The 115,343-nt window shown below is 72.7% G+C and carries 85 protein-coding genes; 60 read left to right on the top strand and 25 right to left on the bottom strand.

Going from position 1 to position 115,343, the window contains the following annotated elements; all coding sequences use genetic code 11:
- Positions 1-178: 178 nt before the first annotated feature.
- The 17 genes from atpB (at position 179) to V5O49_RS03655 (ending at position 17,305) form a co-directional block, all read left to right on the top strand.
- Entirely contained in the window at positions 179-934 is a 756-nt protein-coding gene (gene atpB / locus V5O49_RS03735; protein ID WP_332901052.1) for a F0F1 ATP synthase subunit A, read from the top strand.
- A 104-nt stretch (positions 935-1,038) separates the two neighbouring features.
- Positions 1,039-1,275 carry an ATP synthase F0 subunit C gene (locus tag V5O49_RS03730; RefSeq protein WP_098464265.1) on the top strand — a complete coding sequence of 79 codons (237 nt, stop codon included), beginning with the start codon at positions 1,039-1,041 and terminating at the stop codon, positions 1,273-1,275.
- Complete coding sequence (locus V5O49_RS03725; protein ID WP_278235064.1) at positions 1,275-1,862, top strand: F0F1 ATP synthase subunit B; 588 nt, start codon at positions 1,275-1,277, stop codon at positions 1,860-1,862. Before V5O49_RS03730 ends, V5O49_RS03725 begins: the two co-directional genes overlap by 1 nt.
- Complete coding sequence (locus tag V5O49_RS03720; protein ID WP_332901051.1) at positions 1,862-2,677, top strand: F0F1 ATP synthase subunit delta; 816 nt, start codon at positions 1,862-1,864, stop codon at positions 2,675-2,677. Before V5O49_RS03725 ends, V5O49_RS03720 begins: the two co-directional genes overlap by 1 nt.
- Before the next feature lie 79 nt (positions 2,678-2,756).
- Positions 2,757-4,388, top strand: coding sequence for a F0F1 ATP synthase subunit alpha (gene atpA / locus V5O49_RS03715; RefSeq protein ID WP_278235062.1), 1,632 nt, complete (start codon positions 2,757-2,759; stop codon positions 4,386-4,388).
- Between the two features lie 4 nt (positions 4,389-4,392).
- Positions 4,393-5,292: a F0F1 ATP synthase subunit gamma gene (locus V5O49_RS03710; RefSeq protein ID WP_278235061.1), complete on the top strand. Its 900-nt coding sequence runs from the start codon at positions 4,393-4,395 to the stop codon at positions 5,290-5,292.
- A 64-nt stretch (positions 5,293-5,356) separates the two neighbouring features.
- Entirely contained in the window at positions 5,357-6,841 is a 1,485-nt protein-coding gene (gene atpD / locus V5O49_RS03705; protein ID WP_278235060.1) for a F0F1 ATP synthase subunit beta, read from the top strand.
- A 100-nt stretch (positions 6,842-6,941) separates the two neighbouring features.
- Complete coding sequence (locus tag V5O49_RS03700; protein ID WP_278235059.1) at positions 6,942-7,229, top strand: F0F1 ATP synthase subunit epsilon; 288 nt, start codon at positions 6,942-6,944, stop codon at positions 7,227-7,229.
- 22 nt (positions 7,230-7,251) lie between these two features.
- Positions 7,252-7,662, top strand: coding sequence for a DUF2550 domain-containing protein (locus V5O49_RS03695; RefSeq protein WP_278235058.1), 411 nt, complete (start codon positions 7,252-7,254; stop codon positions 7,660-7,662).
- Between the two features lie 21 nt (positions 7,663-7,683).
- Positions 7,684-8,379, top strand: coding sequence for an endonuclease NucS (gene nucS, locus V5O49_RS03690; protein ID WP_278235057.1), 696 nt, complete (start codon positions 7,684-7,686; stop codon positions 8,377-8,379).
- A 50-nt stretch (positions 8,380-8,429) separates the two neighbouring features.
- Positions 8,430-9,695, top strand: coding sequence for an N-acetylglucosamine-6-phosphate deacetylase (locus V5O49_RS03685; protein WP_332901050.1), 1,266 nt, complete (start codon positions 8,430-8,432; stop codon positions 9,693-9,695).
- Positions 9,696-10,246: 551 nt separating this feature from the next.
- On the top strand, positions 10,247-10,489 hold the full coding sequence (gene nrdH / locus V5O49_RS03680; RefSeq protein WP_278235055.1) for a glutaredoxin-like protein NrdH: 243 nt from the start codon (positions 10,247-10,249) through the stop codon (positions 10,487-10,489).
- Between the two features lie 83 nt (positions 10,490-10,572).
- Positions 10,573-11,004 carry a class Ib ribonucleoside-diphosphate reductase assembly flavoprotein NrdI gene (gene nrdI / locus V5O49_RS03675; RefSeq protein ID WP_278235054.1) on the top strand — a complete coding sequence of 144 codons (432 nt, stop codon included), beginning with the start codon at positions 10,573-10,575 and terminating at the stop codon, positions 11,002-11,004.
- 59 nt (positions 11,005-11,063) lie between these two features.
- Entirely contained in the window at positions 11,064-13,169 is a 2,106-nt protein-coding gene (gene nrdE / locus V5O49_RS03670; protein WP_332901079.1) for a class 1b ribonucleoside-diphosphate reductase subunit alpha, read from the top strand.
- Positions 13,170-13,231: 62 nt separating this feature from the next.
- Positions 13,232-14,212 (top strand): class 1b ribonucleoside-diphosphate reductase subunit beta, encoded by a 981-nt coding sequence (gene nrdF / locus V5O49_RS03665; protein WP_332901049.1) that lies wholly within the window; start codon positions 13,232-13,234, stop codon positions 14,210-14,212.
- A gap of 221 nt (positions 14,213-14,433) precedes the next feature.
- A complete protein-coding gene (locus V5O49_RS03660; RefSeq protein ID WP_332901048.1) occupies positions 14,434-16,260 on the top strand; it encodes a bifunctional metallophosphatase/5'-nucleotidase in 1,827 nt (608 codons plus the stop codon).
- Between the two features lie 214 nt (positions 16,261-16,474).
- Positions 16,475-17,305: a class II aldolase/adducin family protein gene (locus V5O49_RS03655; RefSeq protein ID WP_332901047.1), complete on the top strand. Its 831-nt coding sequence runs from the start codon at positions 16,475-16,477 to the stop codon at positions 17,303-17,305.
- 12 nt (positions 17,306-17,317) lie between these two features.
- Here the strand turns inward: V5O49_RS03655 and V5O49_RS03650 are convergent, their stop codons facing one another.
- Positions 17,318-17,812, bottom strand: a complete 495-nt coding sequence (locus V5O49_RS03650; RefSeq protein ID WP_278235050.1) for a phosphoribosyltransferase — start codon at positions 17,810-17,812, stop codon at positions 17,318-17,320.
- 81 nt (positions 17,813-17,893) lie between these two features.
- Positions 17,894-18,871 carry an FKBP-type peptidyl-prolyl cis-trans isomerase gene (locus tag V5O49_RS03645; protein ID WP_332901046.1) on the bottom strand — a complete coding sequence of 326 codons (978 nt, stop codon included), beginning with the start codon at positions 18,869-18,871 and terminating at the stop codon, positions 17,894-17,896.
- A 110-nt stretch (positions 18,872-18,981) separates the two neighbouring features.
- On the opposite strand from V5O49_RS03645, the gene V5O49_RS03640 reads away from it, so the two are divergent.
- The 3 genes from V5O49_RS03640 to V5O49_RS03630 are packed head-to-tail and all read left to right on the top strand — an operon-like array spanning position 18,982 to position 20,921.
- Positions 18,982-19,281: a hypothetical protein gene (locus V5O49_RS03640; RefSeq protein WP_332901045.1), complete on the top strand. Its 300-nt coding sequence runs from the start codon at positions 18,982-18,984 to the stop codon at positions 19,279-19,281.
- Between the two features lie 60 nt (positions 19,282-19,341).
- Complete coding sequence (locus V5O49_RS03635) at positions 19,342-20,121, top strand: alpha/beta hydrolase (RefSeq protein ID WP_332901044.1); 780 nt, start codon at positions 19,342-19,344, stop codon at positions 20,119-20,121.
- Between the two features lie 5 nt (positions 20,122-20,126).
- A complete protein-coding gene (locus V5O49_RS03630) occupies positions 20,127-20,921 on the top strand; it encodes an alpha/beta fold hydrolase (RefSeq protein ID WP_332901043.1) in 795 nt (264 codons plus the stop codon).
- Between the two features lie 59 nt (positions 20,922-20,980).
- Here the strand turns inward: V5O49_RS03630 and V5O49_RS03625 are convergent, their stop codons facing one another.
- Positions 20,981-22,528, bottom strand: a complete 1,548-nt coding sequence (locus V5O49_RS03625) for a coiled-coil domain-containing protein (RefSeq protein WP_332901042.1) — start codon at positions 22,526-22,528, stop codon at positions 20,981-20,983.
- 281 nt (positions 22,529-22,809) lie between these two features.
- On the opposite strand from V5O49_RS03625, the gene V5O49_RS03620 reads away from it, so the two are divergent.
- The 3 genes from V5O49_RS03620 to V5O49_RS03610 are packed head-to-tail and all read left to right on the top strand — an operon-like array spanning position 22,810 to position 26,376.
- The gene (locus V5O49_RS03620) at positions 22,810-24,330 is read left to right on the top strand and encodes a hypothetical protein (protein ID WP_332901041.1); all 1,521 of its coding nucleotides are present in this window, start codon (positions 22,810-22,812) and stop codon (positions 24,328-24,330) included.
- On the top strand, positions 24,327-25,415 hold the full coding sequence (locus tag V5O49_RS03615) for a DUF8094 domain-containing protein (RefSeq protein ID WP_332901040.1): 1,089 nt from the start codon (positions 24,327-24,329) through the stop codon (positions 25,413-25,415). Before V5O49_RS03620 ends, V5O49_RS03615 begins: the two co-directional genes overlap by 4 nt.
- A 19-nt stretch (positions 25,416-25,434) precedes the next feature.
- A complete protein-coding gene (locus V5O49_RS03610; protein WP_332901039.1) occupies positions 25,435-26,376 on the top strand; it encodes a tetratricopeptide repeat protein in 942 nt (313 codons plus the stop codon).
- Positions 26,377-26,564: 188 nt separating this feature from the next.
- Here V5O49_RS03610 and glgB read toward each other — a convergent pair whose 3' ends face one another.
- From glgB to glgX, 6 genes are all read right to left on the bottom strand, one after another.
- Positions 26,565-28,784 carry a 1,4-alpha-glucan branching protein GlgB gene (gene glgB / locus V5O49_RS03605; RefSeq protein WP_332901038.1) on the bottom strand — a complete coding sequence of 740 codons (2,220 nt, stop codon included), beginning with the start codon at positions 28,782-28,784 and terminating at the stop codon, positions 26,565-26,567.
- Positions 28,785-28,847: 63 nt separating this feature from the next.
- A complete protein-coding gene (locus V5O49_RS03600; protein WP_332901037.1) occupies positions 28,848-30,212 on the bottom strand; it encodes a phosphotransferase in 1,365 nt (454 codons plus the stop codon).
- 5 nt (positions 30,213-30,217) lie between these two features.
- The gene (treS, locus tag V5O49_RS03595) at positions 30,218-32,002 is read right to left on the bottom strand and encodes a maltose alpha-D-glucosyltransferase (protein WP_332901036.1); all 1,785 of its coding nucleotides are present in this window, start codon (positions 32,000-32,002) and stop codon (positions 30,218-30,220) included.
- On the bottom strand, positions 31,999-34,062 hold the full coding sequence (locus V5O49_RS03590) for an alpha-1,4-glucan--maltose-1-phosphate maltosyltransferase (protein ID WP_332901035.1): 2,064 nt from the start codon (positions 34,060-34,062) through the stop codon (positions 31,999-32,001). The genes treS and V5O49_RS03590 overlap by 4 nt, the downstream gene beginning before the upstream one ends.
- Positions 34,063-34,121: 59 nt before the next feature.
- The gene (locus V5O49_RS03585; RefSeq protein ID WP_332901034.1) at positions 34,122-35,804 is read right to left on the bottom strand and encodes an FAD-binding dehydrogenase; all 1,683 of its coding nucleotides are present in this window, start codon (positions 35,802-35,804) and stop codon (positions 34,122-34,124) included.
- Between the two features lie 21 nt (positions 35,805-35,825).
- Positions 35,826-38,066, bottom strand: a complete 2,241-nt coding sequence (gene glgX / locus V5O49_RS03580; RefSeq protein WP_332901033.1) for a glycogen debranching protein GlgX — start codon at positions 38,064-38,066, stop codon at positions 35,826-35,828.
- A gap of 153 nt (positions 38,067-38,219) precedes the next feature.
- Here glgX and V5O49_RS03575 point away from each other — a divergent pair, with 153 nt between their 5' ends.
- Both V5O49_RS03575 and V5O49_RS03570 read left to right on the top strand, forming a co-directional pair.
- The gene (locus V5O49_RS03575) at positions 38,220-39,023 is read left to right on the top strand and encodes an electron transfer flavoprotein subunit beta/FixA family protein (RefSeq protein ID WP_332901032.1); all 804 of its coding nucleotides are present in this window, start codon (positions 38,220-38,222) and stop codon (positions 39,021-39,023) included.
- A 14-nt stretch (positions 39,024-39,037) separates the two neighbouring features.
- The gene (locus V5O49_RS03570) at positions 39,038-40,015 is read left to right on the top strand and encodes an electron transfer flavoprotein subunit alpha/FixB family protein (RefSeq protein ID WP_332901031.1); all 978 of its coding nucleotides are present in this window, start codon (positions 39,038-39,040) and stop codon (positions 40,013-40,015) included.
- 159 nt (positions 40,016-40,174) lie between these two features.
- Here V5O49_RS03570 and V5O49_RS03565 read toward each other — a convergent pair whose 3' ends face one another.
- The 4 genes from V5O49_RS03565 to V5O49_RS03550 are packed head-to-tail and all read right to left on the bottom strand — an operon-like array spanning position 40,175 to position 43,803.
- A complete protein-coding gene (locus tag V5O49_RS03565) occupies positions 40,175-40,417 on the bottom strand; it encodes a MoaD/ThiS family protein (RefSeq protein WP_332901030.1) in 243 nt (80 codons plus the stop codon).
- 1 nt (position 40,418) lies between these two features.
- Entirely contained in the window at positions 40,419-41,501 is a 1,083-nt protein-coding gene (gene moaA, locus V5O49_RS03560; RefSeq protein ID WP_278235032.1) for a GTP 3',8-cyclase MoaA, read from the bottom strand.
- Positions 41,502-41,509: 8 nt separating this feature from the next.
- Entirely contained in the window at positions 41,510-42,391 is an 882-nt protein-coding gene (locus V5O49_RS03555) for a DUF6457 domain-containing protein (protein WP_332901029.1), read from the bottom strand.
- Entirely contained in the window at positions 42,388-43,803 is a 1,416-nt protein-coding gene (locus V5O49_RS03550; protein WP_332901028.1) for a molybdopterin molybdotransferase MoeA, read from the bottom strand. The genes V5O49_RS03555 and V5O49_RS03550 overlap by 4 nt, the downstream gene beginning before the upstream one ends.
- 358 nt (positions 43,804-44,161) lie before the next feature.
- On the opposite strand from V5O49_RS03550, the gene V5O49_RS03545 reads away from it, so the two are divergent.
- The 7 genes from V5O49_RS03545 to V5O49_RS03515 all read left to right on the top strand — a co-directional run bounded on the left by V5O49_RS03545 (position 44,162) and on the right by V5O49_RS03515 (position 54,925).
- Positions 44,162-45,547: an MFS transporter gene (locus tag V5O49_RS03545; protein ID WP_332901027.1), complete on the top strand. Its 1,386-nt coding sequence runs from the start codon at positions 44,162-44,164 to the stop codon at positions 45,545-45,547.
- A complete protein-coding gene (locus tag V5O49_RS03540; protein WP_332901026.1) occupies positions 45,544-47,829 on the top strand; it encodes a molybdopterin oxidoreductase family protein in 2,286 nt (761 codons plus the stop codon). Before V5O49_RS03545 ends, V5O49_RS03540 begins: the two co-directional genes overlap by 4 nt.
- Positions 47,826-49,505 carry an FAD-dependent oxidoreductase gene (locus V5O49_RS03535; RefSeq protein ID WP_332901025.1) on the top strand — a complete coding sequence of 560 codons (1,680 nt, stop codon included), beginning with the start codon at positions 47,826-47,828 and terminating at the stop codon, positions 49,503-49,505. The genes V5O49_RS03540 and V5O49_RS03535 overlap by 4 nt, the downstream gene beginning before the upstream one ends.
- 370 nt (positions 49,506-49,875) lie before the next feature.
- Positions 49,876-52,545, top strand: a complete 2,670-nt coding sequence (gene nirB, locus V5O49_RS03530; protein WP_332901024.1) for a nitrite reductase large subunit NirB — start codon at positions 49,876-49,878, stop codon at positions 52,543-52,545.
- Between the two features lie 68 nt (positions 52,546-52,613).
- Entirely contained in the window at positions 52,614-53,000 is a 387-nt protein-coding gene (nirD, locus tag V5O49_RS03525; protein WP_278237515.1) for a nitrite reductase small subunit NirD, read from the top strand.
- 1 nt (position 53,001) lies between these two features.
- Positions 53,002-53,796: a uroporphyrinogen-III C-methyltransferase gene (gene cobA / locus V5O49_RS03520; protein ID WP_332901023.1), complete on the top strand. Its 795-nt coding sequence runs from the start codon at positions 53,002-53,004 to the stop codon at positions 53,794-53,796.
- A gap of 31 nt (positions 53,797-53,827) precedes the next feature.
- Entirely contained in the window at positions 53,828-54,925 is a 1,098-nt protein-coding gene (locus V5O49_RS03515) for a uroporphyrinogen-III synthase (protein ID WP_332901078.1), read from the top strand.
- Here the strand turns inward: V5O49_RS03515 and V5O49_RS03510 are convergent.
- The gene (locus V5O49_RS03510; protein ID WP_332901022.1) at positions 54,876-56,225 is read right to left on the bottom strand and encodes a sensor histidine kinase; all 1,350 of its coding nucleotides are present in this window, start codon (positions 56,223-56,225) and stop codon (positions 54,876-54,878) included. The genes V5O49_RS03515 and V5O49_RS03510 overlap by 50 nt on opposite strands.
- Positions 56,222-56,878 (bottom strand): response regulator transcription factor, encoded by a 657-nt coding sequence (locus tag V5O49_RS03505; RefSeq protein ID WP_332901021.1) that lies wholly within the window; start codon positions 56,876-56,878, stop codon positions 56,222-56,224. Before V5O49_RS03505 ends, V5O49_RS03510 begins: the two co-directional genes overlap by 4 nt.
- A gap of 134 nt (positions 56,879-57,012) precedes the next feature.
- Here V5O49_RS03505 and V5O49_RS03500 point away from each other — a divergent pair, with 134 nt between their 5' ends.
- The 3 genes from V5O49_RS03500 to V5O49_RS03490 are packed head-to-tail and all read left to right on the top strand — an operon-like array spanning position 57,013 to position 60,042.
- Complete coding sequence (locus V5O49_RS03500) at positions 57,013-58,233, top strand: LolA family protein (RefSeq protein ID WP_332901020.1); 1,221 nt, start codon at positions 57,013-57,015, stop codon at positions 58,231-58,233.
- Entirely contained in the window at positions 58,230-59,189 is a 960-nt protein-coding gene (locus V5O49_RS03495) for an ABC transporter ATP-binding protein (RefSeq protein WP_332901019.1), read from the top strand. Before V5O49_RS03500 ends, V5O49_RS03495 begins: the two co-directional genes overlap by 4 nt.
- Positions 59,176-60,042: an ABC transporter permease gene (locus V5O49_RS03490; protein ID WP_332901018.1), complete on the top strand. Its 867-nt coding sequence runs from the start codon at positions 59,176-59,178 to the stop codon at positions 60,040-60,042. Before V5O49_RS03495 ends, V5O49_RS03490 begins: the two co-directional genes overlap by 14 nt.
- Before the next feature lie 31 nt (positions 60,043-60,073).
- Here V5O49_RS03490 and V5O49_RS03485 read toward each other — a convergent pair whose 3' ends face one another.
- From V5O49_RS03485 to V5O49_RS03465, 5 genes are all read right to left on the bottom strand, one after another.
- Complete coding sequence (locus V5O49_RS03485; RefSeq protein WP_332901017.1) at positions 60,074-61,126, bottom strand: sulfate/molybdate ABC transporter ATP-binding protein; 1,053 nt, start codon at positions 61,124-61,126, stop codon at positions 60,074-60,076.
- Complete coding sequence (locus V5O49_RS03480; protein ID WP_332901016.1) at positions 61,123-61,962, bottom strand: ABC transporter permease; 840 nt, start codon at positions 61,960-61,962, stop codon at positions 61,123-61,125. Before V5O49_RS03480 ends, V5O49_RS03485 begins: the two co-directional genes overlap by 4 nt.
- Positions 61,959-62,765 carry a molybdate ABC transporter substrate-binding protein gene (gene modA / locus V5O49_RS03475; RefSeq protein WP_332901015.1) on the bottom strand — a complete coding sequence of 269 codons (807 nt, stop codon included), beginning with the start codon at positions 62,763-62,765 and terminating at the stop codon, positions 61,959-61,961. Before modA ends, V5O49_RS03480 begins: the two co-directional genes overlap by 4 nt.
- Positions 62,762-63,169, bottom strand: a complete 408-nt coding sequence (locus V5O49_RS03470) for a TOBE domain-containing protein (RefSeq protein WP_332901014.1) — start codon at positions 63,167-63,169, stop codon at positions 62,762-62,764. Before V5O49_RS03470 ends, modA begins: the two co-directional genes overlap by 4 nt.
- A gap of 76 nt (positions 63,170-63,245) precedes the next feature.
- Positions 63,246-64,112: an AraC family transcriptional regulator gene (locus V5O49_RS03465; protein WP_332901013.1), complete on the bottom strand. Its 867-nt coding sequence runs from the start codon at positions 64,110-64,112 to the stop codon at positions 63,246-63,248.
- 97 nt (positions 64,113-64,209) lie between these two features.
- Here V5O49_RS03465 and V5O49_RS03460 point away from each other — a divergent pair, with 97 nt between their 5' ends.
- From V5O49_RS03460 to V5O49_RS03405, 12 genes are all read left to right on the top strand, one after another.
- On the top strand, positions 64,210-65,499 hold the full coding sequence (locus V5O49_RS03460; protein ID WP_332901012.1) for a molybdopterin molybdotransferase MoeA: 1,290 nt from the start codon (positions 64,210-64,212) through the stop codon (positions 65,497-65,499).
- A 55-nt stretch (positions 65,500-65,554) separates the two neighbouring features.
- A complete protein-coding gene (locus tag V5O49_RS03455) occupies positions 65,555-66,007 on the top strand; it encodes a helix-turn-helix domain-containing protein (protein WP_278235012.1) in 453 nt (150 codons plus the stop codon).
- 3 nt (positions 66,008-66,010) lie between these two features.
- Positions 66,011-66,607 (top strand): PIN domain-containing protein, encoded by a 597-nt coding sequence (locus tag V5O49_RS03450; protein WP_332901011.1) that lies wholly within the window; start codon positions 66,011-66,013, stop codon positions 66,605-66,607.
- 74 nt (positions 66,608-66,681) lie between these two features.
- On the top strand, positions 66,682-67,161 hold the full coding sequence (moaC, locus tag V5O49_RS03445; protein ID WP_332901010.1) for a cyclic pyranopterin monophosphate synthase MoaC: 480 nt from the start codon (positions 66,682-66,684) through the stop codon (positions 67,159-67,161).
- Positions 67,158-68,210: a molybdenum cofactor biosynthesis protein MoaE gene (locus tag V5O49_RS03440; RefSeq protein WP_332901009.1), complete on the top strand. Its 1,053-nt coding sequence runs from the start codon at positions 67,158-67,160 to the stop codon at positions 68,208-68,210. Before moaC ends, V5O49_RS03440 begins: the two co-directional genes overlap by 4 nt.
- 124 nt (positions 68,211-68,334) lie before the next feature.
- Positions 68,335-70,578 carry a PhoX family protein gene (locus tag V5O49_RS03435; protein ID WP_332901008.1) on the top strand — a complete coding sequence of 748 codons (2,244 nt, stop codon included), beginning with the start codon at positions 68,335-68,337 and terminating at the stop codon, positions 70,576-70,578.
- Positions 70,579-70,848: 270 nt separating this feature from the next.
- Positions 70,849-72,096: a cysteine desulfurase family protein gene (locus V5O49_RS03430; RefSeq protein ID WP_332901007.1), complete on the top strand. Its 1,248-nt coding sequence runs from the start codon at positions 70,849-70,851 to the stop codon at positions 72,094-72,096.
- Positions 72,093-73,241: a tRNA 2-thiouridine(34) synthase MnmA gene (gene mnmA, locus V5O49_RS03425; RefSeq protein WP_332901006.1), complete on the top strand. Its 1,149-nt coding sequence runs from the start codon at positions 72,093-72,095 to the stop codon at positions 73,239-73,241. The genes V5O49_RS03430 and mnmA overlap by 4 nt, the downstream gene beginning before the upstream one ends.
- Complete coding sequence (locus V5O49_RS03420) at positions 73,238-74,275, top strand: uroporphyrinogen decarboxylase/cobalamine-independent methonine synthase family protein (RefSeq protein WP_332901005.1); 1,038 nt, start codon at positions 73,238-73,240, stop codon at positions 74,273-74,275. The genes mnmA and V5O49_RS03420 overlap by 4 nt, the downstream gene beginning before the upstream one ends.
- A gap of 260 nt (positions 74,276-74,535) precedes the next feature.
- Positions 74,536-77,265, top strand: a complete 2,730-nt coding sequence (gene adhE / locus V5O49_RS03415) for a bifunctional acetaldehyde-CoA/alcohol dehydrogenase (protein ID WP_332901004.1) — start codon at positions 74,536-74,538, stop codon at positions 77,263-77,265.
- 148 nt (positions 77,266-77,413) lie between these two features.
- Entirely contained in the window at positions 77,414-78,154 is a 741-nt protein-coding gene (locus tag V5O49_RS03410; protein WP_278235003.1) for an HAD family hydrolase, read from the top strand.
- Positions 78,151-80,628 (top strand): glycoside hydrolase family 65 protein, encoded by a 2,478-nt coding sequence (locus V5O49_RS03405; protein WP_332901003.1) that lies wholly within the window; start codon positions 78,151-78,153, stop codon positions 80,626-80,628. The genes V5O49_RS03410 and V5O49_RS03405 overlap by 4 nt, the downstream gene beginning before the upstream one ends.
- Before the next feature lie 18 nt (positions 80,629-80,646).
- On the opposite strand, the gene V5O49_RS03400 is transcribed toward V5O49_RS03405, so the two are convergent.
- Complete coding sequence (locus V5O49_RS03400) at positions 80,647-82,818, bottom strand: prolyl oligopeptidase family serine peptidase (RefSeq protein ID WP_332901002.1); 2,172 nt, start codon at positions 82,816-82,818, stop codon at positions 80,647-80,649.
- Positions 82,819-82,972: 154 nt separating this feature from the next.
- Between V5O49_RS03400 and V5O49_RS03395 the strand changes: the two genes are divergently transcribed.
- The 5 genes from V5O49_RS03395 to V5O49_RS03375 are packed head-to-tail and all read left to right on the top strand — an operon-like array spanning position 82,973 to position 86,971.
- Positions 82,973-84,370, top strand: coding sequence for an ATP-binding protein (locus V5O49_RS03395; protein WP_332901001.1), 1,398 nt, complete (start codon positions 82,973-82,975; stop codon positions 84,368-84,370).
- Entirely contained in the window at positions 84,348-84,770 is a 423-nt protein-coding gene (locus V5O49_RS03390; protein ID WP_278234999.1) for a roadblock/LC7 domain-containing protein, read from the top strand. Before V5O49_RS03395 ends, V5O49_RS03390 begins: the two co-directional genes overlap by 23 nt.
- 11 nt (positions 84,771-84,781) lie before the next feature.
- Positions 84,782-85,135 (top strand): DUF742 domain-containing protein, encoded by a 354-nt coding sequence (locus tag V5O49_RS03385; RefSeq protein WP_278234998.1) that lies wholly within the window; start codon positions 84,782-84,784, stop codon positions 85,133-85,135.
- Positions 85,116-85,745: a GTP-binding protein gene (locus V5O49_RS03380; protein ID WP_332901000.1), complete on the top strand. Its 630-nt coding sequence runs from the start codon at positions 85,116-85,118 to the stop codon at positions 85,743-85,745. Before V5O49_RS03385 ends, V5O49_RS03380 begins: the two co-directional genes overlap by 20 nt.
- Positions 85,742-86,971, top strand: a complete 1,230-nt coding sequence (locus V5O49_RS03375; RefSeq protein ID WP_332900999.1) for a cytochrome P450 family protein — start codon at positions 85,742-85,744, stop codon at positions 86,969-86,971. Before V5O49_RS03380 ends, V5O49_RS03375 begins: the two co-directional genes overlap by 4 nt.
- A gap of 10 nt (positions 86,972-86,981) precedes the next feature.
- Here V5O49_RS03375 and V5O49_RS03370 read toward each other — a convergent pair whose 3' ends face one another.
- Together V5O49_RS03370 and V5O49_RS03365 are read right to left on the bottom strand one after the other, a co-directional pair.
- The gene (locus V5O49_RS03370; protein WP_332900998.1) at positions 86,982-88,478 is read right to left on the bottom strand and encodes a flavin-containing monooxygenase; all 1,497 of its coding nucleotides are present in this window, start codon (positions 88,476-88,478) and stop codon (positions 86,982-86,984) included.
- Between the two features lie 93 nt (positions 88,479-88,571).
- The gene (locus V5O49_RS03365; RefSeq protein WP_332900997.1) at positions 88,572-89,348 is read right to left on the bottom strand and encodes a hypothetical protein; all 777 of its coding nucleotides are present in this window, start codon (positions 89,346-89,348) and stop codon (positions 88,572-88,574) included.
- Between the two features lie 151 nt (positions 89,349-89,499).
- Between V5O49_RS03365 and V5O49_RS03360 the strand changes: the two genes are divergently transcribed.
- Positions 89,500-99,159, top strand: coding sequence for a SpvB/TcaC N-terminal domain-containing protein (locus V5O49_RS03360; protein ID WP_332900996.1), 9,660 nt, complete (start codon positions 89,500-89,502; stop codon positions 99,157-99,159).
- 40 nt (positions 99,160-99,199) lie between these two features.
- Positions 99,200-101,632 (top strand): NAD-dependent DNA ligase LigA, encoded by a 2,433-nt coding sequence (gene ligA, locus V5O49_RS03355; protein WP_332900995.1) that lies wholly within the window; start codon positions 99,200-99,202, stop codon positions 101,630-101,632.
- 36 nt (positions 101,633-101,668) lie between these two features.
- Here the strand turns inward: ligA and V5O49_RS03350 are convergent, their stop codons facing one another.
- Positions 101,669-102,817 carry an ROK family protein gene (locus V5O49_RS03350; protein ID WP_332900994.1) on the bottom strand — a complete coding sequence of 383 codons (1,149 nt, stop codon included), beginning with the start codon at positions 102,815-102,817 and terminating at the stop codon, positions 101,669-101,671.
- Positions 102,818-102,995: 178 nt separating this feature from the next.
- On the opposite strand from V5O49_RS03350, the gene V5O49_RS03345 reads away from it, so the two are divergent.
- The 6 genes from V5O49_RS03345 (at position 102,996) to V5O49_RS03320 (ending at position 114,186) form a co-directional block, all read left to right on the top strand.
- A complete protein-coding gene (locus tag V5O49_RS03345; protein ID WP_278234990.1) occupies positions 102,996-104,516 on the top strand; it encodes a sugar ABC transporter ATP-binding protein in 1,521 nt (506 codons plus the stop codon).
- Complete coding sequence (locus V5O49_RS03340) at positions 104,513-105,547, top strand: ABC transporter permease (protein WP_405001133.1); 1,035 nt, start codon at positions 104,513-104,515, stop codon at positions 105,545-105,547. Before V5O49_RS03345 ends, V5O49_RS03340 begins: the two co-directional genes overlap by 4 nt.
- A 73-nt stretch (positions 105,548-105,620) precedes the next feature.
- Positions 105,621-106,691 (top strand): substrate-binding domain-containing protein, encoded by a 1,071-nt coding sequence (locus V5O49_RS03335; protein WP_332900993.1) that lies wholly within the window; start codon positions 105,621-105,623, stop codon positions 106,689-106,691.
- Between the two features lie 111 nt (positions 106,692-106,802).
- Positions 106,803-107,981 (top strand): Gfo/Idh/MocA family protein, encoded by a 1,179-nt coding sequence (locus V5O49_RS03330; protein WP_332900992.1) that lies wholly within the window; start codon positions 106,803-106,805, stop codon positions 107,979-107,981.
- 151 nt (positions 107,982-108,132) lie between these two features.
- On the top strand, positions 108,133-109,134 hold the full coding sequence (locus V5O49_RS03325; protein WP_332900991.1) for a sugar phosphate isomerase/epimerase family protein: 1,002 nt from the start codon (positions 108,133-108,135) through the stop codon (positions 109,132-109,134).
- A 255-nt stretch (positions 109,135-109,389) separates the two neighbouring features.
- On the top strand, positions 109,390-114,186 hold the full coding sequence (locus tag V5O49_RS03320; protein WP_332900990.1) for a ThuA domain-containing protein: 4,797 nt from the start codon (positions 109,390-109,392) through the stop codon (positions 114,184-114,186).
- Positions 114,187-114,305: 119 nt separating this feature from the next.
- Here the strand turns inward: V5O49_RS03320 and V5O49_RS03315 are convergent, their stop codons facing one another.
- Positions 114,306-114,860, bottom strand: coding sequence for a GNAT family N-acetyltransferase (locus V5O49_RS03315; RefSeq protein WP_332900989.1), 555 nt, complete (start codon positions 114,858-114,860; stop codon positions 114,306-114,308).
- Between the last annotated feature and the right edge of the window lie 483 nt (positions 114,861-115,343).

Below are 115,343 nucleotides of genomic sequence, written 5' to 3'. Positions count from 1 at the left end.
CGTGTCGGACCATCCGACTTCATCTAGTAGGCTGTGCGCGAATCCATGACGGCCAGGTCCGACGGCGTGCCCACGTGTTCGTGGAGCGCCGAACGACCTTCGACCTCCGGGAGTCCTCCTGTTCACCTCAGCGACCCCCACGCTGCTCGCCGCCTCCGAGGGTGAGGGCGGCTTCCATGTGCCGTCCATCGACGAATTCTTCCCGCCCGCGATCCTCTTCGAGGACACGATCTTCCAGATCGACCGGATCTGGATCATCCGCATCATCGCGATGGCGGTGCTGCTGACCGTCTTCGTCGTGGCCGCCCGGCGCGCGAAGCTCGTGCCGGGACGGTTCCAGGGCGCGATCGAGATGATCCTCGACTTCGTCCGCGTGCAGATCGCCGAGGAGATCCTCGGCAAGGCGAACGCCCGGCGTTTCGTCCCGATGCTGACGACGATCTTCCTGGCGATCCTCGCGTTCAACCTCACGGGCATCATCCCGTTCCTCAACATGGCCGGCACCGCCCGCATCGGGCTGCCGATCGTCCTCGCCCTGTGGGTGTTCGTCACCTACTGGTGGATCGGCGTCAGCAAGCACGGGCTCGGCGGCTACCTGAAGAACAACCTCTTCCCGCCCGGCATCCCGTGGCCGATCTACTTCATCGTCACGCCGATCGAGCTGCTGCAGATCCTCGTGGTCCGCCCGGCCTCGCTCGCGCTGCGACTCGCGGCCAACATGATCGCCGGGCACATCATGCTCGTGCTCTGCTTCGCGGCGACGCAGTTCTTCCTGCTCGAGGCGTCGTGGGCGCTCAAGCCCATCGGCGCACTGACCCTCGCGGGCGGCTTCGCCGTCACGCTGTTCGAGATCCTGGTCGCTCTGCTGCAGGCGTACATCTTCGCCCTGCTCGCCGCGGTCTACATCAGCCTGTCGCTGGAGGAGGAGCACTGATCCTCGCGGATCAGGCTTCCTGACACGGCACGCCCACCTACCAACCCAGACGTAAGTCAGCGACGTCGGGCCGCCCGGTCCGACGCCCAACGGAAGGAAACCCAGTGGACGTCACCACCCTCGCCGAGGTCACCGGTAACCTCAACGCTGTCGGCTACGGCCTCGCCGCGGTCGGCCCGGGCATCGGTCTCGGCATCCTCATCGGCAAGACGATCGAGGGCATGGCTCGCCAGCCCGAGGTCGCCGGTCAGCTGCGCGCCACCATGTTCCTCGGTGTCGCGTTCGTCGAGCTGCTCGCCCTCCTCGGCCTCGTCGCCGGCTTCCTGTTCCCGGCCGCGTGATGGCGGCGGCGCACACCGCCGCCCCGGTCATCGTGGCGGCGGAAGAAACGGCAGCGGAGGGGATCGATCTCTTCATCCCCGCCTGGTACGACATCATCTGGTCGTCGGTCGTCCTCGCCGTCATCGCGGTCGTCTTCTACCGTTACGTCCTGCCTCGGTTCCAGGCGGTCCTGGACGAGCGCACGACGAAGATCGAGGGCGGTCTGGCCAAGGCCGAGCAGGCGCAGCAGGAGGCTGCGGCAGCGCTGGCGGAGTACCACCAGCAGCTCGCCGAGGCCCGCGCCGAGGCTTCCAGGACGCGCGAGGAGGCTCGTGCCGAGGGCACGGCCATCGTCGCCGAGCTGAAGGCCAAGGCCAACGACGAGGCGGCACGCATCGTCGAGACCGCGCACCGGCAGATCGAGGCCGAGCGTCAGTCCGCGGCGGTCTCGCTGCGGACCGAGGTCGGTACGCTGGCCACACAGCTCGCCTCGAAGATCGTCGGTGAGTCCCTCGAGGACAGCGCGCGTCAGTCGCGGGTCGTCGACCGGTTCCTCGACGAGCTGGAGGCCGAGCAGTCGGCGACCACGAGGGTCGAGGAGGGCTGATGCGAGGCACGAGCGGAGCATCCCTGGCAGCCGCCCAGGAGCGGTTCGAGCCGGTGCTGCGGTCCGCAGGGACCGACGCCGCCACGCTGGGCGAGCAGCTGTTCGCCGTCGTGAGCGCGCTCGACGGGTCGGCCCCGCTGCGCCGCTCGCTCGCCGACCCCTCGCGGGACGGCGAGGACAAGGCCCGGCTCGTCGCGGCGGTGCTGGCCGACGGGTTCGACGAGCGCGTGGTCGACCTGGTGGCCGGGCTGGCGCGGTCGCGGTGGTCGAGCGACGCCGACCTCGGTGACGCGGTCGAGCGCCTGGCGGTCGACGCCATGCTCGCCGCCGCCGAGTCCCGCGACGCGCTGGAGACGGTCGAGGACGAGCTCTTCGTCCTCACCCGTGCGCTGGTGGGCCAGCGGCAGGCACGTCAGGCGCTCTCCGACGAGACGACGGAGCCCGCGCGGCGCGTCGCCCTGGTCGAGACGCTGCTCGACGGCAAGGCCGACGAGATCACGGTGGCGCTCGCCCGCCGTGCCACGACGTCCCCGCGGGGCCGTCGCTTCGTCCCGACGCTGACCTGGTACGGCGACGTCGCGGCCGAGCGGCGCAACCGCCTGGTGGCGTCGGTGACGAGCGGCTCGGTGCTCACCGCGGCGCAGCAGGAGCGTCTCGGCGCCCTGCTCGAGCGGGCCTACGGGCGTGCCGTCCAGCTCAACGTCACGGTCGACCCGACCGTGATCGGTGGGCTGCGTATCCAGGTCGGCGCCGACGTCGTCGACTCCACCGTGCTGTCCCGCCTGGCTGACGCCCGTCGCCGGCTGGCCGGCTGACCACTTGACGCCCAGCCGGCCGCAGGTCGGCGCAGACGAACGTTCGGTCGCAGACAGCGGCCACGACAGGAGAAGAGCAATGGCTGAGCTGACGATCCGGCCGGAAGAGATCCGCGCCGCGCTGGACAGCTTCGTGAAGTCCTACGAGCCCGAGGGCGCGGTGACCGAGGAGGTCGGCCGCGTCACCTTCGCCGCCGACGGCATCGCCAACGTCGAGGGCCTGCCCGGTGCCATGGCCAACGAGCTGCTGCGTTTCGAGGACGGCACGCTCGGCCTGGCGCTGAACCTGGACGTCCGCGAGATCGGTGTCGTCGTCCTCGGCGAGTTCACCGGTATCGAGGAGGGCCAGGAGGTCCGCCGCACCGGTGAGGTCCTCTCGGTCCCGGTCGGCGAGGGCTACCTCGGCCGCGTCGTCGACCCGCTGGGCAACCCGGTCGACGGTCTGGGCGACATCGAGACCGAGGGCCGCCGTGCCCTCGAGCTGCAGGCGCCCGGCGTCATGCAGCGCAAGTCGGTGCACGAGCCGCTGCAGACCGGCATCAAGGCGATCGACTCGATGATCCCGATCGGTCGTGGTCAGCGCCAGCTGATCATCGGCGACCGCCAGACCGGCAAGACGGCGATCGCGATCGACACGATCATCAACCAGAAGGCGAACTGGGAGTCCGGCGACCCCGAGAAGCAGGTGCGCTGCATCTACGTCGCGGTCGGCCAGAAGGGTTCGACCATCGCCTCGGTGCGCGGTGCCCTCGAGGAGGCCGGCGCGCTGGAGTACACCACGATCGTCGCGGCCCCGGCCTCCGACCCGGCCGGCTTCAAGTACCTGGCCCCCTACACCGGCTCGGCCATCGGCCAGCACTGGATGTACGGCGGCAAGCACGTGCTGGTCATCTTCGACGACCTGTCGAAGCAGGCCGAGGCCTACCGCGCCACGTCGCTGCTGCTGCGTCGCCCGCCGGGCCGTGAGGCCTACCCGGGTGACGTCTTCTACCTGCACTCCCGGCTGCTGGAGCGTTGCGCGAAGCTGTCGGACGAGATGGGCGCGGGCTCGATGACCGGTCTGCCGATCATCGAGACGAAGGCGAACGACGTCTCGGCGTACATCCCGACGAACGTCATCTCCATCACCGACGGTCAGATCTTCCTCCAGTCCGACCTGTTCAACGCCGACCAGCGCCCGGCGGTCGACGTCGGTATCTCCGTCTCCCGCGTCGGCGGTGACGCCCAGGTCAAGGCCATGAAGAAGGTCTCGGGCACGCTGAAGCTCGAGCTGGCCCAGTACCGGGCGCTCGAGGCGTTCGCGATGTTCGCCTCCGACCTCGACGCCGCCTCCCGCGGCCAGCTGGCCCGCGGCGCCGTGCTGATGGAGCTGCTCAAGCAGCCGCAGTACACCCCCTACCCGGTCGAGGAGCAGGTCGCCTCCATCTGGGCCGGCACCCGCGGCAAGCTCGACGACGTCCCGGTGGACGACGTCAAGCGGTTCGAGTCGGAGTTCATCGAGCACCTGCGCCGCAACACCGAGGTGTTCACGACGATCACCGAGACCGGCAAGCTCGAGCAGGAGACCGAGGACGCGCTGACCGCCGCGGTCGAGGACTTCCGCGACGGCTTCCTCAAGGGCGACGGCACCCCGCTCGTCGGCGGCGAGGCGGACTCCGAGTCCGCCGCGGACGCCGAGCAGGAGCAGCTCGTCGTGCAGAAGAAGGGCTGATCGTATGGCCGGAGGATCCCAGCGCGTCTACAAGCAGCGGATCAAGTCGACGCAGTCGCTGAAGAAGGTGTTCCGCGCGCAGGAGCTGATCGCGGCGTCCCGCATCGGCAAGGCCCGCGGTCGCACGGCAGCCGCGGCCCCGTACGAGCGGGCGATCACCCGCGCGGTGTCGGCGGTCGCGACGCACACGGCGACCGACCACCCGCTGACCACCGAGCGCACCGACACGAACCGGGTCGCGGTCCTCGTGATCGCCTCGGACCGCGGCATGGCGGGGTCCTACTCGGCCTCGATCATCCGCGAGGCCGAGCGGGTCGTGGCCCGGCTGACCGCCCAGGGCAAGGAGGTCTCCCTCTACGCCACCGGTCGCCGTGCGATCTCGTACTTCCGCTACCGCGAGCGTGAGCTGGCGGGCGAGTGGTCGTACGGGTCGGACAGCCCGGAGGCCGAGGTGGCCGGCGAGATCGCCGACACCCTGCTCGGGGCCTTCCTCGCCCCGGCGGCCGAGGGCGGCGTCGGCGAGCTGCACGTGGTCTACACGCAGTTCGTCAACATGGTCAGCCAGAAGCCGCGGGTCGTGCGGATGCTGCCGCTCGAGGTCGTGGAGGGCGTCGCCGTGCCCGGCGAGAACGACGCCCTGCCGCTGTACGACTTCGAGCCGTCGCCCGAGGGCGTGCTCGACGCCCTGCTGCCGCGGTACGTGCGCAGCCGCATCTTCAGCTTCATGCTGGAGGCCGCGGCCTCCGAGCTGGCCTCGCGCCAGCGTGCGATGCACACGGCGACCGACAACGCCGAGGACCTGATCCGTACCTACACGCGCCTGGCGAACCAGGCCCGCCAGGCGGACATCACCCAGGAGATCAGCGAGATCGTCTCGGGTGCTGACGCCCTCGCGGCGTCGTGACACCCGCCGTCCGACGCCGTCGATCGACGAACTCACACCCGAACCTTTCGAAGCGAGGCAAGCAATGACCGCCACCACCGCGGAAGCAGCGCACGGCGCCGCCGCGACCGAGCCGGGGACCGGCCGTGTCGCGCGCGTGATCGGCCCTGTCGTCGACATCGAGTTCCCCGAGGACTCGATCCCCGACATCTACAACGCCCTGACGGTCGACATCGACCTGTCGGGCCAGGGCGAGGACGAGAACTCCTTCACCCTGACCCTCGAGACGGCCCAGCACCTGGGCGACTCGCTGGTCCGGGCCATCGCCCTGAAGCCGACCGACGGCCTGGTCCGTGGCGCCGTCGTCTCCGACACCGGCGCGCCGATCTCGGTGCCCGTCGGCGACGTCACCAAGGGCAAGGTCTTCAACGTCACCGGTGAGGCGCTGAACCTGGCCGAGGGCGAGACGCTCGAGGTCACCGAGCGCTGGCCGATCCACCGCAAGCCGCCGGCGTTCGACCAGCTCGAGTCGAAGACGCAGATGTTCGAGACGGGCATCAAGTCGATCGACCTGCTCACCCCGTACGTGCAGGGTGGGAAGATCGGTCTCTTCGGTGGTGCGGGCGTCGGCAAGACGGTCCTCATCCAGGAGATGATCCAGCGCGTGGCCCAGGACCACGGCGGTGTCTCCGTGTTCGCCGGTGTCGGCGAGCGCACCCGTGAGGGCAACGACCTCATCCACGAGATGGACGAGGCCGGCGTCTTCGACAAGACCGCCCTGGTCTTCGGCCAGATGGACGAGCCGCCGGGCACGCGTCTGCGCGTCGCCCTGTCCGCGCTGACGATGGCGGAGTACTTCCGCGACGTCAAGAAGCAGGACGTGCTGCTGTTCATCGACAACATCTTCCGCTTCACGCAGGCGGGTTCCGAGGTCTCCACGCTGCTCGGCCGCATGCCGTCCGCCGTGGGCTACCAGCCGAACCTGGCCGACGAGATGGGTCTGCTCCAGGAGCGCATCACCTCGACGCGCGGTCACTCGATCACCTCGCTGCAGGCGATCTACGTGCCGGCGGACGACTACACCGACCCGGCGCCGGCGACGACGTTCGCCCACCTCGACGCGACCACGGAGCTCTCCCGTGAGATCGCCTCGCAGGGTCTGTACCCGGCGATCGACCCGCTGACCTCGACCTCGCGCATCCTCGACCCGCGCTACGTGGGCCAGGAGCACTACGACGTCGCGACGGCGGTCAAGCAGATCCTGCAGCGCAACAAGGAGCTGCAGGACATCATCGCCATCCTCGGTGTGGACGAGCTCTCCGAGGAGGACAAGACGCTGGTGGCGCGTGCGCGCCGCATCCAGCAGTTCCTCTCGCAGAACACGTACATGGCGAAGAAGTTCACCGGTGTCGAGGGCTCCACGGTCCCGCTGAGCGAGACCGTCGAGGCCTTCAAGAAGATCACCGAGGGCGAGTACGACCACGTGGCCGAGCAGGCCTTCTACAACATCGGTGGTCTCGAGGACCTCGAGCGCAACTGGGCGAGGATCCAGAAGGAGTACGGGGCCTGACGGCCACGTCGCGCATCCCCACGACGTCGCCCTGCCGCTACCGCGCGGTGCGGCAGGGCGACGTCGTACCACCCTCGACTGAAGAACCCTGGAGCCCGACATGGCAGAGCTGAACGTCGACCTGGTCGCGGCCGACCGCAAGGTCTGGTCCGGAGCGGCCCGCGAGGTCAGCGCCCCGTCCGCCGACGGTCAGATCGGCATCCTCGCCGGCCACACCCCGCTGCTCGCGGTGCTGCGGCCGGGCACGATCAAGGTCTCGACCGCGCCTCGAGAGGTCGCCGTCGAGGTCCAGGTCGACGGTGGGTTCCTCTCGGTGGACGACGACGTCGTGACGATCGTCGTCGACTCGATCACCGAGGTCTCCGGACGCGAGTCGACGCTGGCCTGAGGAGGCGACGACGGTGGGGTACGTGCTCTGGACGGTCCTCGCCGTCGCGCTCGTCCTCGCCCTCGTGCTCGTCGTCGGGACCTCCCGGCTGCGGACGCTGTCGCACCGCGTCGGCTCGTTCCAGTGCGGTGCCCGCCCCGGCGGCAGCCCGCAGGCCCCCTGGTCGGCGGGCATCGCCCACTACGGCGTCGGCCGGATCGACTGGTGGCGCTGCTGGTCGCTGGCACCGCGACCGGCGCGCAGCTGGCGGCGTGACCGCCTCGAGGTGACCGGCCGGGCTCCGCTCGACCTGGCCGGCCAGGCCGACCAGTACCTGGTGCGGTGTCGCTACGACGGCACCGACTTCGAGCTGACGATGTCTGCGGACGCCTACGCCGGACTCGCCTCCTGGCTGGAGTCCGCCCCGCCCGGACGACGCGACCTCGTCGTCTGACCGAGTCCCGAAGAGGAGAGCGTGAGACTCGTCGTCGCCCGCTGCTCGGCCCGATACACGGGCCGGCTGACCGCCCACCTGCCCCTGGCCACCCGACTGCTGGTGGTCAAGGCCGACGGCAGCGTCCTGCTGCACTCGGACGGCGGCTCCTACAAGCCCCTGAACTGGATGAGCCCGCCGTGCTCCACGGTGACGGCCGCTCCGGACGACGACGCCGTCGCCCGCGGCGTGACCGAGGTCTGGACGGTCCAGCACCAGAAGTCCGACGACCGGCTCGAGATCGACCTGCACGAGATCGTGCATGACTCCGAGCACGACCTGGGCGTGGACCCGGGCCTGGTCAAGGACGGCGTCGAGGCGCACCTGCAGGAGCTGCTGGCCGCCCAGATCGAGCTCCTGGGGACCGGCCACTCGCTGGTGCGGCGTGAGTACATGACGGCGATCGGTCCCGTGGACATCCTGGCCCGCGACGCCGACGGCGGCACCGTCGCGGTCGAGATCAAGCGGCGCGGCGAGATCGACGGCGTCGAGCAGCTCACGCGCTACCTGGAGCTGCTGAACCGCGACCCGTTGCTGTCGCCGGTCCGCGGGGTCTTCGCGGCGCAGGAGATCAAGCCGCAGGCCCGGGTGCTCGCCGGGGACCGCGGGATCGACTGCCTCGTCCTGGACTACGACGCCATGCGCGGTGTCGACGACGCCGACTCACGCCTCTTCTAGGTTTGTGAGGCGAGTTACCTAAACCGGTGCCCGTGCGGCAGGATGGTGTCATGGTCACCGATCCCGCCGATGCCCAGGACAGCCCGCGACCGCCGTCGGTCTTCGCCCTGCGGGGCGACGTCGTCACACCGGACCGGCTGATCCACGACGGCGCCGTCGTCGTGGCGGACGACCGCATCGTGTGGGTCGGCCCCCTCGAGGAGGCCGCCGCCGCCGGTGTCGGTGACGAGGTGGCGCGCGCCGACGAGCCGACACCGGGGGCCTACGTGCTGCCCGGCCTGGTCGACCTGCACAACCACGGCGGCGGGGGAGCGAGCTTCCCGGACGCCACGTCCGTCGACGACGTGATGACCGCGGTGCTGGAGCACCGCCGGCACGGTACGACCACCTTGCTGGCCTCCCTCGTGACCGCCGACCGCGAGACGTTGCTGGACAGGACCCGCCTGCTGGCCGAGGTCGCGGACCGGGGCGAGGTCGCCGGGATCCACGCCGAGGGTCCGTTCCTGTCGGCCGCGCGGTGCGGGGCCCAGGACCCGCACTGGCTCGTGGCGGGCGACGTGACCCTCGCGCGCGAGCTCGCCGAGGCCGCACGCGGGCACCTGCGCACCATGACCGTCGCGCCCGAGGTCGACGGTGTCACCGGTCCCGGGGGCGCCGCCGCCGCGCTGGTGCGGTCCGGGGTGATCCCGTCGCTCGGACACACCGACGCCTCGGCCGAGGACGCCGAGGCCCTCCTGCGGCAGGTCGCCGAGGACCTGGGCCGGGGCGAGGGTGCCACCGGTCGGATGACGGCCACGCACCTGTTCAACGGGATGCGCCCCCTGCACCACCGCGACCCGGGCCCGGTGGCGGCCTGCCTGGCCGCGGCCTCGCGCGGTGACCTCGTCGTCGAGCTCGTCGGCGACGGTGTCCACCTCGACCCCGCCACCGTGCGCACGGTGATGCAGACGGTGGGGGTGGACCAGGTCGCGCTCGTGACCGACGCCATGGCCGCCGCCGGGATGGCCGACGGCGACTACGACCTCGGCCCGCAGTCCGTGGTCGTGCGTGACGGCGTCGCGCGGCTGGCCGACCCGGAGGAGCCCGAGGGAGGGGCCATCGCGGGCAGCACCGCCCACCTCCTCGACGTCGTGCGCCGCACGGTCCTGGCCGGCGTCCCCCTGGTCCCCGCCGTCCGCTGCGCCTCGTGGGTGCCCGCCGGCGTGCTCGGGATGACCGACGTCGGGGGACTGGTGGCCGGCCGGCGGGCCGACGTCGTGGTCACCGACCGGGACCTGACGGTGCAGCACGTCTGCCGGGGCGGCCGGCCGGTGTGACCCGGGGCCGGCGCTGCCGGGGTCGACGACGCGCCCGGTGCGGACGACACGCCGGGCGCGGCGTCGTGTGAGGAAGATCTGAGCCCCACGCCCGGGCGCCCCCGTGCACAGGCTGTGGACCGTCGTCGTCCACCGGTGTGGAGGGGTCGCCCAGCGGGCGCGGCACCCGTCCTGACGTGGCCGACCGTGGCCCGCCGCGCCCCGTCGGACGGGTCGTGTCGGAGGGTCCTGGGATGCTGGGTCCACAGGCTCGCGGCGCGTCGTCCACGGGGTTCCCCGGGAACTACACGGGTGAAATCACACCGATGACAAACACAACATGTCGTGGGCGGGTGCGCGGCGAACACTAGGTGTAGTGTTGAGAGCACGTCGGGGCCGAAGGCTCCGCAGTGAATCACATCGACGTAGTTCCACCGGTGTCGTTCCTGGTGAGGGCCCTCTGCGGAGGTCTCGGAGCCGGCCACGACCGTCCCGGATCGGACGTCGAGGCGAAGGTTTTCACGGGACATCGACCGGCCGCCGGGGGGCGGCGCAGAACAGGGGAGTGCGAGATGAGCGTCACGGTCTACAGCAAGCCGTCCTGCGTCCAGTGCGACGCGACCTACCGGGCCCTGGACCGCAAGGGCGTCGAGTACTCCGTCGTGGACATCACCGAGGACGCGCAGGCGCTCGAGATGGTCCGTGAGCTCGGCTACCTCCAGGCTCCCGTCGTCGTCGCGGGCGACACCCACTGGTCGGGCTTCCGTCCCGACCAGATCAGCGCCGTCGCGGCGCAGCAGGCCGTCTCGGCCTGACCCGAGCTCCGGCCCGGTCGCGCACTCGGCTGACGCGACCGGGCCGGCACCACTCCAGGACGTCCCGACGGGGGGAGGGCGGCATGAGCTCGCTCGTGTACTTCTCCAGCGTCTCGGAGAACACGCACCGCTTCGTCCAGCGCCTCGGGCTCGAGGAGCGCGGCATGCCGGTGCACCGCATCCCGTTGCGGCCGGCCGACGGCTTCCTCACCGTCGACGAGCCCTACGTCCTCCTGGTCCCCACCTACGGCGGGGGCAACGAGGGCGGTGCGGTGCCCCGCCAGGTGCGGAAGTTCCTCGGGGACGAGGGCAACCGGTCGTTGATCCGCGGCGTCATCGCGGCGGGCAACACCAACTTCGGCGCTGCGTACTGCATCGCCGGTGACATCATCGCGGCGAAGTGCCAGGTCCCGTACCTGTACGCCTTCGAGCTGCTCGGCACGACCGAGGACGCCCAGCGCGTCCGTGACGGATTGGGACGATTTTGGCAACGACAGTCACTGATCTCGGCGTGAGCGCCACGACCGCCGAGGCCCCGCAGTCCACCGCGGGCGCCTCTCTGCAGCAGAGCGACATGGACTACCACGCGCTCAACGCGATGCTGAACCTGTACGGGCCCGACGGCGAGATCCAGTTCGACAAGGACCGCGAGGCCGCCTCGGCGTACTTCCGGCAGCACGTGCTGCCCAACACCATCGAGTTCGACACCCTCGACGCCAAGCTCGACCACCTGATCGAGAACAAGTACTACGACCCGGTCGTCCTCGACAAGTACTCGCGCGCCTTCGTCAAGGAGCTGTTCCAGCGCGCTTACGCTGCGGGGTTCCGGTTCGAGTCGTTCCTCGGTGCCTTCAAGTACTACACCTCGTACACGCTGAAGACGTTCGACGGCAAGAAGTACCTGGAGCGCTTCGAGGACCGTGTCTCGATGGTGTCCCTCGGTCTGGCCGACGGTGACGAGCAGCGTGCGCGCGACATCCTCGACGAGATCATCTCCGGTCGGTTCCAGCCGGCCACGCCCACGTTCCTCAACGTCGGCAAGGCCCAGCGCGGCGAGCCCGTCTCCTGCTTCCTGCTGCGCATCGAGGACAACATGGAGTCCATCGCGCGCAGCATCAACTCGGCGCTGCAGCTCTCCAAGCGCGGCGGCGGCGTCGCGCTGCTGCTGAGCAACGTGCGCGAGCACGGCGCGCCGATCAAGCACATCCAGAACCAGTCCTCCGGCGTCATCCCCGTGATGAAGCTGCTCGAGGACTCGTTCTCGTACGCCAACCAGCTCGGGGCGCGCCAGGGTGCCGGCGCGGTGTACCTGCACGCCCACCACCCCGACATCATGCGGTTCCTCGACACCAAGCGCGAGAACGCCGACGAGAAGATCCGCATCAAGACCCTCTCTCTCGGCGTCGTCATCCCGGACGTCACGTTCGAGCTGGCCAAGCGCAACGAGGACATGCACCTGTTCAGCCCGTACGACGTCGAGCGCGTGTACGGCAGGCCCTTCGCGGACGTCTCGATCTCCGAGAAGTACGACGAGCTGGTCGCCGACGAGCGGATCACGAAGACGACGATCAAGGCGCGCGACTTCTTCCAGACGATCGCGGAGCTGCAGTTCGAGTCCGGCTACCCGTACGTGATGTTCGAGGACACGGTGAACCGGGCCAACCCGATCGCCGGACGGATCACGCACTCCAACCTGTGCTCGGAGATCCTGCAGGTCTCCACCGCCTCGACCTTCCACGAGGACCTGTCCTACGACGAGATCGGCCGGGACATCTCCTGCAACCTGGGGTCGCTGAACATCGCCAAGACGATGGACTCGCCGGACCTCGGCAAGACCATCGACACCGCCATCCGTGCGCTCACCGCCGTGTCGGACCAGACGAGCATCGAGTCGGTGCCGTCGGTGAAGAAGGCGAACGAGCTGGGCCACGCCATCGGGCTGGGCCAGATGAACCTGCACGGCTACCTCGCGCGCGAGCGGATCCACTACGGCTCGGCCGAGGGCGTCGACTTCACGAACATCTACTTCTACACGGTCGCCTACCACGCGATCGCGGCGTCGAACCGGCTCGCCATCGAGCGCGGCCGCGCCTTCGGCGGCTTCGAGGACTCCACGTACGCCTCGGGGGAGTACTTCGACAAGTACACCGAGGCCGCGTGGACCCCGGCCACGGAGCGGGTGGAGCGCCTGTTCGCCGACGCCGGCGTGCACGTCCCGACCCAGGACGACTGGCGGGCGCTCAAGGCGTCGGTCATGGAGCACGGCATCTACAACCAGAACCTCCAGGCCGTGCCGCCGACCGGCTCGATCAGCTACATCAACTACTCGACCTCGTCGATCCACCCGGTGGCGGCGAAGATCGAGATCCGCAAGGAAGGCAAGCTCGGCCGCGCCTACTACCCGGCGCCGTACATGACGAACGACAACCTGGAGTACTACCAGGACGCGTACGAGATCGGGTACGAGAAGATCGTCGACACCTACGCCGCGGCGACGCAGCACGTCGACCAGGGGCTGAGCCTGACGCTGTTCTTCCCGGACACCGTGACGACCCGCGACGTCAACAAGGCGCAGATCTACGCCTGGCGCAAGGGCATCAAGACGCTGTACTACATCCGCCTGCGCCAGCTGGCGCTCGAGGGCACCGAGGTCGAGGGGTGCGTCAGCTGCATGCTGTGACGCCTCGCTGACCTGGACTCCGACCCGCCTCCGACCCGCCGCGCACGACGAAGGACACCGCCATGGCACCGACCGGACAGCTCAAGCTCATCGACCGCGTCACCGCGATCAACTGGAACCGCCTGCAGGACGAGAAGGACCTCGAGGTCTGGGACCGCCTGGTCGGCAACTTCTGGCTGCCCGAGAAGGTGCCGGTGTCCAACGACATCCAGTCGTGGAACACCCTGTCCGAGGCCGAGAAGCTCATGACGACGCGGGTGTTCACCGGTCTGACGCTCCTGGACACCATCCAGGGCACCGTCGGGGCCGTCTCGCTCATCCCGGACGCGCTGACCCCGCACGAGGAGGCGGTGTACACCAACATCGCGTTCATGGAGTCGGTGCACGCCAAGAGCTACTCGTCGATCTTCTCCACGCTGATCTCCACCAAGGAGATCGACGACGCGTTCGCGTGGTCGGAGGAGAACCCGCACCTGCAGCGCAAGGCGGAGATCGTCCTCGAGTACTACCGCGGCGACGACCCGCTCAAGCGCAAGGTCGCCTCGACGATGCTCGAGTCGTTCCTGTTCTACTCCGGCTTCTACGCCCCGATGTACTGGTCCAGCCGGGCCAAGCTGACGAACACCGCCGACCTTATCCGCCTCATCATCCGCGACGAGGCGGTGCACGGGTACTACATCGGGTACAAGTTCCAGAAGGGACTGGCCAAGCTCACGCAGGCCGAGCAGGACGAGATGAAGGCCTACACCTTCGACCTGCTCTTCGAGCTCTACGAGAACGAGGTCGAGTACACCGAGTCGCTGTACGGCGAGCTGGGGCTCACCGAGGACGTCAAGAAGTTCCTGCGCTACAACGCCAACAAGGCGCTGATGAACCTCGGGTACGAGGGCCTCTTCCCGAAGGACGAGACCGACGTCAACCCGGCGATCCTCGCGGCGCTGAGCCCGAACGCGGACGAGAACCACGACTTCTTCTCGGGCTCCGGCTCCTCGTACGTCATCGGCAAGGCGGTCGAGACCGAGGACGACGACTGGGACTTCTGACCGAGCTCCGGGGCCCGTCGGCCCCGACCGGCTGAACCAGGGGCCCGGGACCGCAGCACCGCTACGGTCCCGGGCCTTGGTCGTGCGGGGACGCGCGCGGGTCCGCACGAACGGCTGAACCGCCGGAGAACTCTTTGCGACCACACGCCTGTGAGCCTGGACACTCCCCGGATCCTGTGCCTAAATGGCGAGGGTCGAACCACTGGCTCCGAAGGAGAAACGTGTCCACACCCCGCAGCCGCCTGCTCCCCGCCACCGCGGCCCTCGGCGTCGTCGCCCTCACGGCCGGGCTCGCGTCGCCGGCCGCCGCCGGCGACGGCGACCAGCGCCACGGCCCCGGCAACGGCGACTTCACTCTGACGATCCTGCACAACAACGACGGCGAGTCCAGCCTGCTGCCGACGGCGGTGGACACCGACGCGGACGGCACGGACGACGCCGAGTACGGCGGCATCGCCCGGTTCGTCGGCAAGGTCGACGCGCTGCGCCGGGCCGCCTACGTCGACGGCGACCGCGGCAAGCCGACCAAGCGCGGCGTCGTGACCCTGAACTCGGGGGACAACTTCCTGGCGGGCACGACGTTCCAGGCCTCGCAGCAGGAGGGTGCCCCGTTCTACGACGCCCTCGCGCAGAACCTGGTCCGCTACGACGCCCTCGGCGTGGGCAACCACGAGTTCGACTTCGGCCCCGCGGTGTTCGGCGAGCTCGTGGAGGACGTGAAGCGCACCCCCTTCGTCTCGGCCAACCTGGACTACTCCGCCGAGGAGTCCCTGGACGGGCTGGAGCAGCTCGTCCCCAGCACCGTCGTCCGGGAGCGCGGCCAGGAGATCGGCGTGGTCGGGCTGACGACGCCGTCGCTGCCGACCATCTCGTCCCCGGGTGACGTCGAGGTCCTCACCGACCTGGCCGGCATCGCGCAGGAGCAGGTCGACCTGCTCACCGAGCAGGGCATCGACAAGATCGTCCTCGTCTCGCACCTGCAGGGGCTGAGCAGCGAGATCGAGCTCGTCGGTTCGCTGACGGACGTCGACGTGGTCGTGGGCGGCGGCGGTGACGAGATCCTCGCCGACGGCTCGACCCAGCTGTTCCCGGGCGACGCGGACGACGTCTACGGCGAGTACCCCCAGATCGCCACCGACGCGGACGGCGTCGAGGTGCCCGTGGTGACCACGCCCGGCAACTACCGGTACGTGGGTCAGCTCGCGGTGACCTTCGACGCCGACGGTGTCGTCGTCGACATCGCCGACGACTCGGGCATCAAGGTCGTCACCGACACCGGTGCCGAGGCCGTGGGCACGAACCGCAAGGCCGAGCGCACCATCGAGCAGCCGGTCGCCGACTTCGAGGCCGCCCTGGCCGAGGAGATCGTCGCCACGAGCGAGGTCGTCCTCGACTGCGAGCGGAGCGAGGTGCGCGGCGTGGAGGCGAACTGCGGCAACCTGATCGCCGACGCCCACCTGTGGACGGCGCAGGAGGCGGCGGCCGACTTCGGTCTGGACACCCCGCAGGTCGCCATCCAGAACGGCGGCGGCATCCGTGGCGAGATCGACCAGGAGGCCGGGCCCGTCTCGGTCGCCGACACGTTCCGCCTGCAGCCCTTCGGCAACTTCGTGGCCATCGCCGAGGACGTGCCCGTCGAGACGTTCCGCCAGATCCTGGAGGAGGGAGCGTTCCGGCTCCCCGAGTCCGGGGACGGCGCCTTCGTCCAGGCTGCGGGCTTCAGCTACACCGTCGACACCTCGTACCCGGCCCGCGACGCGGACCAGAGCACCGGTGAGCAGTTCGCACCGGGCGAGCGGGTCCGCTCGGTCGTCCTGGACGACGGCACCGTCCTCGTCGAGGACGGCGTGTCGGTCGACGGCACGGTGGACGTCGCCGGGCTGAACTTCTCGCTCAACGGCGGGGACGCCTACCCGACGCTCGAGAACACCACGATCGGTGTCTCCGACCAGCAGTCCCTGGAGAACTTCCTCGTCGACGGTCTCGGCGGGGTCGTCAGCCAGGCCGACTACCCGCGGGGCGGTGAGGGCCGGATCACGATCATGTGATCGACCCCCTGTCTCCGGGCGACGGGCCGCTCCTCCGCAGGGAGGCGCGGCCCGTCGTCGTCCGCCGGTCCGTTTCCGGGGCGACCAGGTGACGCAGGCGTGGTGTGCGTCACGAAAGCTCGTGTGCTGTTGACAGGCCCGCCGGCAGGTTGAAACGATTCATTCATCGGTCCGGTGTTCCGACCGGGCCGCGGAGCGAGAGCGAGGAACACTGATGTCCGACGACGACCGTGCCCGACCCGAGCTCGACGAGATCCTGTCCTCCATGGGATCCGGCGGCGCCCGCATCTGCGAGATCGACGCCTCCGAGGCCGGGGCCGGCAACATCTCCGTGTGCCTCGGGTGGGAGGTCGACGTCTCGCGGCGTTTCCCTCGCACCGAGCAGATCACGCTGCCGCTCGAGGCCCCGGCCCTGGCCGGCCGGACCCTGCTCGTGACGGGCTCCGGGCGACGGTTGCGCCAGATCCACGAGGACCCGGAGGCCGCCGTCGGCGCGGTCGTGGTGCACCCCGGCGGGCGCGAGGCGACCCTGCACACGTCGCCGCGCCGGCTGTTCGCCCAGCTCACCAGCGAGTTCAACTCGCACCTGGCGGTCCACCAGGACCAGGTCGCCCGACGCGGTGTCGACTTCCAGGCCGTCGTCCACGCCCAGCCGATCCACCTGACCTACCTGTCGCACGTCCCCGCCTACGGCGACACGGCCGCGATGAACGCCCGGATCCTGCGCTGGGAGCCGGAGTCGATCGTGGCGCTCTCGGCCGGTGTCGGCGTCCTGGAGTTCATGGTCCCCGGGTCCGAGCAGCTCATGGCCGCGAACGTCGAGGGTCTGCGGGACTTCGAGATCGTGCTCTGGTCCAAGCACGGGGTGATGGCGCGGTCCGACCTGTCCGTGACCCGCGCCGTCGACCGCGTGGAGTACGCCGAGACCGGGGCGCGCTACGAGTACATGGACCTCGTCGCCGGCGGGCGCGCCCAGGGTCTGACCGACGCCGAGATGTCCTCGGTCGCTCAGGCGTTCGACGTCGACTCGCCCTGGGTGCGCTGAGCCGGCCCCGGGTCAGGCGGGGGAGTCGACGGCCCCCGGGACGGGCGGGTCGGCGGACCACGGGAACGTGATCCACCGGTCCGTCTCGCGCCACGAGTACTCCGGCCGGTAGACGGAGCGCGGCTTGGTGTACAGCACGGCGGCCCGGGCGTCGGCCCCCTGCTCGGCGAGCATCCGCATCACCAGCTCGAGCGTGCGGCCCGAGTCCGCGACGTCGTCGACCACGAGGACGCGCGACCCGGGCAGCTCGGCGGTGTCCATCAGCGGCGGCAGGACGCGTGGGTCGCGCAGGGTGCGGCCGATGTCGGTGTAGAACTCCACGTTCATCGTGCCGACGCCCTTGGTGCCCAGGGCGTAGGCCACGGCACCGCCGGGCACCAGGCCGCCACGCGCCACGGCGACCACCACGTCGGGGCGGAACCCGTCGGCCACGACCTGCTCGGCGAGCCGTCGCACCCCCGCGGCGAAGTCGGACCAGGTCAGGACCTCACGCTGCTCGTCGCTCATGGGCACGACACTACGACGACGGCGGGCCACCCCCCCAGAGGTGGCCCGCCGGCGCGCGCGATCAGCGGTGGGTGGACCGGGTCACTCCACGTCGAGGATGTCGACGACGAAGATCAGGTCCTCGCCGGCGAGCTCGTTGCCCTCGACGGCCTCGGCGCCGTAGGCCTGCTCGGCCGGGATGACCAGCAGCACCTGGCTGCCGACCGTCTGGCCCGACAGGCCGTCGGTCCAGCCCGGGATCACCTGCTGCAGGGAGAACGAGGCGGGCTCGCCGCGCTCCCAGGACGAGTCGAAGACCTCGCCGTCCAGCGTCCAGCCCGTGTAGTGCGCGGTCACCGTCTGGTCGGCCGACACCTCGGCGCCGTCGCCGCGGATCAGCGTCTGGGAGACCAGCTGCTCGGGCCCCTCGTAGCCGCCGGGGATCTCGATCGACGGCGCGCCGTCCTCGCCCAGCGTCACGGTCGGCAGGCCCTCGGCGGGCTCGACCGTCTCGCCCTCGGCGCGGTCGGGGATCTCGTACGCCTCGACGACCTCGATGAGGTTCACGGCCGTGGTCGGGTTGTTCTCCTGGTCCACGATCGGGTTCGCCAGCAGCACGCGGGTGCCGACGGACTGGCCCACGAGGGGCTCGGTCAGCAGGTCGAACTGGGGGTCGCCGAGCACGAAGCTCTGCGGGGAGTCGACCTCCCAGGTCGAGCTCACCCGCTGGCCGGCGGCGTCGTAGGTCACGTACTGCATGCGGACCTTCATGCCCTCGACGAGCTCGTCGCCGTCGCCCTCGTCCACGACCCGGTGCGTCGGCACGGAGACCTCGATCTCCTCGAAGGACAGCTCCGGCTCGGACCCGGGCTCTCCGGAGACCTCGACGGCCTCCAGGGCGGCGATGTCCTCGTCGGTCGGGTCGGCCTGCGCCGGTGCGGTGGCGGAGGCCGAGGAGTCGGCGGAGGCGGACGCCGACGGTTCCGCGCCGTCGGGAGCGTCGCCGTCGTCGCTGCAACCGCTCAGCACGAGGGCGGCGGCCAGCGCGACGCCGAGGGCGGCGGGAGTACGGAGCTTCACGGATAGTCCTTCGGTCGCGGGGTGGTTCGTCCGGTCGACGGACCCGGACCACTCTAACGGTCGGGCTCGGCCGGTGGTTCCTGCCGGGCCCGGCAGGCCACAATGGACTCATGCCGTCCCGTCGTCCCTCCCGCAAGCGTCCCTGGGGCGCGCAGCACCAGCCCCTCGACATGGACCGCGCGCTGGGCGGCGTCCGGCACGAGACCGCCGCGGACGGCGAGTGGACGGTGCGGCGGGTGCGCGGCGGCGACAAGCCGTACGTGTGCCCGGCCTGCCGGCAGCAGATCCCGCCGGGGACGGCGCACGTGGTCGCGTGGCAGCGGGACGCCTGGGGCGGTGAGGCGGCGGGCCTCGCCGACCGTCGGCACTGGCACTCCTCCTGCTGGCAGCGTCGCGAACGTCTGCTCTGACGTCGCACGACACGCTCCCTGGACGCGCAGGAGATCCGGCGCGAACTAGGCTGGGAGGTGATGAACGAGGACACCGCCACCGGCCACCAGATCCGCTCGATGACCGTCCTGCCCGCGCGGCGGGAGGACGTCGACCTGCACACCGCGGACGGGCTGACGCTCGTCGGCGAGCTCGCCCTGCCGGCCGACCGCGACCCGGTGGCCACGCTGCTGACGTTCCACCCGCTGCCCACCCACGGCGGCTACATGGACTCGCACGTCTACCGCAAGGCGGCATGGCGGCTCCCGGAGCTGGCCGACCTGGCGGTCCTGCGCTTCAACACGAGGGGCACCTCGTCGTCGCGGGGGACCTCCGAGGGCTCGTTCGACGGCGGGGGGGCCGAGCAGTACGACGTCGCGGCGGCGCTCGAGCTCGCCGAGTTCCGCGAGCTGCCGCGCCCGTGGCTGGTCGGCTGGAGCTTCGGGACCGAGCTCGTCCTCAAGCACGGCGCCGACCCGAGCATCGAGGGCGCGATCCTGCTCTCCCCGCCGCTGCACCGCGCGACGGACGCCGACCTCGACCGCTGGGCGGAGTTCGGCAAGCCGCTCGTCGTCCTGGTCCCCGAGCACGACGACTACCTGCGTCCCGACGAGGCCCGTGCCCGGTTCGCCCGCGTGCCCCAGGCCGAGGTCATCGGTGTCGACGGCGCCAAGCACCTGTGGGTGGGCGAGCCCGCGGTGCGCCGCGTCCTCGACGAGATCGTCCAGCACGTCCTGCCCGGCCACGCCCCCCTGCCGACCCGTTACGCCGGAGAGGTCGAGCACGCCTCGGACCTCCCCTCCGCCCCCACGAGAGGATGACGACCATGACGCCCACCCCCCTGGCGACGCACGTCCTGCACGACGGGGCGGGCGTCCCTCTGGTCCTGCTCCACGGCTTCCCGCTCGACCACCGGATGTGGAGCCCCGTGGTCGCCGAGCTGCCCCCCGGGCTGCGGGTCGTCGCCGTCGACCTGCCCGGCTTCGGCCACAGCGACCTCGGTCACACCCCGCCGACCCTGGAGGCCGCCGCCGACGCCGTGCACGCCGCGCTGCGTCACGCCGGGGAGGGCAACGGCGCGGTCGTCGGTCTGTCGATGGGCGGCTACGTCGCCCTGACGCTCGCCGAGCGCCACCCCGAGGTCGTCCACGGCCTCGGCCTGGTGGACACCAAGTCGACGGCGGACACCGAGGAGGCGCGGGCCGGACGGCTGGCGACCGCGCGCGCCGTCGAGGACACGCAGACCCTCGACGCGGTGATGGGGATGCCGGACAAGCTGCTCGGTCCGACGAGCAAGATGGAGCGCCGCAGCCTCTACCCGACGGTCGACCACTGGATCCGGTCGCAGTCCCCGTCCGCCGTGGCGTGGGCCCAGCGCGCGATGGCGGCACGACCCGACCGCACCGACGTGCTGCACCGGTTCACCGGCCCCGTGGCCGTCGTGGTCGGGGCGGAGGACACCATCACCCCGATCGACGAGGCCAAGCACATGGTCGACGCCGCGTCGGACGCGACGCTGCACGTCGTGGCGAACGCCGCCCACCTCAGCACCCTCGAGGAGCCCGCGGCCGTGGCGCAGGCGCTCACCGAGCTGCACGAGCGGGTCGTCGAGCAGCTCTGACCCGGACGTGCCGAGGGGGACCGCCGCGGCGGTCCCCCTCGGCACGTTCCCGGGGTCGGTCAGGCCCGCGACGTCGTCGAGCTCTCCGCCGTGGGCGAGTCGCTGGGCGCGGGCGGGGAGGCGGTGCTGCCCGAGTCGGCCGACGCCGAGTCGTCCGCCGCGGCGGACTGGGTCGAGGCGGCACGAGCGGCCTGCGCCGGTGTCTGGTCCAGCGCGGCCCGGTCGGCCTCCGCGTCCTCGTCCTCGACGGCGTCGCCGGCGGGCGACTCGGCCGGGGCCGGGGCCGAGGACGTGGCGGAGGCCGCGGCCGGGGTCACGGCCTCGGCGTCGTCGCCCGTGTCGACCGGTGCGCCGGTGTCGACCGGTGCGTCCTCCGCGATGTCGGCGACCTTCTCGCTGCCGAGCAGCCCCCGCAGCTCCTCCAGGTAGGAGTTGATCGAGTCGTGACGGCGGGTGAGGTCCTCGAGCTGGCGCTCCGCGGACGTGCGGCTCTGGTCGGCCTCGGCCTGGGCGTCGGAGACCGTCTGCTCGGCGAAGGTCCGCGCCTCGGAGACGATGGAGTCCGCGGTCCGCCGGGCGTCGGCGACGAGCTCCTTGACGTAGGCGTCGGACTCGGAGCGGACGCGGTCGGCCTGCTGCAGGGCCGCGGCGACCCGCTTCTCGGCCTCGGCGGCGTGCTCCTCCGCCTCGCGCACCACGCGCTCGGTCTCGGCTCGTGCCGCCTCGTGCCGCTGGGCGGCGTCGGTCTCGACGCGCTCCCGGGTCTGCGCGGCCTGCAGCTCGGCGTCGGCGAGCGTGGCCCGGGCCTGCTCCCGCAGGTCCTCGAGCTCGGAGGTGACCGCGTGGGCGGACTCGGCCGCCTGGTGCTTGGCGTCGGCCACGATCCGCGCGGCCTCGTTGCGGGTGCGCTCCATGAGGTCGTTGGCCTCGCGCTCGGCCTCCTCGCGCAGGGCGGCGGACTCGGCGGCGGCCGCGGCGCGCATCTGGGCGATCTCGCGGTCGGCCTCGACACGGGCCTCGGTCACCTCGCGCTCCGCCGTCGTGCGCATCGTGCCGACCTCGCGCTCGAGACCGGCGCGGCGCTCGCTCTCCTCGGTGGCGAGGGTGCTGGTGATCAGCGCGGCCTCGCGCTCGGCGGAACCGACGAGCTCCTCGGCGCGACGCTGGGCGCCCTGCAGCGTGCCCTCGGCCTCCGCCGCGGTCGTGGACCGGATCTCCTCGGCCTCGCGTCGCGCGCTGGCGAGCAGCTCCGAGGCCTCGGACTCGGCGCGCTGCCGGACCTGCCCGGCCGACAGCTTCGCGCGGGCCATGATGTCGGACGCCTGCTGGTTCGCCTGCCGGAGGACCTCCGCCGACTGCTCGTCCGCCGACCGCAGCAGCCGCTCGGCACGGGCCCCGAGGCCGGCGTAGGACGGCTTGTCGTTCTCGCGCAGCTGGCGGTGGGCGTCGGCGAGCTCGGAGGAGAGCTGCATCGCCCGCGCGTCGGTGGCCTCGACGTTGCGGCGCGCCTCCTCCACGGCCTGCTCGAGACGGGAGATCTGGCTCTCGACCGCGGCGCGGTCGTAGCCGCGCATGGTGATCGGGAAGAGCGTGCGCTCGTCGGACACGTGAAGACCTCCGTACGTCGTGGGTGCCCCGGCTCCGCTCAGGATAGTGGGCGTGGCAGGCCGCCGACACCCAGGACGTGCTGCGTCGCACCTCCGACGCGCGGGACGGCGCCGCCCGCGTCTCTCCAGGTGGTCGTGCTGTGCGCAGGCGTGGGAGGCTCGAGGATGCTGGTACCCGACTCGTGAAGGGTTCGTGAACCGATGCTGCGGAACGACTCCTGTGTCCGGGCGGCTCCTCACGCATCCCTATCCTGAGGAGTCCACGTCGAAAGGGAAGCTCGGTGCTGCAACGCATTCTGGGTGTCGTCCTGGTCCTCGCCGGACTGGGCGCCATCGCGTTCGGGGTCGCGACCGCGACCGTCCTGCGCGAGTCCGACACGGTCGCCGCGACCGCCAGGCCTACCGGGGACGGGACGTTCGTCGTCACCGACCCGGGGGTGCTCGACCTCGTCGACTCCGAGGTGACCGTCACGGCCTCCGTGCCCGCAGGGCAGCAGGTCGCCGTGGTCGTCGGCCGGGACGTCGACGTCACCGGGTGGATCGGTGACGACCCGTACACGCGCGTCACCGGTCTCACCGACTGGGACACCTTGAGCACCGAGCAGGTCGCCGGGTCCGCCGAGGAGGACGCCGACGCCGAGGCCTCCGAGGACGCCGAGGGGGAGGAGGCGGCCGAGCCGCCGCCGACCCCGGCCGGATCCGACATGTGGGACACCGAGCTGGTGGACGCCGAGCAGGTCACCCTGCGCTGGACGGACCGCCCCGGCCGGTGGGTCCTGCTCGCCGCGGCGACGGGTCCCGCTCCCGTCGAGGAGACCGAGGGCGAGGAGGGCGAGCAGGCCGACGCCGAGGAGGCCGCGACCGACGTCGAGGCACCGACCCTCGAGCTGACCTGGGACCGCGAGGTCTCCACGCCGCTGCTGTGGCCCGCCGTCGGCGCGGGTGGCGTGCTGCTCCTCGTGGGCGTGGTGCTGCTGCTCGCCGGCCGCCGGTCGCGCAAGAAGGCGCGCACCCGCCGCGCGGGGAGCGCCGCCACCGCATCGCCCGTCACGTCGCCCGCCACGTCGTCGCCCACCGTCGGCGACCCCGGCACCGGGTCCGGCGCGTCCGGCTCCTCGGCCGCGTCGCCCTTCGGGCCGACCACCGGGGCAGCCGCCGGTGCGGCGGGCGCCGCCACGTGGCGTACGGGCGGGTCCTGGCCCGAGACGGTGAGCACCTCGTCCGACGACGCGACCTCGGCGCAGGACGACGCCACGGTCCCGGACCCGCAGGACGACGACTCGACCGGCACGGCCCCGGTCCCGGTCGCCGGCCGGTTCCGTCGGCGGTCGCGGCTGCGACGCGACACCGCCCCGGCCGAGGACACCGCGAGCCCGTCCGCCCCGGCCCCCGACGCCCCGGCCCCCGACGCGCCGACCGCCGGCGCGCCGGTCCCGGCACCGGCGCCCGCGCTGCCGACCTCTCCGGCCGGTCCGGAGAGCTCGGCGGACGCCGAGGAGACGTCGGCCGACGCCGTCGGCCGGCCGCTGACCCGCCGCGAGCTGCGGCGCCGCGAGGAGGAGCGCCGGGCCGCCGGCCCGTCGGGCATGGGGCGTGCGCTGCGCGCCCTGACCGGCCAGACCCCCGTGGTGCCGGGGCCTGGCGGGCCGGCCGGTCCGCAGGCTCCCAGCGAGCCCGGGGAGGCGCCGTCGGCCGAGAGCCGTCGGGCCTCCGCATGGCGCGAGACCTGGGGCTTCGGCGGCACGACCGGTGGCACGACGCCCGCGGCGGACGACGACACGACTGACGAGGACAAGCGATGAAGGACTTCACCCGCCGGCCCGGACGCCGGGCCGCGGCCGCCGCCGGTGCGGCGACCACCGTCGTCCTGCTGGCCGGCTGCGCCGACGAGCTGCCGACGCCCGTCGCCGACGACCCGTTCACGGGACCCGCGCTGACCGCGGCCCAGCAGACGCGCGTCGTCGAGGAGGTGGCCGCGTCGCTCGACCAGGCGAGCGAGAACGAGCAGCCGAAGCGGCTGCGCCCCCGCGTGGAGGGGCCGGCCTTCGAGGTCCGGCGCAGCCAGATCCGGGTCGCCGAGGAGCGGGGCGACGACTCGCTCGTGACGAACATCCCGACCGACCTCGAGGCGATGATCCTGCCGACGACCGAGTCGTGGCCGCGGGTCAGCTTCACCATCACCCAGCCGACCGAGAACCTCGAGGTTCCGCGTCTGGTGGCATACCAGCAGGACTCCGCCCGCGACAACTACAAGCTCTGGTCCTGGGTACAGCTCATCCCGGGCACCACCCTGCCGAACTTCGCCGACCCCGAGGCGATCGGCTCGGACGCCGTGGCGCCCGACGACGAGTCCCTCGTGGTGACGCCCAGCACCGCGCTCGCGCGCTACGCCGACCTCGTGGCCGAGGGGCCCGACGACGCCGAGCACGCGGACGCCTTCGAGCTGCCCGGAGAGAGCCAGGACCTGGTCAAGCGGGTCCAGGCGGACGCGCGCAACGTGCGCGGTGCCGAGGCGTTCCAGGAGGCCGACGGCGAGTACCGGCTGACGTTCGCCTCGCGCGACGACCAGGTCGTCGCCGTGCGCACCTCGGACGGCGGTGCCGTCGTCATGGGCGTGCTGGACGGCAACATCCGGGTGACGGTCGAGGAGGACGGCGAGATCGGCCCGCTGACCGAGACCCAGAAGGCCCTCATCGGTGACGAGGACAACACCGACGAGCTGTACGTGGAGTACACCGACCAGGTGGCGCTCTACGTGCCGCCGCAGGGGTCCGACGAACCGATCCGGCCGCTGGGCTACTCCCACGTCTCCACGGACGCGGCGACCTCGATCCCCGGCGACCGCAACACCGACCGGGAGTCGAACGACGACGGGTCCGACGGCTGAGACTTCGTAGGATGTTCCCATGAGCACTCCCACGCCCGAGCCGAGCTTCAGCCCGCGCGGCGCCGTCGACCTGTCGGCCCTGAACCGACCCCAGTCCCCGCCCCCCGGGGAGCCGGGCGGCGCACCGACGGCCGGGGGGTTCGTCGTCGACCTGACCGACGCGAACTTCCAGCAGGTCGTCCAGGACTCGACGACGTACCCCGTCGTGGTCCTGCTGTGGATGCCCACGGACCAGGCGAACGCCGACCTCGGCACCACGCTGGGCCGGCTCGCCGACGAGTACGCCGGACGCTTCCTGCTGGGACGCGTCGACGCCAACGAGTACCCGCAGATCGCGGCGGCGTTCCAGCCGCAGGGCGTCCCCACCGTCGTCGCCGTGCTGCAGGGGCAGCCGCTCCCGCTGTTCGCGGGCGCCGCCTCCGAGGAGCAGATCCGCGGTGTGCTGGACCAGGTCCTCGCCGCCGCCGAGCAGAACGGCGTGACGGGACGCGTCCCCGGTGCCGGCGCCGACGAGCCGGAGCAGCCCGCCGAGGAGCCCGAGGAGCCGCTGCCGCCGCTGCACCAGGAGGCCTACGACGCCATCGAGCGCGACGACCTCGACGCCGCGGCGACCGCCTTCTCCCGGGCGGTCACCCAGGACCCCACCGACGCCCAGGCCGTGGCGGGTCTCGCCCAGGTACGCCTCATGCAGCGCACCCGCGGTGCCGACCTGCAGCAGGTGCGCACCGCTGCGGCGGACGCACCCGCCGACGTCGACGCCCAGCTCGCCGTCGCCGACATGGACATGCTCGGCGGGAAGGTCGACGACGCGTTCGACCGGCTGCTGCAGCTCATGCCCGGCGCCGACGCGGACGACAAGGAGAAGCTGCGGGCGCGGCTGGTCGACCTGTTCGAGGTCGTCGGGACGTCCGACTCCCGGGTCGTCAAGGCCCGCAAGAAGATGATGATGTTCCTGTACTGAGCCGACGTGGCTCGGGCGGTGCGGTGTCGCCAGGACCCCGCGCGGTCGCGCTCACGGGCGCTGCGCGCCCTGCGCTCCCCGTCCGACGACCGCGCGCGGCCCCGCCGACACCGCACCGGGTCCGGGTTCCGCCGGCTCGAGTCGTCCTGACGGCACAAGGACCCGACGACCGGGCCGGCCGGCGGGGCTCAGCGCGGGGCGAGGACCAGGGCACCGAGCGGCGGGACCCGCAGGGCCGCCGACTGCGCGCGGCCGTGCCAGGGGGTCTCCTCGGCGACGACGTCGCCGACGTTGACCACGCCGGAGCCCCCGTACTCGACCGCGTCGGTGTTCAGCACCTCGGTCCAGGCGCCGCCGTGCGGCAGACCGAGCCGGTAGCCCTCGTGGGGCACGCCCGCGAAGTTCACGACCACCACGACCGGTGAGCCGTCGGCCGCCCGCCGGACGTAGGCCAGCAGGTTGCGGCCGGCGTCCCCGGCCTCGATCCACTCGAAGCCGGACCCGTCGAAGTCGCGTTCCCACAGCGACGGCGTCGCGCGGTAGAGGCGGTTCAGGTCTCGCACCAGGTGCTGCACGCCCGCGTGCCCGGCGTCGTCCAGGCTCCACCAGTCCAGACCGGTGCCCTCGTTCCACTCGGCCTCCTGGGCGAACTCGCTGCCCATGAACAGCAGCTGCTTGCCCGGGTGGGTCCACTGGTAGGCGAGGAAGGAGCGCACCCCGGCGAGCTGCTGCCACCGGTCGCCGGGCATCTTGCGCAGCAGCGAGCCCTTGCCGTGCACGACCTCGTCGTGGCTGATGGGCAGCACGTACTGCTCGGAGAACGCGTAGACCAGCGAGAACGTCAGCTCGCCGTGGTGGTGGCTGCGGTACATCGGGTCCTTGGCGACGTACTGCAGCGTGTCGTTCATCCAGCCCATGTTCCACTTCAGGCCGAACCCGAGACCGCCGGAGTCGGTGGGCCGGGTCACCCCGGGGAAGGCCGTGGACTCCTCGGCGATCATCAGCACGCCGGGGGTGCGGCGGTAGGCGGTCGCGTTGGCCTCCTGGATGAAGCTGATCGCCTCGAGGTTCTCGCGCCCGCCGTGGACGTTCGGGGTCCACTCGCCCTCGTTGCGCGAGTAGTCGAGGTAGAGCATCGACGCGACGGCGTCGACGCGCAGGCCGTCGGCGTGGAACTCCTCGAACCAGTAGGTGGCGTTCGCGACGAGGAAGTTGCGCACCTCGCGCCGGCCGAAGTCGAAGACGTAGGTGCCCCAGTCGGGCTGCTCGCCGCGTCGAGGGTCGGCGTGCTCGTACAGCGGGGTGCCGTCGAACCGCGCCAGGGCGAAGTCGTCCCGCGGGAAGTGCGCGGGCACCCAGTCGAGGATGACGCCGATGCCGGCCTGGTGCAGCCGGTCGACCAGGAACCGGAAGTCGTCCGGGGAGCCGAACCGCGACGTCGGCGCGTAGTAGCTCGTGACCTGGTAGCCCCACGACCCGCCGAACGGGTGCTCGGCCACGGGCAGCAGCTCGACGTGGGTGAAGCCCTGCTCGACGACGTACTCCGTGAGCTGCTCGGCGAGCTCGCGGTAGCCGAGGCCGGGGCGCCAGGAGCCGAGGTGCACCTCGTAGGCGCTCATCGGGCCGCCGTGCTGGTCCCGGGACGCCCGTCGGGTCATCCAGTCGTGGTCGTCCCAGGTGTAGTCGCTGTGCACGACGACGGAGGCGGTCGCGGGCGGCACCTCGGTCGCCTTCGCCAGCGGGTCGGCCTTGGCGCGCCAGGTGCCGTCCGGGCCGCAGATCTCGTACTTGTAGCGGGTGCCGGGGCCGACGCCGGGCACGAAGATCTCCCACACGCCGCTGGAGCCGAGGGAGCGCATCGGGTGCACCGACGTCCAGCGGTTGTGGTCCCCGACCAGGCGCACGCCGCGGGCGTTGGGCGCCCACACCGCGAAGGAGGTGCCGACGACGTCGCCGCGCGCGCTGGGGTAGACGTGCCGGTTCGCGCCGAGCACCCGCCACAACTCCTCGTGGCGGCCCTCGCCCACCAGGTGCAGGTCGACCTCGCCGAGCGAGGGCAGGAAGCGGTACGGGTCGTCGGCGGTCTGGACGTCGTCGCCGTAGCGGGTCCGGACCCGGTAGTCGGGCACGTGCCGGGTGCCGTCGTCGTCCGTGAGGGCCGGGACGACCGCGCTCCACACCCCGCCGGCCTCGTGGGTCGCGGGCTGCTCGACGTCCCCGTCGGGTCCGCCCGCGACGACCACGACCTCGTCGGCCAGGGGGCGCAGCACCCGCACCACCGCCGCCGACGGACTGTCTCCGTCGACGGGCAGCAGGTGCGCGCCGAGCACCGCGTGCGGGTCGTGCGTGGTGCCGCGCGCGACGGCGGTGAGGAGTTCCGGGTCGACAGCAGATGGCACGGACGTCATGTCCTCCACCCTTCCACTTCCTGGTCGGGGCCGCGTCCGCAACACGCACGCGGCATGGCCGCGTCAGTCCCGCAGCAGCCGGTCCACCGCACCCAGCGGGATGGGCAGCCAGGTGGGCCGGTGGTGGGACTCGTAGACCACCTCGTACAGCGCCTTGTCCAGCACGAGGGCGTCGAGCACCGTCGCGGCGGTCTCGGCGTCGAGGCCGGACCCGGCGAGGGCCGCGTCGCGGTACCCGGCGAGGAACGCCTCGGCCGCCTCCGCCTGCCACGTCGCCGGGTCGGGCGCCTCGGCGACCGCCGCGGCGTAGTCGAAGGACCGCAGCATGCCCGCCACGTCGCGCAGGGGCAGGTCCGGTGCGGTCCGCTCGTCGACCGAGCGCTGCGGCTCGCCCTCGAAGTCGAGGACCTTCCAGCCCTCGCCGAACAGCGTCTGGCCCAGGTGCAGGTCGCCGTGGATGCGCTGGGTCGCGACCGGCTCCGGCAGAGCCGCCAGCCGCTGCTCGAGGTCGTCCAGCAGCGCCGAGATCTCCGCGGCCCGTGGGGCGAGCACGTCGGCCTCGGCCACGGCGCGGTCGGCACGCCGGCGCAGCCCGGCGACGAACCGGGTGGCGTCCAGCGGCGGGCCGACGGGCAGCAGCGTGGCCATCCGCTGGTGGAGCTCGGCCACCAGGCGTCCCAGGTCGCCGGCGTGCTCGGCGAAGGACTCGCCGCGGCTGGCCAGGTCGCAGGCCAGCTCGAACCCGTCCTCGGCGTGCGGCACGAGCTCGGACAGGATCGCCAGGTGCACCGAGCTCTCGGTCGAGTCGTCGGCGTCGATCTCCAGCGCGCCGAGGAACCGCGGGACGCCCTCCCAGCCGTCGGCCGTCAGCGCCTGGGGCACGACGACGTCGGGGTGGGGCCCGTCGGCGATGGTGCGCAGGATCTTGAGCATCCCGCCCGCACCGCCGGGGGAGGGCACCCCCGGCAGGATCACCGACGTGTTGGACTGCTCGCCCGCCAGGACCCGACCGCGCTCGGTCAGGGTCGCGGCGTCCCCGGTGATGCCCATGGCACGCAGCAGCAGCACCCAGCAGGCCGGGTTCGCGCCGCCGTCGTGCACGGCGATCGCGCCCGAGGCGGTCTCCACCGTGCCGATGTGCCCCAGGCTGACGTGCTCGGGGTCGCTCAGCACGAGCGGCACCTGGGCGAGGAGCTCACCGCCGGGGAGCTCGGGCCCCACGAGGCGCGTGAGCAGCAGCACGACGTCGCCGTGCGCGCCGTCGGTCCCGGCGACGTCGGCCCCTTCCTGGTCGAACGTCACCGCCAACCAGGGCTCGGCGCGCACCGACGTGCCGCCGGGGAACCAGCGCTGCGTCGGCAGCCAGGCCGCGAGCAGCTCACCGACGCTCGGGTCGGGGGCTGCGTGCTGGACGGAGACGTCGATCATCGGGCCTACCCTTCGTCGTCGCTCGGGTCCGGGGGAGTGGCCAGGAGCCAGTAGAAGTCGCGCGAGCCCCAGGACAGCTGCACCGTGCCGTCGGCGGACACCTGGGGGAACCGGCCGCCGCCGAAGAGGTCCGTCAGCGTCCAGCCCTCCATGCCGGGCAGCGAGACCGTGGCCGACCGCGCCGTCGTGGACAGGTTGGCGGCCACCACGAGCTGTTCGTCGCCGGACCGCACGAAGGCGAGGATCGCCTCGTCGTCCACCTCGCAGGCGCGGAAGCCGCCGGTGCCGAACGTCGGGTGCAGCCGCCGCACGCCCAGCATGCCGTGCACCCAGTGCAGCAGGGAGGTCGGCTGCGCGAGCTGTGCCTCCACGTTGATGTGGTGGTAGTGGTGCACCAGCGACTGGTTCAGCGGCAGGTACAGCTTGCCCGGGTCGGCCGTGGAGAACCCGGCGTTGCGGTCGGGCGTCCACTGCATGGGCGTGCGCACGGCGTCGCGGTCGGGCAGCCAGATGTTGTCGCCCATCCCGATCTCGTCGCCGTAGTACAGGCACGGGCTGCCCGGCAGGGACAGCAGCAGGGCGTGGGCGAGCTCGATCTCCTTGCGGGAGTTGTCCAGCAGCGGCGCGAGCCGACGGCGGATGCCCACGTTGGCGCGCATGCGCGGGTCGTGGGCGTACCACCCGTACATCGCGGCGCGCTCCTCGGTGGAGACCATCTCGAGGGTGAGCTCGTCGTGGTTGCGCAGGAACGTGCTCCACTGCCCGCCGGCGGCCGGGATCTCCGGGGTGTCGGCCATGATGTCCAGGAGCTGGGTGGCCCGCTGGTCGCGCAGGGCGTAGAAGATGCGCGGCATCACCGGGAAGTGGAAGCACATGTGGCACTCCGGGTCCTCGCTGGTCCCGAAGTAGTCCACGACGTCGTGCGGCCACTGGTTGGCCTCGGCCAGCATGATCCGCCCGGGGAACTCCTCGTCGATCATCGCCCGCACGCGCCGCAGGAACTCGTGCGTGCGCGGCAGGTTCTCGCAGTTGGTGCCCTCCTCCTCGTACAGGTAGGGCACCGCGTCGAGCCGGAAGCCGTCGACGCCGGAGCGCAGCCAGAATCGGACGACGTCGAACATCGCCTCGGCGACCTTCGGGTTCTCGTAGTTCAGGTCCGGCTGGTGGCTGAAGAACCGGTGCCAGTAGTACTGGCGGCGCACCGGGTCGAAGGTCCAGTTCGAGGTCTCGGTGTCGACGAAGATGATCCGCGCGTCCTGGTAGCCGGAGTCGTCGTCCGCCCACACGTAGAAGTCGCCGTAGGGGCCCTCGGGGTCGGAGCGGGACGCCTGGAACCAGGGGTGCTGGTCGCTGGTGTGGTTCATGACCAGGTCGATGATGATCCGGATGCCGCGCGCGTGCGCCGCCTCGATGAGCCGGCCGAAGTCCTGCAGCGACCCGTACTGCGGGGCGATCGCGGTGAAGTCCGCGACGTCGTAGCCGCCGTCGCGCTGCGGGGACGGGTAGAAGGGCGGCAGCCACAGGCAGTCGACCCCGAGCCACTGCAGGTAGTCGAGCCGGTCCATGACCCCGCGCAGGTCTCCCGACCCGGCGCCCTCGGAGTCGGTGAAGCTGCGGACCATCACCTCGTAGAAGACCGCCTTGCGGTACCAGTCCGGGTCCTCGACCAGGCCGGGCTTCGGCAGCGGCGGCGGTTCCGGCTGGCGCCGCGGCGGCAGCGCCTGGACGGGGATCTGGCGGGTGATGGGGCGCGGGACGTCCACGCCACCGGTCTGTGCGGAGGCGTTCATGCGGGCACCACCTTCAGCACGTGACCGACCTGCACCTGCGGTTCGAGCAGGACGTAGGGATGGCGCCCCCACGGATAGCTGACACCGGACAGCTCGTCGTGGACGGTGAAGAAGGGCTGGTCCTCGACGTCGTCGGGAGCGTCCAGGCCGAGGGCCTCGAGATCGAGCAGCACGGTCGACTCCTGGGGGTGGTGGGGGTCGAGGTTGATCACCACGAGCACGACGTCGTCGTGGCCGGACCCGGGACGGCCGGCCGCGGGCAGGTGCTCGGCGCGGACGCGCCGCGAGTAGGCGATCACCTGGGGGTTGGTCGTGGGATGGACGGTCAGGTTGCGCAGCTGCTGCAGGGCCGGGTGGTCGCGACGGATCTCGTTCAGCCGCCGCAGCAGCGTGGCGATGCCGATGTCGTCGGCGGCCGACCAGTCGCGCGGCCGGTACTCGTACTTCTCGTTGTCGATCTGCTCCTCGACGCCCGGGCGGGGCACGTTCTCCACGAGCTCGTAGCCCGAGTAGATGCCCCACGTGGGGCTGCCGGTCGCCGCGAGCACGGCCCGCACGGCGAACCCGGCGACGCCGCCGTGCTGGAGGTACGGCGGCAGGATGTCGTGCGTCGTGGGCCAGAACGCGGGCCGCATGACGGCGCCCTGCTCCCCGGAGACCTCGGCCAGGTACTCCGTGATCTCCTCGCCGGTGTTGCGCCAGGTGAAGTAGGTGTACGACTGGTGGAACCCGATCCGCCCGAGCGTCTGCATCATGGCGGGCTTGGTGAACGCCTCGGACAGGAAGATCACCTCCGGGTTCGTGGCGCGGACCTCCGCCAGCAGCCACTCCCAGAAGTCCAACGGCTTGGTGTGCGGGTTGTCCACCCGGAACAGCGTGACGCCGCGGTCGATCCACAGCCGCACGATGCGCAGGACCTCGTGGGAGAGCCCGACCGGGTCGGTGTCGAAGTTCAGCGGGTAGATGTCCTGGTACTTCTTCGGCGGGTTCTCCGCGTAGGCGATGGACCCGTCCGCGCGGACGGTGAACCACTCCGGGTGCTCGGCGACCCACGGGTGGTCGGGCGAGCACTGCAGCGCCAGGTCCAGGGCGACCTCGAGACCCTGGCCGCGCGCGGCGTCCACGAAGGCGGTGAAGTCCTCCGCGGTGCCCAGGTCCGGGTGGATCGCGTCGTGCCCGCCGTCGGGCGAGCCGATCGCGTAGGGGCTGCCGGGGTCCCCGGGCTCGGCCTCGAGGGTGTTGTTGCGGCCCTTGCGGAAGGTCGTGCCGATGGGGTGGACCGGTGTGAGGTAGACGACGTCGAATCCCATCGCGGCGATGGCGGGCAGGCGCTCCGCGGCGGTGGCGAAGGTGCCGGACCGCCAGGTGCCGTCGGCGTCGCGCGTGGCCCCCTCGGACCGAGGGAAGATCTCGTACCAGGCGCCGGTCTGGGCCAGCCGGCGGTCCACCTGCAGCGGGTAGGTGGCGCTCGCCGAGACCAGGCGGCGCAGCGGGATGTGCCGCAGGGCGTCGCGCACGGTGTGCTGGGTGGCCATGGCGAGGCGGGCCTCGGGCGGGCGGGACGTGTCGGCCAGCTCCCGGGCCACGCGGTCCAGGAGCTCCGCGTCCTCGGCGGTGCGGCGCTGCTGCAGGCGCGGGGCGACGATCTGCTCGAACAGCAGCGCGCCCTCGGCGAGCATGAGGTCGACGTCCTGTCCGGCCGCGACCTTGATCGTGGCGTCGTGGGCCCAGGTGGCGTACGGGTCGGACCATGCCTCGACGCGGAACGACCAGTCGCCCGGGGCGTCGGGCTGCAGGAACCCCTGGAACCGGTCGAGCCCGGGGGCGACGTCCCGCATGGGGGCCCACGAGTGCAGACGCCGGTCGGGGGTGAACAGCACGGCGGTGGCGTTGACGGCGTCGTGACCCTCGCGGAAGACGGTGGCCTCGACCGGGACGACCTCGCCGGGTGTCGCCTTGGCGGGCCAGCGCCCGCCCTCGACGACGGGGGAGACCTCGATGACGGGGATGCGACCGATGGGATGGGGCGGGGCGGGCTTGGGCGACGTCACGCCCCCCACGCTAGTCAGACGGGCCGGGGAGTGCGCGCCAACATGCCCGGACACCCGGTGGTCCGTCGTCACCGGTCCGCGGCCAGCGCCCGACCGGTGACGCGGCCGGTGTGCAGGCACCCTCCCAGGAACGTGCCCTCCAGGGTCCGGTGGCCGTGCATGCCGCCGCCCCCGAACCCGGCGGCCTCTCCGACCGCCCAGAGACCGTCCAGCACGGACCCGTCCGCGCGCAGCACCCGGCCCGACGGGTCGCACCACAGCCCGCCGAGGGTCTTGCGGGTCAGCACGGACAGCCGCACCGCGAGCAGCGGGCCGTCCTTCGGGGTCGTCAGCGGCCGCGGCGGGCTGACGCGCATCATCCGGTCCACCCGGAAGTCGCGGGCGGCGCGCGTGGCCACCACCTGCGGATCCTTGCCCAGGCCGGAGGCGACCTGGGCGTCGCGGGCGCGGACGTCGGCGGCGAGCCGCGCCGGGTCGACGTGCCCGCCCGAGCCCGGGGTCGCCGCGGTCAGCGCGTTCATCCGGCCCGCGAGCTCCTCGGGGGAGTCGGCCCACAGGAACTCCGGGGACTCGGCGGCGAACCGGGCCACGGGTCCGACGGCGCCGGGCAGCACGCGCTGGGCGAGCAGGCGGACGTCCTTGCCGGTCAGGTCCGGGTTCTGCTCGGAGCCGGACAGCGCGAACTCGGTCTCCATGATCGCCCGGTTCAGCACGAACCAGGAGTGGTCGTCCCCGCGCCCCGTGACGTGCTGCAGCGCTCCGAGGGCGTCGAACCCGGGGAACAGCGGCGCCGGCAGCCGACCGCCGTCGGCGTCCAGCCACAGCGAGGACGGCCCGGGCAGGATGCGGATGCCGTGGTTCGTCCAGACGGGCGAGTGGTTGGCGATGCCCTCCGGGTAGTGCCACATGCGGTCCTCGTGCACCAGCGCCGCCCCCGCGTGGGCGGCGTGGCCGAGCATCAGGCCGTCGGTCGAGTCGGGCACGCCCGAGAGCATCCGGGCCGGCAGCGCGCCGTGCCCCGGGTCCCAGTGCTCGCGCGCCAGGTCGTGGTTGGCCCCGATGCCGCCGGAGGCCACCACCACCGCCCCGGCGGTGAGCTCCTCGCCACCGACCACCTCGCGCGAGGACGGCTCGCCCCGCAGGGCGCCGTCGTCGGCCAGGATCTCGGTGCGCACCCCCGTGACGCGGCCGTCGGTGACCACCAGCCCGGCGGCCCGCCGGCGGAAGCGCAGGTCGAGCAGCCCGGCCGACCGCGCCTCCAGCGCCGCGGCGACGAACGGTGCGAGGACGGCCGGGCCGGTGCCCCAGGTGACGTGGAACCGCGGGACGGAGTTCCCGTGACCGCCGGCGGTGTACCCGCCGCGCTCGGCCCACTGCACCAGCGGGAACCAGCGCACCCCCTTGGCGTGCAGCCAGGAGCGCAGGTCACCGGCCGCGGCCTCGACGAAGTGCTTGGCCCAGGCGTACCCGTGCCGGTCGGGACCCTCGCCGTCCTCGGCGCCGGGGGCGAACCGCGCGGACCCGAGCCAGTCGGACCAGGCGAGCTCGGCGGAGTCGTGCACGCCGAGCCGGCGCTGCTCGGGGGAGTCCACGAGGAACAGCCCGCCGAAGGACCACCAGGCCTGCCCGCCGAGAGAGGCCTCCGGCTCCTGGTCCAGCAGGATCACGCGGCGCCCGGCCGCCGTGATCTCGGTCGCGGTGACCAGGCCCGACAGGCCCGCTCCGATGACGATGACGTCGGCGTCTGTCATGCGGGCAGTCTGGCAGACCCGTCAGCGCCGTGCCACGAACACCTCCACGCTCAACGACTCCACCAGCGCCGTGCCCGGGGCCTCCTCCTCGTCCGCCTGCTCGGGCCCCTCGGGGGCGTCCCACGTCGAGCTCCACACGCGCTGCCACGGTCCTGCCCCGTCGAGGGTCTCGGGCAGCGTGAGCTCGGCGTCCTCCAGCCCGCCGTGCAGCACGCACAGCACGTCGGCCTCGTCCTCGCCCGGGCCGGGACGCAGCATCTGGATGATGCGCCGTCCCTCGTGGGACCACGCCTCGCCGTCCATGGGGGCGCCGTCGGCGTCGTACCAGAGCAGGTCGGGGTGCTCCTCGCCCGGTCGGGGCGAGCCGAGGAAGAACGACTCCGCCCGCAGGGCCGCGTGCTCGGCGCGCAGGCCGACCAGGTAGCGCGCCGTGGCCAGCAGCTCGGAGTTCGCCGTGTCCAGGTCCCAGTCGACCCAGGAGATCTCGGTGTCCTGGGCGTAGGCGTTGTTGTTCCCGCCCTGGGTGCGGCCCATCTCGTCCCCGGCGGTGATCATCGGGGTGCCGGCGGCCAGCAGCAGCGTCGCCAGCAGGTTGCGCTGCGAGCGCCGACGCAGCGGCACGACGGCGGACCACGGCTCGGTGGTGGCGTCGTCGCCCTCCGGGGCGTGACCCTCGATCCCGTGGTTCCACGACCGGTTGTCGTCGGTGCCGTCACGGTTGTCCTCGCCGTTGGCCTGGTTGTGCTTGTGGTCGAACGAGACCAGGTCGGCGAGGGTGAAGCCGTCGTGGGCGGTGACGTAGTTGACCGACGCGACCGGCCCGCGCATCAGCGGCGGGTCCGAGTGCCCGAACAGGTCCGCCGACCCGGCCAGCCGGGTGGTGAGCTCACGCAGGCCGTGCATCGGCGCGCCGTGCGACCCGGCCCGGGCGGACTCCAGCCAGAACGAGCGCGTGGCGTTGCGGAAGCGGTCGTTCCACTCCGCCATCGGGGCGGGGAACCGCCCGGTCTGCCAGCCACCCGGTCCGACGTCCCAGGGCTCGGCCACCAGCTTGAGCCCGGACAGCACGGGGTCGGTGCGCAGCGCGGACAGGAACGGGTGGTCGGGGGTGTACCCGTCGTGGTCGCGTCCGAGGGTGACGGCGAGGTCGAACCGGTAGCCGTCCACGCCGATCACCTCGGCCCAGTACCGCAAGGAGTCCAGGGCCATCTGCACCACGCGGGTGCGGCGGAAGTCCAGGGTGTTGCCCGTGCCGGTGACGTCGGCCAGCCGGGCCGGGGTGCCGCCGTCGTGCAGGTAGTACAACGTGTTGTCCAGGCCGCGCCACGACAGGTGCAGCGCGTCGTCGCCGCCCTCGCACGTGTGGTTGTAGACGACGTCCAGCAGCACCTCGATCCCGGCCTCGTGCAGCAGCTGCACCATGCCGCGCACCTCGTCCACGACCGCCGCCGGGCCCGCCTCGCGGGCGGCCGCGGTGGCGTAGGCGGCGTGCGGGGCGAAGAAGCCCATCGTGGAGTAGCCCCAGTAGTTCGTCAGCCCGCGGCCGGCCAGCCAGGGCTCCGCCGTCGAGGCGTGGATGGGCAGCAGCTCCAGCGTGGTCACGCCGAGCGCCTGCAGGTGCTCGATCACCGCGGGGTGCGCCAGCCCGGCGTAGGTGCCGCGCAGCTCCTCGGGCACGCCCGGGTGCTGCAGCGTCAGCCCGCGCACGTGCGCCTCGTAGACCACGGTGTCGGCCCAGGGGACCCGTGGCCGGGACATCCGCGGCAGGTCGGGCAGCTCGGCGGTCACCACAGCGTGGGGCACGAACGGCAGTGAGTCCTCCTGGTCGGGCCCGCCGTCGTCGTCCGCGCCGCCGCGCAGCGTCGCCGGGACGTACGCCAGGTCGCCCTCGATGCCGCGGGCGTACGGGTCGAGGATCAGCTTGGCCGGGTTGTGGCGCATGCCGGCGCCCGGGTCCCACGGGCCGTGCACCCGGAACCCGTAGCGCTGGCCCGGGGCGACGTCGGGCACGTGCCCGTGCCAGACGCCGTAGGTCGGGCCGTCCAGCTCGATGCGCCGCTCGGCGTAGCGCTCCGGGTCGTGCTGGTCCTTCTCGGGGGCGACGACGTCGATCAGGCACAGCTCCACCCCGTGCGCGTGCGAGGCGAGCACCGCGACGTCGATGCCGCCGTCGGGCGTGGTGCGCACCCCCAGCGGCGGGACGTGGCTGCGGGTGCGGGTGGGTCGGGTCAGCGGGGTGACCTTCGGTCGGGCGGCCTCCATGGACCCATGGTGGACTGTGCGGCGCCGAAGGTCACCTCGGCGTCGCGCCATGCGGACACGTGCCGGGGCGGTGCACGGCGACGAGTAGGCTCGGCCCGAGGGCGGTCCACACCGCCCCGACCCTGATCCTCGAGACCGTCGGAAGGGTTCCTCGTGCGCATCGTCGTTCCCGTCAAGTACGTGCCGGACATCAACGCCGAACGGAAGTTCGTGGACTGTCGGGTGGAGCGCGACCCGGCCGTGGGGACCCTCAACGAGCTCGACGAGAACGCCCTGGAAGCCGCGCTGCGGATCGTCGAGGCCCTCGACGAGGCCGAGCAGGGGACGAGCGAGATCGTCGCGCTGACCGTCGCCCCGCCCGAGGGCGACGTGGCGTTGCGCAAGGCGTTCCAGATGGGGGTCGACCGCGGCGTGCGGGTCTCGGACGACGCGCTCGCCGGGTCCGACTACTCCGGCACGACGGCGGCGCTCGCGGCCGCGGTGCGACGGCTGGAGACCGAGGGGCCCGTCGACCTGGTGATCACCGGGATGGCGGCCCTGGACGGTCTGGGCTCGGTGGTGCCGGCGCTGCTGGCCGCGACGCTGGGCCGGCCGTCCGTGACGTTCGCCAAGACGGTCGCCGTGGCCGACGGAACGCTGCAGGCCACGCGCGAGACCGACGAGGCGACCGAGTCGCTCACCGCGCCGCTGCCGGCCGTCCTGTCGGTGGCCGACACCGCCAACCGGCCGCGGTTCCCGAACTTCAAGCTCATCATGGCGGCTCGTTCCAAGGAGATCGAGCAGTGGACGGCGGCCGACCTGGGTCTGGAGCCCGGGTCCGTCGGCACGGCCGGCGCCCGGACCGAGACCACGCTGGCCGCGCCGCGCCCGGAGAAGCCGCCGGTCGAGCTCGTCCAGGACAAGGGCGAGGGCGGCAAGGCCCTCGCCGAGTACCTCATCCGCCACGAGCTGGTCTGAGAAGGAGCCCACCGATGACGAACCGCACCGTCCTTGTCCTCCTCGACCCCGCGGGCGAGGTCCGTCCCAGCGTCCTGGAGCTGCTGACGATCGGCCGCACGCTCGGCCGCGTCGAGGCCGTCACGCTGGAGGCACCGAGCGTCGAGGCGCTCGCCCAGCTCGGCGCCTACGGCGTCGAGACGGTCCACCAGGCCGAGCTTCCCGCCGACCTGCGCGGGGACGCCCGGCACCTGTCCGCCGTCGTCGCCGCCGTGCTGACCGCCGCCGTGCGGCTCACCGACGCCGACGTCGTGCTGGCACCCTCGACCTTCGGCGCCAAGGAGGCCGTGGCCCTGGCCGGGCACGCCCTGGACGCCGGGGTCATCATCGACGCCGCCGGCGTGGCCGAGGACGACGCCGGGCACGTCGTGGGCACCAAGCGGGTCTTCGCCGGCTCCTGGGACACCGTCAGCCGGGTCACCACCGACGTGGCCGCGCTGACCGTCCGGGCCAACGCCGTCGTCCCGCAGCCGGCCGAGGCCGCGGTGGCCACCGAGGTCGAGGGCTTCGCCGTCGCGGTCGACGCCGTGCTGCCGGCCGTCACCGCCCGGACCGAGAAGGTCCGCGACTCCGACCGCCCGACGCTCGAGGAGGCCGCGGTCGTGGTGGCCGGCGGGCGTGGCACCGAGGGCGACTTCGGGCCGGTCGAGGCGTTCGCCGACGCCGTCGGCGGTGCCGTCGGCGCGACGCGCGACGCCGTGTTCGAAGGCTGGTTCGACCGCTACATCGGGCAGACGGGCGTGACGATCGCCCCGCGGCTGTACGTCGGCGCTGGTGTCTCCGGCGCTCCGCACCACCGCGGCGGCATGCAGGCCTCGCAGGTCATCGTCGCGGTGAACAACGATCCCGAGGCGCCGATCTTCGAGATCTGCGACTTCGCCGTGGTCGGCGACCTGTCCGACGTGCTGGGCCAGGCGGCCGAGGTCATCCGCGCCCACAAGCAGCAGGCCTGACCGCCGCGTCCGTCACCGCCCCGACGTCGTGCTGGCGTTGTGGGCGTGAAATCTGCAGGTCTCAGGCACCTGAGACCTGCAGATTTCACGCCCACAGCGGGGGTCGGCGCTCGGGGTGCTCGCTCGCGTGGTGAGGCGAGCGACAGCGCGCCGCAGGAGTCAGCCGCCGGCGAACGGCGGCAGCACGTCGAGCGTGGCGCCGTCGGGCACGACGTCGTCCGGCGCGGCCCGGCGGCCGTCCAGCAGCACCGAGCAGCGGGACAGCACCGGCGCCGCCTCGGGCGCCCCCGCGCTCAGCCGGCCGACGACTTCGGCGACCGTCGCGCCGTCGTCCACCGTCATCGTCTCCCCGGCACGGCCCAACGCCGCCCGGGCCGCCGCGAAGTAGCGCAGCTCCAGCACCTCAGCCCCCGATCGCGCTCATCGTGCGGTCCGGCTGGACGAACGACGGGTCGTCCATCCCGTGCCCGGCGCGCTTGCCCCACATCGCGGTCCGCCACCGGTCGGCCAGCACCGCGTCGGAGGCGCCCTCGCGCAGCGGACCGAGCAGGTCGGTCTCGGTGTGCGCGAACAGGCAGTCGCGGATGCCGCCCTCGGCGGTCAGGCGCGTGCGGCGGCAGTCGCCGCAGAACGGCTCGGTCACCGAGGCGATGATGCCGACCCGTCCGAGCCGCTCGCCCGTGTCGCGGGAGCGGACGACGAACCGTTCGGCCGGGGCGCCGTCGCGCGGCTCGGCGTCGGGGCCGAGGTCGAAGCGCTCGCCCAGCAGGCCGCGCACCTCGGCGGCCGTCACCATCGCCGTGCGGTCCCAGGCGTGGTCGGCGTCCAGGGGCATCTGCTCGATGAACCGCAGCTCGAAGCCGCGCTCCAGGCACCAGGACAGCAGGTCGGCGGCATGGTCCAGGTTCACCCCGCGCACCAGCACCGCGTTGATCTTGACCAGGTCGAACACGCGGGCCGCCGCTTCGATGCCGGCCAGCGTGCGCTCCAGGTAGGGGCGGCGGGCCAGGCGGGCGAACGTGTCCGGGTCGAGCGTGTCCAGGGAGACGTTGATGCGGTCCACGCCCGCGGCGCGCAGCCCTTCGGCGCGGGAGTCGAGCCCGATCGCGTTGGTGGTCAGGCTGATCTCCGGGCGCGGGTCGAGGGCTGCGACGTCGGCGACGATCTCGGCGAGGTCGCCCCGCAGCAGCGGCTCGCCGCCGGTGAACCGGACCTGGCGCACGCCGAGGTCCCGGACGGCGACGCCGACCAGCCGGGCGATCTCGTCGCGGGACATCACCTTCTCGCGCGCCAGGGAGGGCAGTCCCTCGGCCGGCATGCAGTACGTGCAGCGCAGGTTGCACCGGTCGGTGAGCGAGACGCGCAGGTCGGTGGCGACCCGGCCGAAGGTGTCCACCAGACCCGGGGTGTCCGGCCGGTCGGCGGGCAGCGTCGCGTCGCGCCACGAGGTCGGCAGGCGGGGGATGCCCAGGTCGACGAGCGTCATGGGAGTCCTCAGGTCGTCTCGGGCCGCCAGCCCAGGGCCAGGCGGGCGGTGCGTTCGGCGGTGTCGTCGTCGGGTGCGGCCTTGCCTGCCGCGGCGGCGAGCCCGCGGGCGTAGCCGACGAGGTAGGTCGTCACCGGCGCGGCGGGCCGCGCGACGTGGTGGGCGGCGTCGCGGGCGAGGTCGAGCACCTCCGTGACGTCGATGCTGTCGGCGGGCAGCTGCAGGTCCCGCTCGACGGCGGACACCCAGCTGGCGAGCACGGTGGGGACGTCGTCGGTCATGGGGGTCTCCTCCTCGATGCGGCTCCGGGCCGGGCGCGCCGAGAGCCTGTTCACATCGTCCCAGGTATCGACGTCGTCGCTCATCCCTGTCTCGTCGGGCAGCGGGAGGAGGTCGAGACGAGCCACGAGTCGGCGCACGGACGCCCCGTGCGGGTCGAGTCCGTCGAGCGCGCGGGTCAGCGCCGCGCGGCGGTACAGGCCGGTCAGCCACTGGGCACGCCCGGCGTGTTCCAGGTGCACGCCGTCGAGGTTCGTGAACCCGTCGGCGGTCTCGACCAGCGGGCCGACGGCGGCCGCCGCCCCCGGCACGTCCACGGCGAGCAGGAGGATCCACTCGGGCGCGTCGGGCCGCTGCAGGGCCGTCAGCCCGGCGGCCAGCCCGGCGACCGGGCCGCCGAAGGGCGGGTCCTCGCGGGTCACGACGACGTCGTCCCGCTCGGTGAGCGAGCGCAGGTCGGCCGGGCCGACGACGGCGGTGCGGTCGGCGCCGGTCGTCGCGGACAGCACGTGGTCGAGCAGGCGGGTGCCGCCGACGACGACCTCCGGCTTGGCGGCACCGCCCAGCCGGGTGGCGCGGCCGCCGGCGAGGACGACGGCGTCGTACCTCATCGAGCCTCCGGGAGCGGGACGTGGGGGAGCGGGTCGCCGGGGGCGACGTGGGCGACCTCGGCGGGCACGACCACGAGCGCGTCGGCGTGGGCGAGCGAGGAGAGCTGGTGGCCGCCGCGACCGGCCGGGGTGACGCCGTCGGGCCGGGTGACCACGGGGACCACCTGCTCCTTGCCGGGCGGGCTGGACCATCCGGTGGCGGCGCGGACGGTCGCGGCGGGTCGGTCCGGGCGGCCGGCGAGGCGTCGCACCGCGGGCAGGGCGTACAGCACGGTCGAGACGAAGGCGCTGACGGGGTTGCCGGGGACGGCGATCCAGGGAGCCCCGCGCCAGGAGGCCAGGGCCTGCGGCTTGCCGGGCCGCATGGCGACGGTGGCGACGTCGACGTCGGCCGCCGATCCGGAGGCGAGCAGCTCGCGCACGACGTCGCTCGCCCCGGCGGACACCCCGCCGGAGGTGACGATCAGGTCCACCCCTCCCGTTGTGGGCATGAGATCTGCAGGATCGTGGCGGTCCGGACCTGCAGTTTTCACGCCCACGACGTGGTCGAGGGCGGCGCGCAGGGCGTCCGCGTCGTCCGGGACCGCGCCGATGCGCACGACGTCGGCGCCGGCGGCGCGCACGAGCGCGGCGAGCATGAGGGAGTTGGAGTCGGCGATCGTGCCGGCCTCGGTGGTCCCGAGCGGGGCGAGCTCGGAGCCCGTGGACAGCACGGCGACCCGGGGACGACGGCGCACCGGCAGCTCGACGAGCCCGGCGGCGGCCGCGATGGCGACGAGACCCGGGCCGACGACGTCCCCGGCGCGGGCGATCTGGTCGCCTCGGCGCAGGTCCGTGCCCGCGCGACGGACGTGGTCGCGGGCCTGTCGGCACAGGGTCACGGTGCGCTCCGTCGTCGGACCCCCGGCCACGAAGCGGCTCGTGGAGGTCCGTTCGACCGGGACGACGGCGTCGAACCCGTCGGGCACGGGTGCTCCGGTCATGATCCGGACGGCTCCGCCGTCGGCTGCTCCGCCGTCGGCTGCTCCGCCGTCGGCTGCTCCGCCGTCGGCTGCTCCGCCGTCGGACGTTGTGGGTATGAAATCTGCAGCTCCGGGCGGGGCGGGAGCTGCAGATTTCATGCCCACAGCATCTGCGGCGGATGCGGGGGAGGGGACGCCGGGTCGCCGGTCGCCCCGGACCTCCAGCGTCACCGACGAGCCGTCGTCGGGCAGGTCGGCGGACCGCACCGCGTACCCGTCCATCGCCGCATGGTCGAAGGCCGGTACGGGCGCCGCGGCGACGACGTCCGCGGCGAGGACCAGGCCCACCACGGCGGGATCGTCGACCCGCACGGACGCGGCGGCCACCGGCCGCACGCGCGCGAGCGCCGCCGCGGTGTGCTCGGCGATGGTGCGCGGTCCGCTGGTCATACCGATCACTCTAGGGACGACGTGTGTCGGCGATGCAGCACCGTTCTCACAGCACGACGCCGTCGGGTGTGAGATGCTCGGACGGTTCGTCCGCCCGGGTCCTCCGTGCCTCGTGACTCGCGACGACCCGCCGTCGGCCGGTCGTCCGGATGCTGGATGAACTTCTCACAGCCCCCATGATCCGGGTGAGAGTTTTGGCTCATGGGAAGTTCACGGCTCGTGACCGTGACGTGAAACACCCGCTTCCTACTGTCGTCGTACCGGCCCGACGCTGAGCCGGTCCGGTACCCGGCACCCGCCGGGGATCGAGACCCCCGCCCGGCGACGCCGGGTGACGACCACGGATGGGAGAACGTCGATGGTTGCTCCGACGAGTGGCACCACCGAGACCGAGCCGGTGCCCACCGGCCCGGGCACCGACACTGCCGAGGCGCCCGCGCGCCCGGTCCACCGCTCCGGACGGTGGATCGACCACTGGGACCCCGAGGACCCGGTCTTCTGGCGTAACGGCGGCCGGACCATCGCCCGTCGCAACCTGTGGATCTCGATCTTCGCGGAGTTCCTCGGGTTCTGCGTCTGGGCGATCTGGTCCATCGTCGTCCCGCAGCTCCCCGACGCCGGGTTCGCCCTGACCACCGACCAGATGTTCTGGCTCGTGGGCCTGCCGGCCCTCGTCGGCGCCTCGCTGCGTGTGCCCTACACGCTGGCCGTGCCGGTCTTCGGCGGGCGCAACTGGACGATGATCTCCGCGGCCCTGCTGCTGATCCCCACCTTGTCGCTGGTGTGGGTCGTCCAGCGGCCCGAGACCTCGTTCGGCGTGCTGCTGGCCATCGCGGCGCTCGCAGGCTTCGGTGGCGGCAACTTCGCCTCGTCGATGGCGAACATCTCGTTCTTCTTCCCCGAGAAGGAGAAGGGTGCCGCGCTCGGCTGGAACGCCGCCGGCGGCAACATCGGCACCGCCGCCGTGCAGTTCGTCGTGCCGGTGGTCATCGTCACCGCGGCCGGTGTCTCCCTGCCGCGGGCGGGGTGGGTGTTCATCCCCTTCATCCTGCTGGCCGTGCTCCTGGCCTGGCGCTTCATGGACAACCTGTCCACCGCCAAGGCCGACCCGCGCTCCTTCGGCGTCGCCGCCCGGGAGAAGCACACCTGGCTGATCTCCTTCATCTACATCGGCACGTTCGGCAGCTTCGTCGGGTTCGCCGGCGCCTTCCCGACCCTGCTCGACCGGGAGTTCCCCGAGGTCACCCTGTCCCTGGCGTTCATGGGCGCCCTGATCGGCTCGGTCACCCGCCCGCTCGGCGGTTGGATCGCCGACCGCACCGGTGGCGCCGTGATCACCGTGGCGAGCTTCGTGGTGATGATCGTCGGTGCCTTCGGCGCCATCCAGGCGCTCGGCAGCGGCTCCTTCGGGCTGTTCTTCGGCTCCTTCATGCTGCTGTTCGTCGCCACCGGCGTCGGCAATGGGTCGGTCTACCGCATGATCCCGGCCACCTTCCGGATCGCCGACGTCGCCGGCGGCGGGGCCGCGACGGCGAAGGCGGCGGCGGGCTGTATCGGCATCGCCGGTGCCGTCGGTGCCTTCGGCGGGTTCCTCATCCCGCGCGGGTTCGCGATGTCGGACACCGCCACCGGCTCCCTGGTGCCGGCCCTGTGGGCGATCATCGGGGTCTACGTGGTCATGGCTCTGCTCACCTGGGCCGTCTACGGTCGCCGCAGCAGCCAGATGGGGGCTGCTCGGGTATGAGCAGCTCGATCGTGCCGGCGTCCACGGGCCCGCACAAGACGCACTGCCCCTACTGCGCCCTGCAGTGCGGCATGGAGCTCACGCCCGTCGAGGGAACGGCGTCGTCGACGCCGGCCCCCGGCGGGCGTGAGCCCCTGCCCGTGACCGTGAACCCGCGCGACTTCCCCACCAACGCGGGACGGCTGTGCCAGAAGGGCTGGACCGCCGCCGCGGTGCTGGACGTCCCGGACCGGATCACGACCCCGCTCGTGCGCGGCGCCGACGGCGAGCTCGCCCCGGCGACCTGGGACGAGGCGCTCGAGCTGATCACCGCCCGGGTCCGCGCGATCCAGGCCGAGCACGGACCCGAGGGCGTCGCGATCTTCGGCGGCGGCGGGCTCACCAACGAGAAGGCCTACGCGCTGGGCAAGTTCGCGCGCACGGTGCTGCGCACGCCGAACATCGACTACAACGGCCGGTTCTGCATGTCGTCCGCGGCGGCCGCGGGCAACCGCGCCTTCGGCGTCGACCGCGGCCTGCCGTTCCCGCTGACGGACCTCGGCGGGGCCGAGGCGATCCTGCTGCTCGGGTCGAACCCCGCCGAGACCATGCCGCCGTTCGTCCAGCACCTGGCCGGCGCTCGCGGTGCCGCGGGCCTCGTCATCGTCGACCCGCGGCGCTCGGCCACCGCCCGCCTCACCGAGGACGGCCAGGGCGTGCACGTCCAGCCCGTCCCCGGGACCGACCTCGTCGTGCTGCTGGCCCTGCTGCACGTCGTGATCGCCGAGAAGCTCGTCGACACCGCCTACCTGACCGAGCGGACCGCCGGGTACGACGACGTCGTGCGGTCCGTCTCGGCCTGGTGGCCGGAGCGCGCCGAGACCGTGTGCGGCGTCCCGGCCGAGGATCTGCGCCGGCTGGCCCGGCGCCTGGCGGCCGCCTCTCCGGCGCGCGGCGGTCGCGGCGCGTACGTGCTCACCGGTCGCGGGGTCGAGCAGTCGGCCCAGGGCACCGCGACGGTGACCGCGGCGATCAACCTCTCCCTCGCGCTCGGCCTGGTCGGTCGCGAGGGTTCCGGCTACGGGTGCCTGACGGGCCAGGGCAACGGCCAGGGCGGTCGCGAGCACGGTCAGAAGTCGGACCAGCTGCCCGGCTACCGCAAGATCGACGACCCGGCCGCCCGCGCCCACGTCGCCTCCGTCTGGGGCGTCGACCCCGACACCATCCCGGGGCCGGGCAAGCCCGCCGTGGCGCTGCTGAACTCCCTGGCCACACCCGGCGGGCCGCAGGCGCTCTTCGTGCACGGCTCGAACGTGCTGGTCTCGGCGCCCAACGCCGACCGGGTCCGTGAGCGCCTGGAGGCGCTGGACCTGCTGGTGGTGTGCGACTTCGTCCCCTCCGAGACCGCCCGGATCGCCGACGTCGTCCTCCCGGTGACGCAGTGGGCCGAGGAGGAGGGCACGATGACGTCCCTGGAGGGGCGGGTCATCCGGCGGCGACAGGCCGTGGACGCGCCGGGCCAGGCGCGCTCGGAGCTGTGGCTGCTGGCCGAGCTGGCCCGACGGCTCGGCTCGGGCGTGCACTTCGGCACGGACCCGGCCGACGTCTTCGACGAGCTCGCACGGGCCTCCGCCGGGGGGCCGGCGGACTACTCCGGGCTCTCGCACGCCCGGCTGGACGCTCACGAGGACGGCGGCGGCTCCGGGCTGTACTGGCCCTGCCCGGCCCCGGCCGACGCGCCCGCCGACGCCTCGGGCGACGGGCATGCCGGATCACCGGCCCGCGGCGAGCACCCCGGGACGCCCCGGATGTTCCTGGACACCTTCGGCACCCCGGACGGCCGGGCCCGCATGGTGCCGGTCGACCACGGCGGCCCGGCCGACGACGTGCGCGGCGACGCCCCGACCTACCTGGTCACCGGCCGTGTCCTGCAGCACTACCAGTCCGGCGCCCAGACGCGCCGGGTGCCCGACCTCGACCGGCTGGTCCCCGAGCCGTACGTCGAGCTGCACCCGCAGCTCGGCCTGCGCGTCGGTGTCGCCGACGGCGACCGGGTCCGGCTGACCTCGACCCGCGGCATGGTCGAGGCGGTCGCCCGCTGGACCGACGCCGTGCGGCCCGAGGTCGTGTTCATGCCGTTCCACTGGGGCGGCCTCGGCGGCGTCAACCGGATCACCAGCGACGCCGTCGACCCGATCAGCTCCATGCCCGAGTTCAAGGTGTGCGCGGTCCAGGTGAGCCCTGCCGGGCCCGCCACCGCGTCCACGCAGGACGACCACGACACCCAGGAGGTGCCGGTATGACGCTCCACGTGCCGACGAAGATCGTCGTCGTCGGGAACGGCATGGTCGGTTCCCGGTTGGTCGACGAGCTGGTGCGCCGCAGCGCGGGCGCCTTCGACATCACGGTGCTCGGCGCCGAGCCGTACGAGCCGTACAACCGGGTGCTGCTCAGCGACGTCGTCGCGGGCCGCACCGACGTGGCCGCGATCTCCATGCCCGAGGTCGGCGGTGACCACGTCACGGTGCTGCGCGGCGTCGCGGCGTCGTCGGTCGACCGCGTCCGGCGGACCGTCACCGACGACGCGGGCGCCGTGCACCCGTACGACCACCTCGTGCTGGCCACCGGGTCGCGAGCCCGCATCCTGCCGCTGCCGGGTCTGCGGGACGACGACGGCGCCCCGTACCTGCCGGGCGGGGTGCACGCCCTGCGCACCCTCGACGACGCCCGGGACATCGTGGCGGGCAGCGTCAACAGCTCGCGCGCGGTCGTCGTCGGCGGCGGCGTGCTCGGGGTGGAGTCCGCCTACGGGCTGGCCGCCCGCGGGCTCGCGGTCACGCTGGTCGACACCGGGACGGCGCCGATGAACCGCCAGCTCGACACCGAGGCCGGCGCGGTGCTGGCCGCGGGACTCGAGTCGCACGGCGTGACGGTCCGGTCCGGGGTGCGGCCCAGCGAGGTGCTGGTCGCCGGAGGCCGCGCGGTCGGCGTGCGCGTCGACACCGGCGACGGGGGTGACGGGGAGGTGCTGGCCGCCGGGCTCGTCGTGCTGACCACCGGCACCGTGCCGGAGACCGGGATCGCGGCCGACGCCGGTCTGCCCACCGACCGGGGTGTCGTCGTCGGGCACGACCTGGCCAGCCCGGCCGACCGGCGCGTCTTCGCGATCGGCGACTGCGCCCAGCCGCCGCAGGGGTCGCGGGGTCTGGTCGCCGAGGGCTGGGACCACGCGCGTCGTCTCGCCGACCACCTGGCCTCCCTCGTGGCGGCCCGCGAGGACGCCTCCCGGCGGGCGGTGGACCGGCCGCGCGAGCACCTGCGCTTCCCCCACGAGGGGGAGCGGCCCTCGATGGCGGTGCGGCTCGGCACGCTGCTCGCCACGCGGGCGGCCACCGACGAGGGCGTCGACACCCGGGGCACCGACGTCGTGAAGGTCAAGGCCGGCCCGCTGAGCGTGGTCTCGATGGGCGCGGCCGGCACGGGCCGCGCGACGCGCCCCGGGGAGCGGGCCGTCCGGCTCGCGGACCCCGCCGGCGGGCGGTTCGTCGAGGCCGTCGTGGCCGACGGGCTGCTGGTGGGCGCGACCTGCGTGGGTGACGCCCGGGTCGCGGCCGACCTGACCGCGGCCTACACGCGTCGCACCCCCGTTCCCGTGGACCCGGCGTTCCTGCTCCTGACACCGGTGATGCCGAGCGCGGAGCCCGCCACCTCGCCGGAGCACATGCCCGACGATGCGATGGTGTGCCGCTGCAACGGCGTCTCCAAGCACGACATCACGGCGTGCTGGGACGACGGCGCCCGGAGCGCGGACGACATCGCCGCCGCCACCCGCGCGACCACCGGGTGCGGCAGCTGCACCGAGGCGGTGTGCGGCCTCGCGGACTGGCTCGGGTCGACCCGCGGCGGCGACCCGTCCGGGGCTGAGCAGGCCTCGGAGGCCGACGCGGAGCCCGAACCGGCCGGGCTCGCCACGGTGTGAGCCTGCCCCTGAGCCCCGGGGCGCCCGACGGACCCCTCGCCGTCGGGCGCCCCGGACGTCTGCCCGCCCGCGCCCGCCGAGGTAGGCGACCGTGGACCGAGGTAGGCAAGTTCCCCGTCAGGTAGGCAGCTCTGAGCCGAGGTAGGCGAGCTGCACGTCAGATGGGCAGCCGTTCGGCGGGAGCGTTGCCTACCTCGTCCCGAGGTTGCCTACTTCGGCGGAACGTTGCCTACCTCGGCGGAGGGTTGCCTACCTCGGCAGGATGCGTCCGGCTTCTCTCACGCGGGCCCGGGACGGCGTGAGCAAGATGTTCGCATCAGGTAACCCCTCCCTGACGGTCCGGTCACGGTGGCTCCCTACTGTCGACGACATGAGCAGCGAGCCCACTCCCCGCAGCACCCGGCACGTCGTCGTCGTCGGCGGCGGCCCCGTCGCACAGCGCTTCGTCGAGGCGCTGCGTTCGCGCGACACCGACGGCGCGTGGCGCATCAGCGTCTTCGCCGACGAGCCGCGCAAGCCCTACGACCGCGTCGGGCTGACCCGCTACTTCGAGGTCAGCGACCCTGAGGAGCTCACCCTGGGCGACCCGGCGCTGTGGGACGACCCTCTGGTGGAGCTGCACAGCGGCTGCCTCGTCGCGTCGATCGACCGGGAGAACCGGACGGTCACCGACCAGCTCGGCCGCGTGCACCCCTACGACGAGCTCGTGCTGGCCACCGGGTCGAACGCGGCGATGCCGCCGATCCCCGGCAACGACCTGCCCGGCGTCTTCGTCTACCGCACCATCGACGACGTGGCCGCCCTGCGCGGCTGGGTCGAGTCCAAGCGCGAGGCGGGCCGCGTCGAGACGCGCGGCGGCGTCGTCGAGAAGCCGGTGCGCGGCGCCGTCATCGGCGGCGGCCTGCTCGGGCTGGAGGCCGCCGGCGCGCTCAAGGCGCTCGGCGCCCAGGCCACCGTCATCGAGTTCGGCACCCACCTCATGGGCGTGCAGTGCGACCTCGGCGGCGGGCAGGCGCTCAAGCGCCTCATCAACGACAAGGGCATCGCGGTCCGTCCCGAGACGGCCACGAAGCAGATGGCTCCCCACCACCGCACCGGCGACGTCGGGCACCTGGACTTCAACGACGGCGGGCGCCTCGACGTCGACGTCGTCGTGGTGGCCACGGGCGTGCGTCCCCGGGACGAGCTCGCACGGGCCGCGGGGCTGCCGGTCGGCGAGCGCGGCGGCGCCGTGGTCGACCTGACCTGCCGCACCGAGGACCCGAACGTCTGGGCCATCGGCGAGGTCGCCTGCATCGAGGGCCGGTGCCTCGGGCTGGTCGCGCCCGGCAACACGATGGCGGAGGTCGTCGTGGACCGCCTGCTCGGCGGCGGGGCCGAGTTCCCCGGCGCCGACACCGCCACCAAGCTCAAGCTCTCCGGCGTCGACGTCGCCTCCTTCGGCGACGCCCACGGCCGCACCGAGAACTGCGTCGAGGTGGTCTGGGCCGACCCGACCGCCGGCGTCTACAAGAAGCTCGTGCTCTCGGACGACGCCACGACGCTGCTCGGCGGCGTGTTCGTCGGCGACGCCACGCCGTACGCCTCGCTGCGCCCGATGCTCGGTGCGCAGCTGCCCGGGGACCCGGCGGCGTTCCTGCTGCCCGAGGGTGCCGGCGCCGCCCCGGACATCGAGCTGCCCGACGACGCGAACGTCTGCTCGTGCAACAACGTCTCGGCCGGCACGATCCGCGGGGCGGTGACCGACCACGACTGCACGTCCGTCGGCGACGTCAAGAGCTGCACCAAGGCCGGCACCACCTGCGGCGCCTGCCTGCCGTTGGTCAAGAAGATCACCGAGACCGAGATGGAGCGCGCCGGCATCGAGGTGTCGACCGCGCTGTGCGAGCACTTCGCGATGACGCGCGCCCAGCTCTTCGACGCCGTGCGCGTGGCCGACCTGCACTCCTTCAGCGACATCATCGAGCGCTTCGGCACCGTCCCCGAGGGCGCGAGCAGCGCGGGCCGCGGCTGCGACATCTGCAAGCCGGTGGTCGCCTCGATCCTGGCCAGCCAGGGCAACGGGCACATCCTGTCCGGCGAGCAGAGCGCCCTGCAGGACACCAACGACCACATGCTCGCCAACATGCAGAAGGACGGCACCTACTCCGTGGTGCCCCGTGTGCCGGGCGGCGAGATCACCCCCGAAGGCCTCATCGTCATCGGCCAGGTCGCCCAGGACTTCGGGCTGTACACGAAGATCACCGGCGGGCAGCGCATCGACATGTTCGGGGCCCGCGTCGAGCAGCTCCCGGAGATCTGGAAGCGGCTCGTCGACGCGGGCTTCGAGTCCGGCCACGCCTACGGCAAGTCGCTGCGCACGGTGAAGTCGTGCGTCGGGTCGACGTGGTGCCGGTACGGCGTGCAGGACTCGGTCGGCATGGCCGTCGAGCTCGAGCTGCGCTACCGCGGTCTGCGCAGCCCCCACAAGCTCAAGCTCGGTGTCTCCGGCTGCGCCCGCGAGTGCGCGGAGGCCCGCGGCAAGGACGTCGGCGTCATCGCCACCGACAAGGGCTGGAACCTCTACGTCGCCGGCAACGGCGGCCAGACGCCGAAGCACGCCCAGCTCCTGGCCGAGGACCTGGACTCCGCGACGCTGCTGCGCACCATCGACCGGTTCCTCATGCTCTACATCCGCACCGCGGACCGCCTGCAGCGCACGGCCCCGTGGGTGGAGGAGTACGAGGGCGGGCTCGAGGCGATCCGCGAGGTCGTCCTGGAGGACTCCCTCGGCATCGCCGACGACCTCGACGCCGCGATGGCCCAGCACGTCGGCGCCTACGAGGACGAGTGGAAGGCCGTGCTGGAGGACCCGGACAAGCTGGCCCGCTTCGGCTCCTTCGTCAACGCGCCGACGACGCCGGACCCGGACCTGGCCTACGTCGCCGAGCGGGGCCAGAAGCGCCCGGCCACGCCCGAGGAGATCGCCGCCGGTGCCGTCGACCCCGCGCTCTCCGGTCCGGTCCTGGTGACCGGTCCCACGCTGGAGGTCCGTGCGTGACCCCCTTCGCCGTCGCCGACACCCCGACCGACCCGTCCACCGACCTTCCGACCGACCCGGAGGCCACCATGACCGCGATCGACACCGCCGCGCCGACCTGGACGGCCGTGTGCCGGCTCACCGACCTGGCGCCCGAGCGGGGTGCCGCCGCCCTGCTGGAGCGTGCCGACGGCTCGCCGGTGCAGGTCGCTGTGTTCCGGCTGCTGGACGACTCCGTCCACGCCGTCCAGCAGCTCGACCCGTACGCCGCCGCGAACGTCATGTCCCGCGGCATCGTCGGCACGCGCGGCGGCGAGCCGACCGTGGCCTCGCCGGTCTACAAGCAGGTCTTCGCGCTGCGCACCGGCGAGTGCCTCGACACCGGCGGCAAGGAGCCGAAGGCCGGGCTCGGCGAGCACCTGGAGTCCTTCCCGACCGAGGTGCGCGACGGCGTCGTGCACGTGCGGGCGACCTGAGATGGCCGCGCACGCCGGACACGTCACGCTCGTCGGGGCCGGCCCCGGCTCGGCCGACCTGCTCACCTACCGGGCCTGGCGGGCGATCGTCCGGGCCGACGTCGTCGTCCACGACCGCCTGGTCCCGCTGGAGGTCCTCGAGGACCTGGGCCCCGACGTCGAGGTGATCGACGTCGGCAAGGCCCCGGGCAAGCACAAGGTGCCGCAGCCCGGGATCAACGACCTGCTGGTCGAGCACGCCCGCCGGGGGCGCCGCGTGGTGCGCCTCAAGGGCGGCGACCCGTTCGTGTTCGGCCGCGGCGGCGAGGAGTATGCGGCCTGCCGTGCGGCCGGGGTCGACGTCGACGTCGTCCCGGGGGTGTCCTCGGCCCTGGCCGTCCCGGCGCTCGCCGGGATCCCGCTGACCCACCGGGGGACGACGACGGCGTTCCACGTCGTCACCGCGCACACCCGCGCGGGGGAGCAGCAGCTCGACGACACCGCCGTGTCCTGCGTCACGGACCGGACGGCTACGCTGGTAGTTCTCATGGGAGTGTCCTCGCTGCCGGCGATCGTGACCAGGCTGCTCGACGCCGGGGCGGACCCGGACATCCCCGTGGCGATCGTGGAGCGAGGCTCGACACCTGACCAGCGGGTCACCCGGACGGGGCTGGACCTGGCGGCCAAGCGGGCCGAGGAGGTCGGGGTCCGGGCGCCCGCCGTGATCGTGATCGGTGACGTGGCGGCACGAGGACTGTTGGAGGAGACGACCGGTGGCGAGCCCGGAGACCCCGTCGTGGGGGACGCGCGTGGCTGAGACCGCGACCCGACCGGCCCTCGGCCAGGTCATGGCCGGGTGCACCGTGCTCGTCACCGCCGACCGCCGCTCCGGCGAGCTGGCCGCCGCCCTGGAACGCCGGGGCGCGACGATCCGCCACGCCCCCGCGCTGAGCATGGTCCCGCACGTGGACGACGACGCGCTCATCGCGGCGACCGCGGCCCTCGTGGACGACCCGCCCGACGTCGTCGTGGCCACCACCGGGGTCGGCTTCCGGGCGTGGATCGAGGCGGCCGACGCCCACGGGCTGGCCGACGACCTGCTGCGCGTCCTCGGCGAGGCCCGCATCGTGGCCCGCGGTCCCAAGGCGCGCGGCGCCGTGCAGGCCGCCGGGCTGGCCACCGACTGGGTGGCGGAGTCCGAGACGTCGGCCGAGGTGGCCGAGGTGCTGCTCAGCGAGGGCGTCACCGGCCAGCACGTCGCGATCCAGCACCACGGCGCCGGGGCGGACGGCCTGGACGAGGTGTTCGCCAAGTCCGGGGCGCGCGTCTCCCCGCTGATCGTGTACCGCTGGGGTCCGGCACCCGACCCGGACGCCGTCGCGTCCTCGGTGCAGGCCGCCGCCGACGGAGAGATCGACGCCGTCGTCTTCACCTCCGCCCCCGGCGCCGAGGCGTGGATGGAGTCCGTGGAGAACGCCGGCGTGCTGGACGAGGTGGTCTCCCGCTTCACCACCGGCGAGATGGTCGCCGCCTCCGTCGGCCCGGTGACGTCCCGCCCGCTGGCGGCACGCGGCGTGACGTCGCTGGAGCCCGAGCGCGGCCGCCTCGGGGCGCTGGTGCGCACGCTCGTCGGGCACTACGAGCACATCGACTCCGTCGCGCTGGGCACGGTCGCCGGCCCGCTGGTCATCCGGGCCCGTGTCGCGGTCCTGGACGGCCAGGTGCTGCCGCTGTCGCCGACCGGCGTCGAGGTGCTCCGGCTGCTCGCCGCGGCCGGCGGGCACGTGATCACCCGCGACCAGGTGCTCGAGGTGCTGCCGGGGGTGTCCCGCGACGGGCACGCGGTGGAGGTCGCGATCGCCCGGCTGCGCGAGGCCACCGGACGCAAGGACCTGATCAAGACGGTCGTGAAGCGCGGCTACCGGCTGGAGCTGACGCACCGCTGATCGGCAGCGTCACCGTGGCCCGCAGGCCGCCGAGCGGACCGTCGTCCAGCGTCACCTCGCCCCCGTGCTCGCGCGCGATCTCCCGCGCGATGGCCAGGCCCAGCCCGGTCCCGCCGCCGTCCCGCTCCCGCGCGGACCCGAGCCGCGTGAACCGGTCGAACACGCGCTCGCGGTCCGCCGCCGGGATGCCGGGCCCGTCGTCGTCGACCGTCACGACGCCGTCGCGCACCTCGACCTCGACCCGGTCGCGGGCGAAACGGCGGGCGTTCTCGACGAGGTTGCGCACGACCCGCTCGACGGCGGACGGGTCGACGACGGCGCGCCCCTGGCCGTGCAGGTCGACGTCGCCCGCGGCGTGGCGGACGACGTCGCGCAGGTCGACGTCGCGCACCTCCGGCGGGGAGGCGCCGACCCGGGCCAGGACGAGGAGGTCGTCGGCGAGCGCCTGCAGGCGGACCACCTCGTGCTGGAGGTCGGGCATCAGCTCGCCCGTCTCGTAGGCCTCGGGGTGCGCGGCGGCGACCTCGATGCTGGTGCGCAGTGCGGCGACGGGGGAGCGCAGCTCGTGGGCGGCGTCGGCCACGAAGTCGGTCTGGCGCCGCGCCGCGGTGTCCAGCCGGTCGAGCATCGCGTTGAGGGTCTGCGCCAGCGCGGCCAGCTCACGGGCGCGGGGCACCGGCAGCGTCCCGGGGCCGCCGACGCCGCTGACCCGGTCCGCGGCGGCGCGCAGCTCCTCGACGGGCCGCAGCGCGCGCCCGAGCAGCACCCACGTCACCAGCCCCAGCGCGAGGGTCAGCAGCGGGACGACGACGCCGAGGGACAGCCGCAGTGCCGTGAGCACCCCCTCGACGGTGGCCAGGGGGAGCGCGGTGACGACGCGTTCGCCGGTGGGCAGGGTGTCGACGAGTACGCGGGCCGGCCCGGACCCGTAGGCCGAGTCCTGGCGGGTCGCGGCGCCGTCGGTCGTCGAGACGAGGTTCGCGGGGGCCAGCACGGGCAGGGTCCGGCTCGCGTTGGGCGAGGACGCCACGACGCGGCCCGCGGCGTCGACGAGCTGCACGATCTGCCCGGGCTCGTCGGCGGCGAGCACCCGGGGCAGGCGGTCCTCGGCAACGAGCGCGGTCACCTGCTCGGCCGTGCCGCGCAGCACGTCGTCGGTGGCCGCGATCCTGCTCTGCGAGACCACCGAGGTCAGCGCGAACGCACCGAGCACGAGGGCGGCGCCGGTCAGCCCGGCGGCGACCAGGGTGAGCCGCAGCCGCAGCGACAGGCCCCGGGGCGCGGTCCGGTCGTCGGTCACCGCCCGACCACCCGGTAGCCGGCGCCGCGCACCGTCTCGATCGCGCCCTTGCCGAGCTTGCGGCGCAGGTACCCGACGTAGACCTCGACGACGTTGAGGTCGTCGCCGGCGGCGTCCCACACGTGGTCGCGCAGCTCGACCTTGGTCAGCACCTCGCCGGGTCGGCGCATGAGGTGCTCGAGCAGCGCCGTCTCGCGGGTGGTGAGCTCGACGAGCGCGCCGTCCTGGCGCACCTCGCGGGTGGCCGGGTCGAGGGTCAGGCGCCCGGCCTCCAGCACGGCCGGGCGCGGCGGGGCGCCGCGGCGCAGCAGCGCCCGCAGCCGGGCGACCAGGACGGAGAACGCGAACGGCTTGGCCAGGTAGTCGTCGGCGCCGACGTCCAGGCCGCGGGTGACGTCGTCGTCGGAGTCCTTGGCGCTGAGCACGAGGACCGGCGTCCAGATCTCCGCGCGCCTCATCTCGCGCAGGACCTCCAGGCCGGACCGCCCGGGAAGCATGAGGTCCAGGACGACGACGTCGTGGTCGCCCTCGAGCGCGGCCTCCAGGCCGGTCTCGCCGTCGGCGGCCACGTCGACCGCGAATCCCTCCGCCTGCAGGCCCCGGCGCAGGGCCCGCGACAGCACCGCCTCGTCCTCCACCACCAGGATGCGCACCCCCGCAGCATGGCACCGGCGGGGACCGTCCGCGTGCTCAGCCCCGCGTGAGCTGCGCCCGCCCCGTCCGCGCTGTCCGGGCAGGAGCCGTCGTTCTCAGCCTCGTCTCAGGAGGCCTCGGCCACAGTGGTGCCATGAACACCATGCGCAGCCTCTCGCCCCGGGCGCGGTGGGCGGTCCCGGCCGTCGTGGCCGGCGCCGTCGCCGCCGCCTTCGCCGTCCCCGCCACCGTCGGCGCCGTCGCGAGCGACGACCTGCCGGCCGTCACCGCCGACGAGCTGGTCGACCGCGTCGCGAACGCCGAGCCGGTCCCCGTCTCCGGGACCGTCGTCTACACCGCGCGCCTCGGCCTGCCGGACGTGACCGTCTCCGAGCTGCAGGGCGCCGGCCCGCTGGACCTGCTCGGCGGCAGCACGACGATGCGCGTGTGGTCCGACGGCGAGGACTCCTCGCGCGCCGCGCTGCTCGGCGACGTCTCCGAGTACTCGGTGGTGCGCTCCGGTGCGGAGGCGTGGACCTACTCCAGCGCCGACGACGAGGCCGTGCACTACGTCCTCGACCCGGCGGACCAGGAGCGGTACGACGAGCTCGCGCAGCAGGCGCTCGAGCCGGACGTCGAGGGCGACGTGCCGACGCCGTCGGAGCTGGCGGACGTGGCCCTCGCCCAGGCGCGCATCTCCACCGACGTCGAGACCACCGACCCCGTCGAGGTCGCCGGGCGTGCCGCGTACCAGGTCGAGCTGACGCCGCAGACCGACGCCACCCTGGTCGACCGGATCCGCGTCGCCGTCGACGCCGAGACCTGGCTGCCCCTGCGCACGCAGGTCTGGAGCGTCCAGGACGCCGAGGCACCGGCGCTCGAGGTGGGCTTCACCGACGTCTCCTTCGACGTCCCCGAGGCCAGCGTCTTCGAGTTCTCCGCCCCGGCCGGCGCCGAGGTGCGCGAGGTCGTGGTCCCGCTGCCCGAGCCGGGCACCATGGAGAAGCCGAGCAGCTCCGCGCTGGGCGAGGACGCGGACGTCGCGGTCTCCGGCACCGGCTGGGAGACCGTCGTCGAGGTCTCCGAGGTGGACGTCGAGGCGATCCTCGGCGCGACGGCCGAGGGCCGGCTGCCCGAGGGCAGCACCGGGTCCAGCGGCGCCGACGACCTGTTCGAGGAGTTCACCGACGCCGAGGAGGGCGAGCTGCCGGGCATCCCCGAGCTGGACACGCAGGCGCTGTACGAGCAGCTCACGACGCCGGTCGACGGCGGTCGCCTGCTGACCTCGGCCCTGCTGACCGTCCTGGTGACCGACGACGGCCGCGTCCTGGCCGGGGCGGTGCCGCCCGCGACGCTCGAGGAGCTCGCCGGATGACCGCAGACGTGCCCGCCGCGGAACCCGCGGTGCGCACCCGCGGTCTGACGAAACGGTTCCGGTCGGGGCAGGTCGGCGTCGACGCGATCGACCTGCACGTGCCGCGCGGCGCCGTCTACGGGTTCCTCGGGCCGAACGGGTCGGGCAAGACGACGACGATCCGGATGCTCCTCGGGCTGGTGTCGCCCACGGCGGGGTCGGTGGAGCTGCTGGGTGCGCCGATGCCACAGGCGGGCCCGGCGGTGCTGCCGCGCGTCGGGGCGCTCGTCGAGGGCCCTGCCTTCCACCCGTACCTGTCCGGGGAGGCGAACCTGCGCCGGCTGGACGCCGCGGACGCGACGGCGTCGCCGGCGACCCGCGCACGCCGGGTCGGCGCGGCGCTGGAACGCGTCGGGCTGACGGCGGCCGCCGGCAAGAAGTACCGGCAGTACTCGCTCGGTATGAAGCAGCGCCTCGGGCTCGCGGCGGCGCTGCTGCGTCCGCGGGACCTGCTGCTGCTCGACGAGCCCACCAACGGGCTCGACCCGCAGGGCACGCGCGAGGTGCGGGCGCTGGTGCGCGAGCTGGCCGACGGCGGTGCCACCGTGCTCGTCTCGTCGCACCTGCTCAGCGAGATCGAGCAGGTGTGCTCCCACGTCGGGATCATGTCGCAGGGGCGGCTGCTGGCCCAGGGCCGTCGCGCCGAGATCGCCGACGACGGCGCACCCGAGGTGCACGTGGCGACGCGGTCCGACCAGCGCGGGCACCTGGCGCGGGTCCTGACCGGGCTCGGGCTGACGGACGTGCGGGTCGACGGCGAGGTCGTGGCCGCGTCCCTGGGCAGCGTCGCGGTCGAGAAGGTCGCCCAGGCGGTGGTCGGCGACGGCGTCGACCTGCTCGGCCTCGAGGTCCGGCGGCCCACGCTGGAGGACGTGTTCGTGCGGCTGACGGGGGAGGGGTTCGATGTCGCTCGCTGAGGCTCCCGTGGCGGAGACGCCCGCGGCACCGGCCCGCGCGACGGCCCGCCTGCTGCGCAGCGAGCTGCGCCTGGTGTTCGGCCGCGTGCGCAACATCGTGCTGCTGGCGGGACTGGCGGCCGTCCCGCTGCTCATCGGCACGGTCCTGTTCATCACCCAGGACACGCCCGTGGCCGGGCAGGGGCCGCCGTTCCTGGACCGCGTGACCGGCAACGGCGTGTTCCTCGTGTTCGCGGCGCTGGTGAGCTGCCTGCCGTTCCTGCTGCCGCTGTGCGTGTCGATCGTGTCCGGCGACGCGATCGCGGGGGAGGCGGGCGCCGGCACGCTGCGGTACCTGCTGGTGGTGCCCGTCCCGCGCACCCGCCTGTTGCTGGTCAAGGCGTTCGCCGCCCTGGCGTACGCGGGAGCGGCCGTCGCCGCGATCGCCGTCGTCGGTCTGGTCGCCGGCGCCGCCTTCTTCGGGGTGGGCGACGTCGTGCTGCTCTCGGGGGACACGATCCCGCTGGCCGAGGGCATGGTGCGCACGCTCGGCGTGGTCGCCTACGTCATCGCCTCGCTCACCGGGCTGGTCGCTGTCGGCCTGTTCCTGTCGACGCTGACCGAGGTGCCGGTGGCCGCGATGGCCTCGACGGTGGTCGTGGCCATCGTCAGCGGCGTGCTGGACGCGCTGCCGCAGCTCTCCGCGATCCACCCGGGGCTGCTCACGCACCACTGGCTCGACTTCGGGGAGTTCCTCCGCCTCGAGGTCGACGCCTCGACGCTGCTGGCCGGGCTGGCCGTGCAGGCGGCCTGGGTCGCGATCTTCGGGGCGCTGGCCTGGAGCCGGTTCACGACGGCGGACGTGTCGTCCTGACCGGTCGCGGTCGCGCGCGGCCCATCGCCGCTCACACCGGGTAGACGTCGACCTCGGCGGCCTTGACCGCGAGCCACACCTCCCGGCCGGGGGCCAGGCCGAGCTCGGCCACGGATCCGGGCGTGACGTCGGCGGCGAGCCGGTCGGTGCGCACCCGGACGAGGTCGCCGTGCGGTTCCAGGGACCGCACGGTGGCGCGGAAGGTGTTGCGCGGGGACCCGTGCGGGGCGTCGAGGTGGACGGCGACGGCCGCCGGGCGGCACACCGCCGTCATCGCGGCGCCGAGGGCCACGTCGGGGGCGCCGTGCCCGTGCACCACCTCCCCGCCCGCGGTCGCGACGCCGTCGGACGTCCAGGTCCCGGACAGCAGGTTGAGGCCGGCGATCGACGCGGCGAAGGCGCTGCGCGGGCGGGACAGCACCTCCGCCGTCGGGCCGCGTTCGACGACGCGCCCGCCGTCGACGACGGCGACCTCGTCCGCGAGCAGCAGCGCGTCCAGGACGTCGTGGGTCGCCAGGATCGTGGTCTGGTCGGCGAGCAGGTGCTGGAGCGTCTGGCGCAGCGCGGGGGTGACGTCGACGTCGAGGGCCGCCATCGGCTCGTCGAGGAGCAGCAGCCGCGGCGCGGCGGCCAGCGACCGGGCGATCGCGACGCGCTGCGCCTGCCCGCCGGACAGCGCGGCCGGACGCCGGTCGGCGCGGTCCGCGAGGTCGATCGCGTCCAGCCACCGGTCGGCTCGCGCGGCGGCCTCGCGGCGGGTCGCGCCCTGCGCCCGGGGGCCGAACGCGATGTTCTCGCGCACGCTGAGGTGCGGGAACAGCATCGGGTCCTGGGCGAGCAGCGCGACCCGGCGGCGGTGCGGGGCCACCCACGCGGTGCGGCGGCCGTCCCGCGCACCGGCGAGCGCCCGGCCGTCCAGGGTGATCGCGCCGTCGTGCGGCCGCAGCGTCCCGGCGGCGAGGCCGAGGGCGGTGGACTTGCCGGCCCCGTTGGGTCCGAGCAGCGCGAGCGTGCGGCCCTCGGCGACGTCGAGACGGACGTCCAGGCCGCGCGACGGCACGGTGGCGGTCAGGGTGAACGTCATCGGACGGCCCCTCGGCGGTGGGTGGCGGCGATGACGACGACGGCGACGGCCACCAGCAGCAGCGACAGTGCGACGGCCGCATCCGGGTCGGTCTCCCGCTGCAGGTAGACCTCCAGCGGGAGCGTGCGGGTGACGCCCTGCAGGCTGCCGGCGAAGGTGATGGTGGCGCCGAACTCGCCCAGCGCCCGTGCGAACGCGAGCACCGTCCCGGACAGCAGACCCGGCCACACCAGCGGCAGGGTGACGCGGCGCAGCACCGTCGTCGGGCTCGCGCCGAGGGACGCGGCCACGACGTCGTAGCGCTCGCCGGCCGTGCGCAGCGAGCCCTCCAGGCTGACGACGAGGAACGGCAGGGCGACGAAGCTCTGGGCGAGCACCACCGCCGTCGTCGAGAACGCGATCTGCAGGCCGAGCACCTCCATCGACTCCCCGAGCAGCCCGCGGCGGCCGAACGTGGACAGCAGCGCGACGCCACCGACCACGGGCGGCAGCACCAGCGGGACCAGCACGAGGGAGCGCAGCAGGTGCTGGCCGGGGAACCGGCCGCGGGCCAGCACGAGCGCCATGGGGATGCCGAGCACCAGGCACAGCAGCGTGCTCGCCGTCGCCGTCTGCAGGCTGAGCACCAGGGCGGCGCGGGCCGACTCGCTGGTGACCAGGGCCCCGTAGTTCGACCAGTCGACGCGGGTGCCCATCGCGACCAGGGGCAGGACGACGAACAGGCCGCCGACGACGGCGGGCAGGTAGGCCCAGCGGGGGAGGCCGGCGGGGAGCTCGGCCGGGTCGCGTCGCGTGCGGGTGGTTGCGGCGCGCTCGCTGGTGGCCGGGGCGCTCATGGTGCGGCGAACCCGAGGTCGGCGACTACGGCCTGGCCGTCGGGGGAGAGGACGGCGTCGACGAACTGCTGGGCGAGGGCGGCCTGGTCGGTGCTCTGCCGGGTCCGGTCGACCGTGGCGATCGGATAGGTGTTCACCGCGGCGTCGGACTCGTCAAAGCCGATGCCCTCGACCAGGTTGTCGGCCCGGTCGACGTCGGTGACGTAGACGAGCCCGGCGTCGGCCTCGCCCGCGGTCACCTTGCCGAGGACATCCGTGACGCTCTGCTCCTCGCTGACCGGCTGCAGCGTGATTCCCGCGTGGTCGACGACCGCGGTCGTGGCGGCGCCGCACGGCACCTCCGGGGCGCAGACCACGAGGTTGAGGCCCGGGTCGGTCAGGTGCTGGAGGTTGGCGATGCCGGCCGGGTTGCCGGCCGGGACGGCGATCTCCAGCGTGTTGGTGGCGAACGCCTGCGGGGCGTCGACGAGGGCGTCCGCGACGAGCGTGTCCATCGTCGCGGTGTCGGCGGTGGCGACGACGTCGGCCGGGGCGCCCTGCTGGATCTGCGCGACCAGGCTGGACGACCCGGCGAGGTTGAGCTGGACGTCGACGCCGGGATGGTCGGCCTCGAAATCCATGGCGATCTCCTCGAACGCCGCGGTCAGGGACGCGGCGGCGAAGACGGTCAGCGTGGTGTCCGCCTCACCGTCCGAGGTGGTCGCCGTGCCGGTGCTGCAGGCGGAGAGCGCGACGATGGCGCTCGCGGCGAAGGCGAACGCTGCGGTGGCGCGCTTCGTGCGGCGGGGGAGGGCCGTCGTCATGCGTGGCCCCGGTCGGGGGTCTCGATGACGACGTTCGTCGACTTGATGGTGGCCACCGCGACCGAGCCGCGTTCCAGCCCCAGGTCGCGGACCGCCTCGCTGCTCATCAGCGACACCACGCGGAACGGGCCGCACTGCAGCTCGACCTGCGCCATGACCGTGTCGATCGTGAGGTCGGTGACCAGCCCGACGAACCTGTTGCGGGCCGAGCTCTTCATGCCGTGCGGCAGCCCGGGCGGGGTGGCGTGCTCGCGGGCGACCATCGCCACCTCGTAGCCGTCGACCACCTTGCGGCCGGAGTCGTCGCGGTCTGCCGTGAGCAGTCCCCGGTCGACCCAGCGGCGCACGGTGTCGTCGCTGACGCCGAGGTAGACGGCGGCCTCGCTGATCCTCATCTGCGGCATGAGATCCACTCTAGACCCGTGGATGCGTGACGGGCCGGTGATGGGCGCTCGCGGCCCACCACCGGCTCGTGCAGGCTCAGGCACGCTCGACGGGCAGCCAGAGCTCGGTGGTGGCGGTGCTGAAGTCGTCGGCCCGCTCCAGGACCGCCACGATCGAAGGTCCGGGACGCAGCCGCCACGGGTTCGACGGGAACCACTGCGTCGCCGAGGCCGCGTACGTCTCCTGCAACACGGTCGGATACGCGCCCGAGCTGCGAAAGACGACCCAGGTCCCCGCGGGGACCTCGATCACGTCGAGGTCCGCCGGGGCGTGCGTGCCGACGTCGACGGCGACCCCGTGCAGGTACGTGAGCTCGCTGCCCTCCGTGTAGTCCGGGTCGACGTCGGCGCTCACCTGGAGCAGACCGGCGGGTTCGGTGTCCCCGAGCGCCCGGAGGCGCGCATGCTCGGCGGCGGGCAGTGACGCGACGTGCGCCTGGATGTGCGGGTTCACGCCCTCGTGGATCAGCGGCACACGGGCGGCGTGGCCGACGAGCCGGAAGTCAGGGCGATCGGTGAGGCGGGTGTCCATGGAGGAGCTCCCTTCGACGGTCAGGCGGAACCTGAGCTGTGGTTGTGATCGAAGGGGGCCACCGTGCGTCCTGACATCGGCGGGCCGGGTCCCGTGCACCGCGCGGAACGCCCGGCCGAACGCCTCGGCGGAGCCGTACCCGTAGCGGACCGCGACGTCGAGGACGGGGTCCCCGGCGACGATGTCGGTCGCGGCGACGGTCATGCGTCGACGTCGCACGTAGTCGGACAGCGGCATGCCGGCCAGCGACGAGAACATCCGGCGCAGGTGGTACTCGGTCGTGCCGAGGTCGGTGGACAGGTGCTCGACGTCGATGTCGTCGCAGAGATGGCTCTCGACGAGGTCGACCAGTCGGTTGAGCTCGGTGATCACGGCGACTCCCTTCACGACCCAGCCTGCGGTGGCGGTGTGCGGCTGCGCCCGATCATCGTGGACCGATCCGATCGGGGCGCGACGTAGGCTGACTGATGTGCACGCAGAGTCGAGACGTCGGCCCGTCGACGACCACCGCGAGGCCGTCCGGGCGCTGATCGGGCCGGCGCTCGCCGTTGCGCGGCGCGCCGAGGCGTGCGATCTGGCCGAGGAGCTTGCCGCGGCCGGTCGCGGTTCCGCGGCCGGTGCCCGTGTCGCAGCGGCCGACGTCGCCGCCGTCGTCGACCTGCCCGGCTTCGACAACTCGCAGATGGACGGGTACGCCGTCCGCGCAGCCGACCTGACCGGAGCGGCGCCGTCGGACCCGGTCGAGCTGCCGGTCGCGGCGCCGGTCCCGGCGGGCACCCAGCCGCCGCCGCTCGCGCCCGGCACCGCGGCCCCCGTGATGACCGGCGCCCCGATCCCGGACGGCGCCGACGCCGTCATCAAGATCGAGGAGGCCGACCCGTCTGCGTTCCCCGAGCCCGGGGCCACCGCGACGGTCCGGTTCACCGCACCGGTGGCGCCGGGCACCTTCGTCCGCCGCGCGGGATCCGACGTCGCCGCCGGTGACGTCGTCGTCCCCGCGGGCACCCGCCTCGGTCCGGCACAGCTCGGCGTCCTCGTCGCCGCGGGCGGCACCGAGGTCGAGGTCGCCGAGCCGCCGCACGTGCTCCTGATCTCCACGGGGTCCGAGCTCGTCCCGGCCGGCGAGCCGCTCGGCCCGGCACAGCTCTACGACGCCAACGGAGCCGCGCTGACCGCCGCCCTGGCCGAGGTGGGGTGCCGTGTCACCCACCGCGTGGTCCCGGACGACCCGGCCGCCCTGCGCACCGTCCTGGCCGAGGCGCCGGACGACGTCGCGCTCGTCATCACGAGCGGAGGCGTCTCCGCGGGCGCCTACGAGGTGGTGCGCCAGACCCTCACGGACGCCTGGTTCGGGCACGTCGCCGTCCAGCCCGGCGGGCCGCAGGGACTCGGCACGATCACGTTGGGTGATCCGACCGCGCCGCGCGACGTGCCCCTCGTCGCGTTCCCCGGCAACCCGGTCAGTGCCCTGGTCTCCTTCGAGCTGTTCCTGCGCCCCGTGCTCGCCGAGGCCACCGGCGCGGTGCCCGCGCACCGGCCCCGCGGCCGGGCGCCGCTCGCCGAGGCGATCGACTCACCCGAGCACCTGCACCAGGTCCGTCGGGGCCGCCTCGACGCCGACGGCCGTGTCGAGATGGTCGGCGGGTCGGGGTCCCACCTCCTGGCCCATCTCGCGATGGCTACGCTGCTGGTACACGTGCCACCCGGCGTCGGGCACCTCGACGCGGGGGACGACGTCGACCACTGGGAGATTCGCTGATACCGACCGCTCCACAGGACTACTGGTTTCGTTTTGTTCGAGTTAAACTCGTGTCATGACTGCAGTGGTTGAGCACACCGTCCTCCCGCCGCGGCAGGAGAGTGAGCTCGTCGGCCTCCTGGAGGTGCTTGAGTCGACCGATCAGGGAGCGTTGGTCGCGCCCGACGGCACGCAGGTCTCCTTGCCCGGCGAGGTCTACGAAGTCCTCCAGGACGTCGTGCGCGCCATGGTGAGGGGTCAGGCGATCACCGTCGCGCCGCACCACACCGTGATGACGACGCAGGCAGCAGCGGATTTTCTGGGAGTCTCGCGACCCACGTTGGTGCGGATGCTCGAGGAGGGGCAGATCCCCTACACCCAGCCCAGCCGCCACCGTCGTGTCTTGCTTGCCGACCTCGTGGAGTATCAGGAGCGGACTCGCCGAGACCGGCGTGAGCTGCTGGACGAGATGACCCGGGAGTCGGCCGGCGACGCGAACCTCGGTAGCGGGTTCGTCTCGACGCGATAGCCCGTGCCGTTCGCCGTCGTCCTGGACGCCTGTGTCCTCGTTCCGCTCGGTCTCTGCGACTCGCTGCTGCGTCTCGCAGAGACCGGGCTGTACCGGCCGCTATGGTCGGACGAGATCCTCGAGGAAGTGCGTCGCACGCTCGCCAACAAGCTCGGTCTGGGTGACGATCGCGCTCGGCGGCGCGTCGACGCGATGCGTCGGGCCTTCCCGGATGCCCTCGTCGAGAACCACGAGAGCCTCATCGCCGCGATGACCAACGACCCGAAGGACCGGCATGTCTTGGCGGCGGCAGTTCGAGCAGATGCGGCACTGCTGGTGACAGCGAACGTCAAGGACTTCCCGCCGGCCTCCGTCGACCCGTACGACATCGACGTCGTCCATCCGGACGACTTCCTGCTCGACCAGCTCGAGCTCGATCATTCGGGTGTCTTGACCTGCCTCCGCGAGCAGCGAGCGGCCTACCGGGACCCTGCGATGGACGTCCATCAGTTCTACGAGATGCTCTCCGGGACCGTTCCCCTGTTCTCTCGTGCTGCGCGGTCTATCGAGCAGCAACGTCATTCTGCGGACGTCGAGGAGCTGGGGCGTCGAGAACCGTAGGCTGGCGTTGCGCACGTGCCACCCGACGTCGGGCACCTCGGCGCGGGGGACGACGTCGACTACTGGGAGATCCGATGAGCGACCTGTCCCACTACCGCGACGACGGTGCCGCCCACATGGTCGACGTCACCGCCAAGGACGTGACCAAGCGCCGCGCGACCGCCCGGGGCGTGCTGCGCACCCGGGCCGACGTCGTCGACCGGATCGCGTCCGGCGATCTCCCCAAGGGGGAGGCGATCGCCACCGCCCGGATCGCCGGGATCATGGGCGCCAAGCGCACCCCGGACCTCGTGCCGCTGTGTCACCCGCTGCCGCTCTCCGGTGTCGACCTCGACCTCACGCCCGTCGGCGACCACGTCGAGATCACCGCGACCGTGAAGACCACCGGCCGCACCGGCGTCGAGATGGAGGCGCTGACCGCCGTCACCGTCGCCGGGCTCACGCTCTACGACATGATCAAGGTCGTCGACAAGGCCGCCGTGCTGACCGACATCGAGGTGGTGGCCAAGTCCGGCGGGAAGTCGGGCGACTGGACCCGGGAGGAGCGGGCATGAGGGTCGCGATCGTCGTCGCCTCGCAGCGCGCCGCCGCCGGCGTCTACGAGGACCGTTCCGGACCGGCCGCCACCGAGTGGTTCACCGCTCGGGGCTGGGACGTGCTGCCCGTCGTCGTCGTGCCCGACGGCGAGCCCGTCCGGGACGCCCTGCTCGAGCTGGTCGAGGGGGACGACGCCGCCCCGGACGTCATCATCACGTCCGGCGGGACGGGGATCTCGCCGACGGACGCCACCCCCGAGGCCACCCGCGCCGTGCTGGACCGCGAGGTGCCCGGCATCGCCGAGCTCGTGCGCGCCCGATCGCTGGCGCCCACGGACCCGGCGAAGAAGGTCGTCCCCGGTGCCGCGCTCTCGCGGGGGACCGCCGGGGTCGCCGACCGCACGCTGATCGTCAACCTGCCGGGGTCGGTCGGGGGAGTGGTCGACGGGCTCGACGCCCTGGCCGACGTGCTGCCGCACGCCGTCGAGCAGCTCGCGGGGCGCGACCACGAGCGCCCCGGGCACGACGGGCACCACGGGCACCATGAGCGCCACGAGCACGACCCGCACCACGAAGAGGTCGCGCACCCGGAGCACCAGCCCGCCGAGACGTCGACGAGCAACGCGACCGTCCTGCGCGCCGACGTGCTCGACACCCCGCTGGACGGTCTCCTGATCGAGCTGAGCGACCTCGTCCGCGACGACACCTGCGGTGCCGTCGCCACGTTCGTCGGGCACGTCCGCGACCACGACGAGGGCCGCGGCGTCACCGCGCTGCACTACGAGGCGCACCCGCTGGCCGCCGAAGTCCTCCGCGAGGTCGCCGAACGGGTGACCACCCGCACGGCCACGGTCACCGGCGACACCGTGCGCACCGCCGTCGTGCACCGCATCGGCGACCTCCAGGTCGGCGACCTGGCTGTCGTGGCCGCCGTCGCCTCCGGGCACCGCCAGGCCGCGTTCACGTGCGCGAGCGACCTCGTCGAGGAGCTGAAGGCCGAGGTGCCCATCTGGAAGGAGCAGGGGTTCACCGACGGCTCCAGCGAGTGGGTGGCGTCGCTCGGCTGACCCGACAGGTCACCCGGGCACTCATCTGCTGTTCACCCGGGTGACAGGTGGGCGACGCCGTGCCGCCACGGAGCGTTCCTAGCGTCGGGGCTGGTCATGCCCCCTCTGCCTCAGGAGAGCTTCGATGACGATCACGCCCGAGTCCCGCCCGCAGCTTCCCGTGGTGGCCACGCCCCACTACGCCCGGGGCAAGCGTGCCGCGGCGACCTGCCACTTCAAGTGCGCCGACGCCTGCGCGCACCCCGCGCCGAACCTCAGCGCCAACGAGTACTTCCGTGACGTGGCCTCGCGGGCCCTGAGCCGCCGCGTGATGCTGGGCGGTGCCGCCGCCGCGGCCGCCGCCGTCGTCGTCGGCGCCCAGGTCATCGGTGCCCAGTCCGCCGCCGCAGCCCCGGTGGTCGGCAAGAAGCCGGTCAAGGGCCTGGCGTTCGGCGCCATCGCCGCCCAGCCCATGGAGCAGGACGACGTCGTCGTCCCCGAGGGCTACGCGTGGTCGCCGATCATCCGGTGGGGCGACCCGATCCTGCCGGGCGGACGCGCCTTCGACCCCGCGCACCAGACCCCCGAGCAGCAGGCCAAGCAGTTCGGCTACAACTGCGACTACCTGGACATCCTGCCCGAGGACCCGAAGCACATCCGGTCCATGGTGGAGACCCGCCGTGGCACGAAGGGTGTGCTCGTGTCCAACCACGAGTACACCAACCCGCACATCATGTTCGACGCCTCGTACGACGACGTCACGCGGCGGGCGATCGAGCGGGCCGCGCACGGCATGTCCGTGGTCGAGGTGACCCGCGAGAAGACCGGCATGCCGTGGGAGTACTCCCGCATCGCGCCGCTGAACCGCCGCATCCACCTGGGCACCGAGTTCACGATCGACGGCCCCGCCGCCGGCGACGACCTGCTCAAGACCGTCGACGACCCGACGGGCACGAAGGTCTTCGGGACGCTGAACAACTGCGCCGGCGGCACGACCCCGTGGGGCACCGTCGTCTCCGGCGAGGAGAACTTCCACGGGTACCTGCGCGTGAACGGTCAGGATTCCCGCGACGCCCGCTACGGCCTGCGCGACGCGGCCACCCGCTACGGCTGGGAGCTGGACGACCCGCGCTTCGACGGCAACAATCCCGGCTACGAGAACGAGAACCGCCGCTTCGGCTGGGTCGTCGAGATGGACCCGTACGACCCGACCGCCGCGCCCGTGAAGCACACCGCGCTCGGCCGGTTCAAGCACGAGGGCGCGAACGTCATCATGGCCGACGACGACCGCGCCGTCGTCTACATGGGCGACGACGAGCGCTTCGACTACGTCTACAAGTTCGTCTCGACCGACCGCATGCGCCACGGCAACAGCGACGCCGCCCGCGCGCACAACACCACGCTGCTCTCCTCGGGCGACCTGTACGTCGCGCGGTTCGACGGCGACTCGCCGGCCTCCGAGATCGACGGCTCGGGCGCGGTGCCCTCCGACGGCGCCTTCGACGGCACCGGCGAGTGGCTGCCGCTGGTGCTCGACGGCGCGTCGCAGGTGGACGGCATGTCGCTGGCCGAGGTGCTGGTCTTCACCCGCGTGGCGGCCGACACCGTCGGTGCCACCAAGATGGACCGCCCCGAGGACGTCGAGCCGAACCCGTTCACGGGCCGCATCTACGTCGCCTGCACCAACAACTCCAACCGCGCCCGCGACGGCTACCCGGGCGTCGACGAGGCCAACCCGCGCGGCTCCAACCGCGACGGCCACATCGTGGAGATCATCGAGGACGGCGGCGACCAGACGGCGACCACGTTCACCTGGAACCTGCTCATCGTGGCGGGCGACCCCGAGGTCAACGACTCGACCTACTTCTCCGGCTTCCCGGCCGACAAGGTGTCGCCGATCTCCTGCCCGGACAACGTCGCCTTCGACGCTGACGGCAACCTGTGGATCTCCACGGACGGCCAGCCGTCGTCGATCCAGAAGAGCGACGGGCTGTTCAAGGTGACGCTCGACGGCGCCGAGCGGGGCCGGGTCGAGCAGTTCCTCGCCCTGCCGCGACGTGCCGAGACCTGCGGACCGGTCGTCGACGTGCGCGACTCCATGGCGTACGTCAACGTCCAGCACCCGGGCGACGACGGCAGCTGGGGCGCGCAGACGTCCTACTTCCCGGACTACCTGGCCGAGGGCGAGACGGTCCCGGCCGGTGCCTGGCGCGGGCCGCGACCGTCGACGATCCAGGTCTTCCCGGCCGGTGCCGGCGAGAGCCCCGGCCGCGGGCGCGACGAGGAGCACCAGGGGCCGGGGCCGTTCCCGTCCTCGCGCGGAGGTCGGGGCCGCGGCTCGCAGAACCGCCCGACGTTCGCCGAGACCGGCGACCAGTTCCGCGGCTGACCGCGAGGTAGGCAAGTTCTCGCCGAGGTAGGCAACCTTCCGCCGAGGTAGGCAACTCTGCGGCGAGGTAGGCAAGTTCCCCGCGAGGTAGAACGCACCGAGTGCTACCTCGCGGGGAACTTGCCTACCTCGGCCGGAACTCGCCTACCTGGGCCCGAAGTTGCCTACCTCGGCCTGAGGTTGCCTACCTGGCCTGAGAATTGCCTACCCCGCCCGAACGTTGCCTACCTCGCGGAATGCGGGGCGGGGTCCGTGCGGTTCGTAGACTTGATGACCGTGACAGCCCCCCAGGCGCCCGGCGCCTACCTCGACCACGCGGCCACGACCCCCATGTCGTCGGCGGCGCTCGAGGCCTACGTCGCCGAGGCCTCCCGTACCGGGAACGCCTCGTCCCTGCACTCAGCCGGCCGTGCCGCCCGCCGCACCGTCGAGGAGTCGCGCGAGACCGTCGCCGCCGCCCTCGACGCCCGCCCCAGCGAGGTGATCTTCACCGGCGGCGGCACCGAGTCCGACAACCTCGCCGTCAAGGGCATCTTCTGGGGCCGGCGCTCGCAGGACTCCCGCCGACGCCGCGTGCTGATCTCCGCCGTCGAGCACCACGCCGTCCTGGACCCGGCCTTCTGGCTGGCCGGGCACGCCGGCGCCGAGATCACCCTGCTCGACGTCGACGACGAGGGCCGCATCGACCTCGACGCGCTCAAGGCCGAGCTCGCCGTCGCCCCCGAGGAGATCGCTCTCGTCTCGGTCATGTGGGCGAACAACGAGGTCGGCACGGTCCAGCCGATCCGCGACGTCGTCCGCCTCGCCCATGCCCAGGGCATCCCGGTGCACACCGACGCCATCCAGGCCGTCGGCCAGGTCGAGGTCGGCTTCGCCGCCTCCGGCGTCGACGCGCTGACCGTCACCGGGCACAAGCTCGGCGGTCCGGTCGGCGTCGGCGCGCTGCTGGCCCGCCGCGACCTGCCGCTGGAGGCCGTCTCGCACGGCGGCGGCCAGGAGCGCGGCGTCCGCTCCGGCACGCTCGACGGCGCCGCCATCCGGTCCTTCGCCGTCGCGCTGCACGACGCCGTCACCCGCCGCGCCGAGCGCGCCGCCCGGTTCGCCGGGCTCCGCGACGCGCTGGTCGACGGTGTCCGCGCGGCCGTGCCCGACGCCGTCCTGCGCGGCCCCGACCCGACCGCGGTCACGCCGTCGGGCGCCCCGGCGCGGCTGCCGGCCAACGCCCACTTCACGTTCCCCGGCGCGGAGGGCGACTCGCTGCTGTACCTGCTCGACTCCGCCGGGGTGCACGCCTCCACCGGGTCGGCCTGCCAGGCGGGGGTGCCGCAGCCCAGCCACGTGCTGCTCGCCATGGGCGTCGACGAGGCCGACGCCCGCGGCGCGCTGCGGTTCTCCCTGGGCGACACCTCCACGCGCGCCGACGTCGACCGGCTCCGCGCGGCGCTGCCGGGGGTGGCGGACCGTGCCCGTGCCGCCGGGCTGGTCTCGACCCGACCGCTGACCGGAGGTACCGCATGAGGGTTCTGGCCGCCATGTCCGGGGGAGTGGACTCCGCCGTCGCCGCCGCGCTCGCCGCCGAGGCCGGGCACGAGGTCGTCGGGGTGCACATGGCCCTGAGCCGCAACCGCGACCAGTTCCGCACCGGCTCGCGGGGCTGCTGCTCCATCGAGGACGCCGGGGACGCCCGCCGCGCCGCTGACGTGCTCGGCATCCCGTACTACGTGTGGGACCTGTCCGAGACGTTCGAGGAGACCGTCGTCGCGGACTTCCTGTCGGAGTACTCGGCCGGCCGCACGCCCAACCCGTGCGTGCGCTGCAACGAGCACATCAAGTTCACCGCCCTGCTCGACAAGGCCACCGCGCTCGGGTTCGATGCCGTCGCCACCGGCCACTACGCGCGCATCGAGCACGGCCCGGACGGCCCCGAGCTGCACCGCTCGCCCAACGACGCCAAGGACCAGTCCTACGTGCTGGCCGTCATGGGACCGGACCGCCTCGGGAGGTCACTGTTCCCGCTCGGCCACTTCGCCACCAAGGACGAGGTGCGCGCCGAGGCCGAGCGCCGCGGGCTGTCCGTCAGCGCCAAGCCGGACTCCTACGACATCTGCTTCGTGGCCGACGGCGACACGAGCGGGTTCCTGCGCGACCGGCTCGGCGAGCAGCCCGGCGACGTCGTCGACACCGACGGCACGGTCGTGGGGGAGCACCGCGGCGCCTACGCCTACACGATCGGTCAGCGCAAGGGCCTCGGCCTCGGCCGCCCCGCCGCCGACGGGAAGCCCCGCTACGTCGTCGACGTCGACACCACGTCCAACACGGTGGTCGTGGGCCCGTCCGAGCTGCTCACCGTCGACCGCATCGACGCCGGGCAGGCGATCTGGCTCGTGGACGCGCCGTCCGACTGGGCCGACGTCACCGTCCAGGTGCGTGCGCACGGCCGCGCCGTCCCCGCCCAGGTCCGGGCGACGTCCGACGACGGCGACCCGGCCATGGAGGTCCGCCTCGGCGAGCCGCTGCGGGGGATCGCGTCGGGGCAGTCGATCGTCGTCTACCGCGGCACGCAGGTCCTGGGTCAGGGCACCGTCGCCGGCGCCCGCCGCGAGGGTGCGTCAGCCGCCGTCACGTCAGCCGCCGTCCCGACGGCCGCTGCGGCGCACGCATGACGGCGGTCAGCGGGCACGGGCCGTGGCCCGGGGGAGAGCGGGACGTGCTGGAGGCCCAGCAGACCGTGCTGGGCGACCTGTCCGAGCTGCCCACCGGCGTCCAGGCGGTCCCGTTCCTCGTCCAGCTCACCGGCCGCGGTCCGGGTGCGGGGGCGACCGCCCGCACCGCGCTGCTGCTCGCCGAGCACGCCGTCGAGCTCGGTCCGCACGGCTGGAAGCTCGCCGACCATGAAGGCGTCGATGCCCGGCGCGCCCGCTCGCTGCTGGCCGAGGACCTCGGCGCCCTGGCGATCGCCGCCCACGGGTACACCGGTCCGTTCGCGGTCGAGGTGACCGGTCCGTGGACCCTCGCCGCCGAGCTGTGGTCCGCCCGGGGCGACCGCGTGCTGGCCGACGTCGGTGGCCGTGCGGCGCTCACCGAGGCGCTGGCCGTGGGCCTGGCCGACCACGTCGCCCAGGTGCGCGACCAGGTGCCCGGCGCGGATGTCGTCGTGCAGCTCGCCGAACCGCTGTTGGGGCAGGTGCACGCCGGGGTGCTGCCGACGTTCTCGGGCTACTCGCGCCTCCGCGGGGTGCCAGGGCCGGACATCGTCGAGGGACTGCGTCCGGTGGTCCAGGCGGTGCACGACGCCGGGGGCCGCGTCGTCGTGCACCTCGGCGGCACGTGGGTGGGGATCCCGCCGGTGGTGCTCGCCGGTGCCGACGCCGTCGGGCTGGACCTGGCCGAGGTGGGCCCCGAGGGCTGGAACGAACGGGCCTGGGAGCTGGTCGCCCGGGCGACCGAGCGGGAGGTCGGCCTGTGGGCCGGGCTGCCGCCGGCGACGGTGTCGCAGTGCGCGGGGCCGGAGCTGGGCGGGCTCGTGCGGCTCGTCGCCGAGCCGTGGCGCCGCATCGGGCTGCCCGCCGCGGGCCTCGACGGGGTCACCGTGCTGGCCGCACCCCGCCGCGCGCTCGCCTCCGTGGACGACCACCGGGCCGGCCTGGCGAACCTCGGACGCGTGGCCGAGACGCTGGCGGAGCGCGCCGAGGCCTGACCAGGCGTGCTCGCCGCACGGCTGTTCGGTCGTCCGGAACGGGTTCGGTCATCTTCTCGACCGAACCCGTTCCGGACGACCGAACCCACGGGTGACGGTTCCGGATCCTGGTCGTTCGCAGCGCCCTGACCAGCCCGGAAACAGGCAATGTGTTCTGCGTCTCACCCCCTCCCCTTGTGGTCTGACCACACTTGTGAAAACCTTCACTTGTCAGCACAGGAGGCCGGGAAAGCGGCCACAGCCCCTCAGGGGAGGGCGACATGAGCACCGACACCACCACGAGCACCGTCGCAGAGGCCGCGCCGACCGACGTCCCGGCACCCGCGAGCGACGCCCCCGCACCGGAGGTCGCCGTCGACGCGATGGTCCAGCGCGGACTGAAGGCACTGGCCGCCTACGCGGCACTGACCCAGGAGGACGTCGACCGGATCGTCAAGAAGGCCTCCGTCGCCGCGCTGCACGAGCACGGCAACCTCGCCCAGCTCGCCGTCACCGAGACCGGGCGCGGCGTCTTCGAGGACAAGGCCACCAAGAACATCTTCGCCTGCGAGCACGTCACCCACTCGATGGCCGACCTCAAGACCGTCGGCGTCGTCGGACGCGACGAGCTGCGCGGCATCGTCGAGATCGCCGAGCCGGTCGGCGTGGTCGCCGGCGTCACCCCGGTGACCAACCCGACCTCGACCGCGATCTTCAAGAGCCTCATCGCGCTCAAGACCCGCAACCCCATCATCTTCGCGTTCCACCCGAACGCCCAGCACTCCTCGTCGGAGGCAGCGCGCATCGTCCGTGACGCGGCGATCGAGGCCGGCGCCCCCGAGGACTGCATCCAGTGGGTCACCGAGCCCAGCCTCGCGGCGACCAGTGCGCTCATGCACCACGACGGCGTCTCGCTCATCCTGGCCACCGGCGGCAACGCCATGGTCCGCGCCGCCTACTCGGCCGGCAAGCCCGCCCTCGGCGTCGGCGCCGGCAACGTGCCCGCCTACATCGAGTCCACCGCGAAGATCGGCCGCGCGGTCAACGACGTCGTGCTCTCCAAGGGCTTCGACAACGGCGTGGTCTGCGCCTCGGAGCAGGCCGCGATCGTCGACGACGAGATCTACGACGAGGTGATGACCGAGTTCCAGCGGATGCACGCCTACGTGGCCACGCCCGCGGAGAAGGCCCTGCTCGAGGAGTACCTCTTCGGCGCGTGCGCGGACTCGGCGGCGTGCAGCGGGGCGAAGCTCAACGCCGCCGCGGTGGGGAAGTCGGCGTACTGGATCGCCGAGCAGGCCGGCTTCTCGGTCCCCGAGGACACCTCGGTGCTGCTGGCGGAGATCTCCGGCGTCGGCCCCCAGGAGCCGCTGAGCCGGGAGAAGCTGTCGCCCGTGCTCGCCGTGCTGCGCTCGCGCAGCACCGACGAGGGCGTCCGCCTGGCCGAGCAGATGGTGGAGTTCGACGGCCTCGGGCACTCCGCGGCGATCCATACCACCGACGCCGCGCTCGCCGAGCGGTTCGGGCACGCCGTCAAGGCGGTCCGCGTGCTGTGGAACCAGCCGAGCGCCCTGGGCGGCATCGGCGACATCTACAACGCGCTGGTGCCCTCGCTGACGCTCGGCTGCGGCTCCTACGGCCGGAACTCGGTGTCCAACAACGTCAGCGCCGTCAACCTGGTGAACATCAAGCGGGTCGCGCGGAGGAACAACAACATGCAGTGGTTCAAGGTGCCGCCCAAGACCTACTTCGAGCCGAACGCGATCCAGTACCTGGTCGACATGCCCGAGGTCGAGCGCGTCACCGTCGTCACCGACCGGGTCATGTCCCAGCTCGGCATCGTCGACAAGGTGCTCGACGTGCTCCAGCGCCGCGCCACCAAGGTCGCCGTGCAGATCATCGACACCGTCGAGGCCGAGCCGAGCGTCGAGTGCGTCGAGCGCGGCGCGCTCCTCATGCGGGACCACCGCCCGGACACGATCATCGCGATCGGCGGCGGCTCGCCGATGGACGCCGCCAAGGTGATGTGGCTCAAGTACGAGCACCCCGAGGTCGCGTTCAGCGACCTGCGCGAGAAGTTCTTCGACGTGCGCAAGCGGGCCTTCCGCTACCCGCAGCTCGGGGAGAAGGCCCAGCTGGTCTGCATCCCGACCTCGTCGGGCACCGGGGCCGAGGTGACGCCGTTCGCCGTCATCACCGACAACTCGACCGGGTTCAAGTACCCGCTGGCCGACTACGCGCTGACCCCGTCGGTGGCGATCGTCGACCCGGTGCTCACCGCCACGATGCCGGCGAGGCTCGCCGCGGACTCCGGCATGGACGCCCTGACCCACGCCACCGAGGCGTTCGTGTCGGTCTACGCGAACGACTTCACCGACGGCCTGGCGCTGCACGCCATCAAGCTGGTGTTCGAGAACATCGCCGCCTCCGTCAACGAGGGCGGCGAGGCACCCGAGGCGCGGGAGAAGATGCACAACGCCGCGACGATGGCCGGCATGGCCTTCGGCAACGCGTTCCTCGGCATCGTGCACGCGATGTCGCACACGGTCGGGGCCACCTTCAAGCTGGTCCACGGCCGCACCAACGCGATCTTCCTGCCGCACGCGATCCGCTACAACGGCCTCATGCCGGGCAAGGTCACCGGCTGGCCGAAGGCGGAGAAGTACGTCGCCCCGGAGCGGTACCAGCAGATCGCGCAGCACCTGGGCCTGCCGGCCGCGACCCCGGCCGAGGGCGTCGAGTCGTACGCCCGGGCCGTCGAGGAGCTGACCCGGAGCATCGGCATCGAACCGTCCTTCCAGGCGCAGGGCGTGTCCGAGCAGGCGTTCGTCGGAGGCCTCGACACCCTGGCGATGCGGGCCTACGAGGACCAGTGCGCCCCGGCCAACCCGCGCCTGCCGATGCTGCAGGACATGAAGGACATCATGGTCGCGGCGTACTACGGCACCACCCAGCAGGCGGCCGCCGAGGCGCGGAAGTCCGACGGCGGGTACACCTCGCTCGGTCGCTGACCGGGTCCGCCGCCCTCGTGGCGGGGACCGGCCCCGTGCCGGTCCCCGCCACGAGGGCGTCCGGGCGGCTTCGCTCGCCGGTGCGACCGCCGGTGCATAGCCTGGTGCGAGGGCCGAGCGGCCCCGGTGCCGACCTGAAGGAGTGCGGATGCCTGCCCTGCGTGCCGTCCTGTTCGACCTCGACGGGGTACTCACCCCGACCGCCGAGGTGCACATGCGGGCCTGGGAGCGGCTCTTCGCCCCGTGGACCGCGCAGCACGGCCTGGAGCCCTACACGGCGGCCGACTACTTCGCCCACATCGACGGCAAGCCGCGCTACGACGGCGTGGCGGCGTTCGTCGGGTCCCGCGACGTCAGGCTCCCGTGGGGCGCGGACGGCGACGCTCCGGGCGAGGGCACGGTGTGCGCGCTCGGCAACCGCAAGGACGAGATCGTCAACCGGATGTTCGTCGAGGAGGGCATCGAGCCGTACCCCGGGTCGGTGCGGTTCCTCGACGCCGTGACCGGCGCGGGCGCGCAGGTCGCCGTCGTCTCGTCGTCGCGCAACGCGGCGGCCGTGCTCGCCGCCGCGGGCCTGGCCGACCGGTTCGACGTCGTCGTGGACGGCAACGTCGCGACCCGGGAGGGCATCGCGGGCAAGCCGGCTCCCGACACCTACGTGCGCGCCGCCGAGCTGCTCGGTGTGCCCGTGGGGGAGTCGGTGGTCGTGGAGGACGCGATCTCCGGCGTCCGGGCCGGTGCGGCCGGCGCCTTCGGTCTCGTCCTGGGCATCGATCGCGGGGTGGGGGCCGACGTGCTGCGCGCGCACGGTGCCCACCTGGTCGTGGCCGACCTGGACGAGCTCGACGCGTCGGTGCTCGACGCGCCGCGGGCCGGGGGCGCGGCGTGAGCCCGAAGACCCCCGACGAGCAGAGCACCGTCGACCGGCGGCGATTCCCCGCGGACCCGTGGCGGCTCGTCGAGACGCGGTACTCGAGCGAGGACCTCGGCGTCACGGAGACGATGTTCTCGGTCGCCAACGGCTACCTCGGCATGCGGGGGAACGTCGAGGAAGGGCGCGAGTCCCACGCGCACGGCACGTTCGTCAACGGTTTCCACGAGACCTGGCCGATCCGTCACGCCGAGGACGCCTACGGTTTCGCGAAGGTCGGCCAGACGATCGTCAACGTGCCCGACACCAAGGTGATCCGGCTGTACGTCGACGACGAGCCGCTCCTGCTGCCCGTCGCCGACCTGCTCGAGTACGAACGGTCGCTCGACCTGCGCGACGGGATCCTGCGCCGTGAGCTGCTGTGGCGCACGCCGTCGGGCAAGCGGGTGCGGGTCCGCTCGGACCGCATGGTCTCGTTCGTCGAACGGCACCTCGCCGTGATGACCTTCGAGGTCACGCTCCTCGACGCGGCGGCACCGGTCGCGATCTCCTCGCAGATCCTCAACCGGCAGGACGGTGAGGACGAGTACCACGTCCCCTCCGCCGCGCTCGGCGAGGGCTTCGACCCGCGCAAGGCCGAGGACTTCACCGGGCGTGTCCTCCAGCCCCGCGGACACTGGGGCGACGACGAGCGCCTGGTCCTGTCCTACCGCTGCACCGACTCCGGGATGACGCTCGCGGTGGCGGCGGACGACCGGCTGGAGACCGAGAACGCGTGGGACGTGCGCACCCAGGTCGAGGAGGACCTCGCGAAGCACGTGTTCCGCATCCGGGCGGAGCCGGGACGTCCGGTGCGCCTGACGAAGACCGTCGCGTACCACACGTCGCGCGGCGTGCCCCCGCGCGAGCTGGTCGACCGGTGCCGACGGACGCTGGACCGGGTGGCGGACGGCGAGCTCGAGGAGCTGTACGCCGACCAGCGGGCCTGGCTGGACGCCTTCTGGGAGCGGTCGGACGTCGAGGTCGGCGGTCAGCAGGAGATCCAGCAGGCGGTGCGCTGGAACCTCTTCCAGCTCGCCCAGGCGACCGCGCGGGCCGAGGGCAGCGGAGTGCCGGCCAAGGGACTGACCGGGTCGGGCTACGGCGGGCACTACTTCTGGGACACGGAGATCTACGTCCTGCCGTTCCTGACCTACACGAGCCCGCGGTTCGCCCGGAACGCGCTGCGCGTGCGCTACCACATGCTCGACGCGGCGCGACGGCGGGCCACCGAGCTGTCCCAGCGCGGGGCGCTCTTCCCGTGGCGGACGATCAACGGCGAGGAGGCGTCCGCCTACTACGCGGCCGGCACGGCGCAGTACCACATCGACGCCGACATCAGCTACGCGCTGATGCAGTACGTCGTGGCGACCGACGACACGGACTTCCTGCGCCGTGAGGGGGTGGACGTCCTCGTGGAGACCGCCCGGCTGTGGGTGGACCTGGGTTTCTGGCGCGCCAACGGCGACCACTCCTTCCACATCCACGGCGTCACCGGGCCCGACGAGTACACGACGGTCGTCAACGACAACCTGTTCACGAACGTCATGGCACGGTTCAACCTGCGGGCCGCGGCGCGCGTGGTGGACGCCCTGCGCGACCGGTTCCCCGAGGACCACGCCCGCCTCGTCGAGCAGCTCGGGCTCGAGCCCTCCGAGCCGGTCGCCTGGGCCCGGGCCGCCGAGCGGATGGCCGTGCCCTTCGCGGACGAGATCGGGATCCACCCCCAGGACTCGCACTTCCTCGAGCGAGAGATCTGGGATGTCGGACGCACCCCTCCGGACCGGAGGCCGCTGCTCCTGCACTACCACCCGCTGGTGATCTACCGCTTCCAGGTGCTCAAGCAGGCCGACGTCGTCGCCGCCCTGGTCCTGCAGGGCAACCACTTCACGCCGGAGCAGAAGCTCGCCGACTTCGAGTACTACGACCCGCTGACGACCGGGGACTCGACGTTGTCCGGCGTCGTGCAGTCGATCGTCGCCGCCGAAGTCGGCTACCAGGAGCTGGCGCTCGAGTACTTCCGGTCGTCCCTGTACGTCGACCTCGCGAACCTGCACGGCAACGCTGCCGACGGCGTGCACGTCGCGTCGGCCGGCGGGTCGTGGGGAGCGGTCGCCTTCGGTTTCGGCGGCACGCGGGACCACGACGGCGACCTCACGTTCGACCCGAGACTCCCGTCGGGCTGGGACTCCCTGACGTTCCGCATCACGTGGAAGGGGTCCCGGCTGCGGGTCACCGTCCTGCCCTCGTCGCTCGAGCTCGTGGCGGAGACGGGCGAGGGGGCGACCGTCGGTGTCCGGGGCGAGCGGGTCACGGTCCGGTCCGGCGAGCCCGTGACGGTCCCGCTCGACGGTCAGGGCCCCGTCCGCGCAGGGCGACCGGGCCTCCGGGCCCTGTCGGGCAACCGCCGCGAGGACGGCACCCTCATCACGGCGATCGTCCCGCACCCCTGACCCCGAACCCGCAGGGCGTCAGGTGATCCGGCCGCGCAGGAACGTCCAGGCGAGGGCGGCCATGTGCGCGGCCTGGGCGTTGTTCGCCGCGCCGCCGTGGCCGCCCTCGACGTTCTCGTAGTACGTGACGTCCTGACCGGCGGCGAGCATCTTCGCCGCCATCTTGCGCGCGTGGCCCGGGTGCACGCGGTCGTCCTTGGTCGACGTCGTCAGCAGCACCGGCGGGTACCGGCGCTCCGGGTCGTGCAGGTGGTACGGGGAGAACGTCCGCAGGAAGTCCCAGTCCTCGGCCACGTCCGGGTCGCCGTACTCGGCCACCCACGAGGCGCCGGCCAGCAGACGCGAGTACCGCCGCATGTCCAGCAGCGGGACCTGGATCACCACGGCGCCGAACAGCTCGGGGTACTGCGTGAGCATGTTGCCGGCGAGCAGGCCGCCGTTGGACCCGCCCTGGACGCCGAGGTGCTCCGGGGTGGTGATCCCCCGCGCGACGAGGTCGCGTGCCACGGCGGCGAAGTCCTCGTAGGCGCGGTGCCGCTTCTCGCGCAGCGCGGCCTGGTGCCACCGCGGTCCGTACTCGCCCCCGCCGCGGATGTTGGCCACGACGTACACCCCGCCGCGGGCGAGCCACGCGCGGCCCACCGTGCCGGAGTACCCCGGCAGCAGCGGGATCTCGAACCCTCCGTAGCCGTACAGCAGGGTGGGCGCGGCGCCCGGTGCGGAGTCGTCCGCCGGTCGCACGAGGTCGGCGCGGCCGACGACGAAGTACGGCACGCGCGTGCCGTCGTCGGACGTCGCGAAGTGCTGGGCGGCGACCATGTCGTCCGCGTCGAAGAACGCGGGGGCCGACTTGAGCACCTCGGGCTCGCGGGGCGGGTCACCGGGGCCGACGACGGTCGTGACACCGAGCGTCGACGGCTCCAGGTAGCCGCTGCGGGTCACCCACACGTCGTCGCTGTCGACGGCGGAGACCGCCCCGACGCCGATCGTCAGCAGCTCGCCGCCCACGGGCAGGTCGCCGCGGGCCCAGGGCGCGCGGGCGTCGGCGTCGTCGGTCAGGTCCGGCGGGGTCAGGACGTGCGCGGCGTGCGCGACGTCCTCGAGCACCGTGACGACGAGGTGGTGCCGCGTCCACGTCGCGCCGACCAGCGAGGTCGACGACGTGGGCTCGAAGAGCACCGTGAGGTCGCGCGAGCCGGCGAGGAAGTCGTCGAGCACCACGCCGAGCAGGGAGCCGCCCGGGTAGGTGCGCCCGCCGGCCCGCCAGTCCTCACGCAGCTCGACGGTCAGCCACTCGCGGTGCAGACCGACCTCGGCGCTCTCGGGCACCTCGAGCCGGACCAGGCGCTGCTCGGGGGTGCCGACGTCGTCGACGAGGAACACCTCGGAGCGGTAGAAGGCGATCGAGCGCCGCACGAGGTCGCGCTCGAAGCCCGGCGTCCGGGAGCGGCTGCCCATGATGTACATGTCGTCGACCGAGCCCTCGTACACGACCGGGGCCGACGCCAGCGGCGTCCCGCGCCGCCAGAGCACGACGGTCCGGGGGTAGCCGGACGACGTCGTGGTCCCCTCGCCGAGGTCCGTGAACGCGTACACGGTGTCCTCGTCGGCCCAGGCGAGCCCGCCCTTGGCCAACGGACGGTGGAAGCCGCCCTCGGCGGCCGGCACGAACCGCTTCTCGACGAGGTCGAACTCCCGCGTGACGTCGGCGTCCGAGCCGCCGGGGGAGAGGTCGACCAGCGCCCGGCGCCAGGGCTCGCCGGCCGCGAGCTGCTCGGGCGTCGGACGCAGCACGGACGCACCGTGCCAGACCCACGACTCGTCCTCGTCCGCCGCCAGGGCGTCCAGGTCGAGCACCGTCTCCCACGCCGGGTCCGCGCTGCGGTACGAGTCCGGGGTGGTGCGTCGCCAGAGCCCGCGCTCGTGGTCGGCGTCCCGCCAGAAGTTGTACAGATGGTCGCCGATCCGCGAGACCGCCGGGATGCGGTCGTCCGAGTCCAGCACCTCCCTGATCGCCGCCCGCGTCGCGACGAGGTCGTCCCCGCCGAGGGTCTCCTGGGCGTGCTCGTTGCGCTGCCGCACCCAGTCCAGCGGCTCGTCGCCCGAGACCTCCTCGAGCCAGCCGAACGGGTCCGCGCCGTGGGTCGGCAGGTCGGCGTCGGACGGGGGCAGGAGCGGGTCGGCACTCATGCCGGGACCCTATCCCGGCCCCCTGTCCACGCCGGTGGTCCGCCCTTTCGCCACGGGGTGCGCTGTGGTAGAAACTCCTGGTCAGGGCCACGATGCCCGCGTCACGCTGTCCGAGGGTCCGCAGGACCCACCAGAGCCTGCCGACGGGGGTGCGGTGAGCACGACGACCTCAGCCAGACCGCCCGCGGTCGGCCGCGCCCTGCCCTGGATCTGCGTCGCCGTCATGGTGCTCTGCGTCGCCGCCCTGCCCGTGCTCGGACAGCGCGGACCCACCTGGTCCGTCTGGGTCGTGGCCGCCGCGGCGCTGGTGCTGCCGGTCGTGGCCGCCGCCCTGCTCTCCCGCGCCGCGCGCCGCGAGGAGGAGGCGTTCCGTGCCCTGGTGATCGAGCGCGACGGTCTCGCGGCCGGGCTCGCCGAGGCGTCCCGCGCCCTGGAGGACGCGCACGCCGACCGTCAGCGCACGCAGGACGAGCGGGCCGACGAGCGCGCCGCCGTCGAGACGGCCGTCGTCGCGCTGAGCCGCAAGGTGCAGGCGTCCGCGCACCGCGTCCAGGAAGAGGCGACGCGCATGGCCCAGCGCCACGCCGCCGACCACGACGTGCTCGAGACCTCGATGCGCATCGACCACGCGGCCGCCCAGCACGCGCGGCAGGCGCAGAGCCTCGTCGCCCTGTGCGGCCGCCGGCCCGGGCAGACCTGGGACGCCCCCCTCGCCCTGCCCGACGTGGTGCGGGCCGCCGCCGGACGCATCACCGCCTACGGACGCGTCGAGGTCTCCGGTGACCCCGGCCTGGCCGTCACCGGCCGGGCCGTCGAGCCCCTCGTGCACGTCGTGGCCGAGCTGCTCGCGAACGCCACCCAGTGCTCCCCGCCGAACACCCAGGTGCTGGTCGTCATCCGGCAGGTCCAGCGCGGGGCCGTCGTCGAGATCGACGACTGCGGGGTGGGGATGGACCCGCGCGAGCTCGCCCGGGTGCGACGCATCGCCGCCGGTGAGGACCCGGTGACGATCTCCGACCTCGGGGAGGTGCCGCAGACGGGCCTCGCCGTGGTGGGGACCTACGCCCGGTTCCTCGGTCTGCACGTCGAGCTCACGGACTCCGTCTACGGCGGGCTGCGGGCGGTCGTCCGCATCCCCGGGGAGATCACGGAGACCGTCGCCGGCGTGCCCGACACGCTGGCGGCCGGCGTGGAGGAGGCGTCGCCGGTGCCCGCGCCGGCCGGTGCCGAGCCGCGCGACCCGCTGACCGCGCCCGTGCCGGCGCCCGCCGTCGACGCGGCGTCGGGCCCGCCCGCGCTCCCGCAGCGCCGGTCACGACGGGCCGCGATGGACCGCACCCCCACGGCCGGCCACGGCACGCCCCGCGTGCCCGAGCCCTCCGCAGGACTGTCGGAACCCCGGCGCCCGGAGCAGACGGCCGAGGAGGCGGGGGCGTGGATCGGCGCGTTCTTCGCCGCCACCGACCCCGCACCGCCGCACGACCCGGACACCCATGACCCGTCCGTCGGGACGGGACCTCGGAGGACAGATGACGACGCAGACCAGCGGTGACGCACCGCTCGCCACGGACCACCCGGACAGCTGGATGCTCGACCTGGTCGCCGGCGTCCGCGGCGTCCGCCACGCCGTCGTGCTCAGCTCGGACGGCCTGGTCAAGGTCCGCACCGACGTCACCGACCCGGACACCGCCGACAAGGTCGCCGCGGCCTGCGCCGGGCTGGTCGCGCTCGGGATGTCGATGGGCCGTGAGTTCGGAGAGGGCGACCGGCTGCGCCAGGTGGTCGTCGAGTTCGAGGGCGGGTTCCTCTTCGTGCGCGGCGCCGGCGACGGGTCGCGGCTCGCCGTGGTGACCGACGCCGGGATCGACCCCGGTCTGGTCGCCCAGCAGATGCAGGCCCAGGTGCTCATGATCGGCGAGCGGGCGCTCGGCACGGATCCGGTCGAGGACTGAGGGGAGGGGCGATGACCGCCGAGGGGTACCACGACCACCCGGTGCGCTCGTACGTCCTGACCGGCGGGCGGTCGCACCCCACCCGCAACACGCTGCGTCCCGAGACGCTGCTGTGCACCGTCGACGACGGCCGTGAGCTGCCCGGTCACGCCGGTCGCCACCAGCACGCGCTGCTGCGCACCTGCCGCGGGACGCTGGCGCTGGCCGAGGTCGCCGCCTACCTGCGCCTGCCCGTCAGCCTGGCCGCCGTGCTCGCCTCCGACCTGCTGGACGACGGCTACCTGGCCCTGCGGTCCACCCCGACGCACGGCCTGCCGGACACCACGCTGCTCGAGGAGGTGCTCGATGGACTCCGCCGACTCTGAGCCCCAGGGCCGCGGCGCCCACCGCGCGCGGCACCTGGCCGCGGCTGTCGACCGGTCGGTCAAGGTGCTGGTGGTCGGCCCCTTCGGCGTGGGCAAGACGACGCTGATCGAGGCGGTCAGCGAGATCCCGATGCTCCGCACGGAGGAGACCATCACCACGGCGAGCGTGGGGGTCGACCCGCGCGTGGGCGACAAGCGCACGACCACCGTCGCGATGGACTTCGGCCGGCTCACGGTGGGCGGGGACACCGCGCTCTACCTGTTCGGCACCCCCGGCCAGCGCCGGTTCTGGGACCTCTGGTCTGGTCTGGCCGACGGCGCGGTGGGCGCTCTCGTGCTCGTCGACACCCGGCACCTCGCGGACAGCTTCGAGGTCCTGGACCAGCTCGAGGAGCACACGCAGCTGCCGCTGACCGTCGTGGTCAACGAGTTCCCGGACGCGCCGCGGCACAGCGTCGACGAGGTGCGCACCGCCCTGGACCTGCCCGCCGACACCCCGGTCGTCGCCGGGGACGTCCGGGGGCGCCCGCAGGCCGTCGAGGCCCTGACCACCCTCGTGGCCCACGCGCTGCGGCAGCGGGAGCGGGCCGACGAGGAAGCCGCCGCATGAGCATCACCGCCGCCGGACGTGTCGTGCGGCTGGAGGACGTCGCCGACCGGCCGCTCCTGGCCGACCTCGCCCAGGCCGCCGACCCGCACGCCCGCTACGACGCGCTGCGCTCGCGCTGGGGCGCCGTCGCGCCGGTCGACCTGGAACCCGGCGTCCCTGCCTGGCTGGCGCTCGGGTACGACGAGGTCAGCGCCGTCCTGCGCGACGAGGTGCACTTCACGCGCGAGTTCGGCCGGTGGAGGTACGAGGCGGAGCGGCTGATCGCCTGGCGCTCCCCGGTCCGCGCCGTGCTCGCCGCGCGCGACGCGCTGCTCGACCGCGACGGCGCCGAGCACCGCCGCCTGCGCGGACCGGTGCAGGACGCGCTGGCGACGCTCGAGGACAAGCGCCTCACACGCACCGTGGCGGTGGCGTGCACCTCGGCGCTCGACCGGGCGGCGGCGCGCGGCTCGGCGGACCTGATCGCCGACTACGCCGTCGACGTCCCCGTCCGGGTCCTCGCCGACCTGCTGGGGATGAACCTCGCCGACGCGCGCCGGATGCACGAGCTCAGCGTCGTGCTGGGGGCGGGCGGCGACGACGCCTCGGACGCGGCCGACGAGACCGAGAACCTGCTGGCGACCTTCGTCGCGGCCCGGCGGGCCGAACCCGGCGACGACCTCGCCTCGGGCCTGATCGCCGACCCACGGCACCAGCACGACCTGGAGGTCATGGGTGCCGTCGGAGCGCTCTTCCGCACCGCGCACGACGCCACGATCGCGGCCTCGGCGACGGCGATCCACCGGATCGTGACCGACCCCGGTTTCGGCTCCCGCCTGCACGGTGGACGGCTGTCCCTGGAGGACGGCCTGGACGAGATCGCCCGCCGCGAGCCGCCGATGCCGCACCTGCTGCCGCGGTACGCCGTGACGGACACGGTGCTGGGGAACCAGCCGATCGCGGCGGGCGACGCCGTGGTCCCGGCGGTGGCCGCCGCCAACGCCGACGACGCCGTGCAGGCCGCCGACCCGTGGGAGCAGGTCGACTCCCGGTTCCACCTGACGTGGGGGCTCGGCGCGCACGCCTGCCCCGCGCACCGCGCCGCGCCCCTGATGACCCGGCAGATCGTCGGCCACGTGGTGGCGCGGGTCGGTGGGATCGAGGCGGTGACGGAACCGGACCAGGTGCCGCTCGTGCGCTCGGCGTGGTTCCGCTACCCGCGCGAGCTCCCGGTCCGGTTCCGCTGAGCCGACGTCCTCAGACCGTCGCCGCGACCCGGTCGCGCACCGTGGTGGACACCCGGCGGTAGGCGGCCGGGTCCACGGGCAGCAGCCACTGGGCCACCTGCGTGCGGCGGGGCAGCGCGACGTCGAGGTCGCGCATCATCTCGTCGATCTGGTGCAGCGAGAACGGGATGACGTTGGTGCCGCGGGCGTGCCGGCCCTCGGTGCGCTTCTCCATCCAGTCCACGCGGTCGGCGACGTGCTCGCGCCGGACCTCGTCCGGCGGCAGGTCCAGCGCTCCAGCCAGGTAGGCGGCGGTCCAGACGGCGGCCATCTCGGCCGACAGCGGGCTGAACAGCGACGAGTTGTACCCGGCGAACGTCAGGTGCGGCACGTCGTGCGGCAGCACCTGACGGTAGAGCTGGAAGTTGCCGCGATCGTCGAGCAGCCGCGCGGTCAGGTCGGCGTCGAGGAACGGCACGCGCTGGTGGAACCCCGTGCCGCACACGACCAGGTCGGCCCGCACGGTGTCACCGTCGCTGAGCACGGCGACCGGGGTGCCGTCGTCGTCGGTCGCGAACCGCTCGATCTCGGTGTCGCGGTGCACGGTGATGGCGCCGTCGGCCACCTGCTCGTAGAAGCCGTCGGTGGCCAGCGACACCGTCGACCGGGCGATGTCGGAGAACTCGCCGCGCGGGACGAGGCCGAGGTCGTCGAGCCGGAGCTGCTTGCGCGAGACGGCGCCGACGCTGGAGACCATCGAGCGGCGGACCGGGTCACCGGGGCCGTGCAGGAAGCGCTCCGCCGAGCTGTCGAGCGTCTGGTACCGGAACAGGGCCTCGCCGAGGCGCGTCAGCAGCAGGTACTTGTAGTTCAGCGCCTTGCCGAGCTTCTTGGGCAGCTTCCACAGCAGCTGGCGCGCCACGACGGACGTCGAGGCGGCGACCGGCGCGATCTCGGCCGCGACGTCGCAGGCGGACTTGCCGTAGCCGACCACGACGACGTGCTTGCCCCGGGCGTCCTCGACCGACCCGAGCTGGCCGGAGGCCACGACCTTCCCCCCGGCGCGCAGCAGCGTGGCCATGCCCTCGAACGGGGGGATCACGGGGTCGGAGAAGATGCCGTTCGCCACGACGAGGTGGTCGAACCGCTCGGGGTCCTGCACCGCCTCACCGGAGCGGCGTGCGGTGACCAGCCAGCCGTCCTCGGTCTCGGTGAGCTCGGCGCGCACCACCTCGGTGGACAGTCGCAGCGAGCCGGCCAGCGCGTTCACCTCGACGTACTGCTCGAGGTAGGCCTGCACCTGCTCGCCGCTGGGCCACTCGGGGAAGTGCTTCGGCATCGGCAGGCCGGTGAACGAGTAGGAGTCCTTGTTGTTCTGGGTGTACAGACCCTGGTACCGCCGTGTGGAGCTCCAGACGCCGCCGACGTCGGGCGCCTTCTCGAACACGGCGACCTCGTGGCCGAACTCGCGGAGGGTCTTCGCGCTGGCCAGTCCTGCGAACCCGGCCCCGACGACGGCGATCTTCATGTGTGTCCTTGGTGTCGATCGATTCGGTCTCAAACGCCTGAATCGTAGCGGGGCGGACACACCCGGCGATAGGTCTGACCTGGGACGATCCGGTCAGGCGGCGGGGTCGAGCAGCTCCAGGCCGGTGTCGACGACCCGGTCGCGGTCGATGAGATGGGCCCGGACGCGGTCGCGCAGCCGCTCGTCGCCGGCCAGGCGGCGGGCGACCTCGCGGTGGTCCCCGCGCCCGGTCAGCGCCGCCAGCGCGGAATCGAGGTGGAGCAGCTCCCACAGCTCGGACTGGGTGCCGAGCGGCAGGGCCGACCCGTCGTCGCCGGAGATCGCGCCGATCTCCGAGACGTAGAGCGACCACGTGCCGTCGTGCCCCGCCAGGTGCAGGCCGTCGGTGCCGGTGCGACGCACGTAGCTGTGCTCGGTGACGTCGAGCGCGGCGACCTGGTCGGGCGTGAGCAGCGAGACGACGACGGCGCTGCGGACGTCGGGCGCGGACCGGGGGACCGCGGCGACGTACCCGGCGGGGTTGACGCGGGGGATGTGGCCGACCGACACGTCGGTGAGGGTGCCGTGCACCATGGGCACCGTGGTGCTCACCCCCAGCCGGGTGAACTTGCGGTGCATGACGCCCGGCGCGGCGTTCGAGCCGATGGCGACCACGGCGTGGCGGTCCTGCGTCCCGGCGACCCGGGCGCGGTGCAGCAGCTCGTCCAGGGTGGTGCCGTCGTCGGACACCCACCTGCCGCCGTCGTGCCGCAGCGTGCCGAACGCGCCGCCGTGCAGCAGCCCCGACGTGGGGGCGGCGGGGCCCGGGTAGTGCCACGGCGTGACGCGCAGGTCGACGTCGATCTCCAGGTCGGCGAGCGTCGTGGACATGTCCTCCATCGTGGCAGAACCGTCGGACAGCCGGTCTTCACCCGGGTGAGAAACGTGGATCCGCACCCTCCTGCCTGGCAGTGGTGCAGATCACACCCCTAGGTTGAAAGACGGTCGGGCAGGGCGTTCGGCCGTGCAGAAGGGGATTCCCATGCTCGCAGGCACCGCCCGGCAGGAGACGCGCACGGTCGCGCGTCGGTGGACGACGGCGACGGCGATGATGGCCTCGGCCGCGCTCGTGGTGACGCTCAGCGCCGCGCCCGGTACGGCCGAACCGCTCGCGGACCCCTCGGTCGGTGCGCTCGACGACGTCCCCGGCACCTCGCCGGACGACCTCGGCGGCGTCGACCTGACCGACCTCGACGACGGCGACCCCACCGAGGCGCTCTCGCTGGTCACCGAGCCCGAGCCCACCAACGCCGGCTCCGTGCAGACCTCCATCCCCGTGCTCGTGCCGCCGGGCCGGGCCGGCATCGAGCCCGATCTCGACCTCGCCTACGACTCCTCGGGCGGCAACGGCTGGCTGGGTCTGGGCTGGGACCTCGACGCCGGGGCGATCGCGGTGGACCCCACCTTCGGTGCGCCGCGTTTCTCGGCCGATGTCGAGACCGAGACGTACACGCTCGACGGTGCGCGGCTGTTCCCGCACTCGATCGTGCCCGGCGGCGACTACGGCGCGCGCCAGGACGGCCCCCGCAGCGACTTCGTGCGGCAGACCGAGACCGAGTTCGAGCGCGTCGTCCGGCACGGCGACGGCCCCGGCGCCTACTGGTGGCAGGTGACCGACAAGGACGGTACCGACCGCTGGTACGGCGGTGACCCGGACGGCCAGGGCCAGGTGCTCTCCACGGCCGACGGGAACGCCTTCCACTGGCCGCTGACCTACGTCGAGGACATCTCCGGCAACGTCATGGAGTACGAGTACGACACGGCGACGGGTGTCGGGTTCGGCGGTTCGTCGACCGGCCCGGGGCTCGAGATGTACCTGCGCGAGATCACCTACACCGGGTTCGACGTCGCGCCCGGCTCGACCGACGTCGTCGACGAGCCGCCCTACAGCGTGTACTTCCTGCGCGACAGCGACGTGGGCGTCAGGACGGTCGCCTCCGGCGACTCGGTGAATGCCCGGCCCGACGCCCTGGTCGACGCGTCCGGCGGCGCACCGGTGGTCACCGCCGACCTGCTGCGCGAGATCCAGGTGCGGCACTTCCCCGCCGGCGCTCGCACGGACGACGCGCCCGGCGCGATCGACGAGACCAACCTCGGCGAGCTGCTCGGCGGGTACGTGCTCGAGTACGAGACCAACCCGTTCGACAAGTCCCTGCTGAAGCGCCTCGGCCAGTTCGGCGGCGACGGCGCGGTCGCGGCCACGCACGCCCTGCGCTGGTACGACGACGTCCCCCGCAAGGACAACGGTGGTCTGGACCTCTTCGGCGACCCCGTGCGGTGGGGTGCGAGCGACGACAGCACGGGCTCGAACGTCTCCGCCTCGAGCGCGCTGTCGACGTCCTTCCGCGGTGGGGCCGAGGGCGGTGCCTACATCGGTTTCAACCCGGTGGCGCCCAGCAAGATCGGGTCGTTCGGAGGGTCCTTCAACCTCTCCGGCGGCAACAGCGAGGACGTGACGACCCTCATGGACATGGACGGCGACAGCCTGCCGGACCGGGTCTGGGTCGACAACGGGGCCGTGAAGTACGCCCGCAACCTCTCCCAGCCCGGTGACGACCTGTCGGTCGACGACACCCGGTTCGGGTCGGAGCGGACGATCGACGAGGCCAAGCTCGGCACCGGGACCGACTTCGGCGTCGACCTGCACGCCGAGTTCTACCCGTTGGTCTCCATCCAGGTCGGCGGTTCCTTCGGGTTCGACTGGGCCGACCGCTACTTCTCGGACGTCAACGCGGACGGGCGGCCCGACCTCATCAAGCAGGGGTCCGACGGGTGGCAGGTGTTCTTCAACATCCTCGACCCCTCGGACGGGTCGATCGAGTTCGTCGCCTCCTCCGCGGGCACCGCGGTGCCGATGGGCGACTTCTCCTCCGAGCTCGCCGGCGCCGAACCGGAAGGGGTCGCCGAGCTGCTCGAGGCCTCGGCACCCCGCTACGACAGCGTGCGCCGGTGGGTCGCGCCGTTCGACGGCACGGTCGACGTCACCGGCACCCCGACCCTCGCCGCCGGAAGCTACGACGGTGACGGCGTCCGCGTCATGATCGAGACGCTGGACACCACCCCGAAGCGGCCGTTCGACGAGACGCTCGACGGCGGGAGCACGAGCGCCGCCCACGACGTCTCGGTGGCCGTCGACGCCGGCGACGAGATCTTCTTCCGCACCCACGTGATCGACAACGGCCAGCGCGACCTCGTCGACTGGGCGCCGGTGATCGTGTACACCTCCGTCTCCTCGGGCGTGTCCACCAGCGCCCCCCTGCTGGACGCCCAGGGCCGCGACGTCTTCTCCTACGACGCCGCCGAGGACTTCACCCTGTTCGGACGCGACGGCGGCCGGACGGCGCTGTCGAACCCGGGCGAGGCGACGCTGACCGTCACCCTGGAGCGCACCGGGCTGCTCACCGACGACGTGAAGGTCGTCGCGAGCCACGGGGTCAACGCCGGGTTCATCGAGGGCACGTCCGAGGTCGTCACGCTCACCCCCGACGGGGCGGACACCGAGGAGCTGCTGGGGGCCGGACCGGCACCCGGTGACGAGCCCGTGGCGGCCGAGGGCGAGGACCCGATCGAGATCGCCCCCACCTCGGTCGAGCTCACCTACACCTTCGACGTCTCCGAGGTCGGCAAGGTCGCCGAACCGTTCGGGTGCTACGACGACGGCGACGCCGAGGACTGCGACTCCGTCACGGACAACCCCGACTGGCTCGCGCTCGACATCGTCTCCGACTCGCCCGTCGACCCGCGCTCGGTGGCCCTCGACGTCCAGCTCGAGGTGGCCGACCCGGCCACGGATTCGGGTCCGAACGGCGAGGCCACCCCGGACGACCTGCCCGCCGACGCGGTGCTGCCGTCCTCGACGGGCCCCGTGGTCATCCCCTCGGTCCGTGTCTTCTCCGTCTCCGACGAGGTCGCCGGACCGTACGCGCCGTGGTCGCCGGACGCCGACGGGACCTTCTCCCTCGAGGTCGACGTGGTTGCCGACAAGATCTGGAACTATCTCGAGGTGGAGCCCGACGACGAGGCCTGGGCGTCCTCCTCGGCCGTGGTGACCGTGAAGAGCGAGGACGAGCACGGCATCGTGGGCGTGGTCGCCAGGTCCGCGGAGTTCACCGTCGAGCACAACCACGACGACGGACCGTTCACACCGCCGGCCGAGTACCAGGTCGAGGGCTCCACCACCCTGGACTTCGACGCCGTGACCGGCCAGGACTACTGGGTCGAGGTGTCCCTGCACGACGCACCGCTGGCGGCGCACGTGCTCGAGAAGGGCGGCGTGAGCATCGAGGCGACGTCGGACGACGACGAGGACGACAAGGGCGCCGACGACCTGACGGGCCGCCTCGTGGCCCCGGACGTCCAGTCCGTCTTCGCCTCCGGCAACCGCGGGTGGACCGCGGCCGGCTACGACGCCGACCACCCCGACGTCCCCCGCGACGAGGCCGACGAGCCCCGGGGCGACGCCCTTCTCCAGCGCGAGCACTTCGAGCTCGAGCCGGAGGGGGTCGACGACTTCGACGAGGACACCGAGATCCCCGACGCGAAGCCCGCGACGGACGTCGTCGGGGAGCCCGGCGACCTGTCCGGGTCCGCGGACGAGGTGGCGGACTCGTTCGACAAGGCGCTGCCGTACTTCCCGCTGCCCGGTCCGGACGGCGGACCGGCCGACCGTTGGCGCGCGGCGAGCGAGGAAGGGCTGTTCGTCACCGCCACCGGCATCCGGTCGACCCGGATCGGCGAGGAGATCGCCGTCCTCGACCCGGAGCCCGAGGAGGGGTCGACGAGCCCCGGCAGCAGCGGCGACGCCCGCCCGGCGCCACGCGTGCTGACCATCGACGGCGACTTCAACGCCGCACTCGGTCTCGGACCGGCCAGCCTGAGCGGCGCCATCGGCGGAGGCCGGACCGTCACCGACTTCCAGGACCTCAACGGCGACGGGTTCCCGGACATCCGCTCCGAGTCCGACGCCGACTACACCGGACCGCGCGGAGGCAGCGTCGACAGCGGCTCCGAGCTCGAGAACACCGTCTCGACCGCGGTGTCGGTCGGGGGCGGCCTGGGCGGCTCGCCGGTCTCGATCGAGGGCAGCGAGCAGACCAAGACGTCCGCGGGCAGCGCCACCGTCGGCGCGGAGAACGGGACCTCCAAGAACAAGTCTCGCGGCATGAGCATCGGCCTGGGCTTCACCGTCCAGGGGCAGTGGACCAACCCGTTCGGGGACAACACCGAGGGTCTCGACGGCGGGGTGTCCGACCTGCTGCCCGACGACGAGAGCACCGGGCAGGGCGTCCAGGTCAGCGTCGACCTCGACGACGTCAACGGCGACGGCGTGACCGACCTCGTGGAGACTTGGTCCGAGTCCGGCGTGCAGGTGGCACTGGGCACCGGGTACGGGTACGCCGACCCCGTGAAGTGGTCCGACGGCGTGTTCGAGGCCTCCGAGAGCGTCTCCGGCGCGCTCTCCGGCGGGTTCCAGCTCAACGCCTACGAGTTCGGCGGCGGTGTCGGCGGGTCCGAGGGCGGCTCCCTCGCCGAGGCGTCCTGGGCGGACGTCGACGGCGACGGCGTCCTGGACCGCATGGTGTACGCCGACGGCGACGAGAGTGCGCCCACGACGATCTTCGGCGCGGCCGAGGGCAACGACCGCGACCCCGAGGTGCTGGGGACCTACGCGTCGCCCGACTTCGGCGTGGGGGACCTGACGATCGACAACCGCGCCGACCTCGGTCGCAGCACGTCGGTGAACGGCGGGTTCGACTTCACGGTCTCCGTGGGCCCGATCTGCCTCGTGGCCTGCTACATCATCATCAACCCCGGCGTGCACGGCGGCTACGAGCGCTCGCGGACCGTCGTCGACATGGTCGACATGAACGGTGACGGCTACCTCGACGTCGTCGAGAGCCTGAACGAGGAGCACGTCGAGGTCCGCCTCAACCAGGCCGGGCGCACCGGCCTGCTCAAGGCGGTCGAGAACCCGCTCGGCGGCACGATCCGTGTCGACTACGAGCGCACGGGCAACATCGAGGAGCAGCCGAACTCGCTGTGGGTCATGAGCGAGGTGGAGTACGACGACGGCCGCCCCGGCGACGGCACCGACGTCCAGCGGCGCGAGTTCTCCTACGACGGCAACGCCTACGACCACCTGCACCGCACGACGCTCGGCTTCTCCGAGGTGGTGCAGCGCGAGTACGACGACCCCGCTGTCGACCCGACCAACGGGACGACCGACGACCCGGAGGTCCTCCGGATCACCCGGTGGGACTACCGCAACCAGAGCCCGTTCGACGCCGGCCTGCTCGAACGCACCCGCCTGTTCGCCCCCGATTCGGTGGGCGGCGACGGCGATCTCCTGGAGCTGACGGAGACGACCTGGGAGCACGCATACGTCGTGGTTGGCGATCCCGGCTCCGGCCCCGCCAACGGTGACGTCTTCACCGACGTGGTGCCCGACGTCGGCGACCCGGCCCGCACGGCGCTGTTCGACCTGGCGCTCGCGCCCCGGCTGGCGACGGAGACGTTCACCCGCTACGACGGCGACGGGGACGCCCACGCCCGCACCACGGACTTCACCTACGACGGGCTGGGCAACACCGTCCAGGTCGTCGACCACGCCGAGACGGGCACCACCGACGACGACACGACCACGGTGACGACGTACCCGCCGTGCACCACGGCCGCCCGCGACGCGGACACGTCCTGGGTCCAGGTGCCCGCCACGGTGGCGGTGCACGCCGGCACCGACGACTCCGGCGAGCTGCTCAAGTACCGCGACGGCAGCCTCGACCTGTGCGCCAACGCCGTCCCGGTCCGGATCGTCGAGACCCAGGGCCAGGACGTCTGCGGTGACGACATCCTCGCGGTCACCGAGCTGGCGTTCGAGCCCTACGGCAACTACGACGCCGTGCGGTACCCCGCGAACGTGCTCACCGGCGAGACCGACTCCTCGGCCTGCGGCGGTGCGCCGCCGGCGCTGCCCGAGGAGCCCGTGTTCGACGGCTGCGTGCCGGCGTCCGACGCCCCGGCCGCGGAGAAGGCGGCCGCCCAGCAGGCGGCCGACGAGCAGCGCTACTGCGTGGACTACGTCTACGACGACCACCGCGTGACCGACATCGCGCAGGTGACGGACTCCCACGGGGTGACGTCGACCGCGACGTACGACCACACGGTCGGCCTGCCGGCGACGACCACGGATGCGAACGGCCACACCACCGAGTACTGCTACGACGCGCTCGGGCGCATCGCCGCCGTGGCGACGCCGCGGGAGTCGGGCGACTTCGCCTGCGACGGCAGCGGGTCCGGGCCGGCGACCGTCACGTACGCCTACGGAGGTCTGCGCATCGGCACGAACGCCTCCGACGGGCACGCGTGGGCCGTCGCCCGGCACCACGACGCCGTGCGCGCCGACGGGACGCCCGCGGCCGACACCCTGGACACCGCCACGTTCGTCGACGGCATGGCCCGGGTGGTCCAGCGCAAGCGGGACGCCCAGGTCGTCGCGCTCGGCGACACGCCCGCCGTCGTCGTCGAGGGTGCGGTCGACTTCGACGCCCTGGGCAAGGAGGTGCGGGAGTGGTACCCGGTCGTGGAGGAGGCCACCTACCCCGGCGGAGGCGACCTGCCGCCGCACCTGACGACCTACAACACGTTGAACTCCTCGATGGACCCGGCCGACACGCACGTGCCGCGGACGGACCCGACGATCCGTGAGTACGGGTTGCTCGGCGGCCCCACGCGCACCGAGCTGCCCGACGGCAGCGTGGTGACGTGGACCTACGACACGACCGAGCCTCCGCACCTGGACTTCAAGGTGCCCAGCACGACCGTGACCGACCCGCTCGGCCGGGCCGTGCAGCGCTTCTCGGACGTGCGCGGCGCGGTGCTGGCCGTGGTCGAGAACCCGGCACCCACCGAGGGCACGACCGACGGGCTGCTGGACGCCCTGCCGGCCGCGGGGATCGGGGACTCCCGGATCGTCGAGTCCGCCCGCACCGGGACGGACCCGCTGATCACCACGTATGCGTACGACCCGATCGCCCGGCTGACCCAGGTCACCGACACGGCGGGAGCGGTGACCGGCTACGAGTACGACATGCTCGACCTCGGCACGGCGGTCGAGACGCCCGACTCGGGTCTGCTGGAACGTGCGTGGACCCCGGCCGGCGACGTCGCGGCGACCGTCGACGAGGTGCGGCGTGCCGCGGGCACGTCGGTGGCGTACGCCTACGACTTCGACCGGCTGCGCAGCATCACCTACCCGGACGACACCGGCGACGTGGAGTACACCTACGGTGACGAGCTGGGCGCCGCGGCACCGGGCAACAGCCAGGGCCGGGTCGCGCGCGAGGCCACCCCCGCGGTCGCCCGCGAGTACGCCTACGACGTCGACGGCAACGTGTCCACCGAGGCGGTGACCCGCGGCATCGACCCGTTCGGGATCGGGCAGGACGAGCCGCAGCCCACCTGGGCCACGCGGTGGCAGTACGACTCGCTGCAGCGTCTCGTCCGGCTCACCTACCCGGGCGACGACGGCGGGCACGGGGAGGTGCTGCACCACGAGTACGACCTCGGCGGCCAGGTCTCCGGGCTGTGGTCCGAGGCACCGCAGCACGACGCCTACACGGTCGAGGGCGACCCCGTGCCCCGCGAGGACCGCGAGATCGAGTACGTGGCGCACGCCGGGTACGACGAGTTCGGCGACCTCCGCACCGTGACCACCGGTACCGGCGTCACCACCGAGCACGACTACGACCCGGACCGCCGGTTCCTCACCGGGGTCTCCACCGACGTCGCGGCGCAGGAGCAGTGGGACGGCACGACCTCGGTCGCCCGCGAGCTGCAGGAGCTGCGCTACTCCTACGACGTCGTCGGCAACGTGATCGACGTCGCCAACGCGCTCTACGACGGCGGCTCGGCCGGCACGCTGGACGAGCTCGACGACATCCCGGCGAACAACCTGCCCGGTCCGGCGCAGCAGTCCTACACCTACGACCAGCACTACCGGCTGGCCGCGGCGGAGGGCCGCTACATCGACCGGCAGGAGGACCGCAGCTACACCTACGCGGCCGACCGGACGCCCAACGGCAACCTCGTCGACGTCTCGCAGGCGACCGTCACCGAGTCGACCACCGGCAAGGGCGGCGGCAAGGGACCGGGCCGGTCGCAGCAGAAGACGAACTCGAAGAAGGGTGACGGTTCCCTGCCCGAGGACGGGTCCACGGACGAGCCGCAGTGCGACCCGTACAGCGGGTCCGGCGGCGGCTCGGACAACCAGGACCCGGAGTCGACCTACGCGTGGCTCGACCAGCAGTTCGACCCGGACCACCCGCACCGGGTGGTGCAGGCGGGCGGGCGGACGTACACCCACGACGCCAACGGCAACGTGACCGGGTGGACCGAACCGTGCGCGAGCTCGGACTCCTCCGAGCTCGACCGCCGCATGGTGTGGGACGCCGAGGACCGCCTCGTGGAGATCGGCCAGGACGGCAACGACACCGAGTACCGCTACGACGCCGACGGCAACCGGGTCCTCGAACGGGGACCCGGGGGCACGTACTTCTTCGTCAACGAGACCTGGCGGCTGCACAACGACGGTCACCGCTACGCGGAGATCTACCTGGGCGCCACGAAGATCGCCGGCCACCGCACGGCCCCGGCCCCGGAGCCGCCGGTGGGCTGCGACCCGCTGGTGGACGAGAACTGCGTGTGCGACCCGGAGACGCAGGCCTGCGCCTGCGACGTCGGTCAGGCCGACCCGGACGGGGACGGGCTGTGCCCGCCGGTCGAGCCGCTCACCGTCCAGTTCTTCCACACCGACCTGCAGGGCAGCCTGCGCGTGGTGACCGACGAGGTCGGCAGCGTCTTCCAGTACCTGGAGTACCTGCCGTCCGGGCAGAAGTGGGTGGCGGGACAGAGCCGCATCAAGGACACCCCGTACCTGTTCGCCGGCGGGTGGACCGACGCCACGTACAAGCTCACGAGCTTCGGCGAGCGGTGGTACTCGTGGCGGGACCAGCGGTTCCTGTCCACCGAGCCGCTGCTGACCGAGGACCCGGACGCGGTCGTCGCCGATCCCGGCCTGCTCTCGGCCTACACCTACGCGGCGGCCAACCCGCTGCGGTACGTCGACACGACCGGACGTGCCCCGTTGCCGGCCAGCAAGGACCCGAGCAAGAGCGACTACCAGCTGAACCAGGCGGGCACGTTCACGGTCAGCGACTCCACCCGGGCGAACCGGCCCTCGCCGGCCAAGTTCGGGCAGCTGCTGCTCAGCTACGACGAGGCGGGCCAGGCGCGCGCCGCGAAGTGGGGCAAGAAGAGCGAGAAGATCGACAAGTACACGACGTTGATCCGCCTGAAGGCGTCGGGGTCGCTGAAGAAGCCGTCGGTCAAGCTCGACGGCATCCTCGGGTGGGACATCGGCAAGTCCTCCGACTCGTCCGGTGCACCCTCCGGAGGCGGCCAGCAGGGAGGCGCGTCCACCGGACCGAACCCCGGCCCGGGCAGCTCCGGCAGCACCGGCGGCACGGGGGCGCCGCCGGCGGGCTCGACGAGCAGTCAGTCGTCCGGGGGGAGCGGAGGCTCGTCCGCCTCGTCCACCTCGTCGTCGGGCACCAGCGCCACCTCCCTGCGGAAGCAGAAGCCGTGACGGGACGCGCCGTGTGGGTGTCCCACGGCAAGATGGGGGCGTGACCGACACCGACCGCGCCGTCGACCCGTCCGCGCTCGACGAGAGCTCGGCCCAGCGCCGCTGGGCCGAGCTCGTCGCCCTCGTCGAGGAGGACCAGGCCGCCTACTACCAGCACGACGCCCCGAAGGTGTCCGACGCCGCGTACGACGCGCGGATGCACGAGCTCGAAGCGCTCGAGGCCGCCCATCCGGCGCTGCGCCGGCCGGACTCGCCGACCCAGCGCGTGGGTGGGCAGGCCTCGGCCGCGTTCGCGAACGTCGACCACCTCGAGCCGATGCTCTCGCTCGACAACGTGTTCAGCACGGACGAGCTGCGCGCCTGGGACGCCCGGGTCGCCCGCGACCTCGACGTGCCCGGCGGCGCCGTCGGCTACCTGTCGGAGGTCAAGATCGACGGCCTGGCGATCGCGCTGCTGTACGAGCAGGGACGCCTGGTCCGCGCCGCCACCCGCGGGGACGGTCGCACGGGTGAGGACATCACCGCCAACGCGCTGCGCATCGCACAGATCCCCCACCGCCTCGACGGTGACGAGCACCCGGACGTCGTCGAGATCCGCGGGGAGGTGTTCATCCCGACGGCGTCCTTCGCCCGCCTCAACGAGCTGCAGGTCGAGCTGCGGGACCGTGCCGTCGGCGAGGCGCGGGAGCGTGCGGCCACCCGCGGGTTCGACGAGGAGCGCGCCCGCGTGGCCGCGCTGCGCCGCTTCCCCCAGTTCGCCAACCCGCGCAACGCCGCCGCCGGCGGGCTGCGTCAGCTCCTGGACAAGAAGACCGGGCTCGAGCACGAGGCGGGGCTCGCCCGGATCGAGGCGCTGCGCCTGTACGCCCACGGCGTCGGCGCGCTGCAGTGGACGGAAGGGCGGCGCGAGGAGCTGGCCAACCTCTCGGACGCCTACGACCTCTTCGCGCGGTGGGGCATCCCGATCTCGCCGCACAACCGGGTCGTGGAGGGCGTCGACGCGGTGCTCGAGATGATCGACCACTTCGGCGAGCACCGCCACGACATCGAGCACGAGCTGGACGGCATCGTGGTGAAGGTCGACGCCCTGGCGGACCAGCGCCTCCTGGGCGCCACCAGCCGCGCGCCGCGCTGGGCGACGGCCTACAAGTACCCGCCCGAGGAGGTGAACACCCGCCTGCTGGCCATCCAGGTCGGCGTCGGGCGGACCGGTCGGGCCACGCCGTACGCCGTCATGGATCCCGTCCTGGTGGCCGGCTCCACGGTGCGGCAGGCCACCCTGCACAACCAGGACGTCGTCAGGGCCAAGGGTGTGCGGATCGGCGACATGGTGGTGCTGCGCAAGGCGGGTGACGTCATTCCCGAGATCCTCGGTCCGGTCACGGCGCTGGCCGACGACGGCTACCCCCGCGAGGACTTCGTCATGCCCGAGCGGTGCCCCGAGTGCGGCACGCCGCTGCGGCCGATGAAGGAGGGCGACGTCGACCTGCGGTGCCCGAACGCCGAGTCCTGCCCGGCGCAGGTGCGCGGGCGCGTCGAGCACATCGGTTCCCGTGGCGGGCTCGACGTCGACGCGCTCGGCGAGGTCACCGCGGCGGCGTTGACGCAGCCGCTGGAGCCGAGCGAACCGCCGCTGCGCACCGAGGCGCGGCTGTTCGACCTCACGCTCGACGAGCTCGCGCCGATCCGGGCCGTCGTGCGGGACTCCGAGACGGGCCTGCCGAAGGAGTGGGACGGTCGGGGGGAGTCGGCCGAGTACGAGATGCCGGACGGTTCCGTCCAGACGGTCAAGGCCGTGCGGCCGTTCCAGAAGAAGCGCAAGCTGTCCAAGGCCGACGAACGAGCAGCCGTCGAGGCGGGGGAGTCGCTGTACGAGCCCAACGCCCAGGCCACCAAGCTCCTCGACGAGCTCGAGCGGGCGAGGACCAAGGATCTCTGGCGGATCCTGGTCTCCCTGAACATCCGGCACGTCGGGCCGGTGGCGGCCCGGGCGCTCGCGGACTGGTTCGGCTCCCTCGACGCCGTCCGGGAGGCCTCCCGGGAGGACCTCGCCGCCGTGGAGGGCGTCGGTCCGGTGATCGCCGACGAGGTCCAGGCCTGGTTCGACGTCGACTGGCACCGCGAGATCGTCGACACCTGGGCCCGTGCCGGCGTCCGCTTCTCGACCCCGGGGCACCCCGGACCGGCGGCGATGGCCGAGCGGGCCACCGACGAACCCACCGGCCCGCTCGCCGGGCTGACGGTCGTCGTCACGGGCTCGTTGGAGGGCTACTCGCGCGACGGCGCCAAAGAGGCCATCCTCCAGGCCGGCGGCAAGGCCGCGGGGTCGGTCTCGAAGAAGACCGACTACGTCGTGGCGGGGGAGAAGGCCGGCTCCAAGGCGGCCAAGGCCGAGCAGCTCGGCGTGCCGGTCCTCGACGAGGAGCGGTTCACGGCGTTGCTGACCGGCGGTCCGGAGGCGCTGGGCGAGTGAAGGGGCCCGGGCCGCCCTGCTGGACCGCGGTGGGTCTCAGGCGCTCTCGGCCGAGGCGATGAGGGCGTCGATCGACGGTGCCGCGAGGTACTGCTCGGTGACGAGGAACGCGGCGCCGACGACGCCGGCCTGCGCGCCGGCGCCGGTGGTGGCGATCCGCAGGTGCTGGGTCGCCAGGGGCAGGGAGCGCTGGTAGACGATCTCGCGGATGCCGGCCATGAGGTGCTCACCGGCGTCGGACAGGATGCCGCCGATGACGATGCGCGCCGGGTTGAGCAGGCTCACGGACGCCGCCAGCACGCTGCCGATGTCGCGGCCGGCCTGGCGGACCGCCTGGCCTGCCGCGACGTCCCCGGCACGCACGAGGTCCACGACGTCGCTGGTGCTGCTGACGTCCGCGCCGCGGGCCCGCAGGTCCGCCACGAGGGCGGCGCCACCGGCCACCGCCTCGAGGCACCCGGTGTTCCCGCACCGGCAGGGGATGTCCGAACCGCGCGGCACGGTGATGTGACCGAGGTCGCCGGCGGCGCCCTGGGCACCGCGCCGCAGCTCGCCGTCCATGATGACGCCGGCCCCGATGCCGGTCGCGACCTTGACGAACAGCAGGTCGTCGACCGAGGCGCACACCGTGCGGTGCTCGCCCAGCGCCATGATGTTCACGTCGTTGTCGACGAGGACGGGGGCCCTGAGCCGGGCGAAGAGCTCGGCCGGGACGTCCGTGCCGTCCCAGCCGGGCATGATCGGCGGGTTCACCGGTCGGCCGGTGGTGTGGTCCACGGGTCCGGGGAGCCCGATGCCGATGCCGGCGAGCTCGTCGACCCGCCGACCGGCCTGCGCGATGACCTTGGAACCCGCTTCGGCGACCCAGTCGAGCACGTGCGTCGGGCCGTCGGCGATCGACAGGGGCTCCTGGAGCACGCCGATGGGCTCTCCGGCGAGGTCGGTGATCGCGAGCCGTGCGTGCGAGGCGCCGAGGTCCACGCCGAGCACGATCCGCGAGGTCGGGTCGAAAGCGAAGGTGGACGGCGGGCGACCGCCGGTGCTCGAGGCCTCGCCCGCGGGGGCGAGCAGCCCGACGGCGCGCAGCGCGTCGATGCGCGCGGCGACGGTGGACCGTGACTGTCCCGTGGCCGCGACCAGGGATGCACGTGTGCGGGGTCGACCGTCCCGGAACAGCTGAAACATCGCTCCGGCCCCTGTCGGGCGCGGGGGAAACTTCGCCAACCCTTCCATAAGCACAGTCAACCACGCCTCTCGTCTCCGTCGCATGTGTCAACCCGTACTGCATCACAGCGGGGTAACGATCCGAAAGTACCGGAACTTATGATTGACGACGAACAGAAGTTGCCCTTAGAGTCGTCGCATGGTCACAGAAGACCCCGCAGCGCCGCTGCTGCAGATGCAAGGGATCGTCAAGCACTTCCCGGGCGCCAAGGCCCTCGACGGTGTGGACCTCGACGTCCGTGCCGGCGAGGTGCACTGTCTGCTCGGGCAGAACGGTGCCGGCAAGTCCACGCTCATCAAGGTGCTGGCCGGGGCCCACCAGCCCACGTCCGGCACCATCCGATTCGACGGCGAAGAGATCGCCATCCCGCACCCCGACGCCGCGCTCGAGCACGGCGTGGCCACGATGTACCAGGAGCTGGACGTCGTCGACGGTCTGACCGTCGCCGAGAACATCTTCCTCGGTCACGAGCTGGCCTCGGCCGGGTTCACCAAGCGCCGCTTCGCCGCGCAGCGGACCCGAGAGCTCATGGCCCGGCTCGGGCACCCCGAGATCTCGCCGCACCGCGAGGTCGGGTCGCTCTCCGCCGCGGGCAAGCAGATCGTGTCGATGGCCCGTGCGCTGTCGCGCGACGTGCGCGTGATCGTCATGGACGAACCGTCGGCCGTCCTGGACTCGGGCGAGGTGGACAACCTCTTCCGCGTCGTCGCCGAGCTCACCGAGCAGGGCGTCGCCATCGTCTACATCTCGCACCGGCTCGAGGAGATCCGCCGGATCGGCGACCGGATCACCGTGCTCAAGGACGGCGTGACGGTGGGGCGCAACCTCGACGTGGCGACCACGCCGACGGACGAGCTCATCAAGCTCATGACCGGCAAGTCGATGGAGTACTCCTTCCCCGAGCGCCCCGGCGTGCCGGACGACGCCCCGTTGCGGCTCCAGGTCGAGAACCTCTCGCTGGCGGGCGTCTTCTCCGACGTGAGCCTGTCCATCCGTGCCGGGGAGATCGTCGGCCTGGCCGGTCTGGTCGGCTCGGGGCGCTCCGAGATCCTCGAGACGATCTACGGCGCGCGCCGGGCCACGCACGGCCGCGTGGAGCTGGACGGCAAGAGGCTCCGCCGCGGTTCCGTGGGGGCGGCCGTGGCCGCCGACATCGGCCTCGCACCCGAGGAGCGCAAGAGCCAGGGGCTGCTGCTCGACGAGCCCGTCTACCGCAACATCACCCTGTCCTCCTTCGCGCGGACCGCCCGGGGCGGCTGGCTCGACGAGAAGGCGGAGAAGGCCGCTGCCGAAGAGCAGGCGAAGGCCCTGGACCTGCGGCCGCCGGACGTCGACCGCGCCATCCGCACCCTCTCCGGCGGAAACCAGCAGAAGGCGATGCTCGCCCGCTGGCTGGTCCACGGCTGCGAGGTGCTGCTGCTCGACGAACCGACCCGCGGCGTCGACGTCGGCGCGAGGTCCGAGATCTACGACCTGGTACGACGGCTCGCCGACGCCGGCACCGCCGTGCTGGTCGTCTCCAGCGAGATCCCCGAAGTTCTGGGCCTCGCCGACCGTGTCCTCGTCATCTCCGACGGACAGGTCGTGCACGAAGGGTCCGCCGAGTCGATCGACGAGCACCAGGTGCTCGACATGGTCATGGAAGGAAGTGCCGCGTGAGCGAGCAGCAGACGCCGTCGAGTTCGGCGACAGAAACCCCCACGAACCACAAGGAGAGCTCCCGCTCCCGCCTGGGGCTCTCGGGAACGACGGTCCGGAACCTCGGTCTGGTCGCCGCCCTGGTCCTGCTGTGCCTGGTCGGGCTGCTCACCGGCGGCGACCGGTTCGCCAGCGTGCAGAACCTCATGATCGTGCTCAGCCTCGCGTCGGTGACCGGCGTGCTGGCGATCGGCATGACCTTCGTCATCACCACCGGCGGCATCGACCTGTCGGTCGGCTCCGTGCTCGGCCTGACCACCGTGTGGGCCTCGACCCTGGCCACGCAGACCATGGCCGACCAGTACGGCTGGATCGTCATGGTCGGCTGCGCGCTCCTGGTCGGCCTCGCCGCCGGGCTGGTCAACGGCGTGATCATCGCCTACGGCAACGTGGTGGCGTTCATCGCCACGCTGGCGATGCTGGTCGCGGCCCGCGGGCTCGCCGAGCTCATCGCCAACCGGCGCACGCAGATCGTCGACCAGCCGTCGTTCGAGAGCACCTTCCAGGGTGACCTGCTCGGCGTGCCGAAGATCGTCTGGATCTTCGTCGTCGTCGCCATCGCCGGCTGGTTCCTGCTCAACCGGACCACCTTCGGGCGCCGCACGGTGGCCATCGGCGGCAACCGGGAAGCGGCCCGGCTCGCCGGCATCAACGTCAAGCGCCACCTGCTCTACGTCTACGGCTTCTCGGGCCTGGCGGCCGGCATCGGCGGTGTGATGATGCTCGCCCGGACCGGAGCGGGGTCGTCCACCAACGGTCTCCTGATGGAGCTCGACGTGATTGCCATGGTCGTCGTCGGCGGCACCCTGCTCGCCGGTGGGCGCGGCACGATCATCGGCACGATCATCGGCGTCCTCATCTTCGCGACCCTGCAGAACGTCTTCATCATCAACAACGTCGACAGCTCGGTGCAGCAGATCGCCCGCGGCGCGATCATCGTCGCCGCCGTGCTGCTCCAGCAGCGGTTCGCCGGCCGCTCCAAGTCCAGTTGACCCCGACCTGTCCCACCGACCCCTACCTGTCCTGCAAGTACACGTCAGTACCCGGACCGAATCGAGGATGATCATGTCCGCACGAACCATGCGCCGTCGTCTCATCGCGGCACCGCTCGCCCTGGCCGCCTCGGCTGCCCTGCTGGCCGGTTGCGTCAGCAACGAGCCTGCCGAGGAGGAGGGCACCGACTCCTCCGAGGAGATGAGCTCCGAGGGCGGGGCCGCCGGCACCGCCAACGACGAGCCGGGGGAGACCGTCACGATCGGCTTCTCCGCCCCCGCCGCCGACCACGGCTGGATGGGTGCGATCACCTCCGCCGCCGAGGCCGAGGCCGACAACTACGAGGACGTCGAGCTCCGCGTCGCCGAGGGCACGAACGACGTCAACGTCCAGATCAGCCAGATCGAGACGTTCATCGCCGACGGCGTGGACGCCATCGTGCTCCTGCCGTTCGACGGCGCCGCGCTGACCGACGTCGCGATCGAGGCGATGGAGGCCGGCATCCCGGTCGTCAACGTCGACCGCGAGTTCACCAGCCCGTTCGCCGCCCGCACCACCGTGCTCGGCGACAACTACGGCATGGGCGTCAGCGCCGGCACCTACATCTGCGAGCAGCTCGGCGACCAGCCCGACGCGGTCATCGCCGAGATCCAGGGCATCGCCTCGCTGCCGCTGACGCAGGACCGGTCGCAGGGCTTCGCCGACGCGCTGTCCGACTGCGGCCTCGACGTCGACAACCAGGTCTCCGCGGAGTTCACCGTCCAGAGCGGTGAGCAGGTGACCGCCAACCTCCTGCAGGCGGCTCCCGAGATCGACGCCATCTGGAACCACGACGACGACCAGGGTGTCGGCGTCCTGCAGGCGATCGAGAACGCCGGTCGCGACGAGTTCTTCATGGTCGGCGGCGCCGGCTCGCTCGACGTGATGGAGCACATCCAGTCCGGTGACACCGTGCTGCAGGCCACGGTCGTCTACCCGTCGACCCAGGCGGCCGACGGCATCAAGCTCGCCCGCCTGATCGCGCAGGACAAGAACATGTCCGACCTGGCCTCCGCGGCCGTCCCGCGCACCGTGCAGCTCTTCGCCCCGGTGGTCACGGCGGACAACGTCGACCAGTACATGGGCATCGGGTTCCGTTCCTGACCTGACCCGGTCGACCCACACCACGGCGGCGGGGCGTGACACGCCCCGCCGCCGCGGACTCGTCCGCCCTCGTGGTGGCTCGAGCCGCACGAGGACAGAAAGGACACACCAATGGCTGCAGCAGACGGCGCTCGCCTCGGCGTCGGCATGGTCGGCTACTCGTTCATGGGCGCGGCGCACTCCCACGCGTGGCGCACCGCCCCCCGCTTCTTCGACCTGCCGCTGCGCACGGAGATGACGGCGGTCGCCGGCAGGGACCCGGAGAAGGTCGCGGCGGCCGCGGACCGGCTCGGATGGCAGTCCTCCGAGACGGACTGGCGTCGCTTGCTCGAGCGGGACGACATCGACCTCATCGACATCTGCACACCGGGCAACACCCACGCCGAGATCGCCGTCGCGGCGCTCGACGCCGGCAAGCACGTGCTGTGCGAGAAGCCGCTGGCCAACTCGGTCGCCGAGGCCGAGCAGATGGTGGCGGCAGCGGACCGCGCGGCGCAGCACGGCGTGCACGCCATGGTGGGTTTCACCTACCGGCGTGTCCCCGCCATCCAGCTCGCGCGCCAGCTCGTCGCCGACGGCCGACTCGGTCAGATCCGCCACGTGCGGGCGCAGTACCTGCAGGACTGGCTGTCGGACGCGTCGACACCGCTGAACTGGCGCCTGCAGAAGGACAAGGCAGGGTCGGGTGCGCTCGGCGACATCGGTGCGCACGTCGTCGATCTCACCCAGTTCATCACCGGTGAGCGGCTCACCGGCGTCTCCGGGATGCTCGAGACCTTCGTGCCCGAGCGGCCGGTGGCCACCGAGTTCTCCGGACTGTCCGGCACGGCGGGCACGGAGACCGGTCCGGTGACCGTCGACGACGCCGCCGTCTTCTTCGGCCGCATGTCCGGCGGGGCCATGGCCAGCTACGAGGCCACGCGCTACGCCAACGGCCGCAAGAACGCGATCCGCATCGAGATCAACGGATCCGCGGGATCGCTGGCCTTCGACTTCGAGGACATGAACGTCCTGCACTTCTTCGACGCGACCGAGCCGCCGGCGACGGCAGGGTTCCGGAGGATCGTGGTCACCGAGGCCGAGCACCCCTTCGTGGCGGCCTGGTGGCCCCCGGGCCACGGCCTGGGCTACGAGCACGCCTTCACCCACCAGGTCGTCGATCTGGTGGGAGCGCTCGCAGCCGGCGAGGAGCCTGCGCCGTCGTTCGCCGAGGGGCTCGCCGTGCAGCGCGTCCTCGACGCCGTCGAGCGCAGCGCGTCCGACAAGCACCGCTGGATCGACCTGGCCTGATCGGATCGAGACCGTCCAGGAGGTGCGCGCCACCAGGACCGGGGTGTGCGCCGGAGGCCCTGTTCCCCGGCGCACACCCCCTGCCGAGGTTGTCGGCGAGGACCCGCCGCGCCGGGTGCCCGGCCGACGTTGACGAACGAGAGGAAGAACGATGACACGACCGATCAGCCTGTTCACCGGTCAGTGGGCCGACCTGCCGCTGGAGGAGCTGGCGGAGCTGGCGTCCGGCTGGGGCTACGACGGCCTGGAGCTGTGCTGCTGGGGCGACCATCTCGACGTCACCCGGTGGGACGACGCCGAGTACGTCCAGGGCCGCAAGGACCTCATGGCGCGGCACGGCCTGCAGATCGTCGCGATCTCCAACCACCTCACGGGTCAGGCGGTCTGCGACGACCCGATCGACCGGCGGCACGAGGAGATCCTCTCGCCGGAGGTGTGGGGCGACGGCGACCCGGAGGGCGTCCGACAGCGGGCCGCCGAGGCGATGAAGGACACCGCGCGCATGGCCGCGAAGCTCGGTGTGCGCACCGTCGTCGGGTTCACCGGCTCCTCGATCTGGAAGACCGTCGCGATGTTCCCGCCGGTGCCGGCGGACATGGTCGAGGCCGGCTACCAGGACTTCGCCGACCGCTGGAACCCGATCCTCGACGTCTTCGAGGAGGTCGGCGTGCGGTTCGCCCTCGAGGTCCACCCGAGCGAGATCGCCTACGACTACTGGACCACCCGGCGCACGCTCGAGGCGATCGGGCACCGGGAGTCGTTCGGCCTGAACTGGGACCCGAGCCACATGGTCTGGCAGGACGTCGACCCCGTGGGCTTCCTCTGGGACTTCCAGGACCGCATCTACCACGCGCACTGCAAGGACACGAAGAAGCGCCTCAACGGCCGCAACGGACGGCTCTCGTCGCACCTGGCGTGGGCGGACCCGCGGCGCGGCTGGGACTTCATCTCGACCGGCCACGGCGACGTGCCGTGGGAGGACTCGTTCCGGATGCTCAACGCCATCGGGTACGACGGACCGCTCTCGGTCGAGTGGGAGGACGCCGGGATGGACCGTCTCGTCGGGGCGCCCGAGGGCCTCGCCTTCGTGCGCCGGCTCGCGTTCGACGCCCCGGACGCGGCCTTCGACGCGGCCTTCTCCTCCAAGGACTGACCCGCAGGGTCGAACGCCTCGTGGGGTCGGCTCCCCGCCGACCCCACGAGGCCTTCCGATGCGCGCTGCGCGTCGGTGCACAGCCCCGAGCATGTGTCGGGGCGATCAGGACGATCTGATCCCACTTCTCGATGGAGAGATGCCATGCGAATCCCTGTACCTGTTCGGAGAGCGCTTGCCGCCGTCGCGGCGGCCACGGTCTCCCTCGTCGGCCTCGTGGCGGTACCCGCCAGTGCCCACGAGGACCCGCACATCATGATCTTCTCGAAGACGGCGGACTTCCGTCACTCGTCGATCCCGACCGGTGTCGCCGCCGTCGAACAGCTCGCCACGGCGAACGGCATGACCTACGAGTCCACCGAGGACTCCGCGGCGTTCACCCCGGAGAACCTGGACCACTTCGACGCTGTCGTCTTCCTGTCCACCACCGGTGACGTGCTGGACGACACCCAGCAGGCGGCTTTCGAGGACTACATCCGCTCCGGCGGCGGGTACATGGGTATCCACGCCGCGAGCGACACCGAGTACACCTGGCCCTGGTACGGCGGCCTCGTCGGCGCCTACTTCTCGGGGCACCCGGAGCAGCAGACGGCGGACGTCCACGTGGCAGACCGCAGTCACCCGTCGACGGAGCAGCTCCCGGAGGTCTGGACCCGGTTCGACGAGTGGTACAACTTCCAGGAGAACCCCCGCGGGGACGTGCACGTCCTCGCCACGCTCGACGAGTCCACGTACGACGCGGGTGGCGGCGCCATGGGGGAGGACCACCCCATCGCGTGGTGCCAGTACTACGACGGCGGTCGATCCTGGTACACCGGCGGTGGCCACACCGACGAGAGCTTCTCGGAGGATCTCTTCGTCGGACACCTCGAGGGCGGGCTCCTGTGGAGCGCCGGGCTCGTCGAGAACGACTGCGGCGGGACGAAGCACTCCAACTACCAGAAGGTCGTGCTGGACGACGACGTCGCCAGCCCCATGGGCCTCCAGGTCGCTCCGGACGGTCGCGTGATCTTCATCGAGCGCGCCGGCCAGATCCGGGTGATCGACCCCGAGGACAGCACGACCTCCACAGCCGGCGCCCTGGCGGTGCACGACGCCCAGGAGAACGGTCTTCTCGGCATCGAGCTCGACCCCGACTTCGCCACGAACGGCTGGGTCTACCTCTTCTACACCCCGGACTCCGACGACGTGCCTGCACCGGTGCAGCGTCTGTCGCGGTTCACGATGGAGGGCGACACCCTGAACATGTCGTCCGAGTCCGTCGTGCTCGAGTTCCCCCACCAGCGGCAGGAGTGCTGCCACTCCGGCGGCCACCTGGACTTCGGGCCCGAGGGTGATCTGTGGATCTCCACGGGAGACGACACCTCGCCGGGCGGCGACCCGGGTGGTTACGCCCCGATCGACGAGCGTGAGGGCAACGAGGCGTTCGACGCCCAGCGCAGCTCCGCCAACACGAACGACCTGCGCGGCAAGCTGTTGCGCATCACCCCGACGGACGACGGTGGTTACACGGTTCCCGAGGGGAATCTGATCGACACCGAGTGGGCCGCAGGGCGGGACTCCGATCTCGTCCGGCCCGAGATCTACGCGATGGGTCTGCGCAACCCGTTCCGCTTCTCCGTGGACCCGGTGGACTCGACCGTGTACCTGGCCGACTACGGTCCGGACGCCAACGCTCCCGACCCGGAGAAGGGCATCGACGGACGGGTCGAGTGGAACATCATGACCCAGCCCGGCAACTACGGCTGGCCGTACTGCCACGGGACCGGCGCCTACGTCGACTACGACTACGCGACCGGGACCGCCGGGGAGGAGTTCGACTGCGAGGCGCCCGTCAACGACTCGCCGAACAACACGGGTCTGCAGGAGCTGCCGCCGAGCATCGACCCGCAGGTCGAGTACGGGCGGCTGCTGTCCCACCCCGTGGTGGGACGCAGCGGTGCCCCGATGGGCGGCCCGGCGTACCAGTACGACCCCACCCTCGAGTCGGAGCGCCAGTGGCCCGAGTACTACGACGGGGTGCCGATCTTCTACGAGTGGGGCCAGAACCGGCTCTACGAGACGCACCTCGGCGGGGACAAGGAGCTGCTCGACGTCGTCCCGATGCTCGACGGCGCCATCGAGATGACCCGTCCGCACGAGCTCGTCTTCGGCGCCCACGACGGCGCTCTGTACGGCATCGAGTGGGGTTCCGGGTTCGGCGGCAACAACGCCGACTCGCAGGTGGTACGCATCGACTACACCGGCGGCAACACGAACCCGATCGCCAACGTCTCGGCCACGCCGCGCTCCGGCGGGGTCCCGCTGACCGTCGAGTTCTCCAGCGCAGGCACGTCCCACCCCCAGGGCGGTGACCTGACCTACTCCTGGGACTTCGGGGACGGTGCGACGTCGACGGAGGAGAACCCGACCCACGAGTACACGGAGGAGGGCGACTTCACCGCGATCCTGACGGTGACCGACGCGCAGGAGCGGACGGGAACCGCCAACGTCACCATCGCCGTCGGCAACACCGAGCCGGACGTCGAGATCCAGTGGCCGGCGAACGGTGCCGTGTTCACCTACGGCGACACCGTCGACTTCGCCATCGGCGTGGACGACGTCGAGGACGGGTCGACGAGCACCGGTGACATCGACTGCGCCGAGGTCGACGTCGAGCTCATCCTGGGTCACGACGACCACGGGCACCCGATGCAGGCCACCACGGGCTGCGAGGGGTCGTTCGTCCTGGAGCCCGACGGCGGCCACGTCGACACCGACCGCATCACGTACGCCCTCGAGGCCCGGTACACCGACGGCGGTTCGCCGGAGGGCACCGTGGCCCCGCTCGAGGGGCGCGACGTCGTCGCGATGCAGCCGAGCCGCAAGCAGGCCGAGCACTACGACATCGGTGACGGCGTGCGGTCGGAGGAGACCGAGGACCCCGAGGGCGGGCTGCTCAACATGGGCTTCATCACCGACGGCAGCTCGATGGTCTACGAGGACTTCCACTTCGCGAACATCGACGCGATGAGGTTCCGCGTGGCAGCGTCCAGCGACGGCAGCAGGATCGAGGTCCGTCAGGACTCGGTGGACGGACCGCTGCTCGGCACCGCTCAGGTGTCGGACACCGGCGGCTTCCAGAGCTGGGAGTTCGTCGAGACCGAGGTCGACGCGCCCGACGGCACGTTCGACCTGGTCCTGTCGTTTCGTGGGGGTTCCGGCTACCTGCTCAACCTCAACTGGTTCGACCTCGTCGGCGAGGGTGCGGCCGGCGGCCGGCCCGAGGTCGTCGAGGTGCCGACCGCGGCGGTCGACCCCGCCGATCCGGACGGAGCCGACGGCTGGTACACCGGCCCGGTGACGGTCACCCTCGACACGGCCGCGGGCGACGCGGTCGAGTACCGGCTCGACGGCGGGGACTGGCAGGACTACTCCGGACCGCTCGAGCTGGCCGAGGACGGCGTCCACGACGTGACCTACCGCGCCGTGCGTGACGGGGACACGTCCAACAGGGAGTCCCTGCAGGTCCGTGTGGACGGCACGGCACCGACCACCGAGGCGGACCCGCAGGGCGTCGTCGCCGACGGGGCCTTCACGGGGGACGTCGAGGTCGGTCTCGTGGCCGAGGACGCGACGTCGGGCGTCGGCTCCACGGAGTACGTGCTCGACGGTGGGGCACCGGTCGCCGACGACGGACCCGTCCTCGTCACGGGCGGGGGTGAGCACGTCGTCCGGTACCGGTCGACCGACGTCGCCGGCAACGTCGAGCCGTGGCGGACGCTGACCTTCGCCGCGCCGACGGGGACGCCGCCGTCGATCGAGGTCGGCGAGCCGCCCGTCGGGGGTGTGGTGGCTTTCGGCGACACGATCCCGTTCGAGGTCACCGTCGACGACAGCGTCGAGGTCGACTGCCGCGACGTCCGGTCGCGGCTCGTGGTCACCGACGGCGACCACGTGCACGCCGGAGACCCGGTGGCCGGGTGCTTCGGGACGGTCCCGATGGTCCTGCCCGACGAGCACACCACGGACGACCGGCTCCGGTACGAGCTCGAGGTCGACTACGTGCGCGGCGGGCACGACGCCGAGGCACCCAGCCTGGCGGCGGTCACGGAGTCGGTCCGCCTGCAGCCCACCCTGATCCAGGCGGAGCACCACGATCCGCAGGAGGACGTGCGGTACGAGGAGGCCGGTGACCCGCTCGGCGGGGGCCAGAACATCGGCTACATCCGCGACGGGTACGAGCTGCAGTACTCGGATGTCAACCTGGAGGGCATCGACAGCCTGCGCTTCCGGCTCGCGACGAGCACGGTCGGTGGCACGCTGGAGATGCGTGCGGGGTCTGCGGACGGCGCGCTGCTCGGAAGCACGGAGATCACCGGGACCGGTGGCTTCCAGGCCTACGAGTGGTTCGACGCTCCTGTCGAGCAGACGCCGGAGGGCCCGTTCACCCTGAGCCTCGTGTTCCGCGCCGACGGCAGCCACTTCATCGCGAACATCAACATGTTCGAGTTCGTCGGTGACGGCGTCGGTGTCGAGCCGTTGGTCGAGGTGACGCCCGAACGCCCGACGTGGACGGACCAGTGCGGTCCGGCCAACATCACGGGTGCACCGTTCCCGGTCGTCGAGGGGGTCGAGTACGTCGAGACCCGCAAGAACGACGGCGGTGTGACGGTGGTGGCCACGCCCTCGGAGGGCTACATCCTGACCGACAAGCCGTCACCCACGAAGAATGCGGACTCGTGGACCTGGACCAAGGGCGATGCGAACGAGCCCTGCTACCCGAGCTGGGAGCCGGAGGTCCGGTACGACGGGGGCGACCGCGTCGTCCTGGACGGCTCGGTCTGGGAGGCCGCGCGCCCGTCCTCGGACAAGACACCCGGTGAACGGGCCAACGGTCCGTGGCAGGAGATCGTCGCGACCGAGGACGGTTCGGCGGTGTGGACCGAGTCGCGGATCTTCACCGAGGGCGACGTGGTGCTCTTCGAGGGGGACTCCTTCGAAGCGCTCCAGCGCACCCGGGGCCATGAGCCGGCGTCGTCGCCGGACCACTGGACCCTGGTCGTGGACTGACCTGCGGTCGTCACGGCGGATCGAGCGCCTCGGCTTCTCCACCCCCGTTCGGCGGGTGGCGAGAAGCCGAGGCGCTCGCTGCGCTCCGTGGCGCGACGTCGGTGCGGCGTGGTCGCGGTTCAGGGGGTGTGCAGCATGACCACGTCGTCGTGCTGCACACCCCCGACGTCGTAGGTGCGGCTGCCGACGACGGTGAACCCGTGCTTGCGGTAGAAGGCCTGGGCTCGCAGGTTGTCCCCGTTGGTGCCGAGCCAGAACGGACGATCGGGTGCGATCTCGTCAGCCGTCCGGACGGCTGCGGCCATCAGCGCGTTCGCCGTGCCGTCTCCCTGACGAGCAGGGTGGACGTAGATCTTCGACAGCTCGACGTAGGGACCGGGCCCGACCGTGGACCGCAGAACGTCCCGCTCGGCGTCCCCGTCCGGCTCGCCCCGCAGCAGCAGCACGTAGCCGGCGGGAGACTCGCCTCCGTCGGCCACGAGCAGCGCGCAGCCGGGGTCGCGGCTCCACGCTCGGAAGCGCTCCGGCGACAGGTGCTCGGCGATGTGCCGGGCCATGGTGGCCGTGGAGGTCCCCGGTGGGCACGCGAGGGGGAACGTCAGGGCGGCGAGCCAGGCGAGCTCGGCGGCCTCGTCGGGACGGGCGGGACGGACGACGACGGATGGTGCGGTCACGCTGCGAACCTAGCGCGGACGGCGTCGTTCCGCGGTCGGGGGCAGGCGGTGCGACCTGCGACGACGGGCCGGCAGGGCACTGTGCGCCGGGTCACCCCGTCAGGAGTTGGACTCGGTGCCCAAGCCGTGTAATGTTCTCTGACGTCAGCCCGACAGGGAACGGACACCGCGAGGTGGCCGCCGGGGCTGAAACTCTCCTCGAACGGACAGGGCGTTTCGTGCGCCCCGGATTCGGGAGGGGCTGGACCTCGAGCAGGTCGCCCACGGTTCGCAGAGCGGACTGGACAGGGCGGATCGGTTCGGGTAAGGTTGAAGGGTTGCCCCGGACGGGGTCGGGACGGGTTGTTCCGGTCTTGGATGGTGTGTGTCGGTTGTTTGAGAACTCAACAGTGTGCTTGATAGTCAATGCCAAATTTTGAACCTTCATTGGTTCCTTTGGACTAGATTGGACAGCTAGTTTTGCTAGTTTGTTTGGTCTGGCCA

This window comes from Isoptericola haloaureus (assembly GCF_036689775.1).
In the GTDB taxonomy this organism is placed as follows: domain Bacteria; phylum Actinomycetota; class Actinomycetes; order Actinomycetales; family Cellulomonadaceae; genus Isoptericola; species Isoptericola haloaureus.
This window is presented reverse-complemented; position numbering and strand designations above follow the sequence as displayed.

Bases quoted from the DNA above. Each gene is read 5' to 3' on its own strand.
- V5O49_RS03725 (WP_278235064.1), top strand. From the start codon at position 1,275: ATGGCGGCGGCGCACACCGCCGCCCCGGTCATCGTGGCGGCGGAAGAA.
- V5O49_RS03720 (WP_332901051.1), top strand. From the start codon at position 1,862: ATGCGAGGCACGAGCGGAGCATCCCTGGCAGCCGCCCAGGAGCGGTTC.
- atpA (WP_278235062.1), top strand. From the start codon at position 2,757: ATGGCTGAGCTGACGATCCGGCCGGAAGAGATCCGCGCCGCGCTGGAC.
- V5O49_RS03710 (WP_278235061.1), top strand. From the start codon at position 4,393: ATGGCCGGAGGATCCCAGCGCGTCTACAAGCAGCGGATCAAGTCGACG.
- atpD (WP_278235060.1), top strand. From the start codon at position 5,357: ATGACCGCCACCACCGCGGAAGCAGCGCACGGCGCCGCCGCGACCGAG.
- V5O49_RS03700 (WP_278235059.1), top strand. From the start codon at position 6,942: ATGGCAGAGCTGAACGTCGACCTGGTCGCGGCCGACCGCAAGGTCTGG.
- V5O49_RS03685 (WP_332901050.1), top strand. From the start codon at position 8,430: ATGGTCACCGATCCCGCCGATGCCCAGGACAGCCCGCGACCGCCGTCG.
- nrdH (WP_278235055.1), top strand. From the start codon at position 10,247: ATGAGCGTCACGGTCTACAGCAAGCCGTCCTGCGTCCAGTGCGACGCG.
- nrdI (WP_278235054.1), top strand. From the start codon at position 10,573: ATGAGCTCGCTCGTGTACTTCTCCAGCGTCTCGGAGAACACGCACCGC.
- nrdE (WP_332901079.1), top strand. From the start codon at position 11,064: ATGGACTACCACGCGCTCAACGCGATGCTGAACCTGTACGGGCCCGAC.
- nrdF (WP_332901049.1), top strand. From the start codon at position 13,232: ATGGCACCGACCGGACAGCTCAAGCTCATCGACCGCGTCACCGCGATC.
- V5O49_RS03655 (WP_332901047.1), top strand. From the start codon at position 16,475: ATGTCCGACGACGACCGTGCCCGACCCGAGCTCGACGAGATCCTGTCC.
- V5O49_RS03650 (WP_278235050.1), bottom strand. From the start codon at position 17,812: ATGAGCGACGAGCAGCGTGAGGTCCTGACCTGGTCCGACTTCGCCGCG.
- V5O49_RS03640 (WP_332901045.1), top strand. From the start codon at position 18,982: ATGCCGTCCCGTCGTCCCTCCCGCAAGCGTCCCTGGGGCGCGCAGCAC.
- V5O49_RS03635 (WP_332901044.1), top strand. From the start codon at position 19,342: ATGAACGAGGACACCGCCACCGGCCACCAGATCCGCTCGATGACCGTC.
- V5O49_RS03630 (WP_332901043.1), top strand. From the start codon at position 20,127: ATGACGCCCACCCCCCTGGCGACGCACGTCCTGCACGACGGGGCGGGC.
- V5O49_RS03615 (WP_332901040.1), top strand. From the start codon at position 24,327: ATGAAGGACTTCACCCGCCGGCCCGGACGCCGGGCCGCGGCCGCCGCC.
- V5O49_RS03610 (WP_332901039.1), top strand. From the start codon at position 25,435: ATGAGCACTCCCACGCCCGAGCCGAGCTTCAGCCCGCGCGGCGCCGTC.
- glgB (WP_332901038.1), bottom strand. From the start codon at position 28,784: ATGACGTCCGTGCCATCTGCTGTCGACCCGGAACTCCTCACCGCCGTC.
- V5O49_RS03600 (WP_332901037.1), bottom strand. From the start codon at position 30,212: ATGATCGACGTCTCCGTCCAGCACGCAGCCCCCGACCCGAGCGTCGGT.
- treS (WP_332901036.1), bottom strand. From the start codon at position 32,002: ATGAACGCCTCCGCACAGACCGGTGGCGTGGACGTCCCGCGCCCCATC.
- V5O49_RS03585 (WP_332901034.1), bottom strand. From the start codon at position 35,804: ATGACAGACGCCGACGTCATCGTCATCGGAGCGGGCCTGTCGGGCCTG.
- glgX (WP_332901033.1), bottom strand. From the start codon at position 38,066: ATGGAGGCCGCCCGACCGAAGGTCACCCCGCTGACCCGACCCACCCGC.
- V5O49_RS03570 (WP_332901031.1), top strand. From the start codon at position 39,038: ATGACGAACCGCACCGTCCTTGTCCTCCTCGACCCCGCGGGCGAGGTC.
- moaA (WP_278235032.1), bottom strand. From the start codon at position 41,501: ATGACGCTCGTCGACCTGGGCATCCCCCGCCTGCCGACCTCGTGGCGC.
- V5O49_RS03555 (WP_332901029.1), bottom strand. From the start codon at position 42,391: ATGAGGTACGACGCCGTCGTCCTCGCCGGCGGCCGCGCCACCCGGCTG.
- V5O49_RS03550 (WP_332901028.1), bottom strand. From the start codon at position 43,803: ATGACCAGCGGACCGCGCACCATCGCCGAGCACACCGCGGCGGCGCTC.
- V5O49_RS03545 (WP_332901027.1), top strand. From the start codon at position 44,162: ATGGTTGCTCCGACGAGTGGCACCACCGAGACCGAGCCGGTGCCCACC.
- V5O49_RS03540 (WP_332901026.1), top strand. From the start codon at position 45,544: ATGAGCAGCTCGATCGTGCCGGCGTCCACGGGCCCGCACAAGACGCAC.
- V5O49_RS03535 (WP_332901025.1), top strand. From the start codon at position 47,826: ATGACGCTCCACGTGCCGACGAAGATCGTCGTCGTCGGGAACGGCATG.
- nirB (WP_332901024.1), top strand. From the start codon at position 49,876: ATGAGCAGCGAGCCCACTCCCCGCAGCACCCGGCACGTCGTCGTCGTC.
- nirD (WP_278237515.1), top strand. From the start codon at position 52,614: ATGACCGCGATCGACACCGCCGCGCCGACCTGGACGGCCGTGTGCCGG.
- cobA (WP_332901023.1), top strand. From the start codon at position 53,002: ATGGCCGCGCACGCCGGACACGTCACGCTCGTCGGGGCCGGCCCCGGC.
- V5O49_RS03515 (WP_332901078.1), top strand. From the start codon at position 53,828: ATGGCCGGGTGCACCGTGCTCGTCACCGCCGACCGCCGCTCCGGCGAG.
- V5O49_RS03500 (WP_332901020.1), top strand. From the start codon at position 57,013: ATGAACACCATGCGCAGCCTCTCGCCCCGGGCGCGGTGGGCGGTCCCG.
- V5O49_RS03495 (WP_332901019.1), top strand. From the start codon at position 58,230: ATGACCGCAGACGTGCCCGCCGCGGAACCCGCGGTGCGCACCCGCGGT.
- V5O49_RS03490 (WP_332901018.1), top strand. From the start codon at position 59,176: ATGTCGCTCGCTGAGGCTCCCGTGGCGGAGACGCCCGCGGCACCGGCC.
- V5O49_RS03485 (WP_332901017.1), bottom strand. From the start codon at position 61,126: ATGACGTTCACCCTGACCGCCACCGTGCCGTCGCGCGGCCTGGACGTC.
- V5O49_RS03480 (WP_332901016.1), bottom strand. From the start codon at position 61,962: ATGAGCGCCCCGGCCACCAGCGAGCGCGCCGCAACCACCCGCACGCGA.
- modA (WP_332901015.1), bottom strand. From the start codon at position 62,765: ATGACGACGGCCCTCCCCCGCCGCACGAAGCGCGCCACCGCAGCGTTC.
- V5O49_RS03470 (WP_332901014.1), bottom strand. From the start codon at position 63,169: ATGCCGCAGATGAGGATCAGCGAGGCCGCCGTCTACCTCGGCGTCAGC.
- V5O49_RS03455 (WP_278235012.1), top strand. From the start codon at position 65,555: ATGACTGCAGTGGTTGAGCACACCGTCCTCCCGCCGCGGCAGGAGAGT.
- moaC (WP_332901010.1), top strand. From the start codon at position 66,682: ATGAGCGACCTGTCCCACTACCGCGACGACGGTGCCGCCCACATGGTC.
- V5O49_RS03440 (WP_332901009.1), top strand. From the start codon at position 67,158: ATGAGGGTCGCGATCGTCGTCGCCTCGCAGCGCGCCGCCGCCGGCGTC.
- V5O49_RS03435 (WP_332901008.1), top strand. From the start codon at position 68,335: ATGACGATCACGCCCGAGTCCCGCCCGCAGCTTCCCGTGGTGGCCACG.
- V5O49_RS03430 (WP_332901007.1), top strand. From the start codon at position 70,849: ATGACCGTGACAGCCCCCCAGGCGCCCGGCGCCTACCTCGACCACGCG.
- mnmA (WP_332901006.1), top strand. From the start codon at position 72,093: ATGAGGGTTCTGGCCGCCATGTCCGGGGGAGTGGACTCCGCCGTCGCC.
- V5O49_RS03420 (WP_332901005.1), top strand. From the start codon at position 73,238: ATGACGGCGGTCAGCGGGCACGGGCCGTGGCCCGGGGGAGAGCGGGAC.
- adhE (WP_332901004.1), top strand. From the start codon at position 74,536: ATGAGCACCGACACCACCACGAGCACCGTCGCAGAGGCCGCGCCGACC.
- V5O49_RS03410 (WP_278235003.1), top strand. From the start codon at position 77,414: ATGCCTGCCCTGCGTGCCGTCCTGTTCGACCTCGACGGGGTACTCACC.
- V5O49_RS03400 (WP_332901002.1), bottom strand. From the start codon at position 82,818: ATGAGTGCCGACCCGCTCCTGCCCCCGTCCGACGCCGACCTGCCGACC.
- V5O49_RS03390 (WP_278234999.1), top strand. From the start codon at position 84,348: ATGACGACGCAGACCAGCGGTGACGCACCGCTCGCCACGGACCACCCG.
- V5O49_RS03385 (WP_278234998.1), top strand. From the start codon at position 84,782: ATGACCGCCGAGGGGTACCACGACCACCCGGTGCGCTCGTACGTCCTG.
- V5O49_RS03380 (WP_332901000.1), top strand. From the start codon at position 85,116: ATGGACTCCGCCGACTCTGAGCCCCAGGGCCGCGGCGCCCACCGCGCG.
- V5O49_RS03375 (WP_332900999.1), top strand. From the start codon at position 85,742: ATGAGCATCACCGCCGCCGGACGTGTCGTGCGGCTGGAGGACGTCGCC.
- V5O49_RS03370 (WP_332900998.1), bottom strand. From the start codon at position 88,478: ATGAAGATCGCCGTCGTCGGGGCCGGGTTCGCAGGACTGGCCAGCGCG.
- V5O49_RS03365 (WP_332900997.1), bottom strand. From the start codon at position 89,348: ATGTCCACGACGCTCGCCGACCTGGAGATCGACGTCGACCTGCGCGTC.
- V5O49_RS03360 (WP_332900996.1), top strand. From the start codon at position 89,500: ATGCTCGCAGGCACCGCCCGGCAGGAGACGCGCACGGTCGCGCGTCGG.
- V5O49_RS03350 (WP_332900994.1), bottom strand. From the start codon at position 102,817: ATGTTTCAGCTGTTCCGGGACGGTCGACCCCGCACACGTGCATCCCTG.
- V5O49_RS03345 (WP_278234990.1), top strand. From the start codon at position 102,996: ATGGTCACAGAAGACCCCGCAGCGCCGCTGCTGCAGATGCAAGGGATC.
- V5O49_RS03335 (WP_332900993.1), top strand. From the start codon at position 105,621: ATGTCCGCACGAACCATGCGCCGTCGTCTCATCGCGGCACCGCTCGCC.
- V5O49_RS03330 (WP_332900992.1), top strand. From the start codon at position 106,803: ATGGCTGCAGCAGACGGCGCTCGCCTCGGCGTCGGCATGGTCGGCTAC.
- V5O49_RS03325 (WP_332900991.1), top strand. From the start codon at position 108,133: ATGACACGACCGATCAGCCTGTTCACCGGTCAGTGGGCCGACCTGCCG.
- V5O49_RS03320 (WP_332900990.1), top strand. From the start codon at position 109,390: ATGATCTTCTCGAAGACGGCGGACTTCCGTCACTCGTCGATCCCGACC.